This is a genomic window from Streptomyces sp. NPDC045021 (assembly GCF_056432645.1).
This window is the reverse complement of sequence record NZ_JBWKIQ010000017.1, coordinates 1-111,210: the sequence shown is the minus strand read 5'-3', so window position 1 is coordinate 111,210 and position 111,210 is coordinate 1. Positions and strand designations below refer to the sequence as shown.

Here is a 111,210-nt window from a genome sequence, read left to right as displayed (position 1 = left end):
GGCCCGACCGCCGTCCGTGTGCGCCTGCCTCCCCGGCGTTTCTCTCACATTCTGCGCAATGTCGCGCCCCGTCTTGGCGCATCCGTACTGCCCCGGAGGAGAACAAAATGAGCCGCAGTGACGTCCTCGTGGACGCCGATTGGGTCCAGGACCACATCGACGACCCCAAGGTGGTAATCGTCGAGGTCGACGAGGACACCTCGGCCTACGAGAAGAACCACATCCGTAACGCCGTGCGTATCGACTGGAAGTCCGACCTGCAGGACCCGGTCCGCCGTGACTTCGTCGACCAGGCCGGGTTCGAGGCCCTGCTGTCGGCCAAGGGCATCGGCAACGACGACACCGTGGTCCTCTACGGCGGCAACAACAACTGGTTCGCCTCCTACGCGTACTGGTACTTCAAGCTCTACGGCCACGACAGCGTCAAGCTGCTCGACGGCGGCCGCAAGAAGTGGGAGCTCGACTCCCGCGACCTGGTCGTCGAGGTCCCCGTCCGGGCCACGACCTCGTACAAGGCCAAGGAGCAGGACACCTCGATCCGCGCGTACCGTGACGACGCCGTCGCCGCGATCGGCACCCTGAACCTGGTCGACGTCCGCTCGCCCGACGAGTTCTCGGGCAAGCTGCTCGCCCCGGCCCACCTCCCGCAGGAGCAGTCGCAGCGCCCGGGTCACATCCCGACCGCCCGCAACATCCCGTGGTCGAAGAACGCCAACGACGACGGCACCTTCAAGTCCGACGAAGAGCTGACCAAGCTCTACCAGGACGAGAACGTCGACCTGGCGAAGGACACCATCGCGTACTGCCGTATCGGTGAGCGCTCCGCGCTCACCTGGTTCGTGCTGCACGAGCTGCTCGACCAGGCCAACGTCAAGAACTACGACGGCTCGTGGACCGAGTACGGCTCCCTCGTCGGCGTCCCGATCGAGCTCGGCGCCAACGCCTGAGTCCGGTTTCAGACCCGTTCCAGACCACCCCTCAAAGGATCAGACATGTGTGGAGCAAAGGCCGGCGGCCCGGACTTGGCAGGAGTTGACGTGGCGAGCGAGACGATCATTCAGGGTTCTGTGACCCGCGACGGAGAGCCCATCAGCGGCTACGTCCGTCTGCTCGACGGCGGGGGCGAGTTCACCGCGGAGGTCCCGACCTCGGCGACCGGACAGTTCCGCTTCTTCGCGGCTCCCGGCACTTGGACGCTGCGCGCCCTCGTCCCGGGCGCGACGGTGGACCGTACGGTCGTGGCCCAGCAGGGCGCGGCGGCCGACGTGGCCATCGCCGTCTGAGTCACGGCCGTCGAGCCGTCCCCCGACGGCGACGACTGCCTGACTGACTGAACGGCCGAAGGGCCGCACACCTGGGTTGGACGCTCCCTCCTCGCCCCCTACGGCGAGGAGGGGCCCGGGTTGCGGCCCTTCGTGCTGCCTGTTTGCGCTGCTCGGACGTACCGTGGAGCTATGTACGCGCGCCGGCGTCGCCACTGGTATTTCGCCATGATGGGCAGCTGCATCCTGCTGTTCGTCCTGGCGTGGGCGGTGGTGCGCCTGTGGTCGGTGCCGGCCGCCGTCGGGATGTGCGTGGTCGCGATGGTGATCCCGCCGTTCGCCGCCATCGTGGGAAACCGGCGCGAGCCCGGCGACTTCTGGGACGACCCGGCCGACAGCTGGCTGGAGGACGAGCCGGCCGACGACTCCTGGATCCGGGACGAGGAGGCGGCGAAGGCGAAAGCGGCCGGAAAGCGGCCGGACGACGGGGACGGGAAGGTGTAGGTCCGTGGGGGACCTGCGGGGAGCTACGACCTGACCTAGTAGACGAGCGCCTGGACGCCGTCGGCCATGACTTCCTGCACGAAGACCTGCGCCCCCGCGATCCGTACGCCCTCGATGACGTCCTTCTCCCCGATGTCCCGGCGGGCCGCGCACTGCGTGCACAGGGTGATGCCGCCGCCGGCGAGGATTCCGTCGATCAGGTCCGGCAGCGGTGCTGCGTGCGGGAGTTCGAACTCCGCGGCACGGCCGGGCAGCGCGAACCACGCGGACTCACCGGTGAGCCACAGCGAGACCTCCACGCCACTGGCCACCGCGACCGCCGCCACCGTGAACGCCTGCGAGCAGCGCTCGGGCGCGTCCGCGCCCGCTGTCACCTTGATCACGAGCTTCTTCGCCATGGGCACAGGCTAGCGCTCTCCCACCAGCACCATTGGCCCCGCCTGTGTCTCATCTCACGGTAAAAGAATTGGGGGCCCGACGTGTCGACTGGACATAATGCGGTTCCACTCACGATGCGACACGCGTGCGAGTGATGAGTTTGTGCCCGGGGGGGCTTCCTGTGGAACCTGTACGCCGTCGAGGCGCCGTCATGGCGGTTTCCGCGGGAATCGGAATGCTCGCGCTGATCGGTGTGACCGCCGGGATCGTGGTGACGCTCGGCTCCTCGTCCGGCCACGCCGACGAGGGCGCCCCGTCGTCCTCGCCGACCGTTTCGGCGACGGGCTCGCCGACCGGTGCCGCGACGGGCTCCCCGAGCGCCGATCCGTCCGCGGCGGCCACGTCCGCCGTCAAGGGCCAGGTCAGCCACGGCACGCACACCGGTGACCTGCGCTTCTTCCTGCTCGCGCCGCCCGCGGGCGCCGAGATCTACGGTGACGAGGCGGGCAGCCCGCTCTCCGCGGCCGACCTCGCGAGCGGTTCGAACGACGAAGCGGCCATGAAACGCGCGCTGGACCGCTACGGCTTCACGTCCGGCGCCTACCGCACGTATCTCACCGCGGGCGGAGGGGCGGAGGTCACCGTCAAGCTCAGCCACTTCACCGACGCCGGTTCGGCCGCCGCGTACTACGACGCCCACTACTACGAGGGCGACAAGCTCACCCTGACCGGCGACTATCCGGCCCGCGCCTACCACCTGAAGTCCGGCTCCGAGGAGAGCACGGACTCCCTGCTGGCCATCTCGTACCAGGGCGATGTGAACATCACCATCACCGTGACCGGCGGCACGACCCCGGATCCGAAGCTGCTCCAGAACCTGCTCGACGCGGAGTACCAGCGCCTCAAGACCGGCCGCTGAGCCCGCCCTTCTTTCTTCCTTTTTCTCGTACCACCCACGTGGAGATCACCATGTCCGAGGACACCCCTGCGCCTGAGCCCGCTCCCGAGCCACCACCGGAACCGCCGGTCGAGCCGACACCGGCCGAGGCGGAACCGCCAGTAGAGCTGCCGGCCGAGGCGCAACTGCCGGTCGAGCCGCAGCCGGAGCAGCCGGAGCGCAAGCCGCGCCGCCGTGGCCGCACGACGCTGCTGATCGCCGTCGCGGCCGTCCTCGGCGTCCTCGCGGGCGCCGGCACCGGCTACAAGATCCAGCAGGACCGCCCGGAAACCCCGCTCCCGCCGCTCGCCCAGCCCAAGTTGGTCCAGCCGGCAGGCGCCGCCGCCCCGACGGCCCCGCTCACCGCCGCCGACGACCACCTCGTGAAGACGGACGGTGACCTGCGGACGCTGCTCCTGGAGCGGCCGAAGGGCGCGAAGGAGTCGGACACCGGGGAGGGCGAGGACGGCTGGATGTCGCTCGCCGAGTACGCGGACACCTTCAAAGAGCCGGACCACATGTTCAAGGAGATGAGCACCAACGAGTACCGGCGTGGCGCGGTCACCGCCTGGAGCAGTGCCAACCACACCGATTCCAGTATCTGGTTGCTGCAGTTCCGCGACCGGATGCAGCCGTACGCCGTCGACATGCTGCAGGGCCAACAGGAGTACATGGCGGACGACGAACACGCGGGCAACAGCGGGACGGCCATTCCCGGTGACTCGGACGGTCATGTGTGGGTGTACTCCAAGCCTTGGACGAAGGAGGGCTACGAGCCGATGTACAGGGCACGCGGCCTCGCCCGACGCGGTGACATCGTCATGGACGTCTGGATCTTCTCGTCGAAGCCCATCAGCACCACCACCATCCTGGATGTTTCCAAGCGGCAGTTGGAGCGACTGTGAGCGACGAGGAGAACCCCGTGGTCCCCGCGCCGGAGCCCGCTGCACCTGAGGCGGAGCCCGAAGCGGTGCCGGTGCCGGAGACCGAAGTGGCGCCCGCTCCCAAAGCGCGCCGCGGCCTGGCGCTCGGCATCGCCGCCGCGCTCGTCGCCGTGGCAGCTGGTGGCGGTATCGGCTACGCCGTACTGCACCATGACGACTCGGCGGACAAGAAGACCTCCGCCGCGCCCTGGAAGGCCCCCGCCCCGGCCAAGACCGGTGAGTTCGGCGCGAAGTCCGGCGGCAGCCACTACGGCCGCCTCGGCAAGCTGCTGCTCCCGATGCCCGGCGCCTACGAACCCGGCCCTGACGTCCGTGAGTTCGGCAACGACGTCGAGCTCGATGGCAAGCAGGCGGTGTCGATGATGAAGAGCAGTGTCAGCCAGCTGCCGAAGAAGAACCGCAAAGCGGTCGAGAAGGCCATCGACGAACTGCACCTGCAGGGCGCGGGCATGCGGACGTATCGCTCCGGGGACGGTGACTACGTCATCGAGATCCAGATCGTGCAGATGAAGAACAAGCAGGCCGCGGCCGATCGTACCCAGTATTTCGACGAGTTCACGAAGGCCCTCGGGATCTTCCGCAACGGTCCGAAGATCGCGGGTCACGACAAGGCGCGCTGCGTGCTGCCGCCGACCGAGCCCGGCGAGAAGCTCGACGCGATGACCTGCCAGGCCACCGAGGGCGACCTGCTGGTGACGATGAGCGTGACCGGCACCGTGCCGCTGCACAAGACCGAAGCGGCGGAACTGCTCAAGCAGCAGCTCGACCGCATCCAGGACCCGGGGGTGTCGGCATGACCGACCAGTCGATCGTGCCGCAGGACGAGAAGCCGCAGGACGAGAAGCCGCAGGACTTGGAGCCCACGCCCGAGCCCGTCTCCGAGCCCACTCCCGGCCCCCAGCCCGAACCGGCTGCCGAGGTCCTTCCGCCGCTGCCGCCGTTCCCCGCCGCCCCGCCGCAGATCTACCCCTGGGGCGCCCCCGTGCTGCCCGTCGAACCGAAGAAGCCGCGCCGCGCGCTCCGTGCGGTGCTGCGCTGGACGTCGGCCGTGCTGGTCTTCGGCGCGCTCGGCGGCGGCGTCGCCTACGGCGTCACGCAGCCCGAGCGCACCAGGATCCCGGGACTGGAGACGCCCGACGACGGCCGCTGGATCTACCAGCCGCTCGCCCTGCCCAAGCTGCCCGCGGGCAAGCCGGCCGCCCTGGACGAACCGCTCAACCCCGGTGGCCGCCACTACGCGGATGTCCGGTCGCTCCTGCTGCCCGCGCCCGAGGGTGCCAAGCCCGACCCGGCTTTCCCCGGTGCGAAGGGCTGGCTGCCCGCCGACGGCTATCTGAAGCTGTTCGACCGGGACGGCAAGGCGCCGCAGGGCAGGTTCCTCACTCAGGAGGGACTGCGCCACATCGCGGCCCGCGCCTGGACCATGCCGGACGGCACGCGCGCCGAGATCTACCTGCTCCAGTTCTCCAGCGTGGCGTACACCACGCGCTACCACCTCGCTACGGACGGCGGCCGCCTGGCGCTGGCGCCCACCATGCAGACCGATCTGGATTCCGCGCTGGTGGAACGCGAGGGCGCATCGGTCGTGAACGCCTTCGAGGGGAAGGGGCCGTCGAGCGGGCTCCAGGTGCGTTACGCGTACATCTCCGCGGGCGACACGCTCGGCGTCGTCGTCCTGTCCCACAAGGGCTCGGTGCCCCTGGTGCCGTTCCGGCAGACGATCACGCTGCAGGCCCAGCTGCTCGGCTGAACAGCTGATGCTCCCGACCCGCCACGGCCACGGGGACGCACCTCACAGCGCCGTCCCCGTGGCCGCCGACTAGACTCGTCCCCGGTCCATTACCGCTTGCCTGCCCGAGGAGCACACTCGTGCGTATTGAGTACATCTTCGACGCCTTGCTCGTCCTGGTCTGCCTCGGCGTCGCCGCGTTCTCCGTCTTCGCGGTGTTGAAGCTGTACCAGGGCCAGCGCTGACCTCGGCCGCACGGACAACGGAACAGGGCACCACACCATGATCGAGATCCCGTCCGACCTTCACCCGGACCTCGTCCCGCTCGTCTTCCTCCTCGGCAGGTGGGAGGGCGCGGGCGTGTACGACTTTCCCGGCGCCGAGAAGTGCAACTTCGGGCAGGAGGTGACGTTCAGCCACGACGGCCGCTCCTTCCTGGAGTACACCTCGCACACCTGGGTGCTGGACGCCGAGGGCAAGAAGCTGCGCCCGCTGGAGAGCGAGAGCGGCTTCTGGCGGATCGACAAGGACCGCAAGGTCGATGTCACCGTCACCCGTGACGAGGGCGTCATCGAGATCTGGACCGGCGAGCTGGCCGACCAGAAGCCGCAGATCGACATCGTCACGGACGCTGTCGCGCGGCTGCCGGAAGCCCCGGAGTACTCCGGTGGCAAGCGGCTCTACGGCTACGTCAACAGCGACCTGATGTGGGTCGGCGAGAAGGCCACCCCGGCCGTGACGCTGCGCCCGTACATGTCCGCGCACCTGAAGAAGGTCGTCGACCCGCGTGAGTGGGCGAAGGACCTCAAGGATCTCCCCGACGACGGGATCGCCTTCTTCAAGTAGGACCTGCCGCCGGAACGGGCAGGACCTGCCCGTCACGAGCCGGGCCTGCCATCGGAACAAGCAGGACCGGCCGTCGGAACCCTGGCCCGGACGCTCGCGGCGGCCGGGGTCCGCAGCCCTACACTGGGGGCTGTGGTGACCACCGACTGGAAGAGCGATCTGCGGCAGCGCGGCTACCGGCTGACCCCGCAGCGGCAGCTTGTCCTGGAGGCCGTGGACGCTCTGGAGCACGCGACTCCTGACGAGCTGCTCACCGAGGTCCGCAGAACCGCCTCCGGCATCAACATCTCCACGGTCTACCGGACGCTGGAGCTGCTGGAGGAGCTCGGCCTGGTCAGCCACGCCCATCTCGGACACGGCGCCCCGACGTACCACCTCGCGGACCGGCACCACCACATGCACCTGGTGTGCCGGGACTGCGGCTCCGTCATCGAGGCCGAGGTGGCGCTCGCCGCGCCGCTCACCGAGGGGCTGCGCGAGGCGTTCGGCTTCGAGACGGACATGAAGCACTTCGCGATCTTCGGCCGCTGCTCCGCCTGCACCGCAAAGGCTTCCGCCGCCGAGTCGTAGGCTTATCGCCATGACTGTCATGCCGAAGAGTCCACTGCTGTCGCTTCCCGGTGCCGTCCCCGCAGAGGGGCCGGACGAGGGTGTCGCCGGACACTACGGCGACCTGTTCCGTGAACAGCGGGCGCTCGCCGACGGGACGGGCTTCGTGGACCTCTCGCACCGCGGTGTCCTGACCGTCAGCGGCGAGGACCGTCTCGCCTGGCTGCATCTGCTCATCACCCAGCACGTCGAGCAGCTCCCCGCCCACCACGCCACCGAGGCCCTTGTCCTGACGGCGCACGGCCACATCGAGCACGCGCTCTACCTCGTGGACGACGGCACGACGACCTGGATCCACGTCGAGCCGGGCACCCAGGGCGCGCTGCTCGCGTACCTGGAGAGCATGAAGTTCTTCTACAAGGTCGAGGCGGTCGACGCTACGGAGCAGTACGCGATCGTCTATCTGCCCGCAGGCGCCATCACGGCCGTCCCGGAGGGCTGGGCCGTCCGCGAGACCCCGCACGGCCGGGACGTCTTCGTCCCGCGTGACCAGCTGGAGTCCTTCGCGGCCGGCGCCGGCCGGCCGATCGGGTCTCTGTCGCTGGAGGCGCTGCGGATCGAGGCGCACCGGCCGCGGCTGGGCCTGGAGACCGACCACCGCACCATTCCGCACGAGCTGGGCTGGCTGGAGACCGCCGTCCACCTGCAGAAGGGCTGCTACCGGGGCCAGGAGACGGTCGCCCGCGTGCACAACCTGGGCAAGCCCCCGCGCCGCCTGGTCTTCCTGCACCTGGACGGCAGCGAGGTGAAGCTCCCGCCGCACGGCTCCCCGGTCCGGATCGCCTCCGAGGGGGAGGACAGCCGCCAGATCGGCTTCATCACGTCCTCCGCCCGGCACTGGGAGCTGGGTCCGATCGCGCTGGCCCTGGTGAAGCGCAACACGGCCGTCGACGCGACGCTGCTGGCCGACACGACGGTCGCGTCGCAGGAGATCGTCGTCGCGCCGTAGCCGGCGCGGCTACCGGGATCAGATGTCGATCACGATGGTGAACGGGCCGTCGTTCGTCAGCGAGACCTTCATGTCCGCGCCGAACCGGCCCGTTTCCACGCCCGCACCCAGCGCGCGCAGCTGCGCCACCACCTCGTCGACGAGCGGCTCGGCGATCTCGCCCGGCGCGGCGGCGTTCCAGGTGGGGCGGCGCCCCTTACGGGCGTCACCGTAAAGCGTGAACTGGCTGATGACGAGCAGCGGGCCGCCGATGTCCGAGCAGGACTTCTCGTCCGGCAGGATGCGCAGGCTCCACAACTTGCGGGCCAGCTGGGCCGCCTTCTCCGGGGTGTCCTCGTGCGTCACCCCCACCAGAACGCACAATCCGGGTCCGGTGATCGACCCGACCGTCTCTCCGCCGACCACGACACTCGCTTCACTGACCCGTTGGGCAACCGCTCGCATGGGGCCATTGTCCCGTGCATGTGCCAACACCACTCGCACGGGTGAGGGGGCGCACGCGACCGCAGGTCGTACGCCCGGTTGGACGCCAAGCACGCCCGCCGTCGGGGCCGTTCGGGTGCAGAGTCGCTGCGGGGTGTCTGTGGGCAGTGGGACCATCGGAACCTGGGCGGCTCCGGCCGCGACGAGGGGACGACAAGGCATGACCACACCCGGCGCTGGAGAGACATCCGGTACCACCGCACCGATCGCACCGACCGTGCCCGTCGAGAAAGGCCATCACATGCTGAAGGCCGACGCACTGGGGCCGCGGCCCCCGGGTCCGCGCAGCCCGCTCGCCGCGGACACCCCGGAGCCCGAGATGGGGGCCCTGGGCCTCGGCACGCTGCGCACCCTGCGGCGCGACGCGCAGCAGGAGGAAGCGGACCTGTCGTACCTGCGCCGGCTGCTGCACGGCCGGATCGACATCCTGCGGGCGGAGCTGGGGCGCCGCACGGCGCCGGACGCGCCGCTGCTGGACCGGCTGCCGGAGATCCTGACCGACGCGCCGTCCTTGCACCGCTCCTCCGCCCGGCACGTGACGTTGGGCACGCCGCTCACCGAGCGGGTGCGCCGGCTCGCCGAGGAGATGCTCGCCGAGGTCGAGCTGTCGGACCTCGACGCCCGGACCGACCAGGACCTGCACGAGGGGATGGGGCGCCTCGTCCGCCACGAGCAGCAGGTCTCCCGGCGCCGGCAGACCCTGCAGCGGACCGTCGACGGCTGCAGCGCGGAGATCACCCGTAGGTACCGTGACGGGGAAGCGAGCGTGGACGACCTGCTTGCCGAGGGCTGACCGCCGTGACCGGACACCCGCCGCGGCAGGCCGGAGAGCAGGCGTGAGCGCGGGGGAGCGTCCCCATCCCGTGCTGGCGGAGGTCGTCCGGTCGGGCTTCGTGGAGGGGCTGCACCGCGGCTCGCTCGTCGTGCTGGACGCGGACGGCCGCGTCGGGCCGACGCTCGGCGATGTGACGTCGCCGATCTTCCCCCGGTCGTGCAACAAGCCGATGCAGGCCGCGGCGATGCTGCGGGCCGGGCTGGAGCTCGACGGCGAGCTGCTGGCGCTCGCCGCGGCCAGCCACTCGGGGGAGCCCTTCCACGTGGAGGGCGTCCGGAAGATCCTGGCGGGCGCGGGTCTGACGGAGTCCGCGCTGCGCAACCCTCCGGATCTGCCGCTGGACGCCGAGGCGGCGGAACGGTGGCAGCGGGAGGGCGGCGGGCGCGAACGGATCTTCATGAACTGTTCCGGCAAGCACGCCGCGATGCTCGCCGCCTGCGTGGTCAACGGCTGGCCCCTGGAGACGTATCCGGACCCCGGCCACCCGTTGCAGCGTCTGGTGCTGGATGTGCTGGGCGACCTGAGCGGGGAGCCGGTCGAGCGGGTGGGCATCGACGGCTGCGGGGCGCCGGTCGCGGCGCTGAGCCTCACGGGGCTGGCGCGCTCCTTCGCCCGCTGCGTCGGAGCGCCGCACGGCACGCCGGAACGGAAGGTCGCCGACGCGATGCGCGCCCACCCCGAGTACGTCGCGGGCACCCGGCGGTCGGACACCTGGCTGATGGCGGAAGTCCCGGGTGTGCTCTCCAAGGTGGGCGCCGAGGCGGTCCAGGCGGTGGCGTTCGAGGACGGCCGGGCCCTGGCGTTCAAGATCGACGACGGCGGCAAGCGGGCGCTGGGGCCGGTACTGGCAAGGGCATTGGAGCTGCTGGGAGTGGACTCCCCGGTGCTCGCCCGGATCGCCGATTCGCCGCTGCTGGGCGGGGGCGAACGGGTGGGTGAGGTGCGCGCGGTGTTCTGAGGGCCGGTTGCCGCCGCACGCCCGGCCGAGGGCGCGTCCAGGCCCCGTAGGAAGTCCGGACGAGCGCCGCCCGAGCCACCGTCGGAAGTCCTGACGAGTCCCCCCACGCGTCCGCCACCCCGCCCGCCGAAAATCCGGATGCGTCCCGTCCCGCCTCCACATACGTTCGGGGGATGAGCCCCGACCTCCACACCCTCGTCGAATCCGAGCTGCCGGAATGGCTGCGCGCGCTGAACAACGCGTTCCTGAGGCCGCCGACCATCACCGCGGAGGAGCTCGCGGCTCGCAGGCCGGGGATCGACCTGGACCGTACCCAGGGTGTGTTCGACGAGGGCCGCTGCGTGGCCACCTTCCGCAGCATGCCGCGTGAGCTGACCGTGCCGGGCGGCGGGCAGCTCGCCGCCAGTGCCATCACCAACGTCTCCGTCACCGCGACGCACCGCAGGCGCGGGCTGGCGACCCGCATGATGTCCCGCGACCTGACGGACGCCAAGGAGCGTGGCGAGGCGGTGGCGATCCTGATCGCCGCCGAGTACCCGATCTACGGCCGCTACGGCTTCGGCCCGGCGGTCTGGACGACCTCCTGGGACATCGACGTGCCCCGGGCCGGTCTCGACCGCCGCTGGGCGGGCCCCGCCGACGGCCGCGTCGACCTCATGACACCTGCGGAGATCCGCAAGATCGGCCCCGAACTCCATGAGCGCGTCCGGCGGCTGACGCCCGGCGCGATCAACCGCACCGACCGGTGGTGGGACTTGGACACCGGGCAGCTGACGTTCCCGTCCATCACCTGGAAGGAACCCTTCTACGCGGTGTACCGGGACGCCTCCGGCCGCGTCGACGGCCTGGCCACGTACAGGGTCAACGAGCACGAGTGGACCAACAAGTTCCCGACGATGACGCTGGCGACGGACCGGCTGATCGCGGTCTCCCCGGCCGCGGAGTCCGCGCTGTGGCGCTACCTGCTCTCCATCGACTGGATCACCGCACTGAACACCGGCTTCCGCGCCCCCGACGACATCGTGCCCCTGCTGCTCGGCGACCCGCGTGCCGCCAAGGTCGAGACGAACGCCGACTTCATGTGGCTCCGGGTGCTCGACACGCCCCGCGCCCTGGAGGCCCGCACCTACACCGGCGCCGATTCCCTCGTCCTGGACCTGCACGACAGCGCGGACCTGGCCGGCGGCCGCTTCCGCCTGGAGACGGACGCGAGCGGCAAAGCCCTCTGCACCCCGACCAGCGACGACGCCGACCTCTCCCTCGACATCGCCGAGCTGGGAACGCTCTACCTGGGCGACGAGTCCGTCCAGCGGCTGGCCGCCCTGGGCCGCATCACCGAGAACCACCCCGGAGCGGCCTCCCGAGCGGACCTTCTGTTCCGCACCCCCCGCCGCCCGTGGTGCATGGACGGCTTCTGACCACCGGGTCGCGGGTGTCTACTGCGCCATCAGGATCGCGATCCCGGTGAGCGCGATGCAGGTGTAGGTCGTGCCGCGGTCCTTCCGGTCGAGGGCCATCAGCCCGAAGACGATGGCCCACGCCGCGCCGTACCTCCACTGGACGAACTGCTCGAAAACGAATCCGAGAACGGGCATGACAGATCCCTCCTTCATGACGCTGGGTGGTGACAGAAGGCGGGTGGTGGCGGTATGTCCCGTACGTCGTTGGACGGTTGATGACGCTGACCCCCGTTGCGTCAACTTCGACAACTCGTTCGTCATGTCCCCGAAGTCGACTGAGCTACTGTCCTCCATTTTTCCCAGTTGAGTGAGATCCACAAACTCATGTCAGTCAACTCCCATAAGTTGATGGAGAGTTGTAGCCTGGAACGTATGACTCCGAGCAGTCCGGGGACCAATGGCGCGACGCCGCCCTTCCTGCGCATCGCGGCGGTACTACGTGCCGAGATGGACAGTGGTGTGCTGGCCGCAGGTGATCAGATCCCGACCCAGGCGGCGCTGAGCAGGCGGTTCGAGGTGTCCCGGGCGACCGTTCAACGGGCCCTGGACGAGCTCCGCAAGGACCAGTTCATCGACTCCCAGCGTGGCCGGGGCTCGTACGTCCTCGGCCGCGGGACCGCGGCACGCCCGGACCGCGAGGTCCGGGCGCAGTCGGGCCCCGGCCCGGCGGGGGTCGAGCTGGCCGAGCACGTCGAAGCCGCGTTCCAGCAGTCCCGGATCACCCTCGACTCGTTCTCGCTCACCGCCGAGACGCTGAACTCGGCGATGCAGGGCCCGCTCCGGCGCGTCCAGGCCGGAGAGATCGCCCCGGAGTCGGTGGCGGTACGGCTGCTCCTGCCGAACCCCGAAGCACTTCTGGCGGTGCCACGGCTGGTCGGTGATCCTGAGGACGGACGCCCGCTGGAGCGGCTGCGGCGGCTGGCGCAGGGCCACGCACTCAGCCTGCAGAGCTCGGTCGACCGGCTGGCGGACCTCCGGCTGGTGCCGGAGGTGTCCGTCGAGATCAGATCCGTGAAGATCACCCCGGTCAACAAGCTCTACCTGCTCAATGGGACGGAAGCGCTGTTCGGTCTCTACAAGGTCGTCGAGCGCACCGTGCCCTACCGGGGCGAGGACATGAACATCTACGACTTCCTGGGGCTCGGGGCGACGCTGTTCCACTACTCCGCGGGCGGCGACAGCCCCGATCCGTACAACACCGAATACGTGAAGCAGTCGCAGGAATGGTTCGATTCCATCTGGTCAACCATTGCCCAGCCGTTGAGACTCTTCGAGTGACCATCCGCGAACTCGTAGCCGCAGCGGGATGCGTGCTGTTCGATTTCGACGGTCCGCTGGCCAGCCTTTTCGGCAACCACAAGGCGCACGAGGTGGCCCGCGTTCTCCGGCGCAGCCTCGACAACTGGGGGCTGACACCACCGTTGAACGACCCGGACAACCCGCTCCAGGTGCTGCGGGACACGGCGCGGGCATACGAGGGAACCTCCGCGGCCCACCGGGTCGCCGAGCTGGACGAGATCCTCACCGCGGAGGAGGTCCGGGCCGCCGGCTCCGCCGTGCCGACCGAACACGCCTACGAGCTGGTCGTGTGGCTGGCCGAGCGGGGCACCAAGCTCGCCGTAACGACCAACAACTCGGCCGCCGCCGCTAATCTGTACCTCAGGCGCAAGGGGCTGGCCGAATTCTTCGGTGCCCATGTGCACGGGCGGCTCGGAGACACCCTCCTGATGAAGCCCGATCCGTCCTGCCTTAAAGAGGCGATGCGGACCACGGGCGCCCGGGCCGACGACTGCCTGATGCTCGGTGACTCGGTCGACGACTGCAGCGCGGCTCAAGGGGCCGGTGTCACGTTCCTTGGCTATGCGAAGGATGCCAGGAAGCAGCGGGAGCTGGAGGACGCCGGAGCCCGGCACATCACCGACGCGCTCGTGCACCTCTTCGACGACCGACGGCAACCGTAACCGTGGCTCGTTAAGTCCGTACGAGTAGACACAGTCAGACACAGTCTAGGAATCCGGTGACCACGACGACAGTGCCGAAGGTCGTATCCCGCACGGGAACGGACCCGGTGGAGGGCCCCTTTCCGGGCTACCACAATGTGACCTACGCGGTCAGGTTGGACGCCGTCTCCCGGCTGGGCCTGCGCTTCCGGCGGCTGAAGCTGCGCGAACCGAGGCCGGGGGTCTTCTGGTTCGATCTGCGGTGGTTCCCGTCCGAGGACCAGCTGATCCGCGCGCTCCAGGACCACATCCCGCAGATCCCGCCTGTCGCGTTCATCGACGAGCAGATGTCCGCCATCGCCTTCATCGAGGGCCGGACGCTGGGCAGTCTGCGGGGCGCGGGCGGCAGCAGAACGGTCCGGGCGGGATTTCTCGACCAGATCGAGGACCTTTTCCACCACCTCGCGGCGTGCGACACCTCCGGACTGCCGGAGGACCGGCTCAATCTCTGCACCTGTGACGACACGCCCGGAGCGGAGAGTTCCACCGGATTCCTGCGCCAGGTGGTGCACTTCACCCGCGAGCACGTCTACGCGCCGCACCGGGAGAGGTTCGCGGAACTGCTGGCCGATCTCGACGTCCGCGAGGACGCGCTGAGCGCTTTCGAGGCCGGCCTTCCGGAACTGACCCCGCGCCCGTCCCTGCTGCTCCACGGCGACCTGCACCGGGAGAACTTCATCGTGGACCACGCCGGCACGATGTGGACCATCGACTGGGAGCTGGCCCTGATCGGCGATCCGCTGTACGACCTGGCCACGCATCTGCACCTCATGCGCTATCCGCGAGCGCAGGAGCGCGAGATGATCGCGCGCTGGCGGCGGGCGGTGGGGGAGAAGGCCGCGCGGGGAGCCGAGGCGGATCTGCCGCACTATCTGGCGTACAAGCGCGTCCAGTCCGTCATCACGGACGTCATCCGTGGCGCGACGGGTCTGGGCGCCACCTGCGACTACGCGGAACTGGGCCGGGTGGCGGCGGTCGTCGTGCGCGCACTGCGAGCCGCGCGGGAGCCACTCGGCCTGGCGAAGATCCCGACCCGGGCGGCGGTCGAGGACGCGTTCACCGTCTGGCAGAAGCAGTACGGAGGCCAGGAGCCCGGCTGAACGTCGCCGGCACCGCCCGGGCACCGCCCCCGTCACTGCAGCCCGAGCGCCATCCACTTCGCCGGTTCGGTGAGGGGTTCGAAGCCGATCTTGGCGTAGACGCCGTGGGCGTCGGCGGTGGCGAGGAGGATGCGGCGCAGGCCCAAGGGGGCGAGGTGGTCGCGGACGGCGGTGACCAGGGCGACGCCGAGGCCTTTGCCGCGGGTGGCGGGGTCGACGTAGACGTCGCAGAGCCACGCGAAGGTGGTGTGGTCGGTGACGACACGGGCGTAGGCGAGCTGGGCACCCGAGGCGGTGTCGTACAGGCCGAAGTTGAGGGAGTTCGCGATGGCGCTGTCCTGCTTCTCGCGGCTCCGGCCCAGGGCCCAGTAGGCGTCCGTGGAGAGCCAGTGGTGGATGCGGGCGGCATCCAGCCGGGCCGGGTCCGTCGAGATCTCGTAAGCGTCGTCCATGGCGGGAGGCTGCCAGGCGCGGGGGCGCGGCGTCGACCCGTTATCCAAATCATTGCAGTGTTGCTTACCTATCAGGTGGAGAATTATTAACTGGACCTTGACTGTTGATGTGCGGCACGCTCGACGGTATGGATCTGGACCGGCCGCTCGGCGGCATTCACGTGCCCTTGATCACACCCTTCGACGCCGACGGGTCGGTGGCCGCCGCCGCGCTGGAAGGCCTCGCGCACAGCGCCCTCGACGCGGGCGCGGCCGGGCTCGTCGCGCTCGGCACCACGGCCGAGGCCGCGACGCTCGACGCGGCGGAGCGCGGCACGGTCACCGGGATCGTCGGCAGGGTGTGCCGGGAGCGCGGGGCCTGGCTGACGGTGGGCGCCGGGTCGAACGACACCCGGCGGTCGGGGGCGGAGCTGCGGGCGCTCGACGGCACCGGGGCGGCGGCCGCGCTCGTTCCCGTGCCGTACTTCACCCGGCCCTCCGAGGCCGGGGTGGTCGCGCACTTCGAGGCGCTGGCGGCCGAGAGCCCGGTGCCGCTCATCATCTACAACATTCCGTACCGCACCGGGCAGACCCTCGGGTTCGAGGCGCTGGTGCGGCTGGCCGCCATCCCCTGCGTCGTCGGGGTGAAGCACGCGGTCGGCTGCATCGACCAGGACACGGTGGCGCTGCTCGGCGCCGGCCTGCCCGGCTTCGCCGTCCTCGCGGGCGACGACGTCTTCGCCCCCGCGCTGCTCGCCCTCGGCGCGCCCGGCGCCGTGCTCGCCTCCGCGCACCTGGCGACCGAGCAGTGGGTGGAGCTGGCGAGGACCGGTGACCGAACGCTGGGACACCGGCTGGCGGCCCTCGCCGCCGCGGTGTTCACCGAGCCGAATCCGACCGTCATCAAGGCCGTGCTGCACGCCCACGGCCGCATCCCGGGACCCGACGTACGGCTGCCGCTGCTGCCGGCCGGCGGCCCATCGCTTGAGACGGCCCTCCGGGCATTCGACGCGGCGGGGGATACTCGGGTCCGTACGCACGCATTGATCGGAGAGGCGTCATGAGGATCGGAATCGTCGGAGCAACCGGCCAGGTGGGCGGAGTCATGCGCAAGGTGCTCGCCGAGCGCGCCTTCCCGGTGAAGGAGCTGAGGCTGTTCGCCTCGGCCCGTTCGGCCGGCAGCACGCTGCCATGGCAGGACGGCGAGATCGTCATCGAGGACGCCGCCACGGCCGACTACTCCGGGCTGGACATCGTCCTGTTCTCGGCCGGCGGCGCCGCGTCCAGGGCGCTGGCGCCCAAGGTCGCCGCGGCCGGTGCGGTCGTCATCGACAACTCCTCCGCCTGGCGGCTCGACCCCGAGGTCCCGCTGGTCGTGTCCGAGGTCAACCCGCACGCCATCGCGGACCGCCCCAAGGGCATCATCGCCAACCCGAACTGCACGACGATGGCCGTCATGCCGGTCCTGCGCCCGCTGCACGACGAGGCCGGCCTGACCGCGCTGATCGCCACCACCTACCAGGCCGTCTCCGGCTCCGGCGTGGCCGGCGTCGCCGAGCTCGACGGCCAGATCTGCAAGGTCGCCGACCGGGCCGCCGCACTCGCCTTCGGCGGCGAGAACGTCGAGCTGCCGGAGCCGGGCGTCTACGCCCGCCCGATCGCGTTCAACGTGCTGCCGCTGGCCGGCTCGATCGTCGACGACGGCAGCTTCGAGACCGACGAGGAGCAGAAGCTCCGCAACGAGAGCCGCAAGATCCTGGAGATCCCGGATCTGAAGGTCTCGGGCACCTGCGTGCGCGTGCCGGTCTTCACCGGGCACTCCCTGCAGGTCAACGTGCGCTTCGAGCGGCCGATCAGCGTCGAGCGCGCCTACGAGCTGCTCTCCGCCGCCCCCGGCGTCGAGCGCTCCGAGATCCCCACCCCGCTGCAGGCGGCCGGCCAGGACCCGACCTTCGTCGGCCGGATCCGCCGGGACGAGACCGTGGAGAACGGCCTCGCCCTCTTCTGCTCCAGCGACAACCTGCGCAAGGGCGCGGCCCTCAACGCCGTCCAGGTCGCGGAGCTGGTCGCCGCGGAACTGACCGCCGCGCGCTGAGCCCGGGCGCGGAAGGGCCGCTGAGCCCCGGCCGCGTACGCGACGCGTCGACGCGTCGCCTGCCGGACGCGTCGACGCGTACGTGCTGACCGCCGTCAGAACGCCTTGCCGGACTCCTCGGCGATCAGCACGTACGACGTCTTCCCGTCCAGCGTCTCGCGGATGATGTCCGCGTGTCCCGCATGCCGTGCGGCCTCCTCGATGAGGTGCAGCAGCACCCAGCGGGCGTTGACCTTCATGCCGGCCGGGAACCACGGCGCCTCCGGCAGCGGGACCTCCCCCTCCAGGTCCGGCAGGCCGAGGATCGTCTCCTCGGTCTGACGTGCCACGGCCGCGTACTCCTCCAGCACCCCGGCCACGGTCTCGTCCCCGACCAGCTGGAAGTCCTCGTGCCAGTTCGACTCGTCGCGCTTGCGGGCGGACGGCCGCCCCATCAGGGTGGTCTGCACCCAGTTGTCCTCGCAGCCCAGCGCATGCTTGACCAACCCGCTCAGCGACAGCTCGCTCGCGCTCGGCCGGGACGCGGCCTGCTCGTCGGTCAGGCCGAGGACGGCCCGGCGCAGGGCGCCGCGCTGTGCCTCCAAGAAGGCCAGCAGCGCATCCCGCTCGCCCTGCTCGCCGGTCTTCCCCGTGTTCACCAGTGTCGGCATGACGACCACCTCTCGTTCGGTCTCGATGCCTCGACCCTAGAGAGTCACGCGGTCAGGTTCTGTCCGCATTCGCATCCGCGCACGAACTGCGCACACGACATGCGTACACGACGTGTGAACGGGTCAGGCTCCGAGCAGCCGGCGCGGCCCCGGCCCCTGCTCGCCGAGCGCGTCGTGCGGATTGGCCAGATGGCACTTGTCGATCGACAGGCAGCCGCAGCCGATGCAGTCGGTGAGGTGGTCCCGCAGCCGCTCCAGCTGGGCGATGCGGTCGTTCAGGTCGTCGCGCCAGCACTCCGAGACGTTCGCCCAGTCGGCGCGGTTCGGCGTACGCGCCTCCGGCAGCAGCCCGAGAACCTCGCGGATCCGCGCCAGCGGGATGCCGACCCGCTGCGACACCCGGATGAAGGCGACCCGGCGCAGTGTGTCGCGGCTGTAGCGGCGCTGGTTCCCCGAGGTGCGCCGGCTGCGGATCAGCCCTTCGCGCTCGTAGAAGCGCAGCGCCGACGGGGGGACGCCGCTGCGGTCGGACAGCTCGCCGACGGTGGCTTCCTTGGCGTTCCAGGGGAGTTGGGTCATGGCCGCCACAGTAGCGCCCGATATGAACCAACGTTTAGGTACGGGCCGTTCGACGGACGCCGACCCCTCCCCGAACCCCTCAGCACAGAACCCGGGAAAAAACTTTCGCGGACGTGTCGATCCGGACGTCTCCCGTTCGACGCATCAGTAGGAGCAGGGTTCGGAAGAACGAAAACGTACGAGAAGGAGCCATCGCGATGCGCTACATGATGATGCTGAGGGTCCAGGAGAACACCGACCTCGTCCCCAGCGAGCAGCTGATGGAGGACATGGGCAAGCTCATCGAGGAGATGACGAAGGCCGGCGTGCTCCTCGACACCGGCGGTCTGCGGCCGACCGCTGAGGGCACCCGCATCCGGCTCTCCGGCGGCAAGCTGACCGTGATCGACGGGCCCTTCACCGAGGCGAAGGAAGTCATCGGCGGCTACGCCATGATCGAGGTGAAGAGCAAGGAGGAGGCGCTGGAATGGGCGTCGCGCTTCCTGCGGATCCACGGTGAGGGCTGGGAGATCGAGTCGGAGATCCGGCAGATCGAGGGGCCGAACGACTGACCTTCTCCGCCGGCCGCCGCACTCCTCCCGCAGCAGGTTGCCGTCGCGCGGACGGGGGTGCTCTGATGGTTCGCCATGACGGTACCCAGCGCTCCTCCCGCAGCAGGTTGCCGTCGCGCGGACGGGGGTGCTCTGATGGTTCGCCATGACGGTACCCAGCGCTCGTCCCGACGCCCATCGCGCGATCGAGGCGGTGTGGCGGATCGAGTCGGCGAGGCTCATCGCCGGTCTCGTACGGCTGGTGCGCGACATCGGCCTCGCCGAGGAGCTGGCACAGGACGCCCTCGTCGCGGCATTGGAGCAGTGGCCCGAGTCGGGCGTCCCGGAGAACCCGGGCGCCTGGCTCATGGCCACCGCGAAGCACCGCGCGATCGACCTCCTGCGCCGCAGGGAACGGCTCGCCCGCAAGATCGACGTGCTCGGCCACGAGATGGAGAGCGCCGGGCACGGCGAGGCGGCGGACGTCGAGGCCGTTCTCGACGGCGACATCGAGGACGATCTGCTGCGGCTGGTCTTCACCGCCTGCCATCCGGTGCTCTCCACCGAGGCGCGCGTCGCCCTCACCCTCCGGCTGCTGGGCGGCCTGAAGACGGAGGAGATCGCGCGGGCGTTCCTCGTGCCGGAAGCGACGGTCGCCCAGCGGATCGTGCGGGCAAAGAAGACCCTCGCCGAGGCCCGCGTCCCGTTCGAGGTGCCGGCCGGGCCCGAGCTGGCCGGCCGGCTGTCGTCCGTCCTCGAGGTCATCTACCTGGTGTTCAACGAGGGTTACGCGGCGACCGCCGGCGACGACCTGATGCGCCCGGCGCTCTGCGCGGAGGCGCTGCGGCTGGGCCGCGTCCTGGCCGGGCTCATGCCGAAGGAGCCGGAGGTGCACGGTCTCGTCGCGCTCATGGAGATCCAGACGTCACGTTCCGCGGCCAGGACGGGACCGGACGGCGAGCCGGTGCTGCTGCTCGACCAGGACCGCTCGCGCTGGGACCTGCTGCTCATCCGCCGCGGATTCGCGGCGCTGGAGCGGGCCGCCGTGCTCGGCGGCCCGCCCGGCCCGTACGCACTGCAGGGCGCCATCGCCGCCAGCCACGCGCGCGCCCTGACCCCGGAGGAGACCGACTGGCGGTCGATCGCCGGGCTCTACGAGCAGCTCGCCGCGCGGGCTCCGTCGCCCGTCGTGGAGCTGAACCGCGCGGTCGCCCTCGCCATGGCGTACGGACCCGCCACCGGACTGGAGCTCGTCGACACGCTGACCTCCGAGCCGTCCCTGGCCGGTTACCACCTGCTGCCGACCGTCCGCGGCGACCTCCTCGCCCGGCTCGGCCGGTTCGACGAGGCCCGGCAGGAGTTCACCCGCGCCGCCTCCCTCACCCGCAACGCCCGCGAGCGCACCCTGCTGGAACAGCGGGCGGCCGACTGCACCCGCAAGGCCGGGGACCAACCCTCGCCGATACCCGGCGCGGACGTCGGCTAGTGCTCTGGCCGCCGCGTCCCGAAGCGTTGGGCCGTGACGGCTCTCACACGTGCCAATCGAGCCTTTTGCAAGCGATGTGCTTGCAATAGTTAGCACCGATGGTGCAGCATCGGGACATGGCTTCACTGAACGTCGGCAACGTCGGCGAGTACCTGCGGGAGCAGCGGCGCAACGCGCAGCTGTCACTGCGGCAGCTCGCGGACGCCGCGGGGGTCTCGAACCCCTACCTCAGCCAGATCGAGCGCGGGCTGCGCAAGCCCAGTGCCGAGATCCTGCAGCAGCTCGCGAAGGCGCTGCGGATCTCCGCGGAGACCCTGTACGTCCAGGCCGGAATGCTCGACGAGCGCGACCGGGACGAGCTGGAGGTCCACGCGGCGATCCTGGCCGATCCGACGATCAACGAGCGGCAGAAGCAGGTGCTGATCCAGATCTACGAGTCGTTCCGCAAGGAGAACGCCGTGGTGGAGCCGGTGCCCGCGAACCCGATGCCGGCGGACCCCGTGCCGACGGACCCGGTGCAGCCGAAAACCGCATGACCGAATGACCGCATGACCGGCGCGTATGGCAGCGCGCCCAGCAGACCGTACGCATGAATACGCGCCGACAACCCCCGTCCGGGAGGACCCTCATGGCGATCACCGATGACATTGTGAAGACGCTCAAGGACCCGACTCCGCTCTACGCGGTGGCCGGCACCGCCGATCTCGCCGCCGAGAAGCTGCAGCGGGTGCCCGCGCTGATCGAGAAGATCCGCGCCGAGGCCCCTGAGCGGTTCGAGAAGATCCGCAACACCGACACGAAGGTGCTCCAGGACCGCGTCACCGCGCAGGCCAAGGGCGCCCAGACGAAGGTGACCGAGGTGTTCGGTTCCGTCGAGCTGGACCTGAAGAAGATCGGCGAGTCCGTCCAGGACTTCGCGCTCCAGGGTGTCGGCCGGGCCGCCGAGGCCGCCGTGAAGGTCCAGGAGACGTACGGCACGCTGGCCGAGCGTGGCAAGGGCGCCGTGGCGACCTGGCGCGGCGAGGTGGCCGACGAGATCGAGGAGATCGCCGTAGCGGTCGAGCCCGACCCGAAGCCGGCCGCCGAGACCTCCGCCGCCTCCGCGCAGGCCCCGGCCCCCGCACCGGCGAAGAAGCCCGTCGCGAAGAAGGCCCCCGCCAAGAAGCCGGCGGCCAAGCCGGCCGAGTAGCGGACGCCACATAACAGGACGGGCCGGGCACGCAGCGCGTGCCCGGCCCGTTGTCCATGCAGTACCGGTACGGTGGCGGCGACGGTTTCTCGGGCATACGGACAAGGCGGTGGACGGCGTGCTGATCACGGGGTTCTTCGGGGTTCTGGCCCTGTTGTCATGGGGTCTGTTCCTCTTCGCGCTCTTCGCGTTCATCGACTCCGCGGTCCGTCGCGAGGACGCCTACCGCGCGGCCGACAAGAAGACCAAGCCGTTCTGGCTGATCGTTCTCGGGCTCTCCGCCCTGGTGATGAAGTTCTTCTCGATCTTCTCGTTCCTGCCGGTCATCGGTCTGGTCGCGGTGATCGTCTACATGGTCGACGTCCGGCCCGCCCTGAAGCAGATCACCGGCGGTGGCCGAGGCGGCCGGCGCGGTGGCGGCAGCAGCAGCGACGGCCCGTACGGACCGTTCAGCCGATAGACCCGTCGGTCAGCGCCAGACCCGCCGGTCGGCCGATGGACGGCCGGTCACCCCATGGACGGCCGTTTCAGCCGATGGACCGCTGGACCTGGGCCGGCAGGCCCTGGACCCGGGCCCGGGCGACGCGGTCGAGCAGGACGACGGCCACGTCGTCCGTCAGCTCCCCGCCGTTCAGCTCGCGTGCCTCGGTGACGGCCGCGTCCAGCAGGTCCTCGCCGCACAGCCCGCCGGCCACCTGGCGGGTGATCATCTCGACCATCCCGTCCTGGCCGAGCCGCTGCGTGCCCTGGCCGATGCGGCCCTCGATCAGCCCGTCGGTGTAGAGCATCAGGCTCCAGGACGCGCCCAGTTCGACGTCGATCCGGCTCCACGCGGCCTGCGGCAGCAGCCCGATCGCCGGGCCGCCCGCCTCGTACGGCAGCAGCCGCGGCACCCCGTCGGGGCCGGTCAGCAGCGGGGCCGGGTGCCCGGCCAGGTACAGCGCGGCGCTCAGACCGTCCGGCGCGATGTCCACCGTGCAGAGCGTCGCGAAGATCTCGTCGTCGGCGCGCTCGTTCTCCAACACCTTCTGCAAGGTGCTCAGCAGCAGGTCGCCACTGAGCCCCGCGAACGTCAACGCCCGCCAGGCGATGCGTAGTTCGACGCCGAGAGCGGCCGCGTCGGGGCCGTGCCCGCAGACGTCGCCGATCATCGCGTGCACGGTGCCGTCCGGGGTGCGCACCGTGTCGTAGAAATCGCCGCCGAGCAGCGCGCGGCTGCGCCCCGGCCGGTACCGGGCCGCGAACCGCAGGTCCGCGCCCTCCAGCAGGGGAGTGGGGAGCAGGCCGCGTTCCAGCCGGGAGTTCTCCTGGGCGAGCAGCCGGGTCTCGGTGAGCTGGCGCTGCGCGAGGTCGGCGCGCTTGCGCTCGACGGCGTAGCGGATCGCCCGGGTCAGATGGGAGCCGTCGAGCTCGTCGCGGGAGAGATGGTCCTGCGCGCCGATCCGTACCGCCTCGCCGGCCTCACCGGCCTCGCCGACCTCACCCGCATCATCGCCGGTCAGCACGAGGACGGCCGTGGTCGGCGCGATGAGCAGCAGCCGACGCAGGCTCTCCAGCCCCTCGCCGTCGAGCACCAGCAGAACGCAGTGCACGTCGTCGGTGAGCAGCCGCTCGGCCTCGGTGAGATTGCGCGCCCGCCGGATGCGCACCCGGTTCCCGCCGCCGTCGAGCAGCTCGGGCGCGGTGAAGGCGCCCACCGGGTCGTCACCGATGACCAGCAGTGTCAGCGCCGGCGCGGACGGATCCTGGCGCTGCCGGGGCACGGGCAGGACGGCGGAGCCGTCCGCCTCACCGGCGCGCGGTACCCCTGTTGCGGTCATCGGACTGTTCCTTCCCTCCCCCCGAGGGTCATTGACAGGCGACCATAGCGGCAGGGCGCGGTGTGGCGGGAGGCCACGAGGTAAACCGCCTGTGTCATATGCAGCGGTCAGAAGGGGATTTCAGCTCCGATACGACGATCCGGGCATGACATACATCACCCGGCCTCCGTAGATCATTCACAGCACGTGCACCCGGTCACCCGGGACGGACCACTCCGAGGATCCGCATGGAGCCCGCACCGGCCATGGTGACGTTCCTTCCGGGCCGCGGGGCGTGCACGATCGCGCCGTCCCCCACGTAGATCCCCACATGGCTGGCGTCGTCGAAGTAGATGATCAGGTCCCCCGGACGCATCCGGTCGACCGGCACGTGCGGCAGCAGCCGCCACTGTTCCTGCGACGTCCGCGGAATGGTGCGGCCCGCCGCCGCCCACGCCTGCTGGGTCAGCCCGGAGCAGTCGTACGAGCCCGGCCCGTCGGCGCCCCATTCGTACCGCTTGCCGATCTGCGCCGCGGCGAACGCCACCGCCCGCCTGCCCTGCGCGCTCGCGTCGCCCGCCGCCTTCGGCAGTTGCGCCAGCTTCTTCGCCTCGTCGCTCCGCGTCCACGCCAACTGCGCCTGGTACGCGGCCTCGTCCTCCAACCGCTGCAGCCGGAGCCGCTCCTGCTCCTTCAACGAGGCCAGCAGCGCCTTCGCCTGGGCAAGCCGCGACTCCACCTGTGCCTTGGCGTCCGCCGACTTCTTCCGGGTCTCGACCAGGGCCTCCCACTCGGCGGTTGCCGCGTGCGCGTAGCCGTCCAGCGCGGCCTTGGTGGAGTTCAGATCAAGGATCGTGTTGTTCGCGGCCCGCGCTCCCCGCTCCGCCAGGCTCGCGTCGTCCAGGAACGTCTCGGGGTCGGAGGAGAGCGCGAGCTGCATCTCGTCGGTCATCCCACCGCTGCGGTACTGCGCCCGCGCCATCGCCCCCGCCTGGTCCTTCAGCGCGCTGAGCCGCGTCTGGGCGCCGTCCAGCGAGATGGCGAGCGCGACCAGGTTCTTCTGCTGCGTCAGCACCTTCTCCTCGGCGGCGTTGAACGACTCGGTGGCCGCTTCCGCCTGGTGGTAGAGAGCGGTCACCTCGGCCTGCACCTGGGCGAGCGTCTTCGGCCGCTCGGCATGTGCCGCCCCGGGCGCCGCCAGCGTCGCTGCCGCGCAGAGCAGGGCCGTGCACACGACGGCCGCGCCGCGCGATGGTTTCGCCGCCATCGCCACCACCTCACATCTGACGGATCGTCATATGGGTGGGGATGGTGCCACGACGTGCCGCAATGCGACAGGGGCAGAGGGGAATTGGCGGGGGTGGCACGTCCCAGAGGTGGCCGTGGGGGAGTTGCGGGCCTTCTGCGAAACGACCTACGCCCCGCGCGGGACTTTGACGAAACGAGCTACGCCCCGCGCGGCGCCAGCGCCTCCCAGCGCACCGTGACCTCGCCCTGCCGCCAGCGGTCCGCCCGGTCCGTGACCGGCCAGCCGCTCTCCGCCAGGAGGCGCACGCTGCGGATCCAGCGCTGTCGCGCCCCCAGGGACGCGAACGGCGCCGATGTCGCCCACGCCCGGTCGAACTCCGTCAGGAACGCGTGCACCGGCTCGCCCGGAACATTCCGGTGGATCAGCGCCTTCGGCAGCCGCTCCGCCAGATCGGACGGCCGGTCCAACGACCCCAGCCGCGTCGCGAACGTCACCGTGCGCGGGCCCTCGGGCCCGATCGCCACCCACACGTGCCGGCGGCCGATCTCGTCGCAGGTCCCCTCGACGAGCAGCCCGCCGGGCGCCAGCCGGGCCCGCAGCCGGTCCCAGACGGCCGGCACCTCGTCCTCGTCGTACTGCCGCAGCACGTTCGCCGCCCGGATCAGCACCGGCCGCCTGCTGCCCCCGGACCCCGTCCGGGTGGTGCCCGCGGGCAGCGGTACTTCGAACCCGCCGTGCGCGAAGGTCAGCCCCTCCCGCCGGTACGGCTCCGCCGCGGCGACCCGGGCCGGGTCGATCTCCAGCCCGACGACTTCGACGCCGGGCCGCACGGTACGCAGCCGCCCCAGCAGCTCGACCGCCGTCCACGGCGCCGCCCCGTACCCCAGATCCACCGCCACCGGATCCGCCGCCCGCCGCAACTCGGCCCCGAGCACGACCGCGATCCACCGGTCCATCCGGCGCAGCCGGTTCGGATTCGTGGTTCCACGGGTGATCGTCCCGACGGGTCTCGCCATGGTTCGACTTTAAGTGGTGCGGCCCACCACCCACCCGCACGAGGTTGTCTGTGACGGGAGGGGGACGGGGGCGCTGGGGGCACCCCCGGCCGAAGGTTGGGGGAGGGGTTTCGAAATGCTGCCGAGCTATTTGTGGGCCGCCAGGCACGTAAATAGTCGATTTCGAAGCCCCGCCCCGGAGCCCCCGGCCCCCGCACCCCCAAATAGTTCGGCGAACCGGAAATGGGAACCACCCGTTCCGGCGTTCCACCGTTGAACGGACCCGTCCGGCCGAATGGAGAGCGGCGTGACCCAGCACATGGCACGGCTCAGTGCCCTGCGCGGCTACGCGCAATCACGCGGTCAGTCGAACGCGCAATCGCGCCGACCGCGCTGGCTCGCCCACGCCCGGACGGCCCCACGCCGAGTGGCCATGCTGAGCGTGCACACCTCGCCCCTCGACCAGCCGGGCACCGGCGACGCCGGCGGCATGAACGTGTACATCGTGGAGCTCGCGAAGCGGCTCGCCGAGATCAACATCGAGGTCGAGATCTTCACCCGCGCCACGACCGGCGCCCTCCCGCCCACCGTCGAGCTCGCCCCCGGCGTCCTCGTCCGGCACATCGACGCCGGCCCCTACGAGGGGCTGGCCAAGGAAGAGCTGCCCGCCCAGCTCTGCGCCTTCACGCACGGTGTGATGCAGGCCGAGGCCGGCCACCGCCCCGGCCACTACGACCTCGTGCACTCGCACTACTGGCTCTCGGGCCACGTCGGCTGGCTCGCGGCCGAGCGCTGGGGCGTCCCCCTCGTCCACGCCATGCACACCATGGCGAAGGTCAAGAACGCCGCGCTCGCCGAGGGCGACACCCCCGAGCCGGCCGCCCGCGTCATCGGCGAGACCCAGATCGTGGAGGCCGCCGACCGGCTGATCGCGAACACCGACGAAGAGGCGGACGAGCTGGTCCGGCACTACGGCGCGCAGCCCGCCAAGGTGGCCGTCGTCCATCCGGGGGTGAACCTGGACCGGTTCCGGCCGGCCGACGGCCGCGCCGCCGCGCGGCAGCGCCTCGGGCTGCCGCAGGACGCCGTGATCCCGCTGTTCGCGGGCCGCATCCAGCCGCTCAAGGCCCCTGACGTGCTGCTCCGCGCCGTCGCGGTCCTCCTGGACGAGGATCCGTCGCTGCGCGAGCGGCTGGTCGTCCCGGTGGTCGGCGGCCCCAGTGGCAGCGGCCTCAGCAAGCCGGAGCGCCTGCACAAGCTGGCCGCGCGGCTCGGCGTGAGCGACGTCGTACGGTTCCAGCCGCCGGTCGACCAGCAGCGGCTCGCCGACTGGTACCGGGCCGCGACCGTGCTGGTGATGCCCTCGTACAGCGAGTCCTTCGGCCTCGTCGCGATAGAGGCGCAGGCCTGCGGCACGCCGGTGATCGCGGCGGCCGTCGGCGGGCTGTCGGTGGCGGTCAGGGACGGGGAGACCGGCTTCCTGGTCCCCGGCCACGACCCGGCCGACTACGCACGGGCGCTGCGCCGCTTCATCGACCGGCCGCACCTGGGCGAGGAGCTGGGGGAGGCCGCGGCCCGGCACGCGCAGGCGTTCGGCTGGGGGAGGGCGGCCGGCTCGACCGCCGACGTGTACACGGACGCGATGCAGGAACACCGCCGTCACCTACGATCGGTTCATGGCTGAGCACGGACAGACAGCACGAGCGGGACAGGCCGAGCAGGCGGAGCAGGCCCCGCAGACCCACGACGCCGAGCAGGCGGAGCAGGCCCCGCAGACCCACGACGCCGAGCAGGCGGAGCAGGCTCACGGCGCCGAGCGGGCCCACGGCGCCGAGCAGGCCGCCCGCGACACCGTCGAGCAGGCGCTCAAGGAGGCCGGGCTGGAGTGGGAGAGCCCGCAGCCCGGCACGTATGTCGCCAAGATCCCCGGCACGCGCAAGCTGTCCACCACCTGCTCGCTGATCGTCGGCAAGCACACGCTCTCCCTCAACGCCTTCGTCGTCCGCCACCCCGATGAGAACGAGGAGGCGGTCTACCGCTGGCTGCTGGAGCGCAACCTCCGGCTGTACGGGGTGAGTTACGCGATCGACCGGCTCGGCGACGTCTATCTCACCGGCCGGATCCCGCTGGCCGCGGTGACCGCCGACGAGGTCGACCGGCTGCTCGGCGCGGTCCTGGAGAACGCGGACGGCTCGTTCAACACGCTCCTGGAACTCGGATTCGCGGCCTCGATCCGCAAGGAGTACGCCTGGCGCATCTCGCGCGGCGAGTCGACGCGCAATCTGGACGCGTTCACACATCTGACCGGTGCGGACAAGCCCGCGGCGTCGAACGACTGACCGCACGCGGCCGCAGGCGGGCTGCAGATCTACCATCCAGCCCCCATTCAGCAGCCAGCGCCATACTTCTGCGGTCCGACCCCTTCCCGCCGCCCATAGGGCCATGGCACCCTCATGCCGTCGCACATCTGAATGGCGTTCAGGTACGTGAAAGGCGGGGTTCATGACGATCAGTCGCAGGAGACTGCTCACGGGAGCAGTTCAGGTCACCACGGCGGCGGTGGCCGCCACCGCGCTCGGCGGCCGGACCGCCTTTGCGGCCGCACCGCCGTCAACCGGCGTGCCGTCCCCCCTCTGGTCGGAGTTCCAGGCCGCGCCCTACACCCACCCGCAGATACCGAACGTCGCCCGCGCCGGCTACAACGGCGGCGAGCGGATCTTCCCCCGCCGTCCCGTACGCGCCAACGTCCTGCGGTACGGCGCCGAGCCGGACGGCTCCGCCGACGCCGCGCCCGCCATCAACCGCGCCATCGCCGACGTCGGCAAGCGCGGCGGCGGTACGGTTCTGCTGCCGCGCGGCACCTACCGGATCGACGACGTCATCCAGCTCGGCTACAGCAACGTGACGCTGCGCGGCGAAGGCAGCGGCACCACCAAGCTCTTCGCGACGCGCTCGCTCACCGAGATCATCGGCGCCTACGGCAGCCGCTACGGCGGCAACAAGTCGTCCTGGTCCTGGGCCGGTGGCCTGGTCTGGGTCTGCCCGCGCGAGCGCTACCGCACCCTCACCGACGCGATCAAGGCCAAGGCCTGGCCGTTCGAGGGCTGGACCGGCAATAAGCGCGACGAATGGCAGACCCTCGCCGGCATCACGGCCGTCTCGAAGCAGGGCGACTTCACCGTCACCGTCGACGACCCGTCCCGCCTCCGCCGCGGCGACCGCGTCCTGCTCCAACTCGCGGACGACACCGCGCACACCCTGCTCGACCACATGGCGGGGGACGTGGACGGCGCGGCCGCCTACGACTGGTCCGACAAGACCAAGGTGCTGTCGTACGTCCCCTACGAGTGGCCGGCCCGCATCACCGGCATCCGCGGCCACCGCGTCACCCTCGACCGGCCGTTGCCGCTCGACACACGCCTGGGCTGGGCCCCGAAGCTGACGACGCTCATCGACCCCGTGGTCAACTCCGGTGTCGAGGGTCTCACCATCGAGATGGTGGAGACGCCACAGGCCCAGCATCTGCTCGACACGGGCTACAACGGCCTGGTCCTGCAGTGCGCGTGGGACTGCTGGGTGAACGACGTGCATGCCGTCAACGTCGACAACGGCTTCCTGCTCGTCGCCGCCAAGGGATCCACCCTCCGGCACACCCGCGTCTCCGGGCGCGGCAGCCACCACCCGTACTGCTGCCGCGAGGGCTCGCACGACAACCTGATCGAGGACTTCGCCATCGACCAGCGCACCGTCATCCCCGCCCCGGCGGGGACCCAGCTGCACGGCATCAACGTCGAGGGCCTGTCCAGCTACAACGTCTGGTCGCGCGGGCGGATGGACATGGGAACCTTCGACACCCACCGCGGGCTGCCGTTCGCCAACCTCCGCACCGAGATCACCGTCTTCAACGACGGCCAGCACGGCGGCGACGCCAGCGCCGGTCCGCTCTACGGCGCCCGCTTCACCCACTGGAACGTCACCGTCACCAACGGCCGGGCGGGGTGCGTCAAGATCGACGACATAGCCCCGTACAGCGCCACGGTCGGCATCTCCGAGGTCACCCCGTTCGGCCAGATCGACGTCCCGGACTTCACCGGCCCGCTCCACTCCCGTCTGGAGTCCTACGGCACTCCGGCCGTCACCCCGCCCAACCTCTACGAGGCCCAGCGCCACCTCAACGGCTGCCCCTGACGGCAGCAGCGGATGCCGGTGCCGGCCCGGAAGCCGGCACCGGCACCTCCACCGCTTCCACCATTGCCTCCGCGGTCTTCACCGGCCCCCGGGTCCGCAGCAGCGTCCAGTACCCGGCCGCGGCGACCGTCCCGACCACCGCGCACGCTCCCCATGCCGCACTGCCGCCCCAGTGGTCGAGGGCGAAGCCGCCGGCCAGCGGGCCCACGAAGGAGGCGGCGGACCAGGAGAGCGAGTACATGCCCTGGTAGCGGCCGCGGGCCCGTGCCGGCGCGAGGTCGGCGACGACCGCCATCGAGGCGGGGGCGTGCATGATCTCGCCGAGCGTCCACACCGTGACGGTCAGGGCGTAGAAGCCGACCGAGCCGGCGAAGGCGGTCAGGCCGAAGCCCCAGCCCATCAGCAGGGTGCCGGCTGCGAGCAGTGCGGCCGGGCTGCGGCCGGTCATCATGCGGGTGACGGGGATCTGGAGCAGCACGACCAGCAGTCCGTTGAGGCCGATGACCAGCCCGTACTGGCTCGCCGTGAACCCGGAACGGCCCATGTCGACGGAGAGGGTGGTGGCGCCCTGCTGGCCCACGGTCCCCAGCAGGAAGGTCAGCCCGACGAGAGCCATGAACCGCCGGTCCCGCAGCACCTGGCCGAGCCCGGCGGGCTCCTCGTCCACGGCCGCCGAAGGCTCGGTGGCCGGCAGGGTCTCCTTGACCTTCACGAAGACGACGACCGCGCAGAGCAGCGTCATCAGCGCGTCGCCGAGGAAGAGCCAGATGTAGCCCTGGGCGGCGATGAGCCCGGCGACGCCCGCCGAGACTCCGAAACCGATGTTGATCGCCCAGTAGTTGAGGGCGAAGGCCCGCACCCGGTCCTTGGACGGCACGAGGTCGGCCAGCATCGCCTGGAGGGCGGGCCGGGAGGCGTTGCTGGTGACGCCCACGAGCCCGGCGACCGCGGCGATCGCCACCGGATGGGTGACGAAGCCGAGCAGGGCGGTGACCGCGGCCGTGCCGAGCTGGGCGACGAGCATGGTGGCGCGCCGCCCGACGCGGTCCGCGAGGACGCCGCCGACGACGGACGCGACCGATCCGCCGAGCCCGTAGAGAGAGGCGACGAGGCCGGCGTAGGAGGCGGAGAAGCCCCGCTCGACGGTCAGGTAGAGCGCGAGGAAGGTGACGACGAATCCGCCGAGGCGGTTGACCAGCGTGCTGGTCCACAGCCACCAGAACTGGCGCGGAAGCCCGGACATGGTCTCGTGCACAGCCCGTCTGACGTCCGGCACTCAGGCCCCCCTGTGTAATGGCCACTAACGACCGGCGCAGCTTACCGTGGACGGGTGGGGAGGCGCCACGGAATTTCCATTAGGCTCGGGCCATGGCTGCTGCGTACAAGCTGATCCTCCTCCGCCACGGCGAGAGCGAATGGAACGCGAAGAACCTGTTCACCGGCTGGGTGGACGTCAATCTGAACGAGAAGGGCGAGAAGGAGGCGGTCAGGGGCGGCGAGCTGCTCAAGGACGCGGGCCTGCTCCCCGACGTCGTCCACACCTCGCTGCAGAAGCGTGCGATCCGCACCGCGCAGCTCTCCCTCGAAGCCGCGGACCGCCACTGGATCCCGGTGCACCGCTCCTGGCGGCTCAACGAGCGGCACTACGGTGCGCTCCAGGGCAAGGACAAGGCGCAGACCCTCGCGGAGTTCGGCGAGGAGCAGTTCATGCTCTGGCGCCGGTCCTACGACACCCCGCCGCCGCCCCTCGAGGACGGCACGGAGTTCTCGCAGAGCGACGACCCGCGCTACGCCTCGATCCCGAGCGAGATCCGTCCGCGCACCGAGTGCCTCAAGGACGTCGTCGAGCGCATGCTGCCGTACTGGTACGACGGCATCGTCCCGGACCTGCTGGCCGGCCGCACCGTCCTGGTCGCCGCGCACGGCAACAGCCTGCGCGGTCTGGTCAAGCACCTCGACGGCATCTCCGACGCCGACATCTCCGGTCTGAACATCCCGACCGGCATCCCGCTCGTCTACGACCTGGACGCCGAGTTCAAGCCCCTGAACCCGGGCGGCACCTACCTCGACCCGGACGCTGCGAAGGCCGCCATCGAGGCCGTCAAGAACCAGGGCAAGAAGAAGTAGCCCGCCGCTCCGCGACCCTGTCGCGGCGCGGGCACGCGAAGGGCCCCACCCGGATCCGGGTGGGGCCCTTCGTCCCGCAAGGGGTGGTCGTCAGGGATTCAGGAGGTGCAGCCGCCGCATTGGCAGGCGCCGCCGGACTGGCATCCGCACCCGCAGCTCGCACCGCAGCCGCACGCTCCGAGCACGGGCAGCTGCACCCGCACGAGCTGCGGGGAACGGTCGAGTGACGGCTGGTCCCGGGTGGTCGACGGGGTGGGGGAATCCTGCATAAGTACCCTCCTCGGCTGGGCTACCGCACGCAGTCGAAGCCGCCAGGTGCGGGCGCATCGACACCCATTGAACGCCGCCGGGTGCGGGCGCATCAACGGCGCGTGGATGCATGGCGCGGCGCGAGCCGGGACCGTTCAGGCCCCCCGCGCCGTCAGAGCCCTTCCACCTGCGTCGGGGCCGGCGTCAGCTCGTCGGCGTGCTCGCCCGTGACCAGGTAGACGACGCGTTTGGCGACCGATACGGCGTGGTCGGCGAACCGCTCGTAGTAGCGGCCGCACAGCGTCACGTCGACCGCGGTCTCGATGCCGTGCTTCCAGCGGTCGTCCAGCAGGTGCTGGAAGAGCGTGCGGTGCAGCTCGTCCATCCGGTCGTCGTCGGCCTCGAGCTCCAGCGCGTCGTCGACGTCCTTGGTGACGATGACCTCGGCGGCCTTCGCCATCAGGCGCTGGGCGAGCTGGCCCATCTCCAGGATGGTGCTGTGCAGGTCGCGCGGTACGGCCGACTCGGGGAAGCGCAGCCGGGCCACCTTCGCGATGTGCCGGGCGAGGTCGCCCGACCGCTCGATGTCCGCGCTCATCCGCAGGCTGGTGACGACGATGCGCAGATCGGTGGCGACCGGCTGCTGCCGGGCCAGCAGGGTGATGGCCCGCGCCTCCAGGTCGCGCTGCAGGGCGTCGACCTTCTCATCGGCCGCGATCACGCTCTCGGCGATGTTCAGGTCCGCGTCCAGCAACGCGGTGGTGGCCCGGCCGATGGCGGATCCGACGAGCCGGGCCATCTCGACCAGCCCTTCACCGATCGAGTCGAGCTCCTCGTGATATGCGTCCCGCATCGCTGTCCTTCCGTCCAAACAGAGGCGTCTCCTCCACGCTCCCACGCTGATGGGCGTACGCGTACCGCTCGAGCATCCCGAGTGAATCAGCGCCTACGTCAAGGTGAACTCTTGGCAACGGGCGTTCGAGAGGTAGCTCTCAAGGCTGTGGAGCACCCCTTATGGCCGCCTAACCTGGGGGTATGGACGTGAACGCGGCTCTTGCCGCAGCCAGTGCGATAGCCGGTCTGTGTACCGGTGTGATCGCTGTGCTCGCGTTCCGCTGGAGTGAGCGGGAACAAGCCCGCCCCACCCGCACGGCCCTGCGACCCGACGGCGCCGGCGTACTGCCGCCCGGAGTGGACACCGTCCTCTCCGTACTGCGTTCCTCGGCTGTCGTCCTCGACGAGGGCGACACGGTGGTCAAGGCCAGCTCGGCGGCGTATGCCCTCGGACTGGTCCGCGGCGGCCGCCTGGCCGTCGACCAGATGCTGCAGATGGCCCGTGAGACCCGGCGGGACGGCGAGATACGCCAGGTCGAACTGGATCTGCCACGAAGAGGGGCCGGTCGCGGCGAGGGCCTGGCGGTTTCCGCCAGAGTCGCACCGCTCGGCTCCCGGCTGGTCCTCCTCCTCGTGGAGGACCTGACCGAGGCCCGCAAGATCGAAGCTGTCCGCCGTGACTTCGTCGCGAACGTCAGCCATGAGCTCAAGACCCCGGTCGGCGCGCTGTCACTGCTCTCCGAAGCCGTGATGGACGCTTCCGACGACCCCGAGGCCGTCATCCGCTTCGCAGGGCGGATGCAGATCGAGGCGACCCGCCTCACCAGCCTCGTCCAGGAGATCATCGATCTCTCCCGGGTGCAGAACGACGACCCGCTGGACGACGCGGAACCGGTCGACGTCGACGATCTCGTCGCCGAGGCCATCGACCGCTGCCGCCACCAGGCGAACGCCAAACAGATCACCATGGCCACCGGATCCACCCCCGACCTGCACATCTGGGGCAACCGTGGCCAGCTCGCGGCAGCTCTCGGCAACCTCGTCGAGAACGCCGTCAACTACAGCCCGGCCCGCACCCGCGTAGGGATAGCCGGCCGCCGGATCTCCTCCCCGGGCGGCGACCTCATCGAGATCTCGGTGACCGACGCCGGTATCGGCATCTCGGAGAAGGACCGGGACCGGATCTTCGAACGGTTCTACCGCGTCGACCCGGCGCGCTCGCGCGCCACCGGCGGCACGGGTCTCGGCCTGTCCATCGTCAAGCACGTGGCCGCCTCGCACGGCGGGGAAGTCACCGTGTGGAGCGCCGAGGGACAGGGCTCCACCTTCACCCTGCGGCTGCCCGAAGCCGGGATGGCACGCGATCAGGCCGACCTCGGTGGCGACCCGGAGGGCATCGAGCCCCCCGGCGCCGGCGGCGGCCCCGGCGGAGACCAGCAGTTCTACGAGAACTATTCCGATCACATTCCTGCCCCGGAGGTCCTTCCGTGACCCGTGTACTCGTCGTCGAGGACGAAGAGTCCTTCAGCGACGCGCTGTCGTACATGCTCCGCAAGGAGGGCTTCGAGGTCGCCATAGCCGCGACCGGGCCCGACGCGCTGGACGAGTTCGAACGCAACGGCGCCGACCTGGTACTGCTCGACCTCATGCTGCCGGGTCTGCCCGGCACCGAGGTCTGCCGCCAGCTCAGGCTCAAGTCCAATGTCCCGGTCATCATGGTGACCGCCAAGGACAGCGAGATCGACAAGGTCGTCGGCCTGGAAATAGGTGCGGACGACTACGTGACGAAGCCCTTCTCCTCCCGCGAGCTGGTGGCCCGCATCCGGGCCGTCCTGCGCCGCCGCGGCGAGCCCGAGGAGCTGTCCCCGGCCGCCCTGGAGGCCGGCCCGGTACGGATGGACGTCGACCGCCACGTGGTCACCGTCTCCGGCGGGAAGGTCGACCTCCCGCTCAAGGAGTTCGACCTGCTGGAGATGCTGCTGCGCAACGCGGGCCGCGTGCTGACCCGTATGCAGCTCATCGACCGGGTCTGGGGCGCCGACTACGTGGGCGACACCAAGACGCTGGACGTCCACGTCAAGCGGCTGCGCGCCAAGATCGAGCCGGACCCGGGCGCGCCGCGCTACCTGGTCACGGTCCGTGGCCTGGGCTACAAGTTCGAGCCGTAGCCTCGCCGGCGGGCCGCTGTGCGGACCCGCCCGCTTCCTCGCAGATCACGACGGGCCCGGCAGCATGTGCTGCCGGGCCCGTCGTCGTGCGTGGATCGCGCGGTCAGCTCTTCTTGGGCGGCGTGGCCGTGCCGGTCGGGATGGCCGTCCCGGTGGGGGTGGCGGTGACCTTTCCGTTCGGCGTCGCCGTCACGCCGTTCTCCGGGGTCGCGGTGGCCGTCGGGGAGGCCTTGCCGGCGGGCGAGGGGGCGCTGGTGGGGCCGTACCCCGCGTAGTAGCCCGTGGCGGGCTGCACGTTCGCCCCGAGGGAGACGTCGCCGGTGGCGCTGAACGTCAGGACGACCTGTTGGACGTCGCCGTCCTTGAACGCCTCGTTGCTCTGCGGGACCGTCGCGGCGGGGTTGCCCGCGCCGCCGAGCAGCACCGAACCATGGGCGGGCACGGTGATGGTCTTGCTGCCGCCCGCGCCGGACAGGGTCGCCGTCAGGGCCTCGCCGATCTTCAGCGACTGCAGCGTCTGGTCACCGCCCCCGTTGTTGTAGATGCGGGCCGAGACCGTCGCGGGGCCGGCGCCGGCCTTCTCCGTGAGGATCACGGCGTTCTGCACCTGGATGTCGCCGACGGTGGTCGCGGCATTGTCGGGGCGGACCTCGTTCGTCTGCGCGTTGTTGCCGGCGCCGCAGGCGGCGAGCGGCGCGATCGAGAGCGCGAGGGCGGCGGCGAGGACACCGCGTCGAAGGCTGCTGCTCACGGCGGCGGCATCTCCTAGACAGGTAGGGAAGATCTTCCAGCGGCCTTACATTACCCAGCCTTCGTCCAGCCGCCGCACCGGGCCGCCCCTCGGCGGGGCGGTCTCACCCGACCGGGTCGGCCGGGATTGCATTCCGGCATTCCGGCACGGGATTCCGGCCGACCGGGCAAGATCCATTTATCGTGCACCGATCGCGTCCCTTCCGCGACTTCGGAAAATTGGATCATCGCGTGAACGAGGTCCGAACGGAGTAGCGAAGATCCACTCTTCGGAGATCGACAAATAGGGACGTAACACCCCTTCCATCGGCGCGCCGTTGGGTGTAACGGGCGCGTTTCACCCCTGTCGTATACCGGCTCCGACCTGCGAATACCCCTGCTCGGTAGGCCCCTCCAGCACGTTCCGGTAGGGGTTGTCAAGCCCCGAGATATGCCCTGACCTGCGAAAACGCCATTCAGAAGAGGCCGTTCACGTGTTACCCTGGATAGCCACGGAAGGGGTACCTGTCACATGACGTTCAAGGTTGGCGACACCGTGGTCTATCCCCATCACGGGGCCGCGCTGATCGAGGCTATCGAAATTCGCCAGATCAAAGGCGTGGACAAGACCTACTTGGTGCTCAAGGTCGCCCAGGGCGACTTGACGGTACGCGTACCCGCGGACAATGCGGAGTTCGTCGGCGTGCGCGACGTGGTCGGTCAGGAGGGTCTGGACCGGGTCTTCGAGGTGCTTCGCGCGCCGTACACCGAAGAGCCGACCAACTGGTCCCGCCGCTACAAGGCAAATCTGGAAAAGCTCGCCTCCGGCGATGTCATCAAGGTCGCAGAGGTGGTCCGCGACCTGTGGCGTCGTGAGCGTGAGCGCGGCCTGTCGGCCGGCGAGAAGCGCATGCTCGCCAAGGCGCGGCAGATTCTGGTCAGCGAGCTCGCGCTCGCTGAGAACACCAACGAGGACAAGGCCGAGGCTCTGCTCGACGAGGTCCTCGCGTCCTGACGCGAGTTCTGCCGCGGTACCCGGTTCCGGCCGGGTGCTGCGGCATGCTTGCGTCCTGACGCAGATCGTTCTGCTCGTTCTGCTCCGACGTTTCGACGTGTGTACGCCCCTGCGGACTTCTCACGGAAGGGGCCCGCAGCGGCACACGTATGAGGCGATACCCACCTCGGCCAAGGACACAAACCTCTGAGTACCGCAGCTGTCATCCCCGCCGCCGGACGAGGCGTCCGGCTCGGCCCCGGCACCCCCAAGGCGCTGCGCGCCCTCGGCGGCATCCCGATGCTGGTGCACGCCGTGCGAGCCATGACCCGCTCCCGCGCCGTCTCCCTCGTCGTCGTGGTTGCGCCGTCCGACGGTGTGGCCGAGGTCAGGGCCCTCCTCGACAGCCACGGGCTGCCCACGGACAAGGACATACGGATCGTCGCAGGCGGCGACACCCGTCAGGAGTCGGTCCGGCTCGGCCTGGCCGCGCTCCCCGACGACGTCGACATCGTCCTCGTCCATGACGCCGCGCGCCCGCTGGTGCCCGTCGAGATCGTCGACGCGGTCGTCGCCGCAGTGCGGGACGGGGCCCCGGCCGTCGTCCCCGGACTGCCGCTCGCCGACACCGTCAAGCAGATCGACCCCGGCACGAACGTCGTCACCGGCACGCCCGAGCGCGCCCTGCTGCGCGCCGTGCAGACCCCGCAGGGGTTCCGGCGGGACGTGCTGCAGAAGGCGCACGAAACGGTGCCGGGCGAGGGCGAGGGCGCCACCGACGACGCGGGCATGGTCGAGCGGACCGGTGTCCAGGTCGTGGTCGTACCCGGCCATGAAGAGGCCTTCAAGGTGACCAGGCCGCTGGACCTGGTGCTCGCCGAGGCCGTACTCGCCCGCAGGAGGGCCACCGATGGCTTCTGACGCTTCTCCGTCTCCGTCTTCGTCGATGCGCCTGCCGCTCGTCGGCATCGGCACGGACGTGCACGCCTTCGAGGCCGGCCGCGAGCTGTGGTGTGCGGGCCTGTACTGGCCGGACGCCGGGGACGGCCTGGCCGGCGACTCGGACGCGGACGTCGCCGCGCACGCGGCCTGCGATGCGCTCTTCTCCGCGGCCGGTGTCGGCGACCTCGGCGCGCACTTCGGCACCGGCCGGCCCGAGTGGGCCGGAGCCTCCGGCGTCACGCTGCTCGCCGAGGCGGCCCGGATCGTCCGCGAGGCCGGCTACGAGATCGGCAACGTGGCGATCCAGGTGATCGGCGTCCGCCCGAAGATCGGCAAGCGCCGCGAGGAGGCCCAGAAGGTCCTCTCCGAGACGGTCGGCGCCCGCGTCTCCGTCTCCGGCACGACGACCGACGGGCTCGGCCTCACCGGCCGCGCCGAGGGCCTGGCGGCCATCGCCACCGCGCTGGTGTTCCCGGCGGACCAGGCCCCGGCTGCCTGAAGCGGCCTTCGCGTGCCTGCTCCGCGCCCGCTGCGGGCCGGATTCCGGTGCGGATGCGGTGCCGGTCCGGGCCCGATTCCGAACCGGATTCGGAGTCCGACCAGGGCTTGAGGGGGTTACCCCCGCAGGCAGGGGCCACGCCCGGAAGATCGTCCGGCCCGCTCCCCCCTGCAACCCGCGCGGAGCGCACTTTGCACGGCGTTTCGCCCACTACCCTTATTGGCGTGACTATTCGCCTGTACGACACCAGCGCTCGGCAGATCCGTGATTTCACCCCGCTCACGCCGGGCTGTGTCTCGATCTACCTCTGCGGTGCCACCGTGCAGGCGGCCCCGCACATCGGGCACATCCGGTCGGGCCTGAACTTCGACATCATGCAGCGGTGGTTCGCCTACCGCGGCTATGACGTCACCTTCATCCGGAACGTCACCGACATCGACGACAAGATCATCGCGAAGTCGGCCGAGCAGGGCCGCCCGTGGTGGGCGATCGGCTACGCGAACGAGCGGGCCTTCAACAGCGGCTACGACGTCCTCGGTTGCCTGCCGCCCACCTACGAGCCGCGGGCGACCGGCCACATCCCCGAGATGATCGAGATGATGCGCGAGCTCATCGACCGGGGCCACGCCTACGTCTCCGAGGGCAACGTCTACTTCGACGTGCGCTCGTTCCCCGACTACCTGGCGCTGTCCAACCAGGAGCTCGACAACCTGCGCCTGCCCCCGGACGCCGTCGAGATCGGCAAGCGCGACCCGCGCGACTTCGCCATGTGGAAGTCGGTCAAGCCCGGCGAGCCGTCCTGGGAGACGCCGTGGGGCCGCGGCCGGCCCGGCTGGCACCTGGAGTGCTCGGCGATGGCCCACAAGTACCTGGGCACCGCCTTCGACATCCACGGCGGCGGCGTCGACCTGATCTTCCCGCACCACGAGAACGAGATCGCCCAGGCCAAGGCCTTCGGCGACGAGTTCGCCGGCTACTGGGTGCACAACGCCTGGGTCACCATGAGCGGCGAGAAGATGAGCAAGTCGCTCGGCAACTCGGTGCTCGTCTCCGAGATGGTCCAGCGCTGGCGCCCCATCGTGCTGCGCTACTACCTCGGCACCCCGCACTACCGCTCGATGATCGAGTACAGCGAGGAAGCGCTGCGCGAGGCGGAGTCCGCGTTCGCGCGCATCGAGGGCTTCGCGCAGCGGGTCGTCGAGAAGTGCGGCCCGGTCCCGTCGGCCGACGAGGTGCCGATCTCCTTCGCCGAGGCGATGGACGACGACCTGGGCGTCCCGCAGGCGCTGGCCATCGTCCACACCTCCGTCCGGCAGGGCAATTCGGCCCTCACCGCGGACGACAAGGAAACCGCGATCGCGCGTCTGGCCGAGGTCCGTGCGATGCTCGGTGTACTGGGACTGGACCCGCTCGACGAGCAGTGGGCCGGCGGCGGGCACGGTGACGACCTGCACGGCGTCGTGGACTCACTCGTCCGGCTGGTGCTGGAGCAGCGGCAGGCGGCCCGGGAGCGTAAGGACTACGCGACCGCCGACGCCATCCGCGACCAGCTCCAGCAGTCGGGGTTGGACATCGAGGACACCGCGTCCGGACCCCGGTGGTCGCTCGGCTCGCGCTGAGCGCGTCACCGTGCCGTCCGCCGGCTTACCAGACGTGTCCGCCGTACCAGCTCCGCCCGAACAGCCCAGTCCCCATATACGTCAGTACCTTTTCAGCAGCGAAGAAGTGAGAGTGCCCCATGGCCGGGAACAGCCAGCGCAGGAACCGCCGTACCTCCAACAAGAAGGGCATGAAGGTCGGCACCGGCGGTCACCGGCGTAAGGCTCTGGAGGGCAAGGGCCCGACCCCGCCCGCCGCGGACCGTAAGGGCCACAAGAAGAACCGCGTCGCGAAGGCCGTGGCCAAGCGGACGGTGTCGGCGCAGTCGCGCCGCCCCTCCGGCCGCGGCGCCAAGTCGACGTCCGAGATGGTCGTGGGCCGCAACCCGGTCGTCGAGGCGCTGCGCGCCGAGATCCCGACGACCGCGGTCTACGTCCAGCAGTACATCGACAGCGACGACCGCGTCCGCGAGGCGATCAAGCTCGCGACCGACCGTGGCGTCCCGCTCATGGAGGCCGCGCGCCCCGAGCTGGACCGTATGACCAACGGCCTGAACCACCAGGGCCTGGTCCTGCAGATCCCGCCGTACGAGTACGCGCACCCGGACGACCTGCTGGTCGCCGCTGCCGACAGCCACGAAGCCCCGCTGATCATGGCCCTCGACGGGATCACCGACTCGCGGAACCTCGGCGCGGTCGTCCGTTCCATGGCCGCGTTCGCGGGCCACGGCGTCGTCGTCCCGGAGCGCCGCGCGGCGGGCATGACCGCCGGCGCGTGGAAGACCTCGGCCGGCGCCGCCGCCCGTGTCCCGGTCGCCCGCGCGACCAACCTGACGCGGACCCTGGAGTCCTACCAGAAGGCCGGTCTCATCGTGGTCGGCCTGGCCGCCGACGGCGAGGTGGACCTGCACGAGCTGGACGCGCTCGCCGGTCCCGTCGTGATCGTCGCGGGTTCCGAGGGCAAGGGCCTGTCCCGCCTCGTCGGCGAGACCTGCGACTACCTGGTGCGCATCCCGATGCCGGGCGGCGCGGAGTCCCTCAACGCCGGTGTCGCCGCCGGCATCGTCCTGTACGAGGCGGCCCGCCGCCGCGCGTGATGCGCTGAGGTGTCGTCGGCGTGCGACTTACGTGGACCGGACCGGATCACTTCCGGTCCGGGTCCCGATCTTTGCGGGGCCGATCCCGGATCCTTCCCGGCCAGGGCCCGATCCGGTTTGATCTTGACGGGTCTCGGACATCCGTCGGGTCGTCGGCAGTGTCCTAAAGGTCCGTCACTCGGTTAGTGGAGTGTGGACACCAGAACACCCCGCACTCCTACGGGGGGTGGGACGCCCGGGTTCGACGAACCTGCCCTGAGCATGCTCAAGGTCCCGAGCGACCCGGCCCAGGTCATCGTCAACCACGCGAGTTTCCGCGTCCGGCTCGGCGTGACCTCGGCCCGTGCCCTGAGCCTCGACGAGACCGCGCGGATCCCCGTCATTCCCAGCTCCGTCAAGCGACGGGCCGCACCGGTGGTGTGGTCCGGCCGGACCGGGCCGGGCGGCGACCCGGCTGCCGGCCGGCTCCTGCAGGCGGTCCGCCACGCGGGCGCCGAATCCGGCTCCGGACGCTCCGGCCCCGACACGCCCGCCGGCTCGACGCAGTTGCTGCCGCGGATCGACATCGACGAGGCCCCGACGCCCGGCGTCGTCGGCCCGCGCATGCCGGAACGCGAGCTGCTGCGCGGCGTACGGCCGGCCCGGGGCGCCTTCGACGACGAGTACGACGCCAACGACGGTTACGACGACGACTTCGGTGCCGGCCGCGGCAAGGGCCTCGCGACCGGGCCCGGCGAGAAGAGCGGGATCCAGCGGGGCCGCAACGGCGATCCGATCCGGCACGCCTGGTACCCCGGGCGCCGGATGAACCTCGGTGTCGTCCTGCTCCCGCTGCGCGTCTTCCTCGGCCTCATCTCGATCTACGCCGGCATGAGCAAGCTCTGCGACCCCGTGTACTTCGACGGCGGCGAGCGCGGCTCGATGGTCAAGTGGCTCACGTCGCTGCACCCGTGGGCCGCCGCGGCGCCGCTGCGCGACCTCGCGCTCACGCACCCCGTGGGCGCCGGGCTGACCATCGCCTTCCTGCAGGTCGTCGTCGGCGTGCTCACCATCTGCGGGCTGTGGCAGCGGGTCGCCGCTTCCTTCGCCGCCGCGCTCTCCGTGGCGCTGCTGGTGACGGTGACCTGGCGGACGGTGCCGGTCTACGACGCGCCGGACTTCATCTACCTCGCCGCGTGGAGCCCGCTGATCATCGCGGGCGCCCCCGTCTACTCCGTGGACGGCCGCCTCGCGGGCGAAGCGTGGCGGCGGCTCGGACCGCGCACCACCCTGTGGGAGCTGCGCAAGCGGGTGCTGCGCCGCGGCGTGGTGCTGGCCACGATCTTCGTCGGCCTGACCCTGCTGTCCGGATCGGTGCTCGGCGCAGCCGTGCGGTCGGCCAGCACGCACACGGACCTGCCGACCCCGCGGGAACTCCCGGTCAACAACCTGCCGGGCACCCCGCTGCCCGAGGTGTCGGGGACGGCCACGCCCGGCAGGCCGAAGCCCACTCCGAAGCCGTCGAAGTCCGCCGGTTCCAAGAAGAAGTCGTCCAAGTCGCCCTCGGCGTCGCCGAGCGGCACCCACCGGAGCGGCAGCTCCGGCAGCAGCTCCAAGCCGAGCGGATCCTCCTCGAAGCCGACGCCGTCCAGCTCCCCGCGCCAGACGCACCGGCCCACCACCTCGCCGACGACCAGCAGCGGTACCGTGCACGACCCGATCGGCGGCCTCCTGGGCAGCGGATCGCCCGCCGGTCTGCTGCTCGGCCAGTCCGGTCCGGTCGGTGACGCCGGAGGCGCCGGCGGATCGGCCTGACGACAGCCCGACCTGACAGCCCGACCTGACAGCCCTACCTGACAGTCCGGACTGACAAGCCCTACCTGACAGCCCCGCTCGCAGGGCGACATGGCGGTGGCCCGCACCCTCCTCGGGGTGCGGGCCACCGTCATGTGTCGTGTCTGCCGAGTCCCAGGCGACTCGTCGCGGGCCCGTCGCGGGGTCTGTGGGCGCCGTGGAGGGCGGTCGGGCCATTGGAGGTGGTTCGAGGCGCGCGAGGGGCGTCAGGGCCCGCTCCGCCACGCTCGCTCGGCTCAGCGGCTGAGAGCGGCCAGCTCCTTGGCGGCCTCGGTGAGGTCCTTCGCCGTGTCGATGGCCCGCCAGTACGCGCCCTGCGGGATCGGGAAGCCGGCCAGGCGGCGTTCGCGCGCGAGCCGGGGGAACGTGGTGCGTTCGTGGTCGCCGAGGTCCGGCAGCAGCCCGGTGAACTCCGGGTCGAAGACGTAGACGCCCGCGTTGATCAGGAACGGGGAGGGCGGCGACTCGATGAAGTCCAGGATCTGCCCGAACTCGTTGGTCTCCACGGCGCCCCACGGGATCCGGGGGCGGGCCAGCGCCAGCGTGGCGACCGCGGCGCGCTCGTGATGGAACGCGGCCATCTCGCGCAGCGAGAAGCGGGTCCAGATGTCGCCGTTGGTGGCGTACCAGGGCTCGTCGGGGCGCGGGAGCGAAGCGGCGGCGTACTTGAGCCCGCCGCCGCGGCCCAGCGGTTCCTTCTCGACGACGGTGGTGACGTTCAGCGGCAACTGGGCCGCGTCCAGCCACTCCTGGAGCACTTCGGCGAGGTGGCCGCACGAGACGACGGCGTCGGTGACGCCCTCGGCGGCCAGCCAGTCGAGCTGGTGGCCGATGATCGGTGTCCCGGTGCCCGGGATCTCGACCATCGGCTTGGGACGGTCGTCGGTGTAGGGCCGCAGTCGCGACCCCTGCCCTCCGGCGAGGAGGACGGCCTGGGTGACGGAAGGAGCGCCGTTCGTCATGCTGGGCACCCTACGGGACGTCGGACAGGCCCTGCGGTGACGGCGTCCCCGGGCCGTGGGGGACGCCGGCCGGCCATCAGTAGACGGAGGCGACGCCGGTCGCGAACGAGGTGTCGCACACCGGACGCGAGAAGGACTGGGCGCGGACCGGACCGTACTTGGCCACCGCGGCACGGCCGAGCGACCGGGCGATCGAGGTGCAGTACTTCGCCAGCGAGGGCCGGGTGGCCATCTCCGCCTGGAGGTCGGTGAGGACCACCCCCGCGGACTTGTCCTGGAGCTCGTCCAGCAGGCGGGTGCGCAGCACTTCCTGCGGCTCCTTGGAGGACGGCACGACCTCCGGTTTGTCGTGCGAGGCCGTGAGTACCTGGGCCTCGGAGGCCGAGGTCGCCCACGGGACGCGGGTGACGGCGAGGGTCCCGGACAGCACGAGGACGACCGGGAGTACGAGCGCGAATGTCTTGCCGATGCGGCGAGCTACCTGGTTCACGCTCGCGATCGTAGCGATGGGTGATGATTTGGCGACATTTAGTCACCCCGTCGAGTGAGGGGAATCGCTGATACGGGTGCGGCCGGTTGACGAACAGGGTCGAAAGGACCGGTGTGTGCGGGATGTGTCGGCACCGGAATGATCAACGCCGAACGGCCGCCCGCGGGTTGCGCGAACGGCCGTTCCGTACTGCTTATGTGCCGGTATTATCGGTATTGCCTACCCGTGTTGCCGGCGTTGCTTGCGTTGCCTGCACTGCCTGCGTCAGTCGCTGAGGCGCTCGCCGGTCGAGGTCGAGAACACGTGGGCCTCGCCACCGCGCGGCACGACGTGCAGCACGGAGCCCTTCTCCGGGATCTCGCGGCCGCCGACCCGGATGACCAGGTCCTTGTGCTCGCCGCTGACCTCGGCGCTGCCGTAGACGAAGCCGTCCGCGCCCAACTCCTCGACGACGTTGACCGTGACGGCCAGACCGGCCGGCTCGTCCTTCGACAGCGACTTGGCCTCGCCGTTCACGATGTCGAAGTGCTCGGGGCGGACACCGACGGTGACCGTACGGTCGCCCCTGTCGGCGGCGGCCGCGATGGCGTCACGCTCGACGGCGACGACCGAGTTGCCGAACTTCACGCCGCCGTCCGTGATCGGGACCTCGACGAGGTTCATGGCCGGCGAGCCGATGAAGCCGGCGACGAACAGGTTCGCCGGGCGGTCGTACATGTTGCGGGGGGTGTCGACCTGCTGCAGCAGACCGTCCTTGAGGACCGCCACGCGGTCGCCCATCGTCATGGCCTCGACCTGGTCGTGGGTGACGTAGACCGTGGTGACGCCCAGCCGGCGCTGCAGGCTGGCGATCTGCGTACGGGTCTGCACGCGCAGCTTCGCGTCGAGGTTCGACAGCGGCTCGTCCATGAGGAACACCTGCGGCTCACGCACGATCGCGCGGCCCATCGCGACACGCTGGCGCTGACCACCGGAGAGCGCCTTCGGCTTGCGCGCCAGGTAGTCGGTCAGGTCGAGGATCTTCGCCGCTTCCTCGACGCGCTTGCGGATCTCCGCCTTGTTCACGCCGGCGATCTTGAGCGCGAAGCCCATGTTGTCCGCGACGGTCATGTGCGGGTACAGCGCGTAGTTCTGGAACACCATCGCGATGTCCCGGTCCTTCGGCGGCAGGTGCGTGACGTCGCGCTCACCGATGCGGATCGCACCGCCGTTGACGTCCTCGAGACCCGCGAGCATGCGCAGGGAGGTCGACTTTCCACAGCCGGAAGGACCGACCAGAACCAGGAACTCGCCGTCCCCGACCTCGATCTCCAGGCCGTCCACCGCGGGCTTCTCCGAGCCCGGGTAAATGCGAGTTGCCTTGTCGAACGTGACAGTAGCCATAGCTGATGCGCCCCTCACCGGCAGGAACGTGCCGGACGATCCGAGTAAAGGAAGGATTGGTCTAGTCCGCCATACGCGAACTGTCCGTGACGCTACCTGCCGCCTGCCCCTTTGTCAGTAGCCCCAGGTCACCAACTTTCCCCTCACCGGGCACTCCCCACCTTGAGTACACTTCTCCTGGCCCCGCACCCGCACCATCCGCGCGGCCGCGCGCCCCCTTAGCTCAGCTGGCCAGAGCACCGCTCTTGTAAAGCGAAGGTCGTCGGTTCGAATCCGACAGGGGGCTCCATGTGGGTAAACCCCAGGTCGAGCTCCTCTGACCTGGGGTTTCTCTGATTTGGTGGCGCGGGGGGCGGGTTCTCGAGGCTCTGTGGGTCGGTCTGGCGCGCCGTCGCGCGCAGGGTGTTGTCTACTGAAATGGTGACTTCTCCTGCCTGATCGAGGCAGCAGACCCGCGACGTCGGGTGGTGTCCCCTCTCTGAAAGAACCGCGAACCCGACGCCCTGGGCGGGCCGAGAACTGTCGGGGATCCCCGACGAGGACTCTGCCGGGCCGACCACCGCCTGCCGAGGCGCAACCCCTGCAACGGGCCGCGAGACCCCCGGGGTCCAGGTCCGAGGTCGCCGATCGCGGTACGGGCCAACGCCGTTGTCCGTGCGTCGACGCGAAGGAGGATGGTTCGCATGGCACGACTTCGGCTCCTGGTCGTCGGCTATCTGGTCTGTGTCGCCGTGCTCACCGCCGGCTACCTGCTCCGACCGGGCTGGCACACCGTCACCTGGGCCGCGATCGGGTTCGGCAGCGTGGCGGCCATCCTGGCGGGGGTCCACATCCACCGGCCGTCGCACCGGCTGCCCTGGTTTCTGCTCGCCGCCGCGAACTTCGCCTTCACGGCGGGCGACACGACGTACAACGTCCTCAAGACCGTGACCGGCGTGCCCAACCCGTTCCCCTCGATCGCCGACATCTTTTATCTGATCACGTATCCGCTCTTCGCCGCCGGGCTCTTTCTCTTCATCCGGTACCGATCGGCCGACCGGCGGGACTGGGGAAGCCTGCTGGACGCCCTGACCCTGACCTCGGGTCTGGCCCTGCTCTCGTGGATCTATCTGATCCAACCCAACACCCAGGCGTCGGGCACGCCCTGGCTGGCCAGGACGATCTCGATCGCCTACCCGCTCGGTGACGTGCTGATGCTGGCGATGCTCGCCCGGTTGCTCGTCGCCGGCAGCATGCGCACCCGCGCCATCCAACTGCTCACCGCCGGCACCCTGGGGATCCTCTTCTCCGACGTTCTGTACGGGCTGTACCAGGTCAACGGCACCTGGCAGGTCGGCACGCCGATGGACCTGGGCTGGGTGGTGTTCTACACCGCCTGGGGGCTCTCGGCGCTCGATCCCTCCATGGTGGGACTGACCGCGCCGGTGCCGCGCCGGGCGGTCGGGATCCCCAGCCGGCGGCTGGGCCTGCTCGCACTGGCGTCGCTCATCGCGCCCGGGATGCTGCTGTACGAGGCCATCGGGGGCAACGTCCGCAACGCGGGCGTCATCGCGGTCTTCTCCGCCCTTCTCTTCCTGCTGGTGCTCTCCCGTCTGGCGGGCCTGGTCTCCACCCACCGGCGGGCCGTGCTGCGGGAACGGGCGCTTCGTGTCTCGGCCGCCTCGCTGGTGGCGGCGGTCAATGTGGAGGAGATCGCCGGCCTGGTCAGAAGGGCGGCGACGACCCTGCTGCGGCCCGGTGAACGGCACGAGGCCGTGCTGGCACTCGGCGACACCGATGGGCTGCAACCGGTACGCGGTAGGCAACCCCTGCCGGCGGACTGGCTGATCACGCGGACGGAGACGCTGGAGGGCGGCTGGTTGCCGGAGCTGCATTCCGGGAAGTCGCAGATGGTGAGTGTCGGCGAGCTGGTGGGTGAGCCGGCGGCCGCGTTCGACCCGCCGACCGCCGTGGTGTGCCCGTTGATCCTCGAGGACCGTCCCGCGGGTGAATCGCTCTTCGGCGCCGTGGTGGTGGCGGGACCGGAGCGGCAACTCGACGAGTTCCGCAGCATTCTGGAGACCCTCGCGTCCCAAGTCGCCCTGGCGGTCGAGCGGATCAGGCTCTCCAGGGAGATCATCCGCCGCAACAGCGAGGCCTACTTCCGCACGCTGGTCCACAACGCCTCGGACGTGATCCTGATCCTGGACGACGACAACACCGTGCGCTACGCCAGCCCGTCGGTCGAAGCGATGTTCGGTTCGCGGCCCCCGGGCGGGCTGAGACGGTTCGTCGAGCTGGTCCACCCCGACGACGCCGCACGGGTGGCCATGGCGCTGTCCCAGATGCGGGAGGACAACCGCGAACAGGACCTCTGCGAGGACTGGCGGTTGCTGCGCCAGGACGGCCGGCACCTGGAGGTCGAAGTCAGATGCAGCAACCTGCGCCACGACCGGAGTGTGCGCGGGCTGGTGCTGACCCTGCGGGACGTGACCGATCAGCGCGAGCTGGAACGCGAACTGACGCATCGGGCCTCCCACGACTCGCTGACGGGGCTGCCCAACCGGGTCCTGCTGCTGAACCGGATCGAGCACGCGCTCGTGCCCGGGCGCCGCGACCGTGAACACCCCCTGGTCAGCGCGCTCTTCATCGACCTGGACGACTTCAAGGTCGTCAACGACACCCTGGGTCACACCGTCGGCGACCAACTCCTCATCGCCGCCTCGCGACGGCTCTCGGGGACACTGCGGGCCGGCGACACGGCGGCACGGCTGGGCGGCGACGAGTTCGCCGTGCTCATCGAGAGGATCCGCGATCCGTCGGAGGCGGAGGAGATCGCCGACCACATCGTGGAGGCCTTCGCCCAGCCCTTCAAGGTCCACAGCGAAACCATCAGCGTGTCGGCCAGCGTGGGGATCGCCACCGCTCTGGACAGCTCCGACGGGGAGGAACTGCTGGGCCACGCCGACCTGGCCCTGTACGCGGCAAAGGCGGCCGGCAAGCGGCAGTGGCGGCGCTACCAGCCGATCCTGCACAGCGGGATGGTCGAGCGCCAGGAACTGCGGGCCAGCCTCGACAACGCGATCGCCGAGGAGGAGTTCACGCTGCTCTACCAGCCGATCGTGGAAATGGGGAGCGGCGCGATCAGCGGATTCGAAGCGCTGGTCAGGTGGCCGCACGCGAGGCTGGGCCTGGTGCTGCCCGAGCACTTCATCGCGCTCGCCGAGGAGACCGGGCAGATCATGCCGCTCGGCGCGTGGATCCTGGAGCGGGCCGTCGCCGACACCGCGCGCTGGCAGCAGTCGATGCCGCGGCGGGTGCCGCTGGGCATCAATGTGAACGTCTCCGCCCGCCAGTTCCACGACCCCCGGTTCGTCGGCGAGGTGCGTCACGTCCTCGACGAGTCGGGCCTGGCGCCGGAATCGCTGGTGCTCGAACTGACCGAGACCGTGCTGATGCGCCAGAACGACCAGATCCGGACCGACATGAGGACGCTGAAGGACCTCGGGGTGCGCATCGCCATCGACGACTTCGGCACCGGCTTCTCCTCGCTCGGCTACCTGCGGGACTATCCCATCGACCTGCTCAAGGTCGACAAGTCCTTCGTCGACGGGATCCCGGCCGACGAGCAGCAGGTGGCGCTGGTGGAGGGCATCATCCGGATCGCCGGCACTTTCGACATGAAGGTGATCGCCGAAGGCATCGAGGACCCCCGGCAGCAGGTGATGCTCGCGGACATGGGCTGCGAGTTCGGGCAGGGATTCCTGTTCTCGCCACCGGTGTCCGCACAGGACAGCGCGAACCTCCTCCGTAAGGACGGCGAGATCCGCCGCCCCCGGGCGACCACCGTGGCGCGGAGGCACCACCTGGGCACGACAGCGGGGCGCGGACCGGTCGGCGCCCACTCCAGTGGCTCCCGATCGGGGCCGCCGGTCCCGGCCGCCGGCCTCCCGCAGGTGACGAAGGAGCACAGGATGTCCGATCTGTCGAAGACGGTCGGCGTACCGCGCCGCGATGCCCGTTGGGGCGACCTCGAACATCTCCGCCAGTCCAGCCCGATGTGCGATGCGGTGATCGACGAGGTACGTGGCCGCCAGATCCGAGTCGGTGACCACTGGCTCACCGACTTCGCCTCGTGCAACTACCTCGGCTTCGACCTGGATCCGGAGATCATGGCCTCGATCGAACCCCAGGTCCGGCGCTGGGGCACGCACCCGAGCTGGTCGCGGCTGTTGGGCAGTCCCCGGATCTACCCGCAGATCGAGGAGCGGTTGACCGAACTGCTCGGCGCGCCGGACACCCTGGTGCTGCCGACCATCACGCTGATCCACGCGTCCGTCATCCCGGCGATCGCCGGCACGGGGAGCATCTCGGTCGACTCGGCGGCGCACCGGACGGTCTACGACGGATGCATGATCGCCCGGGGCCAGGGCGCGACCGTGCGCCGGTGCCATGTCGAGGACCTGGACGAGCTGGAGACGCAGCTGCGCTCCGCCGCGGCCACCGAGACCCGCCTGGTGTGCATCGACGGGGCCAACAGCATGTCCGGCAACCTCCCCGACCTGCCCGCGTTGGCCCGCCTGTGCCGCGCCAACGACGCGCTGCTCTACGTCGACGACGCGCACGGTTTCGGAGTCATCGGCGAGCGCGGCCCGGCCGAGCTGTGCCCGTACGGTGCCCGGGGCAACAGCATCGTCCGGCACTTCGACGAGAGCTACGACGACATCATCCTCGTGGGCGGATTCTCCAAGGCGTACTCGTCGCTGCTGGCGTTCATCGCCCTCCCCACCTGGCTCAAGGACCACCTCAAAGTCGCGGCGGCCCCCTACCTGTACTCCGGACCCTCGCCCACGGCGTCACTCGCCACCACCCTCGCCGGCTTCGACGTGAACGCCAGCCGTGGTGACGTCCTGCGGGCCGACCTGTGGCGCATGTCCGCCCGCGTCCTGGCACACCTGGCCGCACTCGGCGTTTACACCCCCAATACCAGCGGACTGCCCATCATCGAGATCCCGTTGGGCAACGGCGCCGACCTCGAAGCGGTCGCCTCGTTCCTGTGGGACCAGGGGGCCTACGTCACACTGGCGGCCTATCCGCTGGTTCCGCACGACCGGGTCGGTTTCCGTATCCAGATCACGGCCGCCAACACCGACGAGGAGATCGACCGCCTGAACGCGACGCTGACGGCGCTGGCCGAGCGGTTCGAGCTCCAGCCACGGGTCTAGGCCGTGTCCGACACATCGTCAGGGACGGTCTAGTGCGCGCCGTCGACGAGACCGGACGCACCCGGCGGGTCCAGCTCCTCGCGCCGCTCGCCCACCGCGACTTCCGGATCCTGTGGCTGGGGATGAGCACATCGTTGCTCGGCGACGGCGTGCTCCTGGTCGCGCTTGCCTGGCAGGTGTACTCGCTGACCGGCTCGCCGAGCGGGATGTCCGTGGTCGGGGTGGCACTGGCCGCTCCACAGCTCGCCCTGGTGCTCGTGGGCGGAGTCGCCAGCGACCGGCTGGACCGACGGTGGATCATGATCGTCAGCGACCTGGTCCGCGGCTCGTGCCTTGCCGTGCTGGCGGTGTTGGCACTCTCCGGCAACCTGCGGTTCTGGCACCTTGTCGTGGTGGCCGCGGTGTACGGGGGCGCCTCCGGGTTCTTCCCCCCGGCCTTCGAAGCGATCGTGCCCAGCCTGGTACCCGCTCACGAACTGGTCGAGGCCAACGCCCTCGACCAGTTCGTCCGCACCGCGGCTCTGCAGGTCGGCGGGGCCGCTGTCGGAGGCCTGCTCGTCGCCGTGGTCGGTCCGGGCGGGGCCTTCGCGTTCGACGCGCTGACCTTCGTGGTGTCGGTCGGCTGCCTGCTGCGGATCCGGCCGGTGCCGCCTGCCCCGGCGGACCGGAGTCAGTCGTTGTGGGCGGACTTCCGCGCGGGCGTCGGCTACGTACGCGGCCAGACGTGGCTCTGGGGGACCCTCGTCTCCGCGACCTTCGCGTATCTGCTCATCCTCGGACCCACCGAGGTCCTGCTGCCCTATGTGGTCAAGCAACTGCTGCACGGCTCGGCGGCGGAGCTCGGCCTGGTGCTCGCCGGTGGAGGGGTGAGCGCCGTCCTGGCCGCCCTCGTCGTCGGGCAGACCGGCCTGCCGCGCCGCTTCATCACCTTCATGTACGGCACCTGGACGCTCGCCACCCTCGCGGTCGCCGGCTACGGCCTGGCTACCCGGACCTGGCAGCTCGCCCTGGCCTGCGCGGTCGTCAACGGCTTCGAGACCGCCGGAATCGTCGCCTGGGGCACCGCCAAGCAGCGACTCGTACCGGCCAGGCTGCTCGGCCGGGTCTCCAGCGTCGACTGGTTCGTGTCGATCTCGCTCGTGCCGCTGTCCTACGCCCTCACCGCACCTGTCGCGGCGGCCATCGGCGCCCGCCGGACACTCGTCGGCGCCGGTGTCCTCGGCTCCGTGGCCACCCTGGCCTTCCTCTTCCTGCCGGGCATGCGCGCTGTGGAACGCGACCCGCCGCCGGAGAACAGTGACAAGGAGCACCCCATGAACCTGTCCCCGAAAGGTCCGCCCGTCCCGCTGCGCAATGACGGCGTGGACTGGGACAGCTGGCCGGTGCAGGAGTACCTCGCCGAGAACTACCGCGAGCTGCACGCCTGCGATGCCGAGGTCATCCGGCACCATGCCGCCTTCTACCGGCGGTTGCCGCCGGACTCCATCACCCTGTCGCTGGAGTTCGGAGCGGGCCCGAACCTCTACCCCCTGATGCTCGCCGCCGCGGCCAGCCGCCGCATCCACGCCGTCGAGTCGAGCGCGGCCGGCGTCGAGTACCTGGTCCGGCAGCTGACCGACGGGCCCGACGAGAGCTGGCAGGCGTTCTACGCATTCTGCCGTGACCTGGAACCGGCCCTGCCGACGACCCTGGACGAGGCGCTGTCGCGGGTCCGGAGCGTGCACGGGGACGTCCGGGAGGTACCCGAGGGGGCTTATGACCTCGCGTCCATGAACTTCGTGGCCGAGAGCATCACCGAGGACGTCGAGGAGTTCACCGCGCTCTGCCACACCTTCATCCGCTCCGTGCGGCCCGGCGGGTTTCTGGTCGCCGCGTTCATGGAGAACATGCCGCGCTACCGGATTGGTTCGGGGCCGGAGTGGCCCGGCTGCCCCGTCGACGGAGACACGGTACGCAGCGCGTTCCAGCCGCACACCGACCACCTCGACGTCACCCGCATCGACTCCGACCCGACGCTGCCCGCCTACGGCGACACAGGCATGGTGCTGCTGCAGGCGGTCAGGACCTGAAGGCCGCCGCGGCGGCCCCCCGGGAGCACTGCCCACAGCCCCGGGAGCGCTCAGCGGGACAGGACCGTGGCCAGTCGGGTGGCGAAGGTGGACCAGTGCGGACGCGGGCGTCCTGGACGGAGAAGGTCGTGTCGAGGCCGGTGAGGTGCAGCAGCTTGCGGATTTGCGGCCGGACGCCGATGAGGTGCAGCAGGCCGTGCCGCGGGCTGATGAGGTTGTGGGCGTGCACGAGTACGGACAGCCCGCGGCAGTCCATGAACGTGACGCCGGTGAGATCGACGACGAGGTCCGGAGGGTGGCCCCCGCGCTCCGGGCGGGCGAGGGCGTCCAGCCGTCGGCCGACGTACGGCGCGGTCATGAGGTCGATCTCGCCGTGGAGTTCGACGACCGGGGTCCGGCCGTGGGTGCGCACCCGTACGGCGAAGGCGGGGCTCGGGTTGTCTGGGGCCACGGGGGCTTCCCTTCCGGAGGGGTGCTATGGGAGGCGTACGGCCTACGCGGCGTGCAGTGCCAGCGTCGGCGACAGGCGGGCCGCGCGGACCGCCGGATAGAGGCCGGCGACGGTGCCGATGATCAATGTGGCACCGAAGCCCCCACTGACCGCCCACGGCGGCACCACCCACGGGAGCCCGCCGGTGGTGGCGTAGACGAAGGTGGTGAGGGAGCCGAGGGCGATGCCCGCGAGGCCGCCGAGTCCGGAGAGCATGAGGGACTCGGTGACGAACTGGATGCGGATCTGGCCCCTGGTCGCGCCCAGGGAGCGGCGCAGGCCGATCTCGTAGCGGCGTTCAAGCACCGAGATGATCATGGTGTTGGCGACGCCGACACCGCCGACCAGTAGGGCCACCCCGCCGAGGCCGAGCAGCAGACTGGTGAACGCGCCGTCGGTGGCGGCCTTCGCCTGCAGCGCGGCCGAGGGGTCCGTGACCTTCACGACCTGCGGGTTCTGCGGGTTGGCGGTGCGCGGGACGAGGTCGCGTACGGCGGCGACCGCGGCGTCGGTGGAGCGTTCGTAGACGGACGTGGGATGGCCGTCGAAGCCCAGCAGCTGTTCGGCGGCGTCCCAGCCGACGAGGGCGGAGCGCTCGATCTCGGGTGCGAGCGGCAGTGGGTCGAGGATGCCGATGACGGTGAAGTACCGGCCGCCGATGAACACCTGCTGCCCGGGGGCGGTGATGCCGAGGCGATCGGCGGCGACGCTGCCGAGCACGACGGACGGGTACTTGCCGGTGGCCCTGTTGAGCCAGCTGCCGCTGCGCACCGAGCCGCGCAGGGTCTTCAGCAGCTCCTCGGTGGTCGCCTTGACGGCGATACCGCCGGTGTCGTCCACGGGGATCTTCTCGGAGCGGCGTACCGACTGCTTGACGTCGCCGGTGGCGCCCACCTGCTCGACGCCCTCGATCCGGCCGATCATGCCGGGGGACTCCTTCGGCAGCCGGGCGTCCTGGCCGGTGAACAGCGCGTCGCCCGGGGTCACGACGAGCATGTTGGTGCCCAACTGGTCCAGTTCCCGCATGAGTTGGGCCCTGCTGGAGGAGGAGATGCCGACCACCGCGATCATCGTCGCGATGCCGAGTGCGATACCGAGGGCGGACAGGACGACGCGCATCGGGCGGCCGCGCAGCCCGGCAGATCCGACGTGGAACACGTCGCGGGCGCTGAGCCGGGCCGGGGACAGTGCGGTGCGCCGCACACGGCTCGTACGGCTCATACGGCGACAGCTCCGGCGTCGGCCCCGGTGGGGGCGGGCTTGGTGTCCGCCACGACCCGGCCGTCGCGGATCCTTACCTGGCGGGGCAACCGGTCGGCGATCTCGCTGTCGTGGGTGATCACGGCGATGGTCGCGCCTTCCTTGTTGAGGTCGTGCAGCAGCTCCATGACCGCCTCGCCCGAGGCGGAGTCCAGGGCGCCGGTGGGTTCGTCGGCGAGCAGCAGATCAGGTTCGCCGACGACGGCACGCGCGATGGCGACGCGCTGCTTCTGCCCGCCGGAGAGCTGGTGCGGCTTGTGGTCCATCCGGTCCGCGAGGCCGACGCGCTCCAGTGCGGCGGCGGCCCGGCGGCGGCGTTCGGCGCGCGGCAGCCCCGAGTAGAGGAGCCCTTCGGCCACGTTGTCCTGGGCGCTGATGCCGGGCACGAGGTGGAACGCCTGGAAGACGAACCCGACGTGCTGGGCGCGCAGCGCGGAGAGCCTGCGGTCGGAGAGCGCGGCGACGTCGTGGCCCGCGATGGCGACCGAGCCGGAGGACGGCCGGTCCAGGGTGCCGACGATGTGCAGCAGCGTGGACTTGCCGGAGCCGGACGGGCCGACGATGGCGAGCAACTCGCCCTCGTCGATCGTCAGATCCACGCCGCGCAGCGCCGCGACGCCGCCCGGGTACTCCTTCCCGACGCCGACGAGTTCCACGACGACCTTCGGCGCGGTGCTGGTGGAACTCACAGCGACGGCACCCCGACCTTCATGCCCTCGCGCAGCCCGCCGCCGCTGATCTCGACCCGGCCCTGGCCGAACATGCCGAGCTCGACGGGGACGTCGCGTGCCCTGCCGTTCTCCACGACCTGGACGCCGAAGCCGCCGCTGGGCAGCGCCAGCAGGGCGTTGACGGGTACGGACAGGACGCCCTTGTGGGTCTGCCCGGTCAGATTCACCGTCACCGGTGACTTGTCGAGGCCGCCGACCTTGGCCGGGTCGTCGAAGGTGACCGTGACGGTGATCCTGGGCGTCTTGTCCTGCGGGTCCTCGCCCTCCTCGACGGTCTTGCCGACGGAGGAGACCTTGCCCCGCGCGGTGCCGCCGCCCGGCAGCTCGACGGTGACCGCGGTGCCCGTCCGCGCCAGCTGTCCGTCGGCGACCTCCAACTTGAACTCCACGATCCGCTCGGAGCTGGTCGTGGTGAGTACCGGCTTGCCGGGGGCGGCCTGGTCGCCGACGGTGGAGTCCGCCGACTTGATCCGTACCGGACCGGCCGAGAACGCGATCTGCTCGGGGCCGATCGTGCCGGTCTTCGGCAGGTCGTGGTCCTTCTGCCAGCGCTTGACGGCATCGGCGGTGCCGGCGGTGAACTTGTCGTCGGCGGCGAGACCCGAGCCGAAGCCGAGGGCGCGCAGGTTCTCCTTCAACTGCCGGACGTCGTCGCCCTTGTCGCCGCTCTTCAACGTCCGGTACATGGGCGTGGTGCCGTACATCAGCCGTACGGGCTTGCCGTCGACCTCGTACAGCTTGCCGTCGCGCCCGATGGAGGAGCCGGCGCCGGCGACCCAGGTGATGGTGCCCATGGCGCCCGCGTTGATCTTGCGCTCCTTGGAGTAGCCGAGGGTGCCCTGCTTCTGGGTGCTGTCGCTGAGATCGCCGCGCTCGATCGGGGCGGTCGCTGGCGGAAGGCCGGAGTTCTGCTGGGTCACCCCCTTGTCGCGGGCGGCCGGCGCGGTGACCGCGACGCCGCCCGCAGCGACGACCACGACCACCGCCGCGGCGGCCAGAACGATTCTCTTGCGCTTCATCGACGTCTTCCCGTCCGTCCCGTGCGTGCTGTGCGTTCCGTGCGTGCTCTGCGTTCTGTGCGTGCTCTGCGTTCTGCTTGTGCGCTTGCGCATGCCGTCGGTTCCGCCGGTCGTCAGTCGACGGAGCAGAGCTTGTTGGCCTTGTCGAACTTCTCCTTCTCCGCGCCCTGCGGCATGGGCATGGCCTTCTGCATCCCGCCGCTGTCGCCGAAGTTCGGATCGGGCATGTTGACGCCGTTCTTACGCATGCACTGGGCGAACTTGAGAGCCTTGTCCTTGTCCGCCTGGGATATTTCTCCCGACGGGTTCGCACTGAACTGCCTGCAGGCGTCCATTGCCTTCTTCAGGGACGCCTCGCTGCCGTTGTTGCCGATCGTCATGCCCCGCGAGTCCTCGCCCGGCTTCGGTTCCGGCACGTCCAGGCCGTTGTCCCGCAGGCACTTGCGGAACTTGAGCGCCTTGTCAGCGGCGGTGTCCGCGGTCTTCTTCCCGTCCGACGCGTTCGTGTCGGAGCCCGAATCGGCACCCGAACAGGCGGAGGCGAAGAGGGCGAGGGCGGCCAGCGCAGCGGCGCCGGCGGAAACGCGCTTACGGTTTCTCATGGGATTCTCACTTTGCGGCTGCTCCGGATATCGACGGGAAGAGATTGGCAGCCGAAGAGGTCTCGCTTCTCTAAGCGAAGTCCTTTACAACGGCGAAAGGTCCGCATCGGGTAAACAGGGGCACATGCGTGTTCTGCTGGTGGAGGACGAGGAATTCCTGGCCGAAATGGTGGCCGACGGGCTGCGCCGTGACGCCATCGCGGTGGATGTGGCGTCGGACGGCGCCGAAGGACTGCGGAAACTCCGGTTCGGCGCCTACGACGTGCTCGTCCTGGACCGCGATCTGCCCGGGATCCACGGCGACGAGGTCTGCCGCCGGGTCGTGGAGCAGCGGCTGCTCACCCGCGTCCTGATGCTCACCGCCTCCGGCACCGTCCGCGACCGGGTGGCCGGGCTGGGCCTGGGCGCGGACGACTACCTCACCAAGCCGTTCGCCTACGACGAGCTGCTCGCCCGGGTCCTGGCGCTGGGCCGCCGCGCGCACCCCGCGCTGCCCCCGGTGATCGAACGCGCCGGCCTCGTCATGGACGGCGCGCGCCGCCAGGCCAGCCGCGACGGCCGGTATCTGACCCTGTCCCGCAAGGAGTTCGCGGTGCTGGAGGTGCTGATGCGGGCGGACGGCGCGGTGGTCAGCGGCGAGGATCTGATCGAGCAGGTGTGGGAGGAGGACACCAGCTACCGGACGAACGCGGTCCGGGTGACGCTCAGCAAGCTGCGCACCAAGCTCGGCGAGCCGCAGGTGGTGGAGACGGTGCCGGGCGTCGGCTACCGGATCGCCGACGGCGAGGACTCGCACCGCAACTCCGCCGCAGCCCCCGGGGAGTGGTCATGAGCCGGCTGCGCCTGAGGCTGCGGCTGCGACTGTGGCGGCTCAGCAGTGAGCGCGCCCGGCTGACGGCCCTGTACGGCGGGCTGCTGGTGCTGGCCGGCGGAGTGCTGATCGCCCTGGTGTACTCGCTCGTCCGCAGCGGTCTCTACTCCAGCATCAGCCTCGCTGTCACCACCGCCGTGCCGGCCACGGAACTCCCCTCGCCCTCCCCGTACTTCCTGCCGAGCAGGGAGTACGCCGTGGCTCAGCCGGCGCTCCCGATGCAGGGCAGGACGTTCGACACGGCCAACATCCATGCGGCCACGAAGATGATCACGACAGCGGCGGAGAGCGCGGCGCTCAGCAAGCTGCTGACCGTCTCCCTCGTCTCGCTCGCCGTCTTCGCCGTGCTGTCGGTGGCGCTGGCCTGGTGGATGGCGGGACGGGTGCTGCGTCCGGTGGGCGTCATCACGTCCACCGCCCGCCGGTTGTCCGGCGAGAACCTGCATGAACGCATCGAGCTGAAGGCACCGCCCGGCGAGCTGAAGCAGCTCGCCGACACGTTCGACAACATGCTGGATCGGATAGAGCAGTTGGTCTCCGCGCAGCAGCGGTTCGTCGCCAACGCCGCCCACGAGCTACGGACGCCGCTGGCCGTGCAGCGTGTCGCGGCCGAGATCGGGCTCGCCGACCCGGACCTGGATCCGGAGCGGCTCGCGCGGATCCGCCGCAAGCTCATCGATGTCGCCGACGACAGCGAGCAGCTGATCGACGGGCTGCTGCTGCTCTCGGCCACCGATCAGGGGCTGGAGAGCGTCGGGCCGACCGCGCTCGACGCGATCGCGTCGAGCGTCGCGACGGCGCTCGCGGACGAGGCACGCGAGCGCGGTGTCACCGTCGGGACCGAACTGCGGCCGCTGACAGTGGAGGGCGAGGCCGTGCTGCTCGGTCATCTGGTGCACAACCTGGTGAGCAACGCGATCCGCTACAACCACCCGGGCGGACAGGTGCGGATCCGGGTCGGCGCGGCCGGCCTGGAGGTCTGCAACACCGGCCCCGAGGTGCCGGCCGAGGCCGTGCCCGAGCTCTTCGAGCCCTTCCGCCGGATGCAGGCCCGGCGCCACGCGCCGGGGGAGGGGGCGGGACTCGGGCTCTCCATCGTCGCCTCGATCGCCCGCGCGCACGGGGCCGAGGCCACCGCCGACGCGAATCCCGGCGGCGGCCTGACGGTCCGCGTGGTCGGCTGGAAACCGGTCCGAGCACTGGAGGCCGGCCGTCTGTAGGCCGGAGTCCCGGAGGCCAGGAGGCCAGGAGCCCTGGAGACCGGAGTCCTGGAGGCCCGAAGTTCTAGAGGTCGAACTCCTTGGGGTCGATGCCCACGGCGAAGCACGCCTCGCGGACGACACCCTGCTCGGTCTTGTCGAAGTCACCGTCGGCGCCGCCGATGACGATGCCGATCTGGATGACGGCGCGGGCCTCGGTGGGCTTCTTCTGGACCTTGCCGATCTCCTGCAGGATCCCGACCTTGCCGAAGTCGAAGTCGGCGGTCAGCTTGCCCAGGTAGTCGTTGAACCGGCGCTGCAGGTCCTCGGCCGGGAAGTTCTGGAGTACGTCGTTGCCCGCGATCAGCGAGGCCACGCGCTGGCGCTCGGACGGGTCGATCTGACCGTCGGCGGCGGCGACGAGCGCGCACATCGCCATGCTGGCGTCGCGGAACGCCCCGCTCTTGAGGTCGTTCTTCTTGGCGTTGAGCTGGGTCTGCATGGTCTGCGCGGACTCCTTGAAGCGGTTCCACAGGGCCATGGTGGTGTCTCCTCGACGCATTGGGCTTTCGATCTCGCCCAGGGAACTCCCCGGGGGCCTCATCGAGTTCCCCCGGGCTCCCCGGATGGGCTCCCCGGATGGGCTCTCCGGACGAGGGTCCGATGCCCGCGAATGGGCGCCTCGGCTACGGGATCAGCACGACCTTCCCCATCGTGGCGCGGGTCTCCAGCGCCCCGTGCGCCGCGGCGGCCTCCGCCAGCGGGAACCGCTGCACCTCCGGTACGAGTCGCCCGGCCGCGGCCTCCGCGAGGGCCGCCTCCTCCAGGGCGCGCAGGCCCTCGGGGCCGCCGATCGCCTTCATCATCGCGGGGCCGATCACGGTCTGCGAGGTGATGCCGCGCCTGGCCCGCTCCTCCTCGTCGAGGTCCAGCGGGCCGCCGGCGGACCAGCCGTACACGAGGTGCCTGCCGCCCTTGCCGAGCAGGTCGACCGCGCCGCGGCCGAGTGCGCCGCTGACGGCGTCGAAGACGACGGTCGCGGACCGGCCGCCGAGGGCGGTGCGTACCTGGTCGGTCCAGTCGGGGGCGGTGTAGTCGACGGCCACGTCCGCGCCCAGGCCGCGGATCCGCTCGACCTTGGCCGGGCCGCCCGCGGCGCCGACGACGAGGGCGCCGACGTTCCTGGCGTGCTGGACGAGCAGGCTGCCGATACCGCCGGCCGCGGCGGTCACGATCACCACGTCCTGGTCGGTCAGCTCCGCGAAGCGCAGGATGCCGAGCGTGGTGCGGCCGGTGCCGACCATGGCGACGGCCTCGGCGAAGTCCAGGTTCTCCGGCAGCTCGTGCAGTTTGCCGGTGTCGGTGACCGCGGCCTCGGCGTAGCCGCCGGGCACCATGCCGAGGTGGGCGACGACGCGGCGGCCGAGCCAGCGCGCGTCGGTGCCCTCGCCGAGCGCGTCGACGGTGCCGGCGACCTCACGGCCGGGGATCGTCGGCAGCTCGGGCAGCGGGTACGGGCTGTTCGGGTCGCCCTGGCGGAAGACGGTGTCGATGACGTGGACCCCCGCCGCGCCGACGGCGATCCGCACCTGTCCCGGCCCCGGCACCGGCGTCTCGGTCTGCTCGTACATCAGGTTCTCGGCGGGGCCGAAGGCGTGCAGACGGGCGGCGCGCATGGCGTTTCTCCGGATCTTCGGGCGTCACGGGCACCTGGTGGCGCCGCACCGCCCATCCTTCGACTTGAACCTAAGTTGAAGTCAAGGTCGGAGTGCCGTGGTGCCGGATCCGCGTCACGCCCCGGCCAGGAGCTTCTGCTTGGCCTGGTTGTACTCCTCCTCGGTGAGGTCGCCGCGGCTCTTCATCTCCGACAGCTTGTGGAGCTGGTCCACGTTGTTGTCCGAGGTGGGGCCCGCCGCGTCGCGCACGTACTGCTTGAAGGCCGTCTGCTGGGCCTCCGCCTGCTTGACGTCGCGCTCGCTCATGCCGTGGCCGCGCAGGATGACGTAGACCAGCACGCCGAGGAAGGGCAGCACGATGACGAAGATCATCCAGCCTGCCTTGGCCCATCCGCTGAGGTCGTGGTCGCGGAACAGGTCGCCGATGATCCGGAACAGCAGGAAGAACCAGAGCACCCAGAAGAACAGCAGGAGCATCGTCCAGAACAGGTCGAGCATCGGGTAGTTTTCCATGACCCAATGAGAAGCCCTGGTCAGAACCGCCGCATCCGGAGATGGCCCGTACGGGTCAGACGCGCGGGAAGCGAGCCAGCAGATCCCAGAGGACGGGATTGTCGGCGAGACCGTCGTGCATGTCGGTCAGGTCCGCGATCAGGTCGTGCAGGAAGTCGCGCGCCTCGCGGCGGAACGTCGTGTGGTGCAGGGAGAGCGGCGGCTCGTCCTCGGCCCAGTCGGCGACGACGTCCACGTAACCGAAGCGCCGCGCGAAGCGGAGCCGGTCCGAGGACTCGGTGAAGTCGAACTCGGCGTACTGCGTGCGCGAGGCGCGGCTGCCGCGCGGGTCCAGGTCCAGCTTCTCGACGATGTCGCATATCGCCCAGGCGAAGTCGAGCACCGGGACCCATCCCCAGGCTGTGGACAGTTCGCGCTCGCCCTTCGCGAGGTACACATCGCCGCAGAACAGGTCGTGGCGCAGAGCGTGGACGGTCGCGGTGCGGTAGTCCGTCTGCGGGGGGTCGGGGAAGCGGCGGGAGAGGGCGTAGCCGAGGTCGATCACGCTGTCGATCGTCGCACGCGGTACGACCGCGGCTGTACGAGTGCTTCCGCACCGTGCTTGATCACTCCGTGCGGGCTCCGCGTCGCCCCCGGGATCGGCGGTCTTCAAGGCCGCGGCGCGCCTCCGCGGAGGCGCGCCGCGGCCGGGACGAAGCCGCGGCCGTCGTCCGCGATATCCAGGACGGCCTGGTCGCCGAGGTACGACAGGGTGATCACGGCCGCCGAGGCGCCGGCATGCTCGCGCACGTTGGCCAGCGCGCCCTGCGCGATCCGCATCAGGGCGGCCTGCGCGGCGGCCGGCAGTCCGCCGGGGGTTCCGGCCGGTGTTCCGCCCGAGGTCGCGGTGGTGACGTGCGTGCGGGCGGTGGCCGGGTCGCTGCCCCAGGTGCGGGCGGCGGCCTGCAGCAGCATCTGCTGGCTGGACAGCCCCTGCGCCAGGCTGTCGTGGATCTCCATCGCCGGCCGCTGCCGCTCGGCCAGGGCGCCCGCGCGCGCTCGGTGGCCGCCAGCTCGCGCTGGGTGCGGACGAAGTCGTCGATGAGCGCGTGCTGGCGGGCGGCCTGCCGCTGCATGTGCAGGAAGACGGCGGTGGCGAGGCCCGCGACGGCGTGCGGCGGCGCTCGGGAAGTGACCGTCAGACGCCGACGGCCTCCGGATCAGGAGAGATCCGGAGGCCGTCGGAGGGTGGAGCCCGATGTCAGAGGTTGACGCCGAAGTCCGTGGCGATGCCCACGAGGCCGGAGGCGTAGCCCTGGCCCACCGCGCGGAACTTCCACTCCGCGCCGTTGCGGTACAGCTCGCCGAAGACCATCGCGGTCTCGGTGGCCGAGTCCTCGCTCAGGTCGTAGCGGGCGATCTCCGCCTCGCCGGCCTGGTTGACGATGCGAATGTAGGCGTTGCGGACCTGGCCGAAGTTCTGGCTGCGGGTCTCGGCGTCGTAGATCGAGACCGGGAAGACGATCTTGTCGATGTCGGCCGGGAGCGCCGCCAGGTTGACCTTGATCTGCTCGTCGTCGCCCTCGCCCTCACCGGTCTTGTTGTCGCCGGTGTGGACGATGGACTGGTCCGGCGTCGCCTTGTTGTTGAAGAAGACGAAGTGGCCGTCGGAGTAGACCTTGCCGGTGGTGTTCACAGCGATGGCGCTCGCGTCGAGGTCGAAGTCGGTACCGGTAGTGGTACGGACGTCCCAGCCGAGACCGACCGTGACCGCCGTCAGGCCAGGCGCCTCTTTGGTCAGCGAGACGTTGCCGCCCTTGGACAGGCTTACAGCCATTGGGAGTCCCCTCCATGGAGATGGGTTGTTGCCGACGAAGCTACCGTCACCCGTCACAACGCCGTCAGAGGACTGTCTGGTTCCCTGCGAAGGATTCACGATTGGCCACAGCGGCCGAAACCACCGTGGAAAACCCTGTGACGGGAGCCGCCGGAACACGGGATCATAGGACGCATGTCCGGTCCCCTTGTCATTCGCGGCTCCGTCTCCGTCCCGGAGGCCGAGCTCCTGTGGCGTTTCTCCAGGTCGTCGGGGCCGGGCGGGCAGCATGTGAACACCAGCGACAGCCAGGTCGAGCTGCGCTTCGACCTCGCCGGTACGGAGTGCCTGCCGCCGGTCTGGAAGGACCGGGCGCTGGAGCGGCTCGCGGGCAAGCTCGTGTCGGGTGTGCTGACGGTGAAGGCGTCCGAGCACCGCTCGCAGTGGCGCAACCGTGAGACGGCGCTGGTCCGGATGGCGTCGGTGCTGGCGACGGCGACCGCCCCACCGCCCAAGCCGCGCCGTGCGACGAAGATCCCGCGCGGTATCAACGAACGCCGGCTGCGGCACAAGAAGCAGCGCGGCGAGACCAAGCGCGGCCGCGATCAGCGGTCCTGGGACTGATCCCGGCTATTCCAGCTGCCGGTAGCGGCCCTTGAAGTAGACCAGCGGTGAGCCGGCGGCGCTCGGCGTCTGCGCGGCGAGCACGCGTCCGACGACGAGGGTGTGGTCCCCGGCCGTGACCCGCTGCTCCGTCCGGCACTCCAGCACCGAGAGCGCCCCGCCGAGTATCGGCGCACCGGAGAGGGCGCCCCGGTAGTAGGCCACGTCCTCGAAGAGCAGCCGGTCGCTGATCCGCCCGCGCATCGCGAAGCGCCCCGCGATGTGCCGCTGGCTCTCGCTGAGCACCGAGGCCGCCCACAGCGGCTGCCGCTCCAGCAGGTCGTCCATTCGCGAGTCCGCGCGGACGCTCACCAGTACCATCGGCGGTTCGAGCGAGACGGACAGGAACGCGGTGGCCGTCATGCCGACGTCCTCGCCCCTGGGCCCGTCCTCCGGGTCGTGAGCGGTGACGAGAACGACGCCGGCCGCGAGGCGGGCCATGGCGGCGCGGAAGTCGTCGGGGTGGGCCATGATCCCAGGATGGGGGACAGCGGATGTCTGCAGCACATGAAGGACGGTACGTCCCCGTTCTGGCCCCGCGCATCGGGCTTCGGGACCAGGCGGGTTCCGGACCCGACCTAGGCCGGAACTAGCCGGGTCCTAAGCCCAAAGCCATACGCTCCGTGGTCAAGCCGGGGCAAACTCCTGTGACTTGAGTCACAAGGGGCAGGAATTGTTGACCCTGTGTACCGGCCGAACTGCTCCCTGTGATTCAGTTGCCGTGGCAATCGGACGACAAGAAATCCCAGGAGTTGCTGTCGAGGGCTCGGAGAGAGGCATGGACACCGAGTCGGAGCCGTATGTCCGTCTCGCGACCCTGCGTCAGCTGCACCAGGTCGTAGCAGACCTCAATACGGCACGAAGTCTCGCCGACACTCTGCAGGCCGTGGCCGACGGGGTGGTCAACGGGCTGGGCTATGAGCTCTGCGCGGTGAACCTGGTGCGCCCGGACGGCGACCTGGTCGTCGCCGCCTTCGCCGGAAGTGTCGCCGCCGAGTCACTCCTCGCCGGCCGCGTCGGCTCGCGCGCCTCGTGGGAACGCCGGCTGAACATGGGCGAGCGCTGGGGGATGTTGCGGTTCATACCGCACACCGAGGGCTGGGTCCTGGTCGACGACGACGTCCCGCAGTGGCACACCGACGGCCCGCCGCCCCGCTTCCCGGACGAGTGGCACCCCAACGACCGGCTCTACGCCCCGATGTACGCCTCCGCGAACATCGGCGGCGAGCTGATCGGCGTCATCTCCGTCGACAAGCCCACCAACGGCCGGCACCCCGGCCCCTGGGGGTGCGAAGCGCTCCAGATGTACGCCTTCCAGGCCGCCATCGCCATCAGCAACGCCCGGCTGCGGGCCAACATGCAGCGGGCGCTGGTCCGGCTGGAACGCGACCAGCAGGCGCTGCGCGCCAGCGAGGAGAGCTTCCGGCAGGCGTTCGAGTACGCGCCCAGCGGTATGGCCATCGCCGAGATGGGCGGCGACCAGCACGGCAAGCTGCTGCGCGCCAACGACGCGCTGTGCCGGCTGCTGGGCCGCCCCGCCTCCGTGATGCGCCGCTACTCCTTCTCCGACCTCGTCCACCCCGAGGACGTCGGACTGCTGCTGCGGACCTCCGCCGAGGGCGGCCGGGCCGAGCTGCGCCTGGCCCGCCGCGACGGCACCTATGTGTGGGTCTCGCTGCGCAACTCCGTCGTCGCCGACACGGCGGACGGCCCGCGCTTCCTGCTGACGCACGTCGAGGACATCGAGGAGCGCAAGGGCCGCGAGATGCAGCTCGCCCACCGCGCCAGCCACGACTCCCTGACCGGGCTGCCGAACAGCGCGGAGCTGCGCTCCCGGCTCTCCAGCCGGCTCTGTCAACGGCCCGACGACGCGGTGTCCGACGCCGCCCCCGACGAGTTCGCGTTCAGCTACGGCTTCGGCCCGGACGACATGGCCAGCCCCATGGGGGCGATCGGTGGCTACGACCTGCACACCCACACGACCGCGCCGGACGAGAGCGAGGACTCGGGCAGCAAGGGCCTGGCCGTGCTCTTCTGCGACCTGGACGGCTTCAAGTCGATCAACGACCGGTTCGGCCACCACACCGGTGACGCCGTCCTGATCGAGGTCGCCCGCCGGCTGGCCAGCGTGGTCCGCGACGGCGACACCGTGGCCCGGCTCGGCGGCGACGAGTTCGTCGTCCTCGCCGACGGCCTGGGGCCCGCCGACGCGCAGGACCTCTCGGTCCGGCTGCGCAACGCGATCATCCCGCCGATCCGGGTCGACGGCCGGGCCGTACGCGTCGGTGCGAGCTTCGGTATCGGCTGGGCCGGCTGCGGCATGACCGCCGACGAGATCCTGCACTCCGCCGACCAGCGCATGTACATCGAGAAGCGCTCCCGCTCGCGCAACCACCGCCGCGCGGGCTGAACCGCAGGGGTGCGGCCCGCCGGGCCCCTGTGATCGGGGGGCGACCCCCTGAGTCGGCTGAGGGGCGATACCGGTACGGAACGGGACCAAAGCAGGCGCGTAACGGGACCAATGCCGGGTTCACGGGGGTTCCCTCCACCTTGCGGAGTACCCGAGATCGATCTGGCGGTTGACCCCGGACCGCCATTCCCCTGCATACGCTGGGTAATGTGCAGCGCCTCTACTCCTTTCTCCGCAGACACCCCACGTGGGTCGACAGCTTCTGGGCTCTCGTCCTGCTCGGGATCAGCGCGCTGTGGGTGATGGAGGACAGCAGCATGTCGCGGGTCTCGCGGCTGGCCGCGATCCCGCTCGCCTTTGGGCTGAGCGCCGTCGTCGCGCTGCGCCGCCGGTCGCCGGAGAAGACGCTGCTGCTGGTCATCGCCATCGGCATCGCCCAGCTTCTGCTGGACGTCCGGGTCAATCCCGGTGACTTCGCGATGCTGGTCGCCGTCTACACCGCCGCCGCCAACGGCGCCCGCTGGGCCTCGCGGCTCGCCCTCGTCGGCGGTCTGAGCGCCTCGCCGATCTCGACCCTGCGCTGGCCGGAGGACAACCCGTACTCCAGCACCTGGGTCGGCATAGCCCAAGTGATCTTCGTGTCCGTCCCCTTCGCGCTCGCCTGGGTCATCGGCGACAGCCTCCGCACCCGCCGTGCCTACTACCTCCAGCTGGAGGAGCGCGCCGCCCGTCTCCAACGGGAGCGCGAGGCGCAGTCCAAGGCCGCGGTCGCCGCCGAGCGGGCCCGTATCGCCCGTGAGTTGCACGACGTGGTGGCGCACAACGTGTCGGTGATGGTGGTGCAGGCGGACGGCGCCGCCTACGTACTGGACGCCTCGCCCGAGCAGGCCAAGCAGGCCCTGTCGACCATCTCCAGCACCGGCCGTCAGGCGCTCGCCGAGATGCGCCGGCTGCTCGGCCTGCTGCGGGCGGGCGACGACAGCGGCGGGGAGTACGTACCGCAGCCGGGCGTGGACCAGTTGGCCGAACTCGTCGAGCAGGTGCGCGGCGCCGGTCTGCCCGTCCGGTTCGAGGTGACCGGTGAGGCCCGTCCGCTCTCCAGCGGTGTGGAGCTGACCGCGTACCGCATCGTCCAGGAGGCGCTGACCAACACCCGCAAGCACGGCGGCACGGACGCCACCGCGACCGTCCAGCTCGTCTTCGCGGATGCCGAACTGGACCTGCTCATCGAGGACGACGGGCGGGGCGCCCAGCACGAGCTGTACGAGGACGGCGGCCAGGACGGCCTCGGGCAGGGCCTGATCGGGATGCGCGAGCGCATCGGCATGATCGGCGGCACGCTGGAGGCCGGGCCGCGGCCCGGCGGCGGCTTCCGGATCAGCGCCGTACTGCCCCTCAAGACGGGACGCTGACGCACCCGACCGGCCCGCCCCCGACTCGTCACCGCCGACTTCCAGAAGCCGATTTTCCAGCAGAAGAGGACCAGAACACGATGGCGATCCGCGTAATGCTCGTCGACGACCAGGTGCTGTTGCGCACCGGTTTCCGCATGGTGCTGCAGGCCCAGCCCGACATGGAGGTCGTCGCGGAGGCGGGCGACGGCGCGGAGGCGGTCGAGGTGCTGCGCGCCACCAAGGTGGACGTGGTGCTGATGGACGTCCGGATGCCGCGGCTCGACGGCGTCGAGGCGACCCGCCAGATCTGCGGCGGCCCGGACCGCAAGCCGGACGACGGCGGCCCGCGGGTGCTGATCCTCACCACCTTCGACCTGGACGAGTACGCCTTCTCGGCGCTCAAGGCGGGCGCCAGCGGCTTCATGCTCAAGGACGTCCCGCCGGACGAGCTGCTGGCCGCCATCCGTTCGGTGCACAGCGGGGACGCGGTCGTCGCCCCGAGCACCACGAGGCGGCTGCTGGACCGCTTCACGCCGATGCTGCCCAGCTCCGGCACGCCGGACAACACCGCGGTGAACCGGCTGACCGAGCGCGAGCGCGAGGTGCTGCTGCTCGTCGCCCAGGGCCTGTCGAACGGCGAGATCGCGCGGAAGCTGGTGCTGTCCGAGGCGACGGTGAAGACGCACGTCGGCCGCATCCTCACCAAGCTCGATCTGCGCGACCGCGTGCAGGCGGTGGTGCTGGCCTACGAGACGGGTCTGGTGCGGGCCGGCACCGGCGGCCACTAGTCAGCTGCTGCCGGCGGCCGATCAGTCAGTGCCGTCGTCAGTGGCCGTCGTCAGTGGTCGTCGCGCAGGACCAGAGCCAGCAGACCCGGGAAGCGCTGGTCGAACTCCGCGCGGCGCAGCCGGTTGACGCGCTTGGGCCCCTGGTCGCGCTGCTCGATCAGCCCGGCCGTGCGCAGCACCGCGAAGTGGTGGCTGAGCGCGGCCTTGCCGACGGGCACGTCGAAGGTGCCGCAGGTCCGCTCCCAGTCGCCCGCGCCGGCGAGTTCGCGCACGAGCTGGAGGCGTACGGGATCGGCGAGGGCGGCGAGGGCCGTCAGGACGGGTACGTCGTCCGGGTGGGTGTGCTCGGGTTCTGTCCGGTGGCCCATCGCGTGTCCTCTTGCCTGACCTTGTCGCCCGTGTTGCCCTTGCAGAGTGTTCGATGAAAACCATACACTCCGAGTGTTCGCTTTTCATTGAACAGTTGGCGAGGGGTGGCAGCCATGCGCGCGATCGAATTCGGAGAGTTCGGCGGACCCGAGGTCCTCCAGGTGACCGAGGCTCCCGTACCGGAGCCAGGACCCGGAGAGGTGACCATCGACGTGGCGTACGTCGGCGTGAACTTCGCCGACACCAAGGCCCGCGCCGACGGCTACCGGGTGCCGGCACTGCCCTTCCGCCCCGGCCTGGAGGTCTCCGGCCGGATCCGCGCCGTCGGCGCCGGCGTCGAGGGCCTGGCCGTCGGTCAGCAGGTCGCCGCCCTGACCCCGCACAGCGGCTACGCGGAGGTCGTCACGGCCCCCGCCGTCACCGTCTTCGCGCTCCCCGGGGGCGTGTCCCTGCGGGTCGGCGCCACCCTGCCGACCGTGCTGCCCACCGTTCAGGGCCTGGTGCACGAGGTCGGCCGGCTGCGCGCCGGCGAGACCGTACTGGTGCAGGGCGCGGCCGGCGGGGTCGGCACGGTCGCCGGGCAGGTCGCCAGGCTCGGCGGGGCGGCCGCCGTCTACGGCGTCGTGTCGCGGCCCGAGAAGGTCGCGGAAGCGCTCAAGTACGGCTACGACGAGGTGTTCGTCGGCGACGACTTCGCCGCCGAGGTCCAGCGGGCCACCGGCGGCCGCGGCGTCGACCTCGCGCTGGACCCGGTCGGCGGCGACACGCTCCGCCGCAGCCTGGACTCGCTCGCGCTCTTCGGGCGGCTCGTCTCCTTCGGCAACGCGGGCGGCGGCGCCCCCTGGCAGCTCGGCCCGCCGGAGCTGTACGCGCGCGGCCTGTCGGTGGCCGGCTTCTCGATCCTCACCATCGCCGAGAACGATCCGGAGACGCTGCGCGCGATCGCCGACAAGTCCTTCCAGCTCGTCGCCGGCGGCAAGGTCGAGCTGCCGATCACCGCCGAATTCCCGCTGGCGGAGGCCGCCGAGGCGCACCGCCTCATGGACACCCGCACCACCACCGGCAAGCTGCTGCTGCGCGTCGCCGGGGAGTGACGCGGGAGGTGCCACGCGTTCGGGCCCGGCTCCCGTTCAGTCCTGCGGGAACCGCTCCACGAACGCGCGCACCGCCGCCGCGACGTCGTCCACCGTCCACTCCAGCGCCGACGCGGCCACCGTCACCTCGGTCACCGACATCCCGGGCACCTCGGTGTCGAACCACTTGCCGAACACCACGGACTTCGTCTCCAGCGCCTGCCGCAGCCCGGCCTCGTCCAGCACCGAGGCCGGATACGGCAGCCACACCTGGAACTGGTGGGTGCACGGCACCGGCGGGTTGATCCGGAAGAACGGCACCGCGCCCTCGAACCCGTCCCGCAGCCCCTCCACGACGTTCTTCGCGTGCGCCACGTACGAGGGCAGCCGCGGCAGCTCGTTGTCCAGTCCGGCCAGCGCGGCCAGCACCGTCGGGAACTGCTGGAACGACAGGCCGCCGTACCGGTGCCGCCAGGCCTTCGCCTCCGCGATCAGCTCGGCCGGGCCGGCCAGCACCGCGCCCGAGATGCCGTCGAGCGACTTGTAGAACGACACGTACACGCTGTCCGCGAGGTCCGCGATCTCCGCCAGGGAGTGGCCGAAGTGCGGCGGGCACTCCCACAGCCGGGCCCCGTCGAAGTGCACCACGGCGTCCCGGTCGCGGGCGGCCGCCACCGTCTCGGTCAACTCCTCCCAGGTGGGCAGCTGGAAGCCCGCGTCGCGCAGCGGCAGTTCCAGCATCAGGGTGCCGAACGGCTCGTCGAGGGTCCGGATCTCCTCCGCCGTCGGCATCCGGGGCGCCGACGTCGGATGGACGGTGCGCAGTCCGCTCACCACCGAGAGGGCGTCCCTCTCGTGCACCTCCGGGTGCGCCAGCGGGTGCAGCGCGACCACCGGGTTGCCCGTCCGGCCGGCCCAGCACCGCAGGGCCACCTGCTGCGCCATCGTCCCGGTCGGGAAGAACGCCCCGGCCGCCATGCCCAGCAGCTCCGCCACCCGCTGCTCCAGTACGGCGACGACACCGTCGCCGTACATGTCCAGCGAAGTGTCGAGGTCGTACGCGGCCGCGCCCTCGGCCACCAGGCGCTCCAGCCGTTCGCGCATCAGCGGCCGCTTGCCGCTGGACAGCACCCGGTCACATGCCCTTACAGCCGCCCAGCGCGCTGCCTTCTCGTCGTCGATCGGATTGCCCATGGCACCGATCCTGCCCCACGAGGGGCCCTTCTGCCGAGGGGGATTTTCCGGCTGTCCGCGGTCCACCCACCGGACCCCGGGGGACGCCGGAAAGCATTCGCGTAGCATTGACGAGAACGTCCGGTACCGCTCAGGACTGGAACGGAAGGCCAGCGCAGCGTGAACGCATCGCACATTCCGGGGCCCATGCCCTCCGAAGCGGAGGCGCGCCCCGCCCGCCTCACCGTCGGCGTCGTCGGCGCGGGCCGGGTCGGACCGGCGCTCGCCGCCGCCCTCAAACTCGCGGGCCACCGGCCGGTCGCCGCGTCAGGGGTCTCCGACCTCTCGCGGCGCCGCGCGGCGACCCTGCTGCCCGGCGTCCCGCTGGTCGAGCCCGAAGAGGTGCTCGCGCGCGCGGACCTCGTCCTGCTGACGGTCCCCGACGACGCGCTGCCCGGCCTGGTCACCGGCCTCGCCGAGACCGGCGCCGTCCGTCCCGGCCAGCTGATCGTGCACACCTCGGGCCGTTACGGCACGGGCGTGCTCGAACCGGCGCTGCGGGCCGGCGCCCTGCCGCTCGCCCTGCACCCCGCGATGACCTTCACCGGCACCGCTGTGGACGTGCAGCGGCTGGCCGGCTGCTCGTTCGGTGTCACGGCCCCCGAGCAACTGCGGATGGCCGCCGAGGCGCTCGTCATCGAAATGGGCGGCGAGCCCGAGTGGATCGACGAGGCGGCCCGCCCGCTCTACCACGCGGGTCTCGCGATCGGCGCGAACCACCTGGTCACCCTGGTCGCCCAGTCCATGGAGCTGCTGCGCGCGGCGGGTGTCGAGGAGCCGGGCCGGATGCTCGGCCCGCTGCTCGGCGCCGCGCTCGACAACGCCCTGCGCGCCGGCGACGGCGCCCTCACCGGCCCGGTCGCGCGCGGCGACGCGGGCACGGTCACCGCGCACCTGGCGGAGCTGCGCAAGCACTCCCCGCAGGCCGTCGCCTCCTATCTGGCGATGGCGCGGGCCACCGCCGACCGCGCGATCGCCAACGGAATGCTCAAGCCGGAATTCGCCGAGGCGCTGCTCGAAGTCCTCGCGGACGGGGGACCCCGATGACCACGCACCTGCTGGAGAAGGCCGAAGAGCTGCGCGCCGCCGCCCTGGACGGCCGCACGCGCGCCGTGGTGATGACGATGGGCGCCCTGCACGAGGGGCACGCGACGCTGATCCGTACCGCGCGCGAGCACGTGGGGGCGGACGGCGAGGTGGTCGTCACCGTCTTCGTCAATCCGCTGCAGTTCGGCCCCGGCGAGGACCTGGACCGCTATCCGCGCACCCTGGAGGCCGACGTGAAGATCGCGGCGGGCGCCGGCGCCGACATCGTCTTCGCACCGTCCGCAGACGAGGTCTACCCCGGCGGCGAACCCCAGGTACGGATCACGGCCGGCCCGATGGGGGAGCGGTACGAGGGCGCCTCCCGCCCCGGCCACTTCGACGGCATGCTGACCGTCGTCGCGAAGCTGCTCCACCTCACCGCCCCGGCCGTCGCGTTCTTCGGGCAGAAGGACGCCCAGCAGCTCGCGCTCATCCGCCGGATGGCGACGGACCTCAACTTCCCGGCCGAGATCGTCGGCGTCCCGACGGTCCGCGAGAGCGACGGGCTGGCGCTGTCCAGCCGCAACCGGTACCTCTCGGACGCCGACCGGGCGTCGGCCCTCGCACTGTCCCGCGCGCTGTTCGCGGGCCGGGACGCGGTCCAGGCGGGCCCCGACGCCGTACGAGCGGCGGCGCGCACCGTGCTGGAGCAGACGGGGGACGGCGGCCCGGCCGTCGACTACCTGGCCCTCGTGGACCCCGCGGACTTCACCGAGGCGCCGCCCGGCCACACCGGACCGGCGATCCTCGCGGTCGCCGCGAAGGTCGGCACGACCCGTCTGATCGACAACATCCCCCTGGAATTCGGAGCCGCCCGATGAACGGAACCGGCATACGGTTGCACGCCCCCGCCCCCGGCTGGGCCATCGCCGCCGATGTGATCGTCGTCGGATCCGGCGTCGCCGGCCTGACGACCGCGCTGCGCTGCGCCGCCGCCGGGGCGAAGGTCGTCGTCGTGACGAAGGCGCAGATGGACAACGGCTCCACGCGCTGGGCCCAGGGCGGGATCGCGGCGGCGCTCGGCGACGGCGACACCCCCGAACAGCACCTGGACGACACCCTGGTCGCGGGCGCCGGACTGTGCGACGAGCCGGCCGTGCGGGCGCTGGTCACCGAGGGCCCGGACGCGGTACGCCGGCTCATCTCCACCGGCGCGCGGTTCGACACGTCGGACGAGACCGGCGAGATCCTGCTGACCCGCGAGGGCGGCCACCACCGCCGCCGGATCGCGCACGCGGGCGGCGACGCGACGGGCGCGGAGATCTCCCGCGCGCTGGTCGAGGCGGTCCGCGACGCCGGCATCGAGACCGTGGAGAACGCGCTCGTCCTGGACCTGCTCACCGACGAGGCCGGCCGCACCGCGGGCGTCACGCTGCACGTCATGGGCGAGGGCCAGCGTGACGGCGTCGGCGCCGTGCACGCCAAGGCCGTGGTGCTCGCCACCGGCGGCATGGGCCAGGTGTTCTCGGCGACGACCAACCCGGCCGTGTCGACCGGTGACGGCGTGGCGCTCGCGCTGCGGGCCGGGGCCGAGGTCAGCGACCTGGAGTTCGTGCAGTTCCACCCGACCGTGCTGTGGTTGGGCCCGGACGCCGAGGGCCAGCAGCCGCTGGTGTCCGAGGCGGTCCGCGGCGAGGGCGCGTACCTGGTCGACGCCGAGGGCGTCCGGTTCATGACCGGACAGCACGAGCTGGCCGAACTCGCGCCGCGCGACATCGTCGCCAAGGGCATCACGCGGCGCATGCAGGAGACCGGCGCCGAGCACATGTTCCTGGACGCCCGGCACTTCGGCGCGAAGATGTGGGCCGAGCGCTTCCCGACGATCCTCGCCGCCTGCCGCGCGCACGGCATCGACCCGGTCACCGAGCCGATCCCCGTCGCCCCGGCGGCCCACTACGCGAGCGGCGGCGTGCGGACGGACCTCCTGGGCCGGACGACCGTGCCGGGCCTGTACGCGTGCGGTGAAGTCGCCTGCACGGGCGTGCACGGCGCCAACCGGCTCGCCTCCAACTCGCTGCTGGAGGGTCTGGTCTTCTCCGAGCGCATCGCGGCCGACATCATCGCCGACCCGACCGCGCCGGGCGCCCCCGTCGTCCCCGCCCCGGCCCGCACCCCGCTGCTTGCCTCCGAGGCCCGTTACGAGATCCAGCGGATCATGACGGCCGGCGCGGGCGTGCTGCGTAGCGCCGCCAGCCTGGCGGGCGCGGCCACCGCGCTGGAGCAAATCCACACCGCCTCGATCGACGACCTGGAGCGCGACGGCAAGACCGCCGAGCCGTGCGTCGAGACGTGGGAGGCGTCCAACCTGAGCCTGGTGGCCCGGGTGCTGGTCGCGGCCGCCCGCCGCCGGGAGGAGACTCGTGGCTGCCACTGGCGCGAGGACCGGCCGGACCGGGACGATGCCCAGTGGCGCCGGCACCTCGTCGTCCGCCTGACGGCCAACGGGACGTTGGCCGTCCACACCACCGACACGGCGGACTTCCCGCCGGTGCGCAACCAAAAGGCACCGCTCGACAGTCCGTCGGCGACCGCAGAAACCCCGCGGGGGACGACCCTCGCAGCCCTCAAGGAGCCCTCGTGAGTACCCCGGACCGTCCTCAGCCCGTTCTTCTTCCGCTGCCGCAGTTCGGTCTGCCCGTCGGTCAGCCCGACGAGGGCTCGGGCGGCTGCGGCGACGCGTGCGGCTGCGGCAGCGACGAGGAGACGTACGAGCACGACCCGCTGGAGTGCGGTCTGGACGCCGACCTGGCGCAGCTGCTCGTCGACGCGGGGCTCGACCCCGTCCAGGTCGAGGACATCGCGCACATCGCGATCGAGGAGGACCTCGACCAGGGCGTGGACGTCACCACCGTCGCCACCGTCCCCGAGGACGCCTTCGCCACCGGTGACTTCACCGCCCGCGAGGCCGGCACCGTCGCGGGCCTGCGGATCGCCGAGGCGGTCCTGTCGGTCGTGTGCACCGACGAGTTCGAGGTCGAGCGGCACGTCGAGGACGGCGACCGCGTCGAGCCCGGCCAGGTGCTGCTGACGGTCCGCACCCGCACCCGTGACCTGCTGACGGGCGAGCGCAGCGCGCTCAACCTGCTGTGCCGGCTGTCCGGTATCGCGACCGCGACCCGCGCCTGGTCGGACGTGCTGGAGGGCACCAAGGCGGAGGTCCGTGACACCCGCAAGACGACGCCGGGGCTGCGCGCGCTGGAGAAGTACGCGGTGCGCTGCGGCGGCGGCGTCAACCACCGGATGTCGCTGTCGGACGCGGCGCTGGTCAAGGACAACCACGTGATCGCGGCCGGCGGTGTCGCGCAGGCGTTCAAGCTGGTCCGCGACGAGTTCCCCGATCTGGCCATCGAGGTCGAGGTCGACACCATGGAGCAGGTGCGCGAGGTCCTCGCGGCGGGCGCCGACCTGATCCTGCTCGACAACTTCACCCCGGAGCAGACCGCCGAGGCCGTCGCGTACGTCGCGGGCCGCGCCGTCCTGGAGTCCTCGGGCCGGCTCTCCCTCGACACCGCCCGCGCCTACGCGGAGACCGGCGTCGACTACCTGGCGGTGGGCGCGCTCACGCACTCCTCGCCGATCCTGGACATCGGCCTCGACCTTCGCCCGGGAGTCTGAGACCCGCATGCTCCTCACCATCGACGTCGGCAACACGCACACCGTCCTGGGCCTCTTCGACGCGGAGGAGATCGTCGAGCACTGGCGGATCTCCACCGACGCGCGGCGTACCGCCGACGAGTGGGCGGTCCTGCTCCAGGGCCTGATGGGCATGCACCCGCTGCTCGGCATGGAGCTGGGTGACGGTATCGACGGCATTGCGATCTGCTCGACGGTGCCGGCGGTCCTGCACGAGCTGCGCGAGGTGACCCGGCGCTACTACGGCGACGTCCCGTCGGTCCTCGTCGAGCCGGGCATCAAGACCGGTGTGCCGATCCTGGTGGACCACCCGAAGGAGGTCGGCTCCGACCGGATCGTCAACTCCCTGGCCGCCATGCACCTGTACAACGGCCCGTGCATCGTCGTGGACTTCGGTACGGCGACGACCTTCGACGCGGTCTCCGTCCGCGGCGAGTACGTGGGCGGCGCCATCGCCCCGGGTATCGAGATCTCGGTGGACGCCCTCGGGGTGCGCGGCGCGCAGCTGCGCAAGATCGAGCTGGCCCGCCCGCGCAGCGTCATCGGCAAGAACACCATCGAGGCGATGCAGTCCGGCATCCTGTACGGCTTCGCCGGCCAGGTCGACGGTGTCGCGGAGCGGATGGCCCGCGAGCTCGCCGACGACCCGGACGACGTGACGGTGATCGCCACCGGTGGCCTCGCTCCGCTGGTCCTCGGCGAGGCGTCGATCATCGATGTGCACGAGCCGTGGCTGACGCTGATCGGGCTGCGGCTGGTCTACGAGCGGAACGTCTCGACGAGCTGAGTCCCGCAGCTGACGCTGGGTGGTGCCCCGGATCCAGCCATGTCGTTACGGGAATTTTGTCCGTTTAGCACTTAAAGTCATCTCATGCCCACGCCACACGGGTCCCGGGGCGGCATGGCGTTCAGCGCGGACGAACTGCGTGTGTTCCGGCGCGCCCTCGCAGCGGCCCTCCGACCCGCCACCACGACATCCGTCCCTGACGACCTCCAGGAGTACCTCCGGCTTGCCGAGGCCCTGGACGAGGCGGTCAGCGAGGGCGGACGGCTCCGGACGTTCCTCCTCGCCGAGCTGGCCCGCTACCGGGAGGCCCTCCCGGGCAGCTCCGCCGGCTATCTGGCGCGGCTGCGCGACGCCCTCGACACCGGCTACCTGCCGGGCCCCGACGACCTCGCGGCCCTGCGCCGGCTGCGCGGCCACCCCTGTGGCTCGGTCGAGCACCGCCGCCGCACCGTGCTGCTGCGGCGCTGCGAGGACCTGGCCGAAAACGATCTACGAGCCCGCCTGGAGGCCCATATGCCCATGTCGCGCCGACGCTCCACGATCGCCGACCGCGGACGGCTGCTCTCGCTGCCCGGCGGCCGTACGGAATCGCCCGTGCCGGCCGTCCGGTTCGGCTCCGCCGCCGACCGGGCGGACGCGGCGGGCAAGCCCGCCGACAAGCCCGCCCGCCCCGCCCAGGTGCCCGCTCCGGCCCCGGCGCCGCCCAAGGGCCCGTCGACCCCCGACCCCGGCCGCCGGGTGCCCACACCGGCCGAGGTGTTTCCGCCGGGGCACCGCGCCACGCCCCCGGACGAGGAAGCCCGCTCGGCCTGACTACGCTGGACGCCATGGACTACGTATCCGCGCTCGTGCCGCCGTTCGTGATGGCGGTCTTCTTCATCGGCCTCGTCGTGACGATCATCAAGAACCAGGGCGGGGCCAACAAGGCCAAGGAGGACGCGGCGGTCGACGCCGCGTTCGCCAAGGCCGAGGCGGTCCAGCAGGCCGGAACCGACGAGGTTCGCTAAATAAGCGGCATTTCCGGCAAATGTCACTAGTATTCGAGAGTGCCCCGTCCATTGGGAGACCTCGAAGACGCAGTGATGACCAGGGTGTGGCAGTGGAATCGCCCGGTCACCGTTCGCGAAGTGCTCGAAGACCTGCAGCAGGACCGTTCCATCGCGTACACGACGGTCATGACCGTAATGGACAACCTGCACCAGAAGGGTTGGCTGCGCCGCGAGGCGGAAGGCCGCGCCTATCGCTATGAGGCGGTATCCACAAGAGCCGCTTACTCGGCCGCACTGATGAACGAAGCATGGGCCGCGAGCGACAACCCCGCCGCGGCTCTCGTGCACTTCTTCGGCATGATGTCGCCGGAACAGCGGGAAGCTCTCAGGGACGCAATGCGCGTAGTCCAGTCCGTGGACCCCTCTGCTCCTCCCGAGCCCGACGAACGATAGCGTCCGGCCATGCCCTTCGTATCAAATGACGTCACCATCCGCCGGGCCAGGACCAGTGATGTGGCGGCTGTCCGCGGCCTGCTGGACTCATATGTCCGCGACCGCATCCTGCTGGACAAGCCCACGGTGACTCTTTATGAGGACATCCAGGAGTTCTGGGTCGCCGAACGCGACGAGGACGCCGCTGTCGTCGCCTGCGGAGCACTCCATGTGATGTGGGAGGACCTCGCAGAGGTCCGCACGCTGGCGGTTCATCCGGGACAGCGTGGGAAGGGCGTCGGGCATCAAGTGCTGGCCAAGCTCTTGCAGACCGCGCGGTGGCTCGGAGTCCGCAGGATTTTCTGTCTCACCTTCGAAGTCGACTTCTTCGCGAAGCACGGCTTCGTCGAGATCGGCGAGACACCGGTGGACGGTGATGTCTTCGGCGAGCTGCTGCGTTCCAATGACGAGGGAGTGGCCGAGTTCCTCGACCTCGAGCGAGTGAAACCGAACACCTTGGGCAACAGCCGCATGCTGCTGCAACTCTGAGGGTCCCGGTATGTCCGGTACGCGCACCGGCATCCTGTACCGCTTCGCGCAAGGGGTTTGTGTTTTTCCGTAAAAGGCGCTTTGCTTTTACCGTTAATCCGTTTTCGATGAAAGGGAAGCCGGTGGCACAGAAGGTTCAGGTCCTTCTTGTTGACGACCTCGACGGCGGCGAGGCGGATGAGACCGTCACGTTCGCACTCGATGGAGTGACGTACGAGATCGACCTCACCACTGCCAATGCGGACAAGCTTCGCGGGCTGCTCACCCCGTACCTGGACGGCGGTCGCAGGACCGGTGGACGGGTCGGTCGTGGCCGCGGTCCCAAGGTTGTGCGCGGCGGCTCGGCGAGCCAGGACACCGCGAAGATTCGCGCGTGGGCCAAGGACAAGGGCTACGAGGTCAATGACCGCGGCCGCGTTCCCGCGTCCATTCGCGAGGCGTACGAGAAGGAACACGGCTGATTCTCCAGCAGCCGGACCCGGTGGCAGGCCGTCGCGAGAGCGGAGACCAGCGCCACCAGGCCGATGGGTCCCCCCACACCATCGGCACCGGAGCGGCCCGTGAAGCACATCGCGGGCAACGTAGGTTCCACCTCGCAGCCCGGTTGGGGGGGCCGCAGCCAGACCGGAGCTGTCCGGTCGTAGGCGGCCTCCCGGCGTCCCCATTCGGGATGAGCCGGCGCCCGCATCAGATCGCCCGCACCCAGGGCGGTCAGATCGAGCGGGATCCCGCTCCATTCCAGCCATTCCAGCAGCCCCGGAAGTTCCTCCGCCGTACCCGCCGCCACCAGCAGGCGGACCCGCCGCCCGTCCAGCGCGACGGGTCCCAGTTCACCCGGGCGCGGGAAGCGTGTCAGTGCGGCGAAGCCCACCTTGGCGGGAACCTCGAGCGCGTCGAAGCGCACACCTGTGACCAGGTGCGGAGGCGTCGTACCGGCGATCGGCCAACCCAGCTCGTGCTCGTACCAGCCCATGCCGTATGCAACTGCCGCGGAGCACAAGGGTTACGAGTAGTGGTATGTCGAGTACGCTCCGTGGTCGCCGGGAGGGCGCGGTGGGCGGCTGATGGGCGCAAGGTTGTTCGCCCGTAGCGCACCCGATGGCCGTGCGCCGCATGGAATGTCAGTGCCGGCGGGTAAGAAAGTCCTAGTGGGACGGGACGACGGCCGCGGCGGATGGGCGCGCGTTCGCCATGGGCGTACTCGATAAAGGTCTATTCACCTGGCCTGCGGGAACATCGTCTCGCACCATCAGGTTGGAGCTGTTGTCGGCTGCGTGGGACTAAAGGGCCCAGGTGGGTGTCTACGGTTGAAGTGAGCTGCCCCGCTGTCGGGACTAGCATGCGGAAGGACAGGGAGGGGACCGCCCCCTAACTGCCCGACCGCTCTGAGGAGCGATTAACGATGTTCGAGAGGTTCACCGACCGCGCGCGGCGGGTTGTCGTCCTGGCTCAGGAAGAAGCCCGGATGCTCAACCACAACTACATCGGCACCGAGCACATCCTCCTGGGCCTGATCCACGAGGGTGAGGGTGTCGCCGCTAAGGCCCTGGAGAGCCTCGGGATTTCGCTCGAGGCGGTCCGCCAGCAGGTGGAGGAGATCATCGGTCAGGGCCAGCAGGCCCCGTCCGGGCACATCCCCTTCACCCCCCGTGCCAAGAAGGTCCTGGAGCTGTCGCTCCGCGAGGCCCTTCAGCTCGGACACAACTACATCGGGACCGAGCACATCCTGCTCGGCCTCATCCGCGAGGGCGAGGGCGTCGCCGCTCAGGTCCTCGTGAAGCTCGGCGCCGACCTGAACCGGGTCCGGCAGCAGGTCATCCAGCTGCTGTCCGGCTACTCCGGCGGCGGCAAGGAGTCGGCGGGCGCCGGCGGCCCGGCCGAGGGCACCCCCTCGACCTCGCTGGTCCTGGACCAGTTCGGCCGCAACCTGACGCAGGCCGCTCGTGAAACCAAGCTCGACCCGGTCATCGGGCGCGAGAAGGAGATCGAGCGGGTCATGCAGGTGCTGTCCCGCCGCACCAAGAACAACCCCGTCCTCATCGGCGAGCCCGGCGTCGGCAAGACCGCCGTCGTCGAGGGCCTCGCCCAGGCGATCGTCAAGGGTGAAGTTCCCGAGACGCTCAAGGACAAGCAGCTCTACACCCTGGACCTCGGCGCCCTCGTCGCCGGATCCCGGTACCGCGGTGACTTCGAGGAGCGCCTGAAGAAGGTCCTCAAGGAGATCCGCACCCGCGGCGACATCATCCTGTTCATCGACGAGCTCCACACCCTGGTGGGTGCGGGCGCCGCCGAGGGCGCGATCGACGCCGCGAGCATCCTCAAGCCCATGCTGGCGCGAGGCGAGCTGCAGACCATCGGTGCCACGACGCTCGACGAGTACCGCAAGCACCTGGAGAAGGACGCGGCCCTTGAGCGCCGCTTCCAGCCCATCCAGGTGGCCGAGCCGTCGCTGCCCCACACCATCGAGATCCTCAAGGGTCTGCGCGACCGGTACGAGGCACACCACCGTGTGTCGATCACCGACGCCGCCCTGGTCGCCGCCGCCACCCTGGCCGACCGCTACATCTCGGACCGCTTCCTCCCGGACAAGGCGATCGACCTGATCGACGAGGCCGGCTCCCGGATGCGCATTCGCCGGATGACCGCACCGCCGGACCTCCGCGAGTTCGACGAGAAGATCGCCGACGTGCGCCGCGAGAAGGAGTCCGCGATTGATTCGCAGGACTTCGAGAAGGCCGCCTCGCTCCGCGACAAGGAGAAGCAGCTCCTCGCCGCCAAGGGCAAGCGCGAGAAGGAGTGGAAGGCCGGCGACATGGACGTCGTCGCCGAGGTGGACGAGGAGCTGATCGCGGAGGTCCTGGCCACGGCCACCGGCATCCCGGTCTTCAAGCTCACCGAGGAGGAGTCCTCGCGCCTGCTGCGCATGGAGGACGAGCTCCACAAGCGCGTCATCGGCCAGAAGGACGCCATCAAGGCGCTCTCCCAGGCCATCCGACGCACCCGCGCCGGCCTCAAGGACCCGAAGCGTCCCGGTGGCTCGTTCATCTTCGCCGGCCCGTCCGGCGTCGGTAAGACCGAGCTGTCCAAGACGCTCGCCGAGTTCCTCTTCGGCGACGAGGACGCGCTCATCCAGCTCGACATGTCGGAGTTCAGCGAGAAGCACACCGTCTCGCGGCTCTTCGGCTCGCCTCCCGGCTACGTCGGCTACGAAGAGGGCGGCCAGCTCACCGAGAAGGTGCGCCGCAAGCCGTTCTCCGTCGTCCTCTTCGACGAGGTCGAGAAGGCCCACCCCGACATCTTCAACTCCCTGTTGCAGATCCTGGAGGACGGTCGGCTGACCGACTCCCAGGGCCGGGTCGTGGACTTCAAGAACACGGTCATCATCATGACGACCAACCTCGGCACCCGGGACATCTCCAAGGGCTTCAACCTCGGCTTCGCGGCCACGGGTGACGCCAAGACCGGGTACGAGCGGATGAAGGCGAAGGTCGGCGAGGAGCTCAAGCAGCACTTCCGTCCCGAGTTCCTCAACCGTGTCGACGATGTCGTCGTCTTCCACCAGCTGACGGAGGAAGACATCATGCAGATCGTCGACCTCATGGTCGCCAAGGTGGACGAGCGCCTGAAGGACCGCGACATGGGCCTGGAGCTCAGCGTCGAGGCCAAGAAGCTGCTCGGCAAGAAGGGCTACGACCCCGTCCTGGGCGCCCGGCCGCTGCGCCGGACCATCCAGCGGGAGGTCGAGGACATCCTCTCCGAGAAGATCCTCTTCGGTGAGCTGCGCCCCGGTCACATCGTGGTCGTCGACACCGAGGGCGAGGGTGAGGAGAAGAAGTTCACCTTCCGCGGCGAGGAGAAGGTCACGGTCGCGGACGCCCCGCCGATCGAGGCCGCAGGCTCGGGCGGCGCCCCGAACCTCTCCAAGGACGCGTAACGCCTGCCGATCGGTATTGCATGGGGCCGGCCCCGAAACCTTCTGGTTTCGGGGCCGGCCCCGTTTTCAGGTCTGACGGGGGCGGGGGTGGATGGTTACCTCCGCGTGGGGGATCGCGTCCGCGTTGAGGACGGTCGCCCAGCGGCGGATTCGCACGGTGTGCAGGCTGGGTATCGCGGCCAGCGGCGCGAGATCGAGTGTGAGGTCGGCGTTGTACGCGTACACGGACAGCCATTCCAGCGCGGGGAAACATACGGCGACATCCGCGAGGCGAAGATCGTTCTCGAAAACCGAGAGGTGGATGCCGGTGACGCGGGGGAGCCGGTGGCCCCGGTCCGCCCAGGCGGACAAGGCCCAATCGTTCACCGCCAGAGTGGTGAGTTCCGGCAGCCCCGCCAGTGAGGCCCAGTCCTGTGAGTAATCGGGGCCCTCATAAACGGTGAGTTCCAGATATCGCAGATGGGGCCAGGCGCCGATGATGCTGAGGCTGCGGGTGTCCGGGGGAAGCCAGAGTTCCGTGAGCGGAGCGCAGAGGGGCTTGCTCGCCAAACCGTCGTAGGAGGTATCGGCTCCGAGTTGGAGCCTCTCCAGCGCAGTCAGCTCCGAGAGCCCGTCGAGCCCGCTCAGAGCCGGACATCGGACAACAGCCAGGTGCTTCAGGTGGGGAAAGGTGCTGAGAAACCCGAGATTCTCGATTGCGGGATTGTCGATGAGCGCCAGGGCCACCAGTTGTTCCGGGTCCAGGTTCTCCAGCAGGCCCTGCACATTTTGTGGTCCCCGCGCGGTGATCTGGAACGAGCCACCCATCGAGCGGAGCATCCGAACGTCTTCGCAGGACCGGACCGGGAAGAAGACGCCGTCCCGGGAGAGGCGCGAAAGGATTTCGGCCACATATCGCTCACGATCGAATCGGATCCACGGCGCAGCGAGCTGATTTCGGACCGATGATTCGGGGTGTTCGCGAAATCTGGCGAGTACGGGAAGCGCCGCGTCCGTCCCGATGAGTGCGGCAGCGTGCACGACGGCCCTGGCCTCGCCAACCGTCAGGCCCTGAGGTCCGGGAAGAAGTTCCAGGACCACCGGCCCGACGGCCGCCAATGCGCCTACGCCAGCTTCTGGAGAAGCTGGATCTGGGGTTTCTCGGGGAGCTGTACGTCGATCTCGCGCTCGAGGTCGCGGCGGCCCAGGAGCATGGACATCGCGGCGTGGTACAACTCGCCGCGACTGTGCGGCAGATAGCCGCGGCGGTCGCGGTGCAGGGCGCAGATCAGCCCGCACATGAGGGGGTTCGTCGCGAGGCGGGCGAGGTCCTGTTCGGTGCGGACGGCTTCGAGCAGGGAGAGCTCGTAGCCGTCGATTCTCGCGCTCTCCTCGGCATCGGCGGCCGTCGCGCGGGCGGCCTGGTGCCAGCGGGTGATGAACGCGCCGACGTCGTCGCGGCCCATGGGGGCCAGGACCAGTTCCGAGAAGCCGGCGTCCGCGAGCCACGAGTCCGGGACCGCGGAGGGGCGTGAGGTGATGAGCCACACGTTGCCGGGGAATGCGTCCAGCAGATCACGCAGCCAGTCGCAAACGCACTCGCGTTCCCGCTCACCGATCTCGTCCAGTCCGTCGACGAGCAGAAGTCCGCGACCTGCCTGGAGCACTCGCTCGGCCCAGCCGGCCGGCGGGGTCATGGGGACGTTCATGGAGCGGAGGAAGTCGTCGGTGCGTGGCAGCTCGCCGTGGCGCATGAGGGTGCGCAGTGGCAGGACGAACGGGATCCGGCCACGCAGGTGGTTCGGCCGGGAGCCGAATTCCTGGCGGGCGGCGGAGACCGCGAGCCACTGCACCAGGGTGGTCTTGCCGGATGCGGCGACCCCGCGCAGCAGCACGCGCTCGCGGTCGGCAAAGACCTGCTCTGCCCGCAGCGTGGGCCCGAAGCCCTGCGGCGGACCCCCAGGCCGACCGCGGTCCGGCTCGGTCATCTCCAGGCTGAGGTAGGCCGCGTCGAGCGGCCAGGCGGCCTGGGAAGGGTCGCTGAGGTCGAGCCCGAAGACGGTGAGGGTGGAGTGCCGCGAGGCGACGTAGGAGGCGTAGCGGGACTCGAACTCGGCATCGGGGTCGTCGGGTCGCCCGACCGTGACGATTTCGGTGGCGCAGCCCTTGGAGCGGAGCGTCTCAAGGAAGGCCGGCTGCTGGAGGAGGACTTTCATGGGCACGGTCGTGAGCCGGCTGTGCGGCCGGCCCAGGGGATCGCCGCAGATCACCGCGATCAACACGTCGCCCGAGAAGACGGCCGCGCCGGACATCCCGGCCCACGCGGAGCCGCCGTTCTGCCGGTGTGGGGCGTGGTCGCTGTCGAGGAGGTAGCGCCCGCTGATCAGCCCGCTTCCGGCTTTGAGAGTGCCAGTGACCTGCTCGGTCTCGGGGGATCTCCCGGCGCCCGCGCCGCGCTGGACGTACGGGAACCCGATCGCCTGGCAGTCAAGGATCGGGGCGGGTGATTCCACTGTGCCCAGCCGGATCGGTCCGGTGGGCGCGACCAGGTCGGCGGCCGTCTCCAGCAGTGCGATGTCGAGGTCGCTGTCCAGCGGCGGCCACAGTCGGTGGCAGGAGGCTTCACCCCAGCTGCCGGGCACGGCGATCCGGATGTCCAGCGGATCGCCGATGATGTGTCCGGCGGTCAGCACCAGCCGCGGGCTCAGCAGGTAGCCGCTGCCCTGGCGGCCGCCGGAGCGGACTGCGGCTATGCGCTCTCGTTGGGGCCCGGCGGCCATCGTGGTCAGTTGCCGGCGTCGGTGAAGTGGCTGCTGTCGCCCTCGTCGTTCATATGGACGTCGAGGTGGCCGCCGGTGGTGGCGTTCTTGGGCTTGAGGGTGAAGGAGACCGTGTGGGTGCGGCCGCGGGAGCGGCTGCCTTCCAGGCCGGCGTCCACGACCCAGGCCTTGACGCCGGCCTTGCCGTTCAGGTCCCGGCGGATCTCGACGGTGAACTCCATGTGGATGTCGCCGACCTCGAAGCGGACGGCCTTGCCGCTGCCGCGCGCGGCAGCGGTGGTCAGGCCCTCGCGGACGGCCTCGACCGCATCCGCCAGCTCGATGTCGTTCAGGTACTCGTCCGCCATCGTGTGCGCCCCCGCCCTGTCGATGGGGCAACGGTAGGGCAGCCGGGGCGGGCGCCGCCCCCGTTTTTGGGGAATTGAGTGGCGGGGGTCACATGACTTTCGGTCCGCGCGAATGGCAGAAGGTCCCGTGTGAAATGGAGTGGATCTTATTGCGTGGTGACATGGCACACGCGCCATTCCGGCCTTACTAGGCGGAATAGTCGATGATTCAACGGCGCCCGGGGCGGTTCCGCCCGGGGCATGAGAACCGCCGGCGGAGCGCGGTCGGGTCCTTGATTTGCCTGGTGGGGCGGGGTGCGAGAGGGGTCTTCGGCAGCCGGGGCCGGGTTGGCAAGAGGCGTTGGATTCTTGCTTTCGCTACGGCCGCGGTTAGTAGAAGGGCGCCTTGTGTCGGCGCAGCAGAGCGCGTTACCACTGAATGGCGAGAACGGCCCTCGGTCGTTCTCACTTCATACCCCCCATTCAGTGAGGTAATCCTGCATGCGTAAGAACTCGACGAAGAACCACGCCCCGAAGTCCGTCATGCGTGGTCGTGCGGCCGTGGTGGCGGGCGGCGTGTGCGTGGCACTCGCGCTGGGCTCTACGGCGGCCATGGCGGCCGAATCGCAGGACGCAGGACTCTTCGGGACCGCGTCGACGAGCAGCATCGCGGACGCGATGAAGACGCAGGCGGACGGTCAGAAGCAGGCCGCCGCGGCGAGCGCGAAGGCTGCCGCGGCGAAGGCGAAGGCCGCGGCCGCGAAGGCCGACGCCAAGAAGCGGGCGGCCGAGAAGTCCGCCGCGGACCGTAGCGCGCGCCTGAACGCCTGGGTGAAGCCCGTGGACAGCTACACGATCGGCGCGTCCTTCGCGCAGGCCGGCTCGCACTGGGCGCACAAGCACTCCGGCCAGGACTTCGTCGTGCCCACCGGTACGCAGGTCAAGGCTGTGCACGGCGGCACCGTCGTCGAGGCCGGCTGGGGCGGCGCCTACGGCAACAACATCGTGATCAAGCACGGCAACGGCACGTACACGCAGTACGGCCACCTGTCGAAGATCGAGGTCAGGGTCGGCCAGACGGTCAGCACGAGCCAGGAGATCGGCAAGTCCGGCAGCACCGGGAACTCGACCGGCCCGCACCTGCACTTCGAGGCCCGCACCACGCCGGTCTACGGGTCGGGCATGGAGCCGCTGGCGTTCCTGCACAAGCACGGCGTCAACATGTGACCAACACCGTCAACGTGTGACCCACGCCGTCAACGTGTGACCCACGCCGTCATCAGGCGGTGACCAGGCGATGATCAGCGGTGACCAGGTGGTGATCAGTCCAGGTTCTGGTGAGCCTGGGCGATGAGATCGAGGGCGACCTCGAGGATGGCTTCGCGCTTCTCCTCGGGGTCGCCTTCGATGTTCTGCACGGCGAACATCCCGGCGTGCATCGCGAAGAGCGCGGTGATGCAGCGGACCTGGCTGGCCATCGAGAACTCGGGCTCCTTGAGCAAGCCGTTGAGGGCGAGCATCTTGCTCTTGAACTGCTCGCCGATGCTCAGCTCGCGGACCGTGGCCTGGTTCTCCTGGATGAAGCGGAAGAGCGCGGAGGCACCCCACAGGGCCGCGCTGTAGCGGCGCAGCATCTCCTGTTTGTTCTCCAGGGTGCGCGGCTGCGCCTCGGCCCAGGTGAGCAGCTCGTCGACCGGCCGGCCGAGATCCTCGACAATGCTGGTGAGGATGTCTTCCTTGGTCTTGAAGTGGTAGTAGAGCGCGGCCTTCGTCACCTCTAGGTGCTCGGCGATCTCGCGCAGCGACGTCTTCTCGTACCCCTGCTCGGCGAAGAGCTCGAGCGCGACGTCCTGGATGCGGTGGCGGGTGTCGCCGCGACGTGCCTGCGAAGTGCTCATGGCTACTGCTCTCCTGCGTAGGACGCCCGTACGGAACGCACCGGTATGGCTTCGGTCAAACGTAATCTACTTACTTGACGACCGGCTAGCAGCGGCTTACCTTCAGTATCGTAGCGAACTAGCCGGGCGGCAAGTAAGTACCAAAAGCGCGAGCGGGCCGCCCCATCCAGGGGAGGCACCGGTCATGTCCCAGACCGCAGAAACGCCACCCGAAGCGGCTCCTCAGCGCAGTGTGCGTGTGGTTCTGCTCGGGCTCATGATCGCGATGTTGCTCGCGATGCTCGACAACATGATCATCGGTACCGCGATGCCGACGATCGTAGGGGAGCTCGGCGGCCTCAACCACCTCTCCTGGGTGGTCACCGCGTACACGCTCGCGACCGCCGCCTCGACGCCCATCTGGGGAAAGCTCGGCGACATGTACGGTCGCAAGGGCATCTTCATGACGTCGATCGTGCTCTTCCTGGCCGGCTCGGCACTCTCCGGCCTCTCCCAGTCCATGGACCAGCTGATCGCCTTCCGCGCGATCCAGGGCCTCGGCGCCGGCGGTCTGATCGTCGGCGTGATGGCGATCATCGGTGACCTCATACCGCCCCGCGAGCGGGGCAAGTACCAGGGCATGATGGCCGGCGTCATGGCGCTCGCGATGATCGGCGGACCGCTCGTCGGCGGCACCATCACCGACAACTGGGGCTGGCGCTGGAGCTTCTACATCAACCTGCCGCTCGGCGTGGTGGCGCTCGCGATGATCTACATCGTCCTGCACCTGCCCAAGAAGCGCGTCCAGGCCCGTATCGACTACCTCGGCGCCGGACTGCTCACCGTCGGCATCACCGCGCTGGTGCTCCTCACGACCTGGGGCGGCACCCAGTACGGCTGGGCCTCGGCGCAGATCATCGGGCTCCTCGTCCTCGGCGTGGTCGCGATCGCGGCCTTCATCTGGGCCGAGACCCGCGCCAAAGAGCCTGTCATGCCGCTGCACATCTTCCGCAACCGCAACTTCTCGCTGATCTCCCTGATCGGCTTCCTCGTCGGTTTCGTGATGTTCGGAGCGATGACGTTCCTGCCGCTCTACCAGCAGACCGTGCAGGGCGCCTCGGCCACCAACTCCGGCCTGCTGCTCCTGCCGATGCTGCTCGCGATGATGGTGGTCTCGCTGATCGCCGGCCGGGTCACCACCCAGAGCGGCCGCTACAAGGTCTTCCCGATCATCGGCGGCGGTCTGATCACCGTCGGGCTGTACCTGCTGTCCACCATGGACACCGGGACCAGCCGCTTCATGTCCGGCGTCTTCATGGCCGTGCTCGGCGCGGGCATGGGCTTCCTGATGCAGATCACCATGCTCGTCGCGCAGAACAGCGTCGAGATGAAGGACATCGGCGTCGGCAGCTCGTCCGCGACGCTCTTCCGCACCATCGGCGGCTCGTTCGGTGTCTCGCTCTTCGGGGCGCTCTTCACCCACCACGTGCAGAGCACGATGACGGAGCTGGGCGGCAGCGCCGGGAGCAAGGCGATCGGGGCGGGCGCCCAGCTCGACCCCGCGCGCATCGCCCACCTGCCGGCCGAGGTGCGGGACGCCTACCTGCACGCGGTCTCCAACGGCACGCACACCGTCTTCCTGTGGGGCGCGGTGATCAGCATCGTCGGCTTCGTGGCGGCCTGGTTCGTCAAGGAGATCCCGCTGCGCGGCGCTCCCCAGGCCCCCGGCAGCGATGAGGACGCGGCTCCCGCGGACAAGGCCCTGGACCCGGTCGAAGCGATCTGACCAGCTCGTAGCGCACGTACGACGACGGCCCCCGGCATCCCGCCGGGGGCCGTCGTCGTCACGGACACGTCTACCGGGGCAGCAGCAGCTGTGCGATGGCGCCGCCGCCGTCGGAGGCCGGGGCGTTGCGGAAGGTGAGCCGGGCGTGCAGCACGCGAGCCTGGCCGGTGGCGATGGTGAGGCCGAGGCCGTGGTCGCCGCCGGCCCGGTCGGAGCTGCCGGTACGGAAGCGGCTGGGGCCCTCGCGCAGCAGATCGTCGGGGAAGCCGGGACCGTGGTCGCGGATCCGCAGGAACGGCCCGTTGATGCTCACCTCGGTCAGCGGCTCGCCGTGCCGGGCGGCGTTGGCCAGCAGATTGCCGAGGATCCGCTCCAACCGGCGCGGATCTGTGTGCACCACGGCGTCCTCGATCACCGTCACCACGGCGTCGGGATCGAGCGCCAGCACCCGCCGGCGGACGAAGTCGCCGAGCGCGACCTCCTGCAGATCGGCCTGTTCCGCCGCCCCGTCCAGCCGCGCCACCTCCAGCACGTCCTCGACCAGGGTGCGGAGCGCCTGGGCCCGGTTCCGCACCAGCTCCGCCGGGCGGCCGGGCGGCAGCAGCTCGGCTGCGGTGACCAGCCCGGTCACCGGGGTGCGCAGCTCGTGGGCGATGTCGGCGGTGACCCGGCGCTCGGCCTCCAGCCGGTCCTGCAGGGCGTCGGCCATCGCGTCGACGGCGGACGCCAGCTCGTCGGTCTCGTCGCGGACCCGGCCGCCGATCGCGTCCCGCACCCGCACCTCGGGATTGCCGTCGGCCACCTTGCGGGCCGCGACGGCGGCCTTGCGCAGCCGACGGGACATCTGGCCGCCGATCAGCACGCCGAGCGCGGTGCCGCCCACCACCACCGCGAGCGAGCCGACGATCAGGGCCTGGTCGAGGTCGACGAGGACCGAGTAGCGGTCCTTGAAGGTGGTGCGCAGCGACAGGATGCGGCCGTCGTTGGTCGGCGTCTCGGCCCACACGATCGGCGCGCCGCCACTGTCCTGGACGTACGTCGCCCGTTCGCCCCTGGCCGCGAACTCCTTGAGCGGCTTGGGCAGGGCCGGGTCGTCGAGCTGGGCGGAGAAGACCTTCTTGCCGGTCACCTCGTAGATCCGCAGCGCGGACTGCACCCGCTCGTCCTGCACGTCACGGGAGTTGTCGATCATGCTGACGCGGGCGGCGTTGTGCACCACGAGGCTCAGCGCCACGGCGACGAGCACCGATACGCAGGCGATGGCGGCACTGAGCTTCCAGCGCAGACTGGAGCGGGGGAACAACGGCATGGTCTGTCAGGCCCTGAGCTTGTAACCGAAGCCGCGCACCGTCTCGATACGATCCTGGCCGATCTTGACGCGCAGCCGCTGGACGTGGACGTCCACGACCCGGGTGTCACCACCCCACTCATAGTCCCAGACCCGTTCCAGCAGCCGATCGCGGGAGAGCACGGCGCCGGGCGCCGCGGAGAACTCCAGCAGCAGCCGCATCTCGGTGGGGGTCAGCGCGAGCCGCTCGCCACCGCGGGTCACCTCAAGACCCTCCGGGTCGATCTCGATGTCGCCGAAGGACAGCAGGGCGGCCTCCGCCGGTTCGTCACCGGAGGAGGCGTGGCCGAAACGGCGCAGCACCGCCCGGATCCGGGCGACCAGCACCGCCCCGTCGAAGGGCTTCGTCACGTAGTCGTCGGCGCCGGCCTCCAGGCCGAGCACGATGTCGATGGAGTCGGCGCGTGCGGACAGCATGATCACCGGAACGGTCGACTCGTCCCGGATCCGCCGGCAGAGGCTGACGCCGTCGAGGCCCGGCACCATCACATCGAGCAGCGCGAGATCGGGCTGCTCGGCGCGGAACGCCTCCAGCCCGGCCAGCCCGTCGGCGACCGCCGTCACCTTGAAGCCGTCGCGCTCCAGCGCGAGCGTCGTCGCCTCGCGGATGACGTCGTCGTCCTCGACGAACAGGACGTGTGTTTCAGCCATTCGTTTTCTTTTCCGGCGTAGGTGTGGGGAGCGCGTCCCCGTAGTCGGTGTACGTGCGCTCCACCTGCACGAACTTGGTGCCCTTCCAGACGTACGTCAGGGCCTCCTGCCCGGTGGGGCAGCAGACCTGGTCGTCGCCTTTGTACACCTGACGGATGATCTCCAGCTTGCCGTTGTCGGCGCTGCCGTACACCGGCGGCTGCTCGTCGGCGAAGACGTTCTGGTACTTCCCGTCGATCATCCGGTACACATAGCTCGCGATGCCCATGCCGTCGCCGCAGGTCGCGACGTTCACGATCAGATCGGGTCCCTCACCGCTGGTGAGATCGCCGGACGAGGTGTCCACCGGGTACTCGTCGCCGGCGCAGGGCGCGAGATCCTCGCGCACCTCCTGGCTGACGTTCTGCGTGTCCTTCTTCACCAGCTTCGCCAGCGCCGCCGGGTCACCGGCGATGGACGGCGCGGGGCTGGGCTCCGCCTTCAGCGTCTGGAGCGGTGCGGGGCCCTCACGGCGTGCCCCGGTGCCGGTCCTGCAGCCTGCCAGTGCGGTCAGCAGGCACAGAGCCACTGCCACCGCGGTCAGCGCTGCTAGGCGGCGCACACGCCCTCCATCCGTGTATAGCCGTAGCGACCGTGCTCCAGCTCATGGCGCAGCCGGGCCAGTGCCCGGTGCAGGGTGCTCTTCACCGTACCCGTCGACATCCCCAGGGCGCGGGCCGTCTCCTCCGTCGACAGCTGGCCGTAGTGGCGCAACATCACGACCTGGCGCTGCTTCGGCGCGAGGACCTTCAGGGCGTCGCGGAGCATCTCGCGGTCGGCCCGCTGGTCGGCGCCGTCGTCGACGCTGGCGTCCGGCAGCTCCTGGGTGGGGATCTCGTCGAGCTTGCGGTTCCGCCACCACTCGGTCCGCGTGTTGATCATGACGCGGCGCATGTAGGCGTCCGCGAGCGTCTTGTCCGCGATGCCGTCCCAGCGGGGATAGGTGCGCACCAGCGCGGTCTGGACGAGGTCCTGGGCGTCGATCGGGTCGGGGACGAGCCGCCGTGCGCTCCGCAGCAGTGCGTCCTGCCGCGTCCTCACGTACTCCTCGAACTCCAGAACCGTGCCGTTCGCCGCCATGGGTCGCCCTCCGTCCCGTGCTGTCCCGCCCTGTCGACTGTTGCGCTGATGTGCCAACCGTTCCGACGAGGACGACGCTACGGAGGGGATGTTGGGCTTTTGCCACCGTGGGCGCACAGGGGGCTCACAGGAAGCCGTCGGTTATGTAACAGCCTCAGGACCAACGTCCCGAAGGGGTTTAAACCGGCAGTCGGTAGACCCCGTCGGCAAGCGGCTCGACCAGACCGTCCTCCACCAGGCCGTCCAGCGCACGGGCCCGCTGCACCGGCTCGTCCCACACCGCGTCCAGCGCGGACTGCGGCACCGGATCGACGGCGTCCCGCAGCACGGCCAGCAGCTTTCCGCGCACCTGCCGGTCGGTCCCCGCGTACGACTGGCCGCGGCGCGGCGGCCCGGTGTGCTCGGGGGAACCGGCCAGCCGCCAGGCGCAGCTCGCCGCGATCGGGCAGCGGACGCACTCGGGGCCGCGCGCGGTGCAGACGAGCGCGCCCAGCTCCATCGTGGCGGCCGCCCACCGGGCGGCCGTCCCCTTGTCATGGGGCAGCAGGGCCAGCGCGGTACGCCGCTCCGCGGCGGTCGTCGCGGTCGGCGGGTACTGGATGCCGGTGACGGCGCGGGCGAAGACCCGGCGGACGTTCGTGTCCAGCACGGAGTGCCGCTGGCCGTACGCGAACGAGCCGATGGCGGCCGCGGTGTACTCGCCGACCCCGGGCAGGGCGAGCAACTTGGCGTGCTCGCGCGGGACTTCACCGCCGTGGCTCAGCGCTATCGCGGTCGCCGCCGCGTGCAGCCGCAGCGCGCGGCGCGGATAGCCGAGCCGCCCCCAGGCGCGTACGGCCTCGCCCGCCGGCTCCGTGGCGAGGTCGGCCGGCCGCGGCCAGCGCGCCAGCCACTGTTCGTACACCGGCAGTACGCGGCTGACCGGGGTCTGCTGCAGCATGAACTCGCTGACCATCACACCCCACGGTCCGGCCTCCGGGCGGCGCCACGGGAGGTCCCGGGCATGCTCGTCGAACCAGTCGATGACGGGTGCGTGCAGATCGTGGTGGGCGGTGGCGCGGGTGTCTGTGCTCATAGCGTCGTCGATCCTCGCACATGCCACTGACAGTGATCGCGTCCGCGGGAAAACGTGATGATCGGGAAAGACCGCGCCCGGTGCGGCGGGTGTTGCGACGGTGCGCGGCCGATCTCCCCTAGAGTTCGCGTGTGGGCTCTGTGCGCAATCCGATCGGACCTCTTCCGTCGTCCATCTACTGGCGACGGCGGGCTGTTGTGCTCTGCCTGGTCGCACTGCTCGCCGTGCTGGCCGTATGGGCGGTCAACTCCGGCGGCTCCAGCGGCGGTACCGGCGCGAAGGGACCCGGCGGTCACACCCCGGCGACCTCCATCACGCCCGGCCCCACCCCGAGCGGAACGCACATCCCCGGCCGCCCGGGCGGACGGGACACCAGTGGCGGCAGCGGCAGCGGCGGTTCCTCGGACGGCACATCGTCCGGCGGCTCCTCCGGATCGCCCTCCGGCGGCACCGACTCCGGTGTGTCCGGCGGCGGTTCGAACGGCGTCACATCCGGCGGAGCGGCCTCCGGCGGTTCCGGCGGCCAGCTCCCGGCCGGCTCGACACTGGCCGACTGTGCCGTCTCCGACGTGCAGTTGACGCTGCGCAGCACGCAGAACTCCTACGCGCCGGGCGAGAAGCCGAAGTTCGAGCTGACCGCGGCCAACTCCGCTGCCACGGCCTGCAAGTTGGACTTCGGATCGACGGCGGCCGTCGTCACCATCACCAACACCACCGGCAACAAGCACGTCTGGGCCACCGACGACTGCCCGGCGGGCCGCGGCGCCTACCTGCTGCAGGTTCCGGCGCACAACTCGACGACGTACACGATTGAGTGGAACCGCCAGACCAGCTCCCCGGACTGCGCCACCCCCAAGGGCCTGCAGGCAACCCTCGGCACCACCTACCTCGTCGAGGCAAGGCTCCCGGGCTTCACACCGAAGCAGGCGTCATTCGTCCTGAAGGCCGACTAGAACAGAAGGGGCCGGGGCTCCAGGCCCCAGCCCCCGACCCACAAACCGGGACGGAGTCCTAGACGTACCGCTCCAGGATCGACGACTCCGCCAGCCTTGACAGGCCCTCCCGCACCGACCGCGCCCGCGCTTCCCCGACCCCGTCCACCGTCTGCAAATCGTCGACGCTCGCAGCGAGCAGCTTCTGCAGGCCGCCGAAGTGCTCCACGAGCCGCTCGATGACCGTGTTCGGCAGCCGCGGCACCTTCGCCAGCAGCCGGTAGCCGCGCGGCGAGACCGCGGAGTCCAGCGTCTCGGGGGAGCCGGTGTAGCCCAGGGCGCGGGCCACGGTGGTGAGTTCCAGCAGCTCGGCGTGGGGCAGCGCGTCCAGTTCGACGAGTGCCTCCGGCACCGTCCTGTTCCGCTTCGCGGTGGGCTCCGGCACGTAGTCCCTGACGACCAGCTCGCGCTCCGGCTCGACGCCCGCGATCAGCTCGTCCAGCTGCAGGGAGAGCAGCCGGCCGTCGGTGCCCAGCTCGACCACGTACTCGGCGATCTCGGTGGCGATCCGGCGGACCATCTCCAGCCGCTGCGAGACCGCGCTGACGTCCCGGACGGTGACCAGGTCCTCGATCTCCAGTGCGGAGAGCGTGCCCGCCACCTCGTCCAGGCGCAGCTTGTAGCGCTCCAGAGTGGCCAGCGCCTGGTTCGCCCGCGACAGGATCGCGGCGGAGTCCTCCAGGACCCGGCGCTGCCCGTCGACGTAGAGCGCGATCAGCCGCATCGACTGGCTGACCGAGACGACCGGGAAATTGACCTGCTTGCTCACCCGGTCCGCGGTGCGGTGCCGGGTGCCGGTCTCCTCGGTCGGGATGTTGGAGTCGGGGACCAGCTGCACGCCGGCCCGCAGGATCTTGGTGAGGTCCTTGTCGAGGATCAGCGCGCCGTCGAGCTTGCACAGTTCGCGCAGCCGGGTCGCGGTGAACTCGACGTCGAGGACGAAGCCGCCGGTGCACAGCGACTCGACGGTCTTGTCCATGCCGAGGACGAGCAAACCGCCCGTATTGCCACGCAGAATTCGTTCGAGTCCGTCACGCAGGCCGGTGCCGGGTGCTACCGCGCTGAGCGAGGCGCGCATCAGCCCATCAGCACCGGAACTCCCGCCGGACTTGCCGGGAGCTGCTGCCCGGTCGTTGGCTGCCACTGCAATCCTCCGGTCGCTACGGATGCCCAAAGGGCGAGACCAGGGCAAAGTTTACTGACGTTCTCTCCGCAATGGGCCAGTGACCGCTGTTCGGACCGCCGCTAGGCCCGTGAGCCGCGCTTCGGGAGCACCCGCAGGGCGTCTCCTATGTCCGCCACCTCGATCACTTTCATGCCCGGCGGAATCTTCCCGGGATCCGGCGGTACGAGGGCGTGGGTGAAGCCCAGCCGGGCTGCCTCCGACAGTCGGCGCTGCACCCCCGTCACCCTTCTGACCTCGCCCGCGAGGCCGACCTCGCCGATCGCGACCAGGTTCTTGGGCAGCGGTGTGTCGATCGCCGCGCTGGCCAGCGCGAGGGCCACGGCCAGGTCCGCGGCGGGCTCGGTGAGCTTCACTCCGCCCACCGTCGCCGTGTAGATGTCGCGTTTTCCGATCGCCTGAATCCGCCCGCGCTGTTCGAGCACGGCGAGCATCATCGACACCCGCGACGTCTCCAGACCGGATGTCGTGCGGCGCGGCGACGGGATCTGGGTGTCGACGGTGAGGCCCTGGACCTCGACCACCAACGGGCGCTTGCCCTCCAGCGTGACGGTCAGGCAGGTACCGGGAACCGGCTCGTCGCGGCGGGTCAGGAAGAGCCCGGAGGGGTCGGCGAGCCCCGTGATGCCCTCGTCGTGCAGCTCGAAGCAGCCGACCTCGTCCGTCGCCCCGTACCGGTTCTTGACGCCGCGGATCAGTCGCAGCCGGGCGTGTCGGTCGCCCTCGAAGCTCAGCACCACGTCCACCAGGTGCTCCAGCAGACGGGGGCCCGCGATGGCGCCGTCCTTGGTGACATGGCCGACCAGGAGCGTCGACATACCGCGCTCCTTGGAGGCGCGGATCAGCGCGCCCGCGACCTCGCGGACCTGCGCCATGCCGCCGGGCGCGCCGTCGATCTCCGGGGACGCCACGGTCTGCACCGAGTCCAGGATCAGCAGCGACGGTTTGATGTCGTCCAGATGGCCCAGGACCGCCGACAGGTCCGTCTCGGCCGCCAGGTACAGGTGGTCGGAGAGCGCGCCGATCCGGTCGGCTCGCAGCCGGACCTGGGACGCCGACTCCTCGGCGGTGATGTAGAGCGTCGGGCCCTGGGCGGTGGCCGCCTTCGCCGCCACGTCCAGCAGCAGCGTCGACTTGCCGACGCCCGGTTCGCCGGCGACCAGCACGACCGCGCCGGGCACCAGCCCGCCGCCGAGCACCCGGTCCAGCTCGGGTACCCCCGTCGAACGAGCCGTCGCCTGGCTGACGTCCACCTGGCCGATCGGCTTGGCCGCCGTCGTCACCCGGCCGGCCGCGGTGGTCCTGACGGCGGGCGCGCCGCCGAACTCCTCGACGGTGCCCCAGGCCTGGCACTCCCCGCAGCGGCCGAGCCACTTCACGGTGGTCCAGCCGCACTCGGTGCATCGGTAGGACGGTCGGTCCTTCGTGGCGGTCTTGCGGGGAGGCATGGGGTTCACCGTAGTGGCAGGGTCCGACAACGCGTTCCGATCCCGCCCACGAGGCGGCGACAGCGCCCGCACCCGCGTTCCCGCCGGCACTCCTACGAGCTAACGGGGTGTCCCCTTTTGAGCGGCATCACCACCCATACGGGTTAACGCTCGCGGGGACACCTGAGACTCGTGGTCCTGCCGCCCTACCGTCGCCAGGTGATGAGCAGGCAGGAGACCCACCCCCAGGACGCCGGTACCGGCACGCGCACGGGTACACACCGCAAGCACCGGGCGTCGGCGTCCCGGACGCGCCCCGAACCGCGTCCGGAACCGCGCGAACGCAAGGACCGGCGCCCGCACGGCACGTTGCCGATGCAGCCTCCGGCCCACTACGAGCCCTATCTGGACGGGCTGTTCACCTACTGCCTCTCCATCCTCTGCGAGCACGACGCCGCCGCGGCCGCGCTCGGCGAGGTGCTGGCCCTCGCCGAGCGGCAGCGCGGCCGGCTCCGTGACGCCGCGCTGCGGCGCCCCTGGCTCTACGCTCTCGCCCGCTGGTCCTGCCGCCGCCGCCTCGCGGCCGGCCGGCCCGACGTACCCCGCATGTCGGAGGCGGTCGCCGCCGAGCGCCGCGGCCAGCTCTCCGCCCTCGCCTGGCCGGAGGCCGCCGGCACCACCCCCGAACAGCGCGAGGCCCTCGAACTCGCCGTCCGCCACCAGCTCCCGCCGCACGAGGTCGGCCACGTTCTCGGCGTCGAGGCCGACACGGCCCGCGCCCTCCTCGCCCGCGCCGCCTGCGAGGTCGAACGCACCCGCGCCGCGCTCGCCGTCGTCGAGGTCGGCACCTGCGCGGCCGTCGCGCGGCTGGCCGGTGACACCCAGGTGCTGCTCGGCACGGCCCTGCGCCGCGAGCTCGTACGGCATGTCGACGAGTGCCCGGAGTGCCGGCTCACCGCCGAGCGCGCCGTGGTCGGCGGCCCCTGGCCCGGTGCCGCGACCACCACGGCGAACGCGGTGCTCACCATGCTCGAAGCACCGCGGTCCGCCGCGTACGCCGCCCTCATGTACTCCATGCGCGACGGCGCCGGCCGCACCCGGGAGGGCACCCCGCGCTTCGACCGGCGCGGCTTCCCCCTGGATCACAAGGACCGCGCGGCCCGCCGCGCCCAACTGCGGCACCGCGCCGTCACCACCACGGTCGTGGCCGCCGTCGTCGCGGCCCCGGTACTCGCCCTCTGGGCCGCCTACCGGGGCGCACCGATCGGCCCCGACCAGCCGGGCGGCGGCGTCTCCGCCAGCGAGCGGGACGAGGCCGACGGGATCGACGGCCACCCGTACGAGAAGGCCGGCAGCTCCGGTTCCAACGACGCGCGCCACCCGGCGGCCGGCCGGGCGCCGGGTCCGACCGTCAGCGTCGACACGTCCGCCTCACCGTCCACGACATCCGGCGCCCCCAGCCCGGGCACCCCCGCCCCCGGCACCGGCCGGCTCACCGTCACAGCCGGATCCCACGGCGGCACCACCGTCATCACCCTCACAGCCGGCGGCGCACCAGTCCGCTGGACCGCGTCCACCGCCGCCTACTGGCTGCACCTGAGCGCCACCAGCGGAGAACTGGCCCCCGGCCAGTCGGCCACGGTCACCGTCACCGTCGACCACTCCGCCGAACCCTCAAACCCCTGGACCGCCCGCATCGCCCTGAACCCCTCCGGAGGAGCAGTAACTCTCCACGGCAACCCCCCACCCCCCACCCACACCAAGCCCCCAACACCAACCCCAACCCATACCCAGACCCCAACCCCCACCCCCACAGCAACAACGCCGGACCCCACCCCCACCCCCACCCCAACCCCGAGCGAGTCGTCGGCAGCCCCAGCAACGAGCTGAGCGCCCGGACCACAGGCGGTCAGGAGCCGGCGCGTCGGTGACGTGAGGGGGCCGGGGCCGCAGGGGTGGGGTTTCGAAATGCTGCCGAGCTATTTGAGGGCCGCCAGGCCCTAAATAGTCGATTTCGAAGCCCCACCCCGGAGGACCCGGCCCCCGCACCCCCACCGCGGCGCAGAGACCGATCACGCTCCGCCGGTCGGCGGGTCCGCCGGATGCGGCGCCATAGGCAACAACGCCGCCAGCCGCGCCTCACAAAGCTCCACCAACCGCTCATACCCCGCCAAACCCATAAGCTCAGTCAGTTCCGGCCGGTACGACACATACACCGGATCCCCCGCCCCATGCGCCGACGTAGCACTCGTGCACCACCAGTGCAGGTCATGCCCACCCGGACCCCACCCCCTGCGGTCGTACTCCGCGATCGAGACGACCAGGATCCGGGTGTCGTCCGGCCGGTCCACCCAGTCGTACGTACGCCGGATCGGCAGCTGCCAGCAGACATCCGGCTTGGTCTCCAGCGGCTCCTTGCCCTCCCGCAGCGCGAGGGCGTGCAGCGCGCAGCCCTGCCCGCCGGCGAACCCGGCCCGGTTGCTGAAGATGCAGGCGCCGTCGACGACCCGGGTCTGCCGTTCGCCGTCCTCGTTGACCATGGCCCAGGCGCCGTCCTTCTTCGTGCCCAGGTCGTGGAACTGCCAGGTCTCCGGCGTGAGCCGGGCGGCGTGGCCGGCGACGCGCTGCTCGTCCTCCTCGTCGGAGAAGTGCGCGCCCAGCGAGCAGCAGCCGTCTGCGGCCCGGCCGGCGACGATGCCCTGGCAGCCCTGGCCGAAGATGCAGGTCCAGCGCGAGGTGAGCCAGGTGAGGTCGCAGCGGAACAGCTGCTCGTCGTCGGCCGGGTCGGGGAACTCGACCCAGGCGCGGGCGAAGTCCGGACCGACCTCGTCGGGTACGGACCGCTCCTGGGACTTCTGCTGGGACTTCTGGGGGGACTTTTTCGACTGCTTCAGCTTCTTTGCCACGTTCTTCGCCACGCCGCCAGGGTAGATCGCCGAGAGCCCCGACAACGTCTGTGGCGGCCCCCCGCACCATCTGCGGCACGGATGGGCGCTAGCGTCTGTCCCATGCGACTCGGAGTGCTCGATGTGGGTTCCAACACCGTTCACCTTCTGGTGATGGACGCGCACCCGGGTGCGCGCCCGCTGCCCGCCTATTCCCACAAGGCGGAGTTGCGGCTGGCGGAAGTGCTCGACGACCGTGGGGCGATCAGCCCGGAGGGCGTCGACCGGCTGGTGGCGACGCTCGCGCAGGCGCTGCGTGTCGCCGAGGACAAGGGTGCGGAGGACGTGCTGGCGTTCGCCACGTCGGCGGTCCGCGAGGCGGCCAACGGCGAGGCAGTGCTGGCGCGGGTCGCCGCCGAGACCGGTGTGACGCTCACGGTGCTGTCCGGTGAGGACGAGGCCCGGCTGACGTTCCTCGCGGTGCGCCGCTGGTTCGGCTGGTCGGCGGGCCGGCTGCTGGTCCTGGACATCGGCGGCGGTTCCCTCGAAGTCGGCTACGGCATGGACGAGGACCCGGACGCGGCGGTCTCTCTGCCGCTCGGCGCGGGCCGGCTTACGAGCACCTGGCTGCCCGGGGACCCGCCCGCCACCGATGACGTACGCGCGTTGCGCAAGCACGTCAGGGCCGAGATCGCGCGGACGGTCGCGGAGTTCTCCCGCCTCGGCCGCCCCGACCACACGGTGGGCACGTCGAAGACGTTCAAGCAGCTCGCACGGATCGCGGGCGCCGCCCGCAGCGCCGACGGCGTGTACACCCAGCGGTCGCTGACCCGCAGGTCGCTGGAGGAGTGGGTGCCCCGGCTGACGACCATGCGCCGGACCGAGCGAACCCAGCTGCCGGGGGTCTCCGAGGGACGCGCGGGACAGCTGCTGGCGGGGGCGCTGGTGGCGGAGGCCGCGATGGACCTCTTCGGGGTCTCGGAGCTGGAGATCTGTCCGTGGGCCCTTCGCGAAGGAGTGATCCTGCGCAAACTCGACCTGATGGCGAACGAACGCGGTTCGATGTTGACCGTGTCACGTCGGCGCAGATGAGAGTGCCGTTCGGTTGACCCGTCGCCGTACGCTGTCTCCCGTGGCTGAACGAGCGGACCCCAAGGCGTACGCGAACCGGCAGGTGTACGGCGTTCCGGCGCCCGGACACGTGGTGCGCGTGCCGGACGCGAAGGTCGCGCTGTCCACGGCCTCGGTCTATCCGGAGTCCACGGCGACGGCCTTCGAGGTCGCGGCCCGGCTCGGTTACGACGGTGTCGAGGTCATGGTGTGGACCGACCCGGTCAGCCAGGACATAGAGGCGCTGCGCCGGCTCTCGGACTACCACCAGGTCCCGATTCTCGCGGTGCACGCGCCGTGCCTGCTGATCACCCAGCGGGTGTGGTCCACGGACCCGTGGATCAAACTCCAGCGGGCGCGCGCGGCGGCCGAGACGCTGGGCGCGTCGACCGTCGTCGTCCACCCGCCCTTTCGGTGGCAGCGCAACTACGCGCGCGATTTCGTCCGGGGGATCTGGCGGATGGCGGACGAGACCGATGTCCGCTTCGCCGTCGAGAACATGTACCCGTGGCGGTACCGCGACCGCGAGATGCTCGCGTACGCGCCCGACTGGGACGTCACCAAGGACGACTACCGGCACTTCACCATCGACCTTTCGCATGCCTCCACGTCCCGCAGCGCGGCCCTGGACATGGTCGACCGGATGGGTGACCGGCTCGCCCACGTCCACCTCGCCGACGGCAACGGTTCGGCGAAGGACGAGCACCTGGTGCCCGGCCGTGGCGGCCAGCCGTGCGCCGAACTGCTGGAGCGGCTCGCGCTGAGCGGCTTCACCGGCCATGTGGTCGTCGAGGTCAACACCAGGCGGGCGATGTCCGCCGCCGAACGTGAGGCCGATCTCGCCGAGGCGCTGGCCTTCACCCGGCTCCACCTGGCCACGGCGGCCAGGGTCCCCGGCGCGTGACGAACCGGGCACAGGGCGGCGAGCCGCGCCGTCGTGGGCGGCCCAGCGGGACGCGGGCAGGGGCGACCGACTCGCGGGACCGCATCCTGTCCGCCGCCCGCGCCGAGTTCTCCGCGCACGGCTACGACAAGACGTCGGTCCGTTCGATCGCGAAGGCGGCCGGGGTGGACGCGGCGCTGGTGCACCATTATTTCGGCACCAAGGAGCAGGTCTTCGCGGCGGCGATCGAGACGTCCTTCGAGCCCGCGCTGCACGTGCCCGACGTGGTGGGGCCGGGCCCCGACGGCATCGGTGAGCGGCTCGCCCGCTACTTCCTCGGCGTCTGGGAGAACCCGGCGACGCGCGGTCCGCTGCTGGCCGTGGTCCGGTCCGCGCTGACGCACGAGACAGCGGCGGCCGTACTGCGCGGGTTCCTGCTGCGCATGCTGCTGGAGCGCATCGCGGAGGATCTGCGGGTGCCGGATCCGAAGCTGCGGGCCGAGCTGGCCGCCTCGCAGATGGTCGGGATCGCGATGCTGCGGTACGTGATCAAGGTGGAGCCGCTGGCCTCGGCCGATGTCGAGGACATCGTCGTCCTGGTCGCGCCCACGTTGCAGCGCTACCTGACCGAAGCGTGACCCCAGATGTCCTGATGAATGGCCCTGACCGATGTGTGGCCCCTGATGTACGGCCCCGACCGAGGCGTGACCGGGATATGAGCCGTTCGTCCCGCATTCCGGACAGGCTGTCCAGAGCGTGGAACCTCGGCGTACTGTCGGAAGGATCCGAGGACGAACTTGAGGGAGTGGAGCTACCGTGCCCGATCTGAGGTCACGAACGGTCACCCACGGCAGGAACATGGCGGGAGCCCGCGCCCTGATGCGCGCTTCCGGCGTGGCGAGCGCCGACATCGGCAAGCCGATCATCGCCGTCGCCAACAGCTTCACCGAGTTCGTACCGGGGCACACCCACCTCCAGCCGGTCGGCCGGATCGTCTCCGAGGCGATCCTGGCGGCGGGCGCCGTACCGCGCGAGTTCAACACCATCGCGGTCGACGACGGCATCGCGATGGGCCACGGCGGCATGCTCTACTCGCTGCCCTCGCGCGACCTGATCGCCGACTCCGTCGAGTACATGGTCGAGGCGCACTGCGCCGACGCGCTGATCTGCATCTCCAACTGCGACAAGATCACGCCGGGCATGCTGATGGCCGCACTGCGCCTCAACATCCCGGTCGTCTTCGTCTCCGGCGGTCCGATGGAGGCCGGCAAGGCCACCCTCGTCGACGGCACCGTCCGCAAGCTCGACCTGGTCAACGCGATCTCCGACGCGGTCAACGAGAACGTCTCGGACGAGGACATCCTCCGTATCGAGGAGAACGCCTGCCCGACCTGCGGCTCGTGTTCCGGCATGTTCACCGCCAACTCGATGAACTGCCTCGCCGAGGCGATCGGCCTGGCGCTGCCCGGCAACGGTTCGGTGCTCGCCACCCACACCGCCCGCAAGGCGCTGTACCAGAACGCCGGCCGCACGATCGTCGACATCACCAAGCGCTACTACGAGCAGAACGACGAGACCGTCCTGCCGCGCAACGTGGCGACCCGCGCCGCCTTCGAGAACGCCGTGGCGCTCGACATCGCCATGGGCGGCTCGACCAACACGATCCTGCACCTGATGGCCGCCGCGCAGGAGGCCGAGGTCGCCTTCGACATGTCGGACATCGACGCGCTCTCGCGCCGGCTGCCCTGCCTGTCGAAGGTCGCGCCCAACGGCGACTACTACATGGAGGACGTGCACCGGGCCGGCGGCATCCCCGCCATCCTCGGCGAGCTGTACCGCGCGGGCCTGCTCAACGAGGACGTGCACACCGTGCACTCCGCCTCGCTCGCCGACTGGCTCAAGAGCTGGGACATCCGCGGTGGCTCCCCGTCGCCCGAGGCCGTCGAGCTCTTCCACGCCGCCCCCGGCTGCGTCCGCTCCGCGACCGCCTTCTCGCAGTCCGAGCGCTGGGACACCCTCGACACGGACGCCGCGGGCGGCTGCATCCGTGACGCCGCGCACGCCTACTCCACCGAGGGCGGCCTGGCGATCCTGTACGGCAACCTCGCCGTGGACGGCTGCGTCGTGAAGACCGCCGGCGTCGACGAGTCGATCTGGACCTTCGAGGGCCCCGCCGTCGTGGTGGAGTCCCAGGAGGCCGCTGTCGACGCGATCCTCACCAAGCGCGTCAAGGAGGGCGACGTCGTCGTCATCCGTTACGAGGGCCCCAAGGGCGGCCCCGGCATGCAGGAGATGCTCTACCCGACCTCGTTCCTCAAGGGCCGTGGTCTGGGCAAGGCCTGCGCGCTCATTACCGACGGCCGCTTCTCCGGCGGTACCTCGGGGCTGTCGATCGGGCACTGCTCCCCGGAGGCGGCGTCCGGCGGCAACATCGCCCTCGTCGAGGACGGCGACCTGATCCGCATCGACATCCCGAACCGAGGCGTCAACCTCCTCGTCTCCGACGAGGAACTCGACGCCCGCCGCGAGGCGTTGGGCGGCGTCTACGCCCCCAAGGACCGCGTGCGCAAGGTCTCGCCGGCCCTGCGCGCCTATGCCGCGATGGTGACCAGCGCGGACAAGGGCGCGGTCCGCGACGTCAGCAAGCTCGAAGGCTGACGTCAGCAAGTTCGAAGCCTTAGGGCCCGTTCGCTGTCCGTTCGCTGTCCCGGCCGGTCGATCCTGACCGGCCGGGACAGCGGCGCGGTCGGGGGGTGTTCGGGCTTCTGATTGAGGCTCCGATGGGGGCGATTATTCCGATACACCCCTTTGTGGTCCCGGCGCCCGCGCCGTTCGGCGATAATCGAACCGTGGACGACGACCCCCAGACCAAGCCGCACGACCAGCCGGAGCCCGCGGCCTCCGACGGCCCCCAGCCCGAGCCTCTCCGCTTCTTCGGCACGACCTGGGTGGACCACGACGGCGGCTACGCCCTGCGCCGCGCCGGCGTCGCGGTCGGCGCGCTGGCCGCCGCCGCGGCCGGTGCGTTCCTGCTCCGCTTCGGCTTCCAGGGCCTGAGCATCGCGAAGGTCGGCACCTTCGTCGGGATGCTCGTCGTCGTCGCCTTCGCCGTCTGCAGCGCGCTGGCCTTCCGCAAGACCTGGGAGGGCTTCATCCGCCGCCCCGAGCCCGGCGGCAGGGGATCCGACGCGGCGGCGAGCTCCGCCCAGGGCATCCTGCTGATCGGGTTCATCGGCACCCTGCTCGCCTATTTCGCCCGCGCCCTCATCGAGGCGCCGGGCGAGAAGCTGCACCGCGCCGAGTACGAGCGCGCCCGCGAGCTGCACACCCGCCGCCGCGGCACCCGCACCGGCAACCCCGCGGCACGCGCCGCCGCCGCCAAGAAGCGCAAGCGCAACTAGGTCGTGTCGGTCCGGCCGAACCGGGAACGTAGGAATCCCCGCCTCGGCAGAATGCTCGTATGACGTCGTCGCACACCGAACTGGCCAGGTCGTTCGACGCGGTCGCGGCGGAGTACGCGGCCGCCCGCCCCAGCTATCCGCCCGCGCTGTTCGACGCCGTCGAGGAACTCTCCGGCAGGTCGCTGGCGGGCGCCACGGTGATCGACGTGGGCGCGGGCACCGGCATCGGCACCCGGCTGCTGCGGGAGCGCGGGGCCCGGACCACCGCCGTGGAGCCCGGCGCCGGCATGGCCGCGCAATTCCGGGCCGCGCTGCCGGGCGTCCCGCTCGTCAGGGCCGACGGCAACGCGCTGCCCTTCGCGGACGGCGCCGCCGACTTCGTGACGTACGCCCAGGCCTGGCACTGGACCGACCCGGCCCGCTCGGTCCCCGAGGCGCTGCGCGTACTGCGTCCGGACGGCGCGCTGGTGATGTGGTGGAACGTGCCCGACCTGAGCCACGCCTGGGTCGCCGACCAGGAGGCGCGGCTCGCCGAGCGCTGCCCGGGCCATCGGGCGCCGGGCTTCTCGCACACCGTCCCCGACCTGCTCGCGCCCTTCGCCGTCCGCACCCGGACGCGCTCCGTCGCGTGGTCCCGCCGGATCACCGTGGACGACCGGCTCCGGACCCTCGGCACCCACTCGTTCCTCGCCGTGATGGGTGCGGACGCGGAGCCGGTCCTGCGCGCGGAGCGGGAGGAACTGCTCGCGCTGTTCCCCGACGGCGTGCTCGACGAGCCGTACGTCACGGACGTGACGGTGGCCCTCCGGCCAGAGCACTAGGGCCCAGGAGGGCCAGGCCCTAGCTGCGGCGCGAGGCCGCCACCGCGCCCACCGCGCCCACGACAACGGCCACGATCACGCCGCGCCACAGACCGTCCCAGAGACTGCCGAAGAAGCCCTCGCTGCTCAGGATCTGGCGCATCACGAAGTCGGAGACGAAGAGCAGCGCGGCCGGAACCACCGCCACCTGCCATGGATGCGCGCGCGCCCAGCGGCGGATCCGCCGGTCGGCCCTGGCGCTGGTGCCGAGCACCGCGCCGGCGCCGCCGACGAGGAAGAAGAGCATCAGGGCGACGGACAGCGCACTGACGACCATGCCGAGCCCGAAGTCACCCCCGATGGTGTGGAGCGCGAGCGAGACTCCGCCGCCCAGCGCTCCCACGGCCGCAGCGGGCCGCCAGGGCCCGAGCGTCGCCGAGGCCACGGCCAGCTGCCGCTTCTCGGACCTGGTCACATCGATGTCGCGGGATGAACGCCTCATACCGCCACGGTCCTGCCGCCGTCTCTTGAACGCCATAGGGGATGACCCTGAGCAGACCCCGACCGACCCGGTGCCCGCCCCCAAGCCGCCAGTGCTTGACGAGCCCCCGCCGGCGGAGGATATTCATCGCATGATGAATAAATTTGAGCCTGCCGTTCGAGCCGACGGCCTGACCGTCGTCCGCGGCACCCGCACCGTCCTGGACGGCCTCGAATTCACCGTTCCGCGCGCCCAGGTCACCGGCCTGCTCGGTCCCAGCGGCTGCGGCAAATCCACCCTCATGCGCGCGATCGTCGGCACCCAGGCCCGCGTCACCGGCACCCTCGACGTCCTGGGCCTCGCCGCCGGACATCCCCGGCTCCGCTCCCGCGTCGGATACGTAACCCAGGCGCCGTCCGTCTACTCCGACCTCACCGCCCGCCAGAACCTCGACTACTACGCGTCCGTCCTCGGCCTGACCCGCACCGCCCGCCGCGAACACGTGGACCGCGCCCTCACCGATGTCGACCTCGTCTCCCACGCCGACTCGCTCGCCGGAAACCTCTCCGGCGGCCAGCGCGGCCGGGTCTCCCTCGCGGTCGCGCTGCTCGGCGAACCCGAACTCCTCGTCCTCGACGAACCCACCGTCGGCCTCGACCCCGTCCTCCGCCGCGACCTGTGGAACCTCTTCCACCGCCTCGCCGCCGAGCGCGGCGCCACCGTGCTGATCTCCTCGCACGTGATGGACGAGGCCGAACGCTGCCACCGCCTGCTCCTCATGCGCGAGGGCGGCATCCTCGCCGACGACACCCCCGACGGGCTGCGGGACTCCACCGGCTCGGCCACCGTCGAGGAGGCCTTCCTCCACCTGGTGGACGCGGCCAACGCCGGCGCGAACCACCGCACGAACGTCGTCACCCTTCCCGACACCCGCCAGGAGCAGGCCAAATGAACGCCCACCCGTCGCCCACCGGCACCGTCCCCCAGACTCCGTCCGGGGTGACCCCCAGGACGCTCGCCGAGACTCCGTCCGAGCGGGCCCCGCGCGCCTTCTCCCTGCTGCGCACCCTCGCCACCGCCCGCCGGGTGCTGCGCCAGCTCGGCCACGACCCCCGCACCATCGCCCTGATGCTGGTCGTTCCCTGCGTCCTGCTCGCGGTGCTGAGCTGGGTCTACGACGGCAAGCAGCGCACGTTCGACCAGGTCGGCGCCTCCCTCCTCGGCATCTTCCCGCTCATCCTGATGTTCCTGGTCACCTCGATCGCCACCCTCCGCGAACGCACCTCCGGCACGTTGGAGCGGCTGCTCTCCATGCCGCTGGGCAAGGCCGATCTGCTCGGCGGCTACGCCCTCGCGTTCGGCGGCGTCGCCGTCGTCCAGGCCTGCCTCGCCACCGGCCTCGCCGTCTGGGGGCTGGGCCTCGACGTGGTCGGCTCGCCCTGGCTGCTCCTCGTCATCGCCCTCGCCGACGCGTTCCTGGGCATCGCCCTCGGCCTCTTCGTCAGCGCCTTCGCGGCCAGTGAGTTCCAGGCCGTCCAGTTCATGCCGGCCGTGATCCTGCCGCAGCTGCTGATGTGCGGGCTCCTCGTCCCGCGCGACACCATGCAGCCGGTGCTCGCGGCCGTCTCCGACGTGCTCCCCATGTCGTACGCGGTCGACGGCATGACGCAGGTCGTCCAGCACACCGGAGTCACCGGCGACTTCGTCCGCGACCTGGCCGTCGTCGCGGCGTGCGCCATCCTGGCCCTGGCCCTGGGAGCAGCCACCCTCCGCCGCCGCACCGCCTGAGCCCTACGGGGACCCACCCGTCAACCCCACCGCCCGTCAACCCACCACTCGTCAACCCACCACCCGGCACGCCCCGTACCGGCACTTGGACCGAAAGCCGCGGGCAGCGCACCTGGTGCGAGGATGGCCGCGAAAGCCCCCGTACCGCTTGAGGTGAGGCGCCATGACCCAGAAAGTCGCCGTACTCGGCACCGGCAAGATCGGCGAGGCCCTCCTCTCCGGCATGATCCGGGCCGGCTGGTCGCCCGACGACCTGCTCGTCACCGCGCGCCGGCCGGAGCGTGCGGAGGAGCTGCGCAGCCGTTACGGCGTCGAGGCCGTCAGCAACGCGGAGGCGGCGAAGGCCGCCGACACCCTCATCCTCGCGGCGAAGCCGCAGGACATGGGTGCCCTCCTCGACGAGCTGGCACCGTACGTCGCCGCCGACCGCCTCGTCATCAGCGCGGCCGCCGGTATCCCCACCGCGTTCTTCGAGGAGCGGCTGACGGAGGGCATCGCGGTCGTCCGCGTCATGCCCAACACTCCGGTACTGGTCGACGAGGGAATGTCCGTCATCTCCGCGGGCAGCCACGCCACCGAGGCGCATCTCGTCCGCACCGAGGAGATCTTCAAGCCGGTCGGCAAGACGCTGCGCGTCCCCGAGAAGCACCAGGACGCCGCCACCGCGCTGTCCGGCTCCGGGCCCGCGTACTTCTACTACCTGGTCGAGGCCATGACCGACGCCGGCATCCTCCTCGGCCTGCCCCGCGCCCAGGCCCACGACCTGATCGTCCAGTCGGCGATCGGCGCCGCCGTCATGCTGCGCGACAGCGGCGAGCACCCGGTGAAGCTCCGCGAGGCGGTGACCTCACCGGCCGGCACCACCATCAGCGCCATTCGCGAGCTGGAGAACCACGGCGTCCGCGCCGCGCTGATCGCCGCCCTCGAAGCGGCCCGCGACCGCAGCCGCGAGCTGGCTTCCGGCAACGGCTGACCGCCGGGACATCGGTACGGACTCCGGCGGTAGGGACGTCCGATCGGTACGAAGGGGCAGGCCGCCCGAGCCTCGCGGCCTGAGCGCCCACCCCTTCGTACCGCTATGCGGGCCGGTAGTACCGACGGGCCGCCGTCACAGCAGCCCGATCGCCCGGTAGGCGGCGTCCACCGTCGGCCGCGCGAGCGCGCGCGCCCGCTCCGCGCCCTCGCGCAGCACCCCCTCCAGGTAGCCGGGATCGGCGCAGAGCGCGGAATGCCGTTCCTGCAACGGGCGCAGGAGTTCGACGACCGCCTCCGCCACGTCCTTCTTCAACGCGCCGTACGAGTCGTACTCGCCGGCCAGCTCCGCCGGCTCCTTACCGGTGCAGGCGGACAGGATCTCCAGCAGATTCGCGAGCCCCGGGCGCTCCGCCCGGTCGTACTCCACCTCGGACCCGCTGTCCGTCACCGCCCGCATGATCTTCTTGCGGATCACCGCCGGCTCGTCCAGGAGGGAGATGATCCCGGTCGTCGCGCTCGCGGACTTGCTCATCTTGGAAGCAGGCTCCTGCAGATCCATCACGCGCGCGGCCACCGGCGGGACCACCGCCCGCGGCACGGTGAACGTGTGCCCGTACCGCTGGTTGAAACGCACCGCGAGATCACGCGTCAGCTCGACATGCTGCGCCTGGTCGTCGCCGACCGGTACCTCGTCGGCCCGGTACGCCAGGATGTCCGCCGCCATCAGTACCGGATAGGTGAGCAGCGAGACCCGCAGCGACTGCTGTTTCGCGGATTTCTCCTTGTACTGGATCATGCGCCGCAGCTCGCCGTCCGAGGCGGTGCACTCCAGTACGTACGAAAGCCGGGTGTGTTCGTCCACGTGGCTCTGCACGAATACGGTGCACACCTCCGGGTCGAGCCCGGCCGCCAGCAGGATCGTCGCCATCTGCCGTGTCAGCCGTCGCACCCGGGCGGGTTCGTGCTCGACGGTGATCGCATGGAGGTCGACGATGCTGAAGAGCGCGTCCTCCTGGAGCGGGCTCCGGTGCTGGTCGACGGCGACCCACCGCTGGATGGCCCCGAGGTAGTTCCCCAGGGTGAGGTGGCCCGACGGTGTCACTCCGCTGAAGATCCGCGTCATCTCAGAGACTTCTTCCTTGTCGTGGCCGCCGCAGTCGCCGGCCGGGGCGTCAAGGTCGAGATACGCGAACGGCCGCCGAAGCGGCGGCCGTTGGGTGCATGCGCTGCGAGGTCGGCCGCCTTCAGGCGGCCCACCACTGCTGGGTGTGCGCATGCTTCGTCATGGGGGTCAGAGTACTACCGGGTGGTCCGTCCGGCACGGAGTTGACGAAGATGGGTCGCGTGCGTAGTGTTCTCCGAGTTGCCCGCCGGTGAACGCCGACGCGAGTCGGTCCCGAGGCAGCCACTCCAATGACAACCATTCGAACGAACGACGCTCTGTCGTCTCGTTTTCGTGTGCGTTTTCGGAATGGGAACGGAAAG

General features: G+C 70.6%; 111 protein-coding genes, 1 tRNA gene and 1 pseudogene. 69 read left to right on the top strand and 44 right to left on the bottom strand.

Annotated elements, in window-relative coordinates:
- The first annotated feature begins 107 nt into the window (after nt 1-107).
- The 3 genes from AC07DC_RS36410 (at nt 108) to AC07DC_RS36400 (ending at nt 1,766) form a co-directional block, all read left to right on the top strand.
- The gene (locus AC07DC_RS36410) at nt 108-947 is read left to right on the top strand and encodes a sulfurtransferase (RefSeq protein ID WP_478918888.1); all 840 of its coding nucleotides are present in this window, start codon (nt 108-110) and stop codon (nt 945-947) included.
- A gap of 45 nt (nt 948-992) precedes the next feature.
- Nucleotides 993-1,283, top strand: coding sequence for a DUF1416 domain-containing protein (locus AC07DC_RS36405; RefSeq protein ID WP_138354054.1), 291 nt, complete (start codon nt 993-995; stop codon nt 1,281-1,283).
- A 171-nt stretch (nt 1,284-1,454) separates the two neighbouring features.
- Nucleotides 1,455-1,766, top strand: coding sequence for a DUF3099 domain-containing protein (locus AC07DC_RS36400; protein WP_478918886.1), 312 nt, complete (start codon nt 1,455-1,457; stop codon nt 1,764-1,766).
- Nucleotides 1,767-1,801: 35 nt separating this feature from the next.
- Here AC07DC_RS36400 and AC07DC_RS36395 read toward each other — a convergent pair whose 3' ends face one another.
- A complete protein-coding gene (locus AC07DC_RS36395; protein WP_138354056.1) occupies nt 1,802-2,164 on the bottom strand; it encodes a DsrE family protein in 363 nt (120 codons plus the stop codon).
- A gap of 191 nt (nt 2,165-2,355) precedes the next feature.
- Here AC07DC_RS36395 and AC07DC_RS36390 point away from each other — a divergent pair, with 191 nt between their 5' ends.
- The 7 genes from AC07DC_RS36390 to ygfZ all read left to right on the top strand — a co-directional run bounded on the left by AC07DC_RS36390 (nt 2,356) and on the right by ygfZ (nt 8,158).
- Nucleotides 2,356-3,063, top strand: a complete 708-nt coding sequence (locus AC07DC_RS36390) for a hypothetical protein (RefSeq protein ID WP_478918885.1) — start codon at nt 2,356-2,358, stop codon at nt 3,061-3,063.
- A gap of 50 nt (nt 3,064-3,113) precedes the next feature.
- Nucleotides 3,114-3,986 (top strand): hypothetical protein, encoded by an 873-nt coding sequence (locus tag AC07DC_RS36385; RefSeq protein ID WP_478918884.1) that lies wholly within the window; start codon nt 3,114-3,116, stop codon nt 3,984-3,986.
- On the top strand, nt 3,983-4,822 hold the full coding sequence (locus AC07DC_RS36380) for a hypothetical protein (protein WP_478918883.1): 840 nt from the start codon (nt 3,983-3,985) through the stop codon (nt 4,820-4,822). The genes AC07DC_RS36385 and AC07DC_RS36380 overlap by 4 nt, the downstream gene beginning before the upstream one ends.
- Nucleotides 4,819-5,775 carry a hypothetical protein gene (locus tag AC07DC_RS36375; protein ID WP_478918881.1) on the top strand — a complete coding sequence of 319 codons (957 nt, stop codon included), beginning with the start codon at nt 4,819-4,821 and terminating at the stop codon, nt 5,773-5,775. Before AC07DC_RS36380 ends, AC07DC_RS36375 begins: the two co-directional genes overlap by 4 nt.
- A gap of 261 nt (nt 5,776-6,036) precedes the next feature.
- The gene (locus AC07DC_RS36370; RefSeq protein WP_138354058.1) at nt 6,037-6,600 is read left to right on the top strand and encodes a heme-binding beta-barrel domain-containing protein; all 564 of its coding nucleotides are present in this window, start codon (nt 6,037-6,039) and stop codon (nt 6,598-6,600) included.
- A gap of 132 nt (nt 6,601-6,732) precedes the next feature.
- Nucleotides 6,733-7,170: a Fur family transcriptional regulator gene (locus tag AC07DC_RS36365; RefSeq protein ID WP_478918879.1), complete on the top strand. Its 438-nt coding sequence runs from the start codon at nt 6,733-6,735 to the stop codon at nt 7,168-7,170.
- A gap of 19 nt (nt 7,171-7,189) precedes the next feature.
- Nucleotides 7,190-8,158, top strand: a complete 969-nt coding sequence (ygfZ, locus tag AC07DC_RS36360) for a CAF17-like 4Fe-4S cluster assembly/insertion protein YgfZ (protein WP_478918944.1) — start codon at nt 7,190-7,192, stop codon at nt 8,156-8,158.
- An 18-nt stretch (nt 8,159-8,176) separates the two neighbouring features.
- On the opposite strand, the gene dtd is transcribed toward ygfZ, so the two are convergent.
- Nucleotides 8,177-8,602 (bottom strand): D-aminoacyl-tRNA deacylase, encoded by a 426-nt coding sequence (dtd, locus tag AC07DC_RS36355; RefSeq protein ID WP_478918878.1) that lies wholly within the window; start codon nt 8,600-8,602, stop codon nt 8,177-8,179.
- A gap of 199 nt (nt 8,603-8,801) precedes the next feature.
- Here dtd and AC07DC_RS36350 point away from each other — a divergent pair, with 199 nt between their 5' ends.
- The 3 genes from AC07DC_RS36350 (at nt 8,802) to AC07DC_RS36340 (ending at nt 11,852) form a co-directional block, all read left to right on the top strand.
- Nucleotides 8,802-9,434 carry an RsiG family protein gene (locus AC07DC_RS36350; RefSeq protein WP_478918877.1) on the top strand — a complete coding sequence of 211 codons (633 nt, stop codon included), beginning with the start codon at nt 8,802-8,804 and terminating at the stop codon, nt 9,432-9,434.
- Between the two features lie 43 nt (nt 9,435-9,477).
- Complete coding sequence (locus AC07DC_RS36345; RefSeq protein WP_478918876.1) at nt 9,478-10,434, top strand: asparaginase; 957 nt, start codon at nt 9,478-9,480, stop codon at nt 10,432-10,434.
- A 173-nt stretch (nt 10,435-10,607) separates the two neighbouring features.
- Complete coding sequence (locus AC07DC_RS36340) at nt 10,608-11,852, top strand: GNAT family N-acetyltransferase (protein WP_478918874.1); 1,245 nt, start codon at nt 10,608-10,610, stop codon at nt 11,850-11,852.
- 18 nt (nt 11,853-11,870) lie between these two features.
- Here the strand turns inward: AC07DC_RS36340 and AC07DC_RS36335 are convergent, their stop codons facing one another.
- Entirely contained in the window at nt 11,871-12,029 is a 159-nt protein-coding gene (locus AC07DC_RS36335; RefSeq protein WP_478918873.1) for a hypothetical protein, read from the bottom strand.
- Nucleotides 12,030-12,266: 237 nt separating this feature from the next.
- Between AC07DC_RS36335 and AC07DC_RS36330 the strand changes: the two genes are divergently transcribed.
- Genes AC07DC_RS36330 through AC07DC_RS36320 form a run of 3 tightly spaced genes read left to right on the top strand, consistent with a single transcriptional unit; the run spans nt 12,267 to nt 14,994 of the window.
- Nucleotides 12,267-13,172: a GntR family transcriptional regulator gene (locus AC07DC_RS36330; RefSeq protein ID WP_478918871.1), complete on the top strand. Its 906-nt coding sequence runs from the start codon at nt 12,267-12,269 to the stop codon at nt 13,170-13,172.
- On the top strand, nt 13,169-13,855 hold the full coding sequence (locus AC07DC_RS36325; protein WP_478918869.1) for an HAD family hydrolase: 687 nt from the start codon (nt 13,169-13,171) through the stop codon (nt 13,853-13,855). Before AC07DC_RS36330 ends, AC07DC_RS36325 begins: the two co-directional genes overlap by 4 nt.
- A gap of 56 nt (nt 13,856-13,911) precedes the next feature.
- The gene (locus tag AC07DC_RS36320) at nt 13,912-14,994 is read left to right on the top strand and encodes a phosphotransferase (RefSeq protein WP_478918868.1); all 1,083 of its coding nucleotides are present in this window, start codon (nt 13,912-13,914) and stop codon (nt 14,992-14,994) included.
- A 32-nt stretch (nt 14,995-15,026) separates the two neighbouring features.
- Here AC07DC_RS36320 and AC07DC_RS36315 read toward each other — a convergent pair whose 3' ends face one another.
- Entirely contained in the window at nt 15,027-15,446 is a 420-nt protein-coding gene (locus AC07DC_RS36315; RefSeq protein WP_478918866.1) for a GNAT family N-acetyltransferase, read from the bottom strand.
- 128 nt (nt 15,447-15,574) lie between these two features.
- Between AC07DC_RS36315 and AC07DC_RS36310 the strand changes: the two genes are divergently transcribed.
- Together AC07DC_RS36310 and AC07DC_RS36305 are read left to right on the top strand one after the other, a co-directional pair.
- Entirely contained in the window at nt 15,575-16,489 is a 915-nt protein-coding gene (locus tag AC07DC_RS36310; RefSeq protein WP_478918865.1) for a dihydrodipicolinate synthase family protein, read from the top strand.
- Nucleotides 16,486-17,520 carry an aspartate-semialdehyde dehydrogenase gene (locus tag AC07DC_RS36305; protein ID WP_478918863.1) on the top strand — a complete coding sequence of 345 codons (1,035 nt, stop codon included), beginning with the start codon at nt 16,486-16,488 and terminating at the stop codon, nt 17,518-17,520. Before AC07DC_RS36310 ends, AC07DC_RS36305 begins: the two co-directional genes overlap by 4 nt.
- A 95-nt stretch (nt 17,521-17,615) precedes the next feature.
- Here the strand turns inward: AC07DC_RS36305 and AC07DC_RS36300 are convergent, their stop codons facing one another.
- Together AC07DC_RS36300 and soxR are read right to left on the bottom strand one after the other, a co-directional pair.
- Nucleotides 17,616-18,170: a DinB family protein gene (locus AC07DC_RS36300; protein ID WP_478918862.1), complete on the bottom strand. Its 555-nt coding sequence runs from the start codon at nt 18,168-18,170 to the stop codon at nt 17,616-17,618.
- 123 nt (nt 18,171-18,293) lie between these two features.
- Nucleotides 18,294-18,749, bottom strand: coding sequence for a redox-sensitive transcriptional activator SoxR (gene soxR, locus AC07DC_RS36295; protein ID WP_478918861.1), 456 nt, complete (start codon nt 18,747-18,749; stop codon nt 18,294-18,296).
- Between the two features lie 197 nt (nt 18,750-18,946).
- Between soxR and AC07DC_RS36290 the strand changes: the two genes are divergently transcribed.
- The 5 genes from AC07DC_RS36290 (at nt 18,947) to AC07DC_RS36270 (ending at nt 22,414) form a co-directional block, all read left to right on the top strand.
- Nucleotides 18,947-19,300, top strand: coding sequence for a YciI family protein (locus tag AC07DC_RS36290; RefSeq protein ID WP_478918860.1), 354 nt, complete (start codon nt 18,947-18,949; stop codon nt 19,298-19,300).
- Nucleotides 19,301-19,445: 145 nt separating this feature from the next.
- Nucleotides 19,446-20,765, top strand: a complete 1,320-nt coding sequence (locus tag AC07DC_RS36285; RefSeq protein WP_478918859.1) for an RNA polymerase sigma factor — start codon at nt 19,446-19,448, stop codon at nt 20,763-20,765.
- Nucleotides 20,766-20,881: 116 nt separating this feature from the next.
- Complete coding sequence (locus AC07DC_RS36280; RefSeq protein ID WP_478918858.1) at nt 20,882-21,301, top strand: helix-turn-helix domain-containing protein; 420 nt, start codon at nt 20,882-20,884, stop codon at nt 21,299-21,301.
- A gap of 92 nt (nt 21,302-21,393) precedes the next feature.
- On the top strand, nt 21,394-21,954 hold the full coding sequence (locus AC07DC_RS36275; RefSeq protein WP_478918856.1) for a hypothetical protein: 561 nt from the start codon (nt 21,394-21,396) through the stop codon (nt 21,952-21,954).
- A 118-nt stretch (nt 21,955-22,072) separates the two neighbouring features.
- Nucleotides 22,073-22,414 (top strand): DUF2516 family protein, encoded by a 342-nt coding sequence (locus AC07DC_RS36270; RefSeq protein WP_478918942.1) that lies wholly within the window; start codon nt 22,073-22,075, stop codon nt 22,412-22,414.
- Nucleotides 22,415-22,481: 67 nt separating this feature from the next.
- Here AC07DC_RS36270 and AC07DC_RS36265 read toward each other — a convergent pair whose 3' ends face one another.
- The 3 genes from AC07DC_RS36265 to AC07DC_RS36255 all read right to left on the bottom strand — a co-directional run bounded on the left by AC07DC_RS36265 (nt 22,482) and on the right by AC07DC_RS36255 (nt 26,018).
- A complete protein-coding gene (locus AC07DC_RS36265; protein WP_478918855.1) occupies nt 22,482-23,774 on the bottom strand; it encodes a PP2C family protein-serine/threonine phosphatase in 1,293 nt (430 codons plus the stop codon).
- Nucleotides 23,775-23,970: 196 nt separating this feature from the next.
- Nucleotides 23,971-25,020: a C40 family peptidase gene (locus AC07DC_RS36260; protein WP_478918854.1), complete on the bottom strand. Its 1,050-nt coding sequence runs from the start codon at nt 25,018-25,020 to the stop codon at nt 23,971-23,973.
- Between the two features lie 179 nt (nt 25,021-25,199).
- Nucleotides 25,200-26,018 carry a class I SAM-dependent methyltransferase gene (locus tag AC07DC_RS36255; RefSeq protein WP_478918853.1) on the bottom strand — a complete coding sequence of 273 codons (819 nt, stop codon included), beginning with the start codon at nt 26,016-26,018 and terminating at the stop codon, nt 25,200-25,202.
- A 286-nt stretch (nt 26,019-26,304) separates the two neighbouring features.
- On the opposite strand from AC07DC_RS36255, the gene mshA reads away from it, so the two are divergent.
- The 3 genes from mshA (at nt 26,305) to AC07DC_RS36240 (ending at nt 30,185) form a co-directional block, all read left to right on the top strand.
- Complete coding sequence (mshA, locus tag AC07DC_RS36250) at nt 26,305-27,681, top strand: D-inositol-3-phosphate glycosyltransferase (RefSeq protein WP_478918851.1); 1,377 nt, start codon at nt 26,305-26,307, stop codon at nt 27,679-27,681.
- The gene (locus tag AC07DC_RS36245; RefSeq protein ID WP_478918850.1) at nt 27,674-28,336 is read left to right on the top strand and encodes a type III secretion system chaperone family protein; all 663 of its coding nucleotides are present in this window, start codon (nt 27,674-27,676) and stop codon (nt 28,334-28,336) included. The genes mshA and AC07DC_RS36245 overlap by 8 nt, the downstream gene beginning before the upstream one ends.
- A 163-nt stretch (nt 28,337-28,499) precedes the next feature.
- Nucleotides 28,500-30,185 carry a glycosyl hydrolase family 28-related protein gene (locus tag AC07DC_RS36240; RefSeq protein ID WP_478918849.1) on the top strand — a complete coding sequence of 562 codons (1,686 nt, stop codon included), beginning with the start codon at nt 28,500-28,502 and terminating at the stop codon, nt 30,183-30,185.
- Here the strand turns inward: AC07DC_RS36240 and AC07DC_RS36235 are convergent.
- The gene (locus AC07DC_RS36235; protein WP_478918940.1) at nt 30,169-31,428 is read right to left on the bottom strand and encodes an MDR family MFS transporter; all 1,260 of its coding nucleotides are present in this window, start codon (nt 31,426-31,428) and stop codon (nt 30,169-30,171) included. The genes AC07DC_RS36240 and AC07DC_RS36235 overlap by 17 nt on opposite strands.
- Nucleotides 31,429-31,553: 125 nt before the next feature.
- On the opposite strand from AC07DC_RS36235, the gene AC07DC_RS36230 reads away from it, so the two are divergent.
- Entirely contained in the window at nt 31,554-32,312 is a 759-nt protein-coding gene (locus AC07DC_RS36230; RefSeq protein ID WP_478918848.1) for a phosphoglyceromutase, read from the top strand.
- A 421-nt stretch (nt 32,313-32,733) separates the two neighbouring features.
- Here AC07DC_RS36230 and phoU read toward each other — a convergent pair whose 3' ends face one another.
- Complete coding sequence (gene phoU, locus AC07DC_RS36225; protein WP_478918847.1) at nt 32,734-33,414, bottom strand: phosphate signaling complex protein PhoU; 681 nt, start codon at nt 33,412-33,414, stop codon at nt 32,734-32,736.
- Nucleotides 33,415-33,596: 182 nt separating this feature from the next.
- Here phoU and phoR point away from each other — a divergent pair, with 182 nt between their 5' ends.
- Together phoR and phoP are read left to right on the top strand one after the other, a co-directional pair.
- The gene (gene phoR / locus AC07DC_RS36220) at nt 33,597-34,886 is read left to right on the top strand and encodes a two-component system sensor histidine kinase PhoR (RefSeq protein ID WP_478918846.1); all 1,290 of its coding nucleotides are present in this window, start codon (nt 33,597-33,599) and stop codon (nt 34,884-34,886) included.
- Complete coding sequence (phoP, locus tag AC07DC_RS36215; protein ID WP_138354082.1) at nt 34,883-35,563, top strand: two-component system response regulator PhoP; 681 nt, start codon at nt 34,883-34,885, stop codon at nt 35,561-35,563. Before phoR ends, phoP begins: the two co-directional genes overlap by 4 nt.
- Nucleotides 35,564-35,666: 103 nt before the next feature.
- Here the strand turns inward: phoP and AC07DC_RS36210 are convergent, their stop codons facing one another.
- Nucleotides 35,667-36,314, bottom strand: a complete 648-nt coding sequence (locus tag AC07DC_RS36210) for a DUF461 domain-containing protein (RefSeq protein WP_478918845.1) — start codon at nt 36,312-36,314, stop codon at nt 35,667-35,669.
- 510 nt (nt 36,315-36,824) lie between these two features.
- On the opposite strand from AC07DC_RS36210, the gene AC07DC_RS36205 reads away from it, so the two are divergent.
- From AC07DC_RS36205 to AC07DC_RS36180, 6 genes are all read left to right on the top strand, one after another.
- Nucleotides 36,825-37,307, top strand: coding sequence for a CarD family transcriptional regulator (locus AC07DC_RS36205; RefSeq protein ID WP_033174074.1), 483 nt, complete (start codon nt 36,825-36,827; stop codon nt 37,305-37,307).
- Nucleotides 37,308-37,493: 186 nt separating this feature from the next.
- Nucleotides 37,494-38,207 (top strand): 2-C-methyl-D-erythritol 4-phosphate cytidylyltransferase, encoded by a 714-nt coding sequence (gene ispD, locus AC07DC_RS36200; RefSeq protein WP_478918939.1) that lies wholly within the window; start codon nt 37,494-37,496, stop codon nt 38,205-38,207.
- Complete coding sequence (ispF, locus tag AC07DC_RS36195) at nt 38,197-38,727, top strand: 2-C-methyl-D-erythritol 2,4-cyclodiphosphate synthase (protein WP_478918843.1); 531 nt, start codon at nt 38,197-38,199, stop codon at nt 38,725-38,727. Before ispD ends, ispF begins: the two co-directional genes overlap by 11 nt.
- A gap of 224 nt (nt 38,728-38,951) precedes the next feature.
- Complete coding sequence (cysS, locus tag AC07DC_RS36190; RefSeq protein WP_478918841.1) at nt 38,952-40,346, top strand: cysteine--tRNA ligase; 1,395 nt, start codon at nt 38,952-38,954, stop codon at nt 40,344-40,346.
- 119 nt (nt 40,347-40,465) lie between these two features.
- Nucleotides 40,466-41,422: a 23S rRNA (guanosine(2251)-2'-O)-methyltransferase RlmB gene (gene rlmB / locus AC07DC_RS36185; protein ID WP_478918840.1), complete on the top strand. Its 957-nt coding sequence runs from the start codon at nt 40,466-40,468 to the stop codon at nt 41,420-41,422.
- Between the two features lie 261 nt (nt 41,423-41,683).
- Nucleotides 41,684-43,216 (top strand): DoxX family protein, encoded by a 1,533-nt coding sequence (locus AC07DC_RS36180; RefSeq protein ID WP_478918839.1) that lies wholly within the window; start codon nt 41,684-41,686, stop codon nt 43,214-43,216.
- A 275-nt stretch (nt 43,217-43,491) separates the two neighbouring features.
- On the opposite strand, the gene AC07DC_RS36175 is transcribed toward AC07DC_RS36180, so the two are convergent.
- From AC07DC_RS36175 to AC07DC_RS36165, 3 genes are all read right to left on the bottom strand, one after another.
- Nucleotides 43,492-44,217, bottom strand: a complete 726-nt coding sequence (locus AC07DC_RS36175; RefSeq protein ID WP_478918838.1) for a nucleotidyltransferase family protein — start codon at nt 44,215-44,217, stop codon at nt 43,492-43,494.
- Nucleotides 44,218-44,293: 76 nt separating this feature from the next.
- Nucleotides 44,294-44,707 (bottom strand): hypothetical protein, encoded by a 414-nt coding sequence (locus AC07DC_RS36170; RefSeq protein WP_478918836.1) that lies wholly within the window; start codon nt 44,705-44,707, stop codon nt 44,294-44,296.
- A gap of 264 nt (nt 44,708-44,971) precedes the next feature.
- On the bottom strand, nt 44,972-46,090 hold the full coding sequence (locus tag AC07DC_RS36165; RefSeq protein ID WP_478918835.1) for an ABC transporter ATP-binding protein: 1,119 nt from the start codon (nt 46,088-46,090) through the stop codon (nt 44,972-44,974).
- A gap of 212 nt (nt 46,091-46,302) precedes the next feature.
- Between AC07DC_RS36165 and AC07DC_RS36160 the strand changes: the two genes are divergently transcribed.
- The 3 genes from AC07DC_RS36160 (at nt 46,303) to AC07DC_RS36150 (ending at nt 53,363) form a co-directional block, all read left to right on the top strand.
- Nucleotides 46,303-46,379: transfer RNA gene (locus AC07DC_RS36160), tRNA-Thr, on the top strand.
- Nucleotides 46,380-46,773: 394 nt separating this feature from the next.
- A complete protein-coding gene (locus tag AC07DC_RS36155) occupies nt 46,774-51,294 on the top strand; it encodes an aminotransferase class I/II-fold pyridoxal phosphate-dependent enzyme (protein WP_478918834.1) in 4,521 nt (1,506 codons plus the stop codon).
- 32 nt (nt 51,295-51,326) lie between these two features.
- Nucleotides 51,327-53,363 carry an MFS transporter gene (locus tag AC07DC_RS36150; protein ID WP_478918833.1) on the top strand — a complete coding sequence of 679 codons (2,037 nt, stop codon included), beginning with the start codon at nt 51,327-51,329 and terminating at the stop codon, nt 53,361-53,363.
- On the opposite strand, the gene AC07DC_RS36145 is transcribed toward AC07DC_RS36150, so the two are convergent.
- The 5 genes from AC07DC_RS36145 to AC07DC_RS36125 form a co-directional block, all read right to left on the bottom strand.
- Nucleotides 53,353-53,814, bottom strand: coding sequence for an STAS domain-containing protein (locus AC07DC_RS36145; RefSeq protein ID WP_478918832.1), 462 nt, complete (start codon nt 53,812-53,814; stop codon nt 53,353-53,355). The two genes, AC07DC_RS36150 and AC07DC_RS36145, sit on opposite strands and share 11 nt — an antisense overlap.
- A 42-nt stretch (nt 53,815-53,856) precedes the next feature.
- Nucleotides 53,857-55,074 (bottom strand): ABC transporter permease, encoded by a 1,218-nt coding sequence (locus AC07DC_RS36140; RefSeq protein WP_478918831.1) that lies wholly within the window; start codon nt 55,072-55,074, stop codon nt 53,857-53,859.
- Complete coding sequence (locus AC07DC_RS36135) at nt 55,071-55,802, bottom strand: ABC transporter ATP-binding protein (protein WP_478918830.1); 732 nt, start codon at nt 55,800-55,802, stop codon at nt 55,071-55,073. The genes AC07DC_RS36140 and AC07DC_RS36135 overlap by 4 nt, the downstream gene beginning before the upstream one ends.
- Entirely contained in the window at nt 55,799-56,863 is a 1,065-nt protein-coding gene (locus AC07DC_RS36130; RefSeq protein ID WP_478918829.1) for a peptidoglycan-binding protein, read from the bottom strand. The genes AC07DC_RS36135 and AC07DC_RS36130 overlap by 4 nt, the downstream gene beginning before the upstream one ends.
- A 113-nt stretch (nt 56,864-56,976) precedes the next feature.
- The gene (locus tag AC07DC_RS36125; RefSeq protein WP_478918827.1) at nt 56,977-57,465 is read right to left on the bottom strand and encodes a hypothetical protein; all 489 of its coding nucleotides are present in this window, start codon (nt 57,463-57,465) and stop codon (nt 56,977-56,979) included.
- A 124-nt stretch (nt 57,466-57,589) separates the two neighbouring features.
- Here AC07DC_RS36125 and AC07DC_RS36120 point away from each other — a divergent pair, with 124 nt between their 5' ends.
- The gene (locus AC07DC_RS36120) at nt 57,590-58,297 is read left to right on the top strand and encodes a response regulator transcription factor (protein WP_478918826.1); all 708 of its coding nucleotides are present in this window, start codon (nt 57,590-57,592) and stop codon (nt 58,295-58,297) included.
- On the top strand, nt 58,294-59,556 hold the full coding sequence (locus tag AC07DC_RS36115) for a sensor histidine kinase (protein ID WP_478918825.1): 1,263 nt from the start codon (nt 58,294-58,296) through the stop codon (nt 59,554-59,556). Before AC07DC_RS36120 ends, AC07DC_RS36115 begins: the two co-directional genes overlap by 4 nt.
- A gap of 64 nt (nt 59,557-59,620) precedes the next feature.
- On the opposite strand, the gene AC07DC_RS36110 is transcribed toward AC07DC_RS36115, so the two are convergent.
- From AC07DC_RS36110 to AC07DC_RS36085, 6 genes and pseudogenes are all read right to left on the bottom strand, one after another.
- Nucleotides 59,621-60,076: a tellurite resistance TerB family protein gene (locus AC07DC_RS36110; protein ID WP_478918823.1), complete on the bottom strand. Its 456-nt coding sequence runs from the start codon at nt 60,074-60,076 to the stop codon at nt 59,621-59,623.
- Between the two features lie 145 nt (nt 60,077-60,221).
- Complete coding sequence (locus AC07DC_RS36105; RefSeq protein WP_478918822.1) at nt 60,222-61,211, bottom strand: zinc-binding dehydrogenase; 990 nt, start codon at nt 61,209-61,211, stop codon at nt 60,222-60,224.
- A gap of 114 nt (nt 61,212-61,325) precedes the next feature.
- Nucleotides 61,326-61,724, bottom strand: a complete 399-nt coding sequence (locus tag AC07DC_RS36100) for an SHOCT domain-containing protein (protein ID WP_478918821.1) — start codon at nt 61,722-61,724, stop codon at nt 61,326-61,328.
- Nucleotides 61,725-61,779: 55 nt separating this feature from the next.
- Nucleotides 61,780-62,268, bottom strand: coding sequence for a hypothetical protein (locus tag AC07DC_RS36095; protein ID WP_478918820.1), 489 nt, complete (start codon nt 62,266-62,268; stop codon nt 61,780-61,782).
- A gap of 137 nt (nt 62,269-62,405) precedes the next feature.
- Nucleotides 62,406-62,887, bottom strand: a pseudogene (locus AC07DC_RS36090) (sensor histidine kinase); the annotation flags it as partial.
- A 77-nt stretch (nt 62,888-62,964) separates the two neighbouring features.
- The gene (locus AC07DC_RS36085; RefSeq protein WP_138354105.1) at nt 62,965-63,540 is read right to left on the bottom strand and encodes a TerD family protein; all 576 of its coding nucleotides are present in this window, start codon (nt 63,538-63,540) and stop codon (nt 62,965-62,967) included.
- A gap of 174 nt (nt 63,541-63,714) precedes the next feature.
- On the opposite strand from AC07DC_RS36085, the gene arfB reads away from it, so the two are divergent.
- Nucleotides 63,715-64,143 (top strand): alternative ribosome rescue aminoacyl-tRNA hydrolase ArfB, encoded by a 429-nt coding sequence (gene arfB / locus AC07DC_RS36080; protein ID WP_478918819.1) that lies wholly within the window; start codon nt 63,715-63,717, stop codon nt 64,141-64,143.
- 6 nt (nt 64,144-64,149) lie between these two features.
- Here the strand turns inward: arfB and AC07DC_RS36075 are convergent, their stop codons facing one another.
- Nucleotides 64,150-64,653 carry a flavin reductase family protein gene (locus AC07DC_RS36075; protein ID WP_478918818.1) on the bottom strand — a complete coding sequence of 168 codons (504 nt, stop codon included), beginning with the start codon at nt 64,651-64,653 and terminating at the stop codon, nt 64,150-64,152.
- 307 nt (nt 64,654-64,960) lie between these two features.
- Here AC07DC_RS36075 and cdgB point away from each other — a divergent pair, with 307 nt between their 5' ends.
- The 3 genes from cdgB (at nt 64,961) to AC07DC_RS36060 (ending at nt 68,774) form a co-directional block, all read left to right on the top strand.
- Complete coding sequence (gene cdgB, locus AC07DC_RS36070; RefSeq protein WP_478918817.1) at nt 64,961-66,592, top strand: diguanylate cyclase CdgB; 1,632 nt, start codon at nt 64,961-64,963, stop codon at nt 66,590-66,592.
- A gap of 209 nt (nt 66,593-66,801) precedes the next feature.
- Nucleotides 66,802-68,004 (top strand): sensor histidine kinase, encoded by a 1,203-nt coding sequence (locus tag AC07DC_RS36065; protein WP_478918816.1) that lies wholly within the window; start codon nt 66,802-66,804, stop codon nt 68,002-68,004.
- A gap of 80 nt (nt 68,005-68,084) precedes the next feature.
- Nucleotides 68,085-68,774 (top strand): response regulator, encoded by a 690-nt coding sequence (locus tag AC07DC_RS36060; RefSeq protein WP_478918815.1) that lies wholly within the window; start codon nt 68,085-68,087, stop codon nt 68,772-68,774.
- A gap of 50 nt (nt 68,775-68,824) precedes the next feature.
- Here the strand turns inward: AC07DC_RS36060 and AC07DC_RS36055 are convergent, their stop codons facing one another.
- A complete protein-coding gene (locus AC07DC_RS36055) occupies nt 68,825-69,142 on the bottom strand; it encodes an ArsR/SmtB family transcription factor (RefSeq protein WP_478918814.1) in 318 nt (105 codons plus the stop codon).
- Between the two features lie 114 nt (nt 69,143-69,256).
- Between AC07DC_RS36055 and AC07DC_RS36050 the strand changes: the two genes are divergently transcribed.
- Nucleotides 69,257-70,237 (top strand): quinone oxidoreductase family protein, encoded by a 981-nt coding sequence (locus tag AC07DC_RS36050; RefSeq protein ID WP_478918813.1) that lies wholly within the window; start codon nt 69,257-69,259, stop codon nt 70,235-70,237.
- Between the two features lie 36 nt (nt 70,238-70,273).
- Here AC07DC_RS36050 and AC07DC_RS36045 read toward each other — a convergent pair whose 3' ends face one another.
- Nucleotides 70,274-71,410, bottom strand: coding sequence for a threonine aldolase family protein (locus AC07DC_RS36045; protein ID WP_478918812.1), 1,137 nt, complete (start codon nt 71,408-71,410; stop codon nt 70,274-70,276).
- A gap of 186 nt (nt 71,411-71,596) precedes the next feature.
- Here AC07DC_RS36045 and AC07DC_RS36040 point away from each other — a divergent pair, with 186 nt between their 5' ends.
- The 10 genes from AC07DC_RS36040 (at nt 71,597) to AC07DC_RS35995 (ending at nt 79,386) form a co-directional block, all read left to right on the top strand.
- Nucleotides 71,597-72,496 (top strand): Rossmann-like and DUF2520 domain-containing protein, encoded by a 900-nt coding sequence (locus tag AC07DC_RS36040; RefSeq protein ID WP_478918811.1) that lies wholly within the window; start codon nt 71,597-71,599, stop codon nt 72,494-72,496.
- On the top strand, nt 72,493-73,356 hold the full coding sequence (gene panC / locus AC07DC_RS36035; protein WP_478918810.1) for a pantoate--beta-alanine ligase: 864 nt from the start codon (nt 72,493-72,495) through the stop codon (nt 73,354-73,356). Before AC07DC_RS36040 ends, panC begins: the two co-directional genes overlap by 4 nt.
- Nucleotides 73,353-75,116, top strand: a complete 1,764-nt coding sequence (locus AC07DC_RS36030; protein WP_478918809.1) for an L-aspartate oxidase — start codon at nt 73,353-73,355, stop codon at nt 75,114-75,116. The genes panC and AC07DC_RS36030 overlap by 4 nt, the downstream gene beginning before the upstream one ends.
- A complete protein-coding gene (gene nadC / locus AC07DC_RS36025) occupies nt 75,113-76,150 on the top strand; it encodes a carboxylating nicotinate-nucleotide diphosphorylase (protein ID WP_478918808.1) in 1,038 nt (345 codons plus the stop codon). The genes AC07DC_RS36030 and nadC overlap by 4 nt, the downstream gene beginning before the upstream one ends.
- 7 nt (nt 76,151-76,157) lie before the next feature.
- On the top strand, nt 76,158-76,955 hold the full coding sequence (locus AC07DC_RS36020) for a type III pantothenate kinase (RefSeq protein WP_478918806.1): 798 nt from the start codon (nt 76,158-76,160) through the stop codon (nt 76,953-76,955).
- A gap of 84 nt (nt 76,956-77,039) precedes the next feature.
- The gene (locus tag AC07DC_RS36015) at nt 77,040-77,768 is read left to right on the top strand and encodes a hypothetical protein (RefSeq protein ID WP_478918805.1); all 729 of its coding nucleotides are present in this window, start codon (nt 77,040-77,042) and stop codon (nt 77,766-77,768) included.
- Nucleotides 77,769-77,782: 14 nt separating this feature from the next.
- Nucleotides 77,783-77,962 carry a hypothetical protein gene (locus AC07DC_RS36010; RefSeq protein WP_138354118.1) on the top strand — a complete coding sequence of 60 codons (180 nt, stop codon included), beginning with the start codon at nt 77,783-77,785 and terminating at the stop codon, nt 77,960-77,962.
- Between the two features lie 39 nt (nt 77,963-78,001).
- Nucleotides 78,002-78,397: a BlaI/MecI/CopY family transcriptional regulator gene (locus AC07DC_RS36005; protein ID WP_283469662.1), complete on the top strand. Its 396-nt coding sequence runs from the start codon at nt 78,002-78,004 to the stop codon at nt 78,395-78,397.
- 9 nt (nt 78,398-78,406) lie between these two features.
- Entirely contained in the window at nt 78,407-78,925 is a 519-nt protein-coding gene (locus AC07DC_RS36000) for an amino-acid N-acetyltransferase (RefSeq protein ID WP_269271931.1), read from the top strand.
- A gap of 122 nt (nt 78,926-79,047) precedes the next feature.
- On the top strand, nt 79,048-79,386 hold the full coding sequence (locus AC07DC_RS35995; RefSeq protein WP_478918804.1) for a histone-like nucleoid-structuring protein Lsr2: 339 nt from the start codon (nt 79,048-79,050) through the stop codon (nt 79,384-79,386).
- On the opposite strand, the gene AC07DC_RS35990 is transcribed toward AC07DC_RS35995, so the two are convergent.
- Nucleotides 79,317-79,898, bottom strand: a complete 582-nt coding sequence (locus AC07DC_RS35990; RefSeq protein WP_478918803.1) for an SCO3374 family protein — start codon at nt 79,896-79,898, stop codon at nt 79,317-79,319. The two genes, AC07DC_RS35995 and AC07DC_RS35990, sit on opposite strands and share 70 nt — an antisense overlap.
- Before the next feature lie 429 nt (nt 79,899-80,327).
- On the opposite strand from AC07DC_RS35990, the gene AC07DC_RS35985 reads away from it, so the two are divergent.
- Nucleotides 80,328-82,859 (top strand): ATP-dependent Clp protease ATP-binding subunit, encoded by a 2,532-nt coding sequence (locus tag AC07DC_RS35985; RefSeq protein ID WP_478918801.1) that lies wholly within the window; start codon nt 80,328-80,330, stop codon nt 82,857-82,859.
- A gap of 66 nt (nt 82,860-82,925) precedes the next feature.
- Here the strand turns inward: AC07DC_RS35985 and AC07DC_RS35980 are convergent, their stop codons facing one another.
- From AC07DC_RS35980 to AC07DC_RS35970, 3 genes are read right to left on the bottom strand one after another with little or no spacing between them, the layout of a single operon-like run.
- A complete protein-coding gene (locus tag AC07DC_RS35980) occupies nt 82,926-83,939 on the bottom strand; it encodes a hypothetical protein (RefSeq protein WP_478918799.1) in 1,014 nt (337 codons plus the stop codon).
- A gap of 23 nt (nt 83,940-83,962) precedes the next feature.
- Nucleotides 83,963-85,618: an NACHT domain-containing protein gene (locus AC07DC_RS35975; protein WP_478918797.1), complete on the bottom strand. Its 1,656-nt coding sequence runs from the start codon at nt 85,616-85,618 to the stop codon at nt 83,963-83,965.
- A gap of 5 nt (nt 85,619-85,623) precedes the next feature.
- On the bottom strand, nt 85,624-85,965 hold the full coding sequence (locus AC07DC_RS35970; RefSeq protein WP_478918796.1) for a trypco2 family protein: 342 nt from the start codon (nt 85,963-85,965) through the stop codon (nt 85,624-85,626).
- 480 nt (nt 85,966-86,445) lie between these two features.
- On the opposite strand from AC07DC_RS35970, the gene AC07DC_RS35965 reads away from it, so the two are divergent.
- Nucleotides 86,446-87,171: a M23 family metallopeptidase gene (locus AC07DC_RS35965; protein ID WP_478918794.1), complete on the top strand. Its 726-nt coding sequence runs from the start codon at nt 86,446-86,448 to the stop codon at nt 87,169-87,171.
- Between the two features lie 95 nt (nt 87,172-87,266).
- On the opposite strand, the gene AC07DC_RS35960 is transcribed toward AC07DC_RS35965, so the two are convergent.
- A complete protein-coding gene (locus tag AC07DC_RS35960; protein ID WP_478918793.1) occupies nt 87,267-87,842 on the bottom strand; it encodes a TetR/AcrR family transcriptional regulator in 576 nt (191 codons plus the stop codon).
- Between the two features lie 184 nt (nt 87,843-88,026).
- Between AC07DC_RS35960 and AC07DC_RS35955 the strand changes: the two genes are divergently transcribed.
- A complete protein-coding gene (locus AC07DC_RS35955; RefSeq protein ID WP_478918791.1) occupies nt 88,027-89,607 on the top strand; it encodes an MDR family MFS transporter in 1,581 nt (526 codons plus the stop codon).
- Between the two features lie 70 nt (nt 89,608-89,677).
- On the opposite strand, the gene AC07DC_RS35950 is transcribed toward AC07DC_RS35955, so the two are convergent.
- From AC07DC_RS35950 to AC07DC_RS35930, 5 genes are all read right to left on the bottom strand, one after another.
- Nucleotides 89,678-90,916 (bottom strand): sensor histidine kinase, encoded by a 1,239-nt coding sequence (locus AC07DC_RS35950; RefSeq protein WP_478918790.1) that lies wholly within the window; start codon nt 90,914-90,916, stop codon nt 89,678-89,680.
- A 6-nt stretch (nt 90,917-90,922) separates the two neighbouring features.
- Nucleotides 90,923-91,606 carry a two-component system response regulator CseB gene (gene cseB, locus AC07DC_RS35945; protein ID WP_138354127.1) on the bottom strand — a complete coding sequence of 228 codons (684 nt, stop codon included), beginning with the start codon at nt 91,604-91,606 and terminating at the stop codon, nt 90,923-90,925.
- Entirely contained in the window at nt 91,599-92,207 is a 609-nt protein-coding gene (locus AC07DC_RS35940; RefSeq protein WP_478918789.1) for a hypothetical protein, read from the bottom strand. The genes cseB and AC07DC_RS35940 overlap by 8 nt, the downstream gene beginning before the upstream one ends.
- The gene (locus AC07DC_RS35935) at nt 92,195-92,725 is read right to left on the bottom strand and encodes a SigE family RNA polymerase sigma factor (RefSeq protein ID WP_478918788.1); all 531 of its coding nucleotides are present in this window, start codon (nt 92,723-92,725) and stop codon (nt 92,195-92,197) included. The genes AC07DC_RS35940 and AC07DC_RS35935 overlap by 13 nt, the downstream gene beginning before the upstream one ends.
- Nucleotides 92,726-92,903: 178 nt before the next feature.
- Complete coding sequence (locus AC07DC_RS35930) at nt 92,904-93,800, bottom strand: HhH-GPD family protein (protein ID WP_478918787.1); 897 nt, start codon at nt 93,798-93,800, stop codon at nt 92,904-92,906.
- A 131-nt stretch (nt 93,801-93,931) separates the two neighbouring features.
- On the opposite strand from AC07DC_RS35930, the gene AC07DC_RS35925 reads away from it, so the two are divergent.
- Complete coding sequence (locus AC07DC_RS35925; RefSeq protein ID WP_478918786.1) at nt 93,932-94,753, top strand: hypothetical protein; 822 nt, start codon at nt 93,932-93,934, stop codon at nt 94,751-94,753.
- A gap of 58 nt (nt 94,754-94,811) precedes the next feature.
- Here the strand turns inward: AC07DC_RS35925 and disA are convergent, their stop codons facing one another.
- Together disA and radA are read right to left on the bottom strand one after the other, a co-directional pair.
- Entirely contained in the window at nt 94,812-95,936 is a 1,125-nt protein-coding gene (gene disA, locus AC07DC_RS35920) for a DNA integrity scanning diadenylate cyclase DisA (protein ID WP_478918785.1), read from the bottom strand.
- 101 nt (nt 95,937-96,037) lie between these two features.
- Nucleotides 96,038-97,423: a DNA repair protein RadA gene (gene radA / locus AC07DC_RS35915; RefSeq protein ID WP_138354132.1), complete on the bottom strand. Its 1,386-nt coding sequence runs from the start codon at nt 97,421-97,423 to the stop codon at nt 96,038-96,040.
- 201 nt (nt 97,424-97,624) lie between these two features.
- Here radA and AC07DC_RS35910 point away from each other — a divergent pair, with 201 nt between their 5' ends.
- Nucleotides 97,625-99,292, top strand: coding sequence for a BACON domain-containing protein (locus AC07DC_RS35910; RefSeq protein ID WP_478918784.1), 1,668 nt, complete (start codon nt 97,625-97,627; stop codon nt 99,290-99,292).
- 182 nt (nt 99,293-99,474) lie between these two features.
- Here AC07DC_RS35910 and AC07DC_RS35905 read toward each other — a convergent pair whose 3' ends face one another.
- On the bottom strand, nt 99,475-100,320 hold the full coding sequence (locus tag AC07DC_RS35905; RefSeq protein WP_478918783.1) for a DUF3109 family protein: 846 nt from the start codon (nt 100,318-100,320) through the stop codon (nt 99,475-99,477).
- 90 nt (nt 100,321-100,410) lie between these two features.
- Here AC07DC_RS35905 and AC07DC_RS35900 point away from each other — a divergent pair, with 90 nt between their 5' ends.
- The 6 genes from AC07DC_RS35900 (at nt 100,411) to AC07DC_RS35875 (ending at nt 106,502) form a co-directional block, all read left to right on the top strand.
- The gene (locus AC07DC_RS35900) at nt 100,411-101,379 is read left to right on the top strand and encodes a Ppx/GppA family phosphatase (protein WP_478918781.1); all 969 of its coding nucleotides are present in this window, start codon (nt 100,411-100,413) and stop codon (nt 101,377-101,379) included.
- Between the two features lie 109 nt (nt 101,380-101,488).
- Nucleotides 101,489-102,301 (top strand): sugar phosphate isomerase/epimerase family protein, encoded by an 813-nt coding sequence (locus tag AC07DC_RS35895; protein WP_478918937.1) that lies wholly within the window; start codon nt 101,489-101,491, stop codon nt 102,299-102,301.
- A complete protein-coding gene (locus AC07DC_RS35890) occupies nt 102,298-102,918 on the top strand; it encodes a TetR/AcrR family transcriptional regulator (protein ID WP_478918780.1) in 621 nt (206 codons plus the stop codon). The genes AC07DC_RS35895 and AC07DC_RS35890 overlap by 4 nt, the downstream gene beginning before the upstream one ends.
- A gap of 178 nt (nt 102,919-103,096) precedes the next feature.
- Nucleotides 103,097-104,938, top strand: coding sequence for a dihydroxy-acid dehydratase (gene ilvD, locus AC07DC_RS35885; RefSeq protein WP_478918778.1), 1,842 nt, complete (start codon nt 103,097-103,099; stop codon nt 104,936-104,938).
- A 191-nt stretch (nt 104,939-105,129) separates the two neighbouring features.
- Entirely contained in the window at nt 105,130-105,681 is a 552-nt protein-coding gene (locus AC07DC_RS35880) for a hypothetical protein (RefSeq protein WP_478918777.1), read from the top strand.
- 59 nt (nt 105,682-105,740) lie between these two features.
- Nucleotides 105,741-106,502: a class I SAM-dependent methyltransferase gene (locus AC07DC_RS35875; RefSeq protein ID WP_478918775.1), complete on the top strand. Its 762-nt coding sequence runs from the start codon at nt 105,741-105,743 to the stop codon at nt 106,500-106,502.
- Nucleotides 106,503-106,521: 19 nt separating this feature from the next.
- Here AC07DC_RS35875 and AC07DC_RS35870 read toward each other — a convergent pair whose 3' ends face one another.
- Nucleotides 106,522-106,983, bottom strand: a complete 462-nt coding sequence (locus AC07DC_RS35870; RefSeq protein WP_478918774.1) for a hypothetical protein — start codon at nt 106,981-106,983, stop codon at nt 106,522-106,524.
- A gap of 130 nt (nt 106,984-107,113) precedes the next feature.
- Between AC07DC_RS35870 and AC07DC_RS35865 the strand changes: the two genes are divergently transcribed.
- The 3 genes from AC07DC_RS35865 to proC all read left to right on the top strand — a co-directional run bounded on the left by AC07DC_RS35865 (nt 107,114) and on the right by proC (nt 109,723).
- On the top strand, nt 107,114-107,914 hold the full coding sequence (locus AC07DC_RS35865) for an ABC transporter ATP-binding protein (RefSeq protein ID WP_478918773.1): 801 nt from the start codon (nt 107,114-107,116) through the stop codon (nt 107,912-107,914).
- Nucleotides 107,911-108,750, top strand: a complete 840-nt coding sequence (locus AC07DC_RS35860) for an ABC transporter permease (protein WP_478918772.1) — start codon at nt 107,911-107,913, stop codon at nt 108,748-108,750. The genes AC07DC_RS35865 and AC07DC_RS35860 overlap by 4 nt, the downstream gene beginning before the upstream one ends.
- A 163-nt stretch (nt 108,751-108,913) precedes the next feature.
- A complete protein-coding gene (proC, locus tag AC07DC_RS35855; protein ID WP_478918770.1) occupies nt 108,914-109,723 on the top strand; it encodes a pyrroline-5-carboxylate reductase in 810 nt (269 codons plus the stop codon).
- A 135-nt stretch (nt 109,724-109,858) separates the two neighbouring features.
- Here proC and trpS read toward each other — a convergent pair whose 3' ends face one another.
- Nucleotides 109,859-110,848 (bottom strand): tryptophan--tRNA ligase, encoded by a 990-nt coding sequence (trpS, locus tag AC07DC_RS35850; RefSeq protein WP_478918769.1) that lies wholly within the window; start codon nt 110,846-110,848, stop codon nt 109,859-109,861.
- Between the last annotated feature and the right edge of the window lie 362 nt (nt 110,849-111,210).

Coding starts and splice junctions, on each gene's coding strand:
- AC07DC_RS36410 (WP_478918888.1), top strand. CDS start 108: ATGAGCCGCAGTGACGTCCTCGTGGACGCCGATTGGGTCCAGGACCAC.
- AC07DC_RS36405 (WP_138354054.1), top strand. CDS start 993: ATGTGTGGAGCAAAGGCCGGCGGCCCGGACTTGGCAGGAGTTGACGTG.
- AC07DC_RS36400 (WP_478918886.1), top strand. CDS start 1,455: ATGTACGCGCGCCGGCGTCGCCACTGGTATTTCGCCATGATGGGCAGC.
- AC07DC_RS36395 (WP_138354056.1), bottom strand. CDS start 2,164: ATGGCGAAGAAGCTCGTGATCAAGGTGACAGCGGGCGCGGACGCGCCC.
- AC07DC_RS36390 (WP_478918885.1), top strand. CDS start 2,356: ATGGCGGTTTCCGCGGGAATCGGAATGCTCGCGCTGATCGGTGTGACC.
- AC07DC_RS36385 (WP_478918884.1), top strand. CDS start 3,114: ATGTCCGAGGACACCCCTGCGCCTGAGCCCGCTCCCGAGCCACCACCG.
- AC07DC_RS36375 (WP_478918881.1), top strand. CDS start 4,819: ATGACCGACCAGTCGATCGTGCCGCAGGACGAGAAGCCGCAGGACGAG.
- AC07DC_RS36370 (WP_138354058.1), top strand. CDS start 6,037: ATGATCGAGATCCCGTCCGACCTTCACCCGGACCTCGTCCCGCTCGTC.
- ygfZ (WP_478918944.1), top strand. CDS start 7,190: ATGCCGAAGAGTCCACTGCTGTCGCTTCCCGGTGCCGTCCCCGCAGAG.
- dtd (WP_478918878.1), bottom strand. CDS start 8,602: ATGCGAGCGGTTGCCCAACGGGTCAGTGAAGCGAGTGTCGTGGTCGGC.
- AC07DC_RS36350 (WP_478918877.1), top strand. CDS start 8,802: ATGACCACACCCGGCGCTGGAGAGACATCCGGTACCACCGCACCGATC.
- AC07DC_RS36340 (WP_478918874.1), top strand. CDS start 10,608: ATGAGCCCCGACCTCCACACCCTCGTCGAATCCGAGCTGCCGGAATGG.
- AC07DC_RS36335 (WP_478918873.1), bottom strand. CDS start 12,029: ATGCCCGTTCTCGGATTCGTTTTCGAGCAGTTCGTCCAGTGGAGGTAC.
- AC07DC_RS36330 (WP_478918871.1), top strand. CDS start 12,267: ATGACTCCGAGCAGTCCGGGGACCAATGGCGCGACGCCGCCCTTCCTG.
- AC07DC_RS36315 (WP_478918866.1), bottom strand. CDS start 15,446: ATGGACGACGCTTACGAGATCTCGACGGACCCGGCCCGGCTGGATGCC.
- AC07DC_RS36310 (WP_478918865.1), top strand. CDS start 15,575: ATGGATCTGGACCGGCCGCTCGGCGGCATTCACGTGCCCTTGATCACA.
- AC07DC_RS36305 (WP_478918863.1), top strand. CDS start 16,486: ATGAGGATCGGAATCGTCGGAGCAACCGGCCAGGTGGGCGGAGTCATG.
- AC07DC_RS36300 (WP_478918862.1), bottom strand. CDS start 18,170: ATGCCGACACTGGTGAACACGGGGAAGACCGGCGAGCAGGGCGAGCGG.
- soxR (WP_478918861.1), bottom strand. CDS start 18,749: ATGACCCAACTCCCCTGGAACGCCAAGGAAGCCACCGTCGGCGAGCTG.
- AC07DC_RS36290 (WP_478918860.1), top strand. CDS start 18,947: ATGCGCTACATGATGATGCTGAGGGTCCAGGAGAACACCGACCTCGTC.
- AC07DC_RS36285 (WP_478918859.1), top strand. CDS start 19,446: ATGACGGTACCCAGCGCTCGTCCCGACGCCCATCGCGCGATCGAGGCG.
- AC07DC_RS36280 (WP_478918858.1), top strand. CDS start 20,882: ATGGCTTCACTGAACGTCGGCAACGTCGGCGAGTACCTGCGGGAGCAG.
- AC07DC_RS36275 (WP_478918856.1), top strand. CDS start 21,394: ATGGCGATCACCGATGACATTGTGAAGACGCTCAAGGACCCGACTCCG.
- AC07DC_RS36265 (WP_478918855.1), bottom strand. CDS start 23,774: ATGACCGCAACAGGGGTACCGCGCGCCGGTGAGGCGGACGGCTCCGCC.
- AC07DC_RS36260 (WP_478918854.1), bottom strand. CDS start 25,020: ATGGCGGCGAAACCATCGCGCGGCGCGGCCGTCGTGTGCACGGCCCTG.
- AC07DC_RS36255 (WP_478918853.1), bottom strand. CDS start 26,018: ATGGCGAGACCCGTCGGGACGATCACCCGTGGAACCACGAATCCGAAC.
- AC07DC_RS36245 (WP_478918850.1), top strand. CDS start 27,674: ATGGCTGAGCACGGACAGACAGCACGAGCGGGACAGGCCGAGCAGGCG.
- AC07DC_RS36240 (WP_478918849.1), top strand. CDS start 28,500: ATGACGATCAGTCGCAGGAGACTGCTCACGGGAGCAGTTCAGGTCACC.
- AC07DC_RS36235 (WP_478918940.1), bottom strand. CDS start 31,428: ATGTCCGGGCTTCCGCGCCAGTTCTGGTGGCTGTGGACCAGCACGCTG.
- AC07DC_RS36230 (WP_478918848.1), top strand. CDS start 31,554: ATGGCTGCTGCGTACAAGCTGATCCTCCTCCGCCACGGCGAGAGCGAA.
- phoU (WP_478918847.1), bottom strand. CDS start 33,414: ATGCGGGACGCATATCACGAGGAGCTCGACTCGATCGGTGAAGGGCTG.
- phoR (WP_478918846.1), top strand. CDS start 33,597: ATGGACGTGAACGCGGCTCTTGCCGCAGCCAGTGCGATAGCCGGTCTG.
- AC07DC_RS36205 (WP_033174074.1), top strand. CDS start 36,825: ATGACGTTCAAGGTTGGCGACACCGTGGTCTATCCCCATCACGGGGCC.
- ispF (WP_478918843.1), top strand. CDS start 38,197: ATGGCTTCTGACGCTTCTCCGTCTCCGTCTTCGTCGATGCGCCTGCCG.
- rlmB (WP_478918840.1), top strand. CDS start 40,466: ATGGCCGGGAACAGCCAGCGCAGGAACCGCCGTACCTCCAACAAGAAG.
- AC07DC_RS36180 (WP_478918839.1), top strand. CDS start 41,684: ATGCTCAAGGTCCCGAGCGACCCGGCCCAGGTCATCGTCAACCACGCG.
- AC07DC_RS36175 (WP_478918838.1), bottom strand. CDS start 44,217: ATGACGAACGGCGCTCCTTCCGTCACCCAGGCCGTCCTCCTCGCCGGA.
- AC07DC_RS36165 (WP_478918835.1), bottom strand. CDS start 46,090: ATGGCTACTGTCACGTTCGACAAGGCAACTCGCATTTACCCGGGCTCG.
- AC07DC_RS36155 (WP_478918834.1), top strand. CDS start 46,774: ATGGCACGACTTCGGCTCCTGGTCGTCGGCTATCTGGTCTGTGTCGCC.
- AC07DC_RS36140 (WP_478918831.1), bottom strand. CDS start 55,074: ATGAGCCGTACGAGCCGTGTGCGGCGCACCGCACTGTCCCCGGCCCGG.
- AC07DC_RS36130 (WP_478918829.1), bottom strand. CDS start 56,863: ATGAAGCGCAAGAGAATCGTTCTGGCCGCCGCGGCGGTGGTCGTGGTC.
- AC07DC_RS36125 (WP_478918827.1), bottom strand. CDS start 57,465: ATGAGAAACCGTAAGCGCGTTTCCGCCGGCGCCGCTGCGCTGGCCGCC.
- AC07DC_RS36120 (WP_478918826.1), top strand. CDS start 57,590: ATGCGTGTTCTGCTGGTGGAGGACGAGGAATTCCTGGCCGAAATGGTG.
- AC07DC_RS36115 (WP_478918825.1), top strand. CDS start 58,294: ATGAGCCGGCTGCGCCTGAGGCTGCGGCTGCGACTGTGGCGGCTCAGC.
- AC07DC_RS36110 (WP_478918823.1), bottom strand. CDS start 60,076: ATGGCCCTGTGGAACCGCTTCAAGGAGTCCGCGCAGACCATGCAGACC.
- AC07DC_RS36105 (WP_478918822.1), bottom strand. CDS start 61,211: ATGCGCGCCGCCCGTCTGCACGCCTTCGGCCCCGCCGAGAACCTGATG.
- AC07DC_RS36100 (WP_478918821.1), bottom strand. CDS start 61,724: ATGGAAAACTACCCGATGCTCGACCTGTTCTGGACGATGCTCCTGCTG.
- AC07DC_RS36085 (WP_138354105.1), bottom strand. CDS start 63,540: ATGGCTGTAAGCCTGTCCAAGGGCGGCAACGTCTCGCTGACCAAAGAG.
- arfB (WP_478918819.1), top strand. CDS start 63,715: ATGTCCGGTCCCCTTGTCATTCGCGGCTCCGTCTCCGTCCCGGAGGCC.
- AC07DC_RS36075 (WP_478918818.1), bottom strand. CDS start 64,653: ATGGCCCACCCCGACGACTTCCGCGCCGCCATGGCCCGCCTCGCGGCC.
- cdgB (WP_478918817.1), top strand. CDS start 64,961: ATGGACACCGAGTCGGAGCCGTATGTCCGTCTCGCGACCCTGCGTCAG.
- AC07DC_RS36060 (WP_478918815.1), top strand. CDS start 68,085: ATGGCGATCCGCGTAATGCTCGTCGACGACCAGGTGCTGTTGCGCACC.
- AC07DC_RS36055 (WP_478918814.1), bottom strand. CDS start 69,142: ATGGGCCACCGGACAGAACCCGAGCACACCCACCCGGACGACGTACCC.
- AC07DC_RS36050 (WP_478918813.1), top strand. CDS start 69,257: ATGCGCGCGATCGAATTCGGAGAGTTCGGCGGACCCGAGGTCCTCCAG.
- AC07DC_RS36045 (WP_478918812.1), bottom strand. CDS start 71,410: ATGGGCAATCCGATCGACGACGAGAAGGCAGCGCGCTGGGCGGCTGTA.
- AC07DC_RS36040 (WP_478918811.1), top strand. CDS start 71,597: ATGCCCTCCGAAGCGGAGGCGCGCCCCGCCCGCCTCACCGTCGGCGTC.
- panC (WP_478918810.1), top strand. CDS start 72,493: ATGACCACGCACCTGCTGGAGAAGGCCGAAGAGCTGCGCGCCGCCGCC.
- AC07DC_RS36030 (WP_478918809.1), top strand. CDS start 73,353: ATGAACGGAACCGGCATACGGTTGCACGCCCCCGCCCCCGGCTGGGCC.
- AC07DC_RS36020 (WP_478918806.1), top strand. CDS start 76,158: ATGCTCCTCACCATCGACGTCGGCAACACGCACACCGTCCTGGGCCTC.
- AC07DC_RS36015 (WP_478918805.1), top strand. CDS start 77,040: ATGCCCACGCCACACGGGTCCCGGGGCGGCATGGCGTTCAGCGCGGAC.
- AC07DC_RS36010 (WP_138354118.1), top strand. CDS start 77,783: ATGGACTACGTATCCGCGCTCGTGCCGCCGTTCGTGATGGCGGTCTTC.
- AC07DC_RS36000 (WP_269271931.1), top strand. CDS start 78,407: ATGCCCTTCGTATCAAATGACGTCACCATCCGCCGGGCCAGGACCAGT.
- AC07DC_RS35990 (WP_478918803.1), bottom strand. CDS start 79,898: ATGGGCTGGTACGAGCACGAGCTGGGTTGGCCGATCGCCGGTACGACG.
- AC07DC_RS35985 (WP_478918801.1), top strand. CDS start 80,328: ATGTTCGAGAGGTTCACCGACCGCGCGCGGCGGGTTGTCGTCCTGGCT.
- AC07DC_RS35975 (WP_478918797.1), bottom strand. CDS start 85,618: ATGGCCGCCGGGCCCCAACGAGAGCGCATAGCCGCAGTCCGCTCCGGC.
- AC07DC_RS35970 (WP_478918796.1), bottom strand. CDS start 85,965: ATGGCGGACGAGTACCTGAACGACATCGAGCTGGCGGATGCGGTCGAG.
- AC07DC_RS35965 (WP_478918794.1), top strand. CDS start 86,446: ATGCGTAAGAACTCGACGAAGAACCACGCCCCGAAGTCCGTCATGCGT.
- AC07DC_RS35960 (WP_478918793.1), bottom strand. CDS start 87,842: ATGAGCACTTCGCAGGCACGTCGCGGCGACACCCGCCACCGCATCCAG.
- AC07DC_RS35955 (WP_478918791.1), top strand. CDS start 88,027: ATGTCCCAGACCGCAGAAACGCCACCCGAAGCGGCTCCTCAGCGCAGT.
- AC07DC_RS35950 (WP_478918790.1), bottom strand. CDS start 90,916: ATGCCGTTGTTCCCCCGCTCCAGTCTGCGCTGGAAGCTCAGTGCCGCC.
- cseB (WP_138354127.1), bottom strand. CDS start 91,606: ATGGCTGAAACACACGTCCTGTTCGTCGAGGACGACGACGTCATCCGC.
- AC07DC_RS35935 (WP_478918788.1), bottom strand. CDS start 92,725: ATGGCGGCGAACGGCACGGTTCTGGAGTTCGAGGAGTACGTGAGGACG.
- AC07DC_RS35930 (WP_478918787.1), bottom strand. CDS start 93,800: ATGAGCACAGACACCCGCGCCACCGCCCACCACGATCTGCACGCACCC.
- radA (WP_138354132.1), bottom strand. CDS start 97,423: ATGCCTCCCCGCAAGACCGCCACGAAGGACCGACCGTCCTACCGATGC.
- AC07DC_RS35910 (WP_478918784.1), top strand. CDS start 97,625: ATGAGCAGGCAGGAGACCCACCCCCAGGACGCCGGTACCGGCACGCGC.
- AC07DC_RS35900 (WP_478918781.1), top strand. CDS start 100,411: ATGCGACTCGGAGTGCTCGATGTGGGTTCCAACACCGTTCACCTTCTG.
- AC07DC_RS35875 (WP_478918775.1), top strand. CDS start 105,741: ATGACGTCGTCGCACACCGAACTGGCCAGGTCGTTCGACGCGGTCGCG.
- AC07DC_RS35870 (WP_478918774.1), bottom strand. CDS start 106,983: ATGAGGCGTTCATCCCGCGACATCGATGTGACCAGGTCCGAGAAGCGG.
- AC07DC_RS35865 (WP_478918773.1), top strand. CDS start 107,114: ATGATGAATAAATTTGAGCCTGCCGTTCGAGCCGACGGCCTGACCGTC.
- AC07DC_RS35860 (WP_478918772.1), top strand. CDS start 107,911: ATGAACGCCCACCCGTCGCCCACCGGCACCGTCCCCCAGACTCCGTCC.
- proC (WP_478918770.1), top strand. CDS start 108,914: ATGACCCAGAAAGTCGCCGTACTCGGCACCGGCAAGATCGGCGAGGCC.
- trpS (WP_478918769.1), bottom strand. CDS start 110,848: ATGACGCGGATCTTCAGCGGAGTGACACCGTCGGGCCACCTCACCCTG.